Raw genomic sequence first — 111167 nt, forward strand, 5'->3', positions numbered from 1 at the left:
AGCAATGACCTGCGAATGGCTTCCATCAGTCGCTCTCGATTGTTTCTGGTCTTGCACCGGTCGAGATTTTGCGCGGCAAGCGCGAGATCAAGACCCTCATGCATCACTATCGAATAGGCAACGGTTGTTGCCCAATTTTCGTAGTCCTGCTCCATCATGTCGCCCCTGAACTAAATCATTTAGTCCGAATCACCCAGTTCTTGAAAGTTACCATAAAATTCAAAGCATAAAATAGCGTTGTTTCTTTGGTGGTTCGTTACTCTGTGAAGCTATATTGCTTTTTGGCAGTTCTATTGCGGCGCAATATAGGTGGTTATTCCAGTTAAGCATTTGAAACTGATTCAATTTCAGGGGAGCCGCATAGACATTTTCGTCCATAAAAAACGCCGCGCATCTGATGATGCGCGGCGGGCTTGCGTCGAAGGTGGCGGTGGATGGGAGGTTAGGTTTCAGCCGGCCTTTTCGAGCTTGTAGTCCGAATTGGCCGGTTCTTCCTGCTTGTGCTGGATGAGCGGGCGGTTGCCCGCCAGCTTGCGCACCAGCACATAGAAAACCGGTGTCATGAAGATGCCGAAGAACGTCACGCCGATCATGCCGGAGAACACCGCCACACCCATGGCGGCGCGCATTTCAGCGCCCGCACCGGTGGAGATGACCAGCGGCACCACGCCCATGATGAAGGCGAGCGAGGTCATCAGGATCGGGCGAAGACGAAGCCGGCTTGCCTCGATGGCCGCCTGAAGCGGCGTTCGTCCTTCAAATTCCAGCTCCCGGGCGAATTCCACGATCAGGATCGCGTTCTTCGCCGAAAGACCCACAAGGACGACAAGGCCGATCTGCGTAAAGATGTTGTTGTCCCCTCCTGTCAGCCAGACGCCTGTGAGGGCCGCAAGTACACCGAGCGGGACGATCAGGATGATCGCGATCGGCAAAGTGAGGCTTTCATATTGCGCAGCCAGCACGAGATAGACAAGCAGCAGCGCCAGCGGGAAAACCACGATGCTGGAATTGCCGGCGAGGATCTGCTGGTAGGTCAGGTCCGTCCACTCATAGTCCACGCCCGCGGGCAGGGTTTCAGCGAGGATTTTCTCCATGGCTGCCTGTGCCTGTCCGGATGAGAAGCCCGGTGCCGGACCACCGTTGATATCGGCCGCAAGGAAGCCGTTATAACGGTTGGTGCGCTCCGGTCCTGTCGTCGCATCCACCTTCAGCAGCGTCGAAAGCGGGATCATCTGGCCGGTTGCGGAGCGAACCTTCAGGCGGCCGATATCTTCCGCATGGGCGCGGAACTGCGAATCTGCCTGCACCCGAACGCTGTATGTCCGTCCGAAGGCATTGAAGTCGTTGACATAAAGCGAACCGAGATAAATCTGCAGCGTCTGGAACACGTCGCTGACGGAGACACCCAGCTGCTCGGCCTTGGCACGGTCGAGATCAGCGAAGAGCTGCGGCACGTTGATCTGGTAGCTGGAGAAGATGCCCGCCAGCTCCGGCGTCTGATAGGCCTTGCCGATCACCGCTTTGGTTGCTTCATCGAGCGTCTGGTAGCCGTAGCCGGCGCGGTCTTCGATCTGCAGCTTGAAGCCGCCCGTCTGGCCGAGACCGTTGACCGGCGGCGGCGGGAACATGGCGATGAAGGCATCCTGAATGCCCGCATATTTCTGGTTCAGCTGCATGGCGATGGCATTACCTGACAGTTCCGGCGTCTTGCGCTTCTCGAAGTCGTCGAGAACCGCAAAGACGATGCCGGAATTGGAGCCAATGGTGAAGCCGTTGATCGACAGGCCGGGGAAGGCGATGGCGTGGCTCACACCCGGGGTTTCCAGGGCGATGTCGCTCATGCGCTTGATGACGTTTTCCGTGCGGTCAAGCGTTGCGCCATCGGGAAGCTGGGCAAAACCGATCAGGTATTGCTTGTCCTGCGCCGGCACGAAGCCGCTCGGCACCGTCGTGAACATGCCGTAGGTGGCGGCCACCAGCGCCATATAGACGATCATGACAAGGCTCTTGCGCGTCACCAGCCCGCCGACGGTCTTGCCGTAGCCATTCGACGCGGCGCCGAAGGCACGGTTGAAGCCGCGGAAGAACCAGCCGAGGATTTTGTCCATGAAGCGGGTCAGCCAGTCTTTCGGCGCGCCGTGTTCCTTCAGCAGCAGGGCCGCAAGGGCGGGCGACAGCGTCAGCGAGTTGATCGCCGAAATGACGGTGGAGATGGCGATCGTCAACGCGAACTGCCGGTAGAACTGCCCGGACAGGCCGGAGATGAAGGCGAGCGGCACGAAGACGGCGACCAGAACCAGCGCAATCGCGATGATCGGGCCGGACACTTCGCGCATGGCCTTGTAGGTGGCGTCACGCGGCGAGAGCCCGTTTTCAATGTTTCGCTCGACGTTTTCGACGACCACGATCGCGTCATCCACCACGATGCCGATGGCCAGCACAAGGCCGAACAGGGTCAAGGCGTTGATGGAGAAGCCGAAGGCATACATGACGGCGAAGGTGCCGATGATCGAGACCGGAACGGCGATCAGCGGAATGATCGAAGCGCGCCAGGTCTGCAGGAACAGGATGACGACAAGCACCACGAGGCCAACGGCCTCGAGGAGTGTGTCAACGACCTTCTCGATGGAGGAGCGCACGAATTTCGTCGTATCGTAGACGATCTCGTATTTCACACCGTCAGGCATTGCCAGCTGCAGATTGTCCATCGTGGCGCGGACATTGTCGGCGATTTCGATGGCGTTGGAGCCGGGGGCCTGAAGCACGGCGACAGCCACGGCGGGTTCGCCGTCGAGCAGCGAGCGCAGCGTGTAATCGGCTGCACCGAGTTCGATGCGGGCGACGTCACGCAGGCGGGTGATTTCACCATTGGCGCCGCTCTTGACGATGATGTTGCCGAATTCCTCCGGCGTCGTCAGACGGCCCTGCGCATTGACGTTGAGCTGCAGATCGACACCATTAGGGCTTGGTGAAGCGCCGATGACGCCGGCTGCGGCCTGCACGTTCTGCTGGCGGATGGCGTCGGAGACGTCGCTGGCGGCCAGATCATGCTCTGCCACCTTCTGCGGATCGAGCCAGACGCGCATGGAATAGTCACCGGCGCCGAAGACCTGCACCTGGCCAACACCTTCGATACGGGCAAGGCGATCCTTGACGTTCAGCGTCGCATAGTTGCGCAGATAGGTGATGTCATAGGCGTCGGTCTTCGAGACGAGGTTGACGACCATGATGAAGTCGGGCGAGCTCTTGACCGTCGTGATGCCGAGTGCGCGGACTTCCGCCGGCAGGCGCGGTTCGGCCTGTGACACGCGGTTCTGCACCAGCTGCTGCGCCTTATCAGGGTCGGTGCCGAGCTTGAAGGTGACGGTCAGCGTCAGCACGCCGTCAGAGGTTGCCTGGCTGCCCATGTAGAGCATGTCCTCGACGCCGTTGATCTGTTCTTCCAGCGGTGTCGCGACGGTTTCGGCGATAACGGTCGGGTTCGCACCGGGATAGGTGGCGCGCACGACGACGGATGGCGGAACGACTTCGGGATATTCCGAAATCGGCAGGGCGCGCATGCCAAGAAGGCCTGCCACCACAATCAGGATCGACAACACGCCGGCGAATACCGGCCGGTCGACAAAAAATCTGGAAATATTCATATCCAGTCCCTCTCCGGGTCTTTGGGATGCGAAGGCCGTTCCGGCGGCAATCCTGCCGCCGGTGAAGGCCGGTTCTGTCTGAAGGGGCGTCTCGCGGGAGGCGGGACGCTTACTGATCAAAGAGACGGGTTACTGCGAGGCAACCTTGTCTTCCGCCTGCGGTGCGATGGTGGCACCGGGGCGAATGCGCTGCAGGCCATTGACGACGATCGTATCACCGGCGGCAAGGCCGCTTTCGATGATGCGCTGGCCATCAGCCGGTGCACCGGGCTTGATCTGGCGGTAGCTTACCTTGTTTTCGGCATCGACGATGAAGACGAAGCGCTTGTCCTGATCCGTGCCGATGGCGCGGTCGCTGATGACGATGCGGTTTTCCGGCTTCGGTTCGCCCATGCGCACCCGCACGAACTGACCGGGAATGAGCCTGCCATCCGGATTTTCGAAGACGGCGCGGACACCGATGGTGCCGCTTGCCGAATCCACCTGGTTGTCGATCAGGTGCAGCGTGCCCTTGATCGGCGTGCCTTCATCCGAAAGCGTGCCGATTTCCACCGGGATCTGTTCGAGAGCCGGCAGGGCGCCATCCGTCTGCGGCAGTTCGGCAAGGGCCTTGGCCACCACGCCTTCGCTGGCATTGAAGCTGGCATAGATCGGGTTGACCGATACCAGTGTCGTCAGCGCCGGCGATGTGGAGCCGGCGGCGACGAGGTTGCCGGCGGTGATTTCAATGCGGCCGACACGACCGGAAACCGGGGCGAGGATTTCGGTGTAACCAAGATCGAGCTGCGCCGTGGTCAGTGCGGCGCGGGCGGCGCGAAGCTGGGCTTCGGCATCCGCAAACGAGCTTTGACGCTGGTCGAGATCGCTCTGGGAGATGGTGCGATTGTCGGAAAGCCGGCGGCCACGGTCGAGTTCCGTTTTCGCAAGGCTGACCTTGGCTTCAGCGGAAGCGACCTGGCCCTCAGCGCCGGCAACGGCGGCCTGATAGGGGGCGGGATCGATGGTGAAGAGGGGGTCGCCTTCCTTCACGAGCGCGCCTTCGCGGAAATGCACGGCCTTGATCTGGCCAGCGACACGGGAGCGGATCTGCACCCGATCAACGGCTTCGAGACGGCCGGAAAATTCTTCCCAGCGCATGACGTCGCGGCTCTCCACCTTGGCGACGGTGACCGGGATAGCCGGCGTCTCGGCGGGCGTGGAAGCTGCCGTGGCATCGCGGCTGGTGGGCAGGTCGAAAAACAGCGCTGCGGCTGCAACGGACATAGCTAGCCCGATGCCGGCGCCCGTCAGGGCCCGGCGCTTTGTGTTCAGCGTCATGGGGTTCTCCTTGGCTCGGTTCAGGAGCCGTCAGTGTCTTAAAATATGCGGTATCAGTGTCTCAACTGGTCAACGAAGGTCTTGAACTCCGAACAGACGGATGAGACCCATCCGCCGCCCTCTCCTTGATAAAGCCCCGTCCAGCCGACGCCGGAGGGGAAAACATGCTGTCGGACGCTGACTCCGGAGGCGATGAGCCTGTCGGCATAACCGACCGTTTCGTCGCGCAGAGGGTCGTCCTCGGCGGTAAAGATCAGCGCCGGCGCCACCCGGTTCAGCCGCGTACACTGGCAGGGGGCGGCATAGGGGTGGAAGAACCCGCAGGCCTTGGCAAGATAATGGCTCCAGCCATCCGCCCAGCGCTCACGCATGCCGATCCTGTCCGCGTCGCGAAAGGATTCCGTCGTCATCATCGGGTCGATCATGGGCGACAGAAGAATTTGCCCGGCGAGCTTGCCCGGCATGCGGTCACGGGCTTTAAGCGCAAGTCCCGCCGCCACATTGCCGCCTGCCTCTTCGCCGGCCACGAACAGCAGCGATTTCGCGCTGCCATAATGTTTGCGGTCCCGGCTCAGATGGTCGAGCGCTTCGAAAGCGCAATCGATCACCATCGGAAACTCGTTGCCGGACGGCTTGCTATAATCAGCCTCGACAACGATGGCACCGCTTTCCGCCAGGGCGCGCGCTACCGGAAGTTCCGGGCAATTGCCGCCCTTTTCCAGAAACGAACCACCCCGCAGATAAAGGATCACAGGCGGATGGCTGCACAGGCCGGCGCTCTCATATCGGCGCACGGAAAGCTGGGATGCGGGGCCCCCACAGCATTCGATGTTTTCCCAGTGCGCCTTCATTTGATCCGGTCCCGTGTACCGCCATCGGCAGTTCACCATATTTGCAAAATCTGAAATTCATATTATTGTTCGAGAGAAAACGATCAAGTACGTCAAAATGAAAACACTATTCCAAAAAAACGGATAATAGCTTCGATGGATCAGCTTTCCGCCATGCGGGTCTTCACGCGCGTCGTCGAGACCGGCAATTTCAGCCGCGCCGCCACCGCGCTGAACATGCCCAAAACGACGGTTACCAATATGGTGCAGGCGCTGGAGGCGCATCTGCAGACCACGCTTCTCAACCGCACCACGCGGCGGGTGATGCTGACGACTGATGGCGCTCTCTATTATGAGCGAGCCTCACAGATTTTGTCGGAAATCGAAGAACTGGACGGTAGCATGTCCAGCGCGCAGGTGCAGCCATCCGGCCGGTTGCGTGTGGAAATGGCGGGTGTCTTTGCGGACCTCGTGGTTATCCCACATCTTTGCGAATTTTACCAGCGTTATCCGCAAATCCGTCTCGATCTCGGCGTCGGCGACCGGCTGGTCGACTATATTGCCGAAAATGTCGACTGTGCGCTCCGGGTTGGCGTGCTGCGCGATCAGTCGCTGATTGCGCGTAAAGTGGGCGAACTCAGGTTCGAGACATTCGCTTCGCCATCCTACATCGAAAATTTCGGCATGCCGCGCGAACCGGAGGATCTGGAGAAGGATCATTATTCGGTGGGTTATCTCAATGCCACCACCGGCCAGATCATGCCGGCCTCCTTCGACAATGGTGTGCGCAGCGTCGAGCTGACGCCGAATTATGTGGTGTCCGTCAATGACAGCCGCACCTATCTCAATGCCGCGCTGGCGGGCATGGGCATCGTGCAATTGCCGATCTTCATGGTGAAAGATCACCTGGCGCGCGGCGAATTGGTGCCGGTCCTTTCGGAATGGCAGCGCGAAGCCATGCCGATCTATGTCGTTTATCCGCAGACCCGGCACGTTACCAACAAGGTGCGGGTTTTTGTCGACTGGCTCGCCAAGCTGGTGCACGGCATGGTCTGAGGTGGTCAATCACCGCCCGACCCTTGCCGCGACAAAATCAATGAAGGCGCGCACGCGGGCGGCCAGGTGCTCATGGCCGGCATAAACCGCGTGGATCACTTCCATCTCTTCGGCATTATAATCTTCCAGCACCGGCACCAGCAGGCCCGCCTCGATATCCGGTTCGATATGAAACTCGCCGACCCTTCCGAGCCCTAACCCCGTCAGGCATAGCCTTCGCATCGCCATGCCGCTATTGACCGCGACATTGCCGGTGACGGGAAGACGGTAGACTTCCGCCGAGCCGGGATCACGAAACGGCCATTCATTGAGGTTGCGGCTGAAGTTGAAGCTGAAGCAATTGTGCTGCGCCAGATCCTGCGGTTTTTCCGGCATGCCGTGTTTTTCGATATAAGCGGGGGAGGCGACGATGATCCGGCGCACCTCTTTCAGCTTTCTCGCCTTCAGGGATGAATCGCCCATCGCGCCCGAGCGGATGGCGATATCAGTGCGCTCCTCGATCAGGCTGATGACGCCGTCGGTCAGTGAAATATCCAGCTCGATGTCAGGATATAGCGACAGGAACTCAGGCGCGAGTGGCAGGAGATAACGTTCGCCGAAACCCAGCGTGGCGTTGACGCGCAGCAGGCCGCGCGGCATCACCTTGCCGCCGCTCGCCACGATCTGCTCCGTCTCGGCTATGTCGGCCAGAATGCGCCGTGCCCGGGAAAGGTAAACCTCTCCCTCCGGTGTCAGCGTTACCACACGGGTGGAGCGGGCCAGAAGACGGGTGCCAAGGCGGTCTTCGATGCGGGTGACGAGCTTGCTCACCGCCGAGGGCGACAGCTTCAGCCGACGTCCTGCGGCGGAAAAACTGCCGAGTTCAGCCGCCGCCACAAAGACTTCCATTTCTCCGGCCCGATTGTCCATCGCCGTACCACCTGTGAAATAAATTCAAAGGTATTTATCCAACCTTGCCGATTATCATGCAAGTCCCCTTCGCCCATATTGCGTCCATAGATTTGATCCAACCGGACAGCACCGCTGTCCAGAACGCCCGCGATCCCGCTGGGCGAAGAGGTATTCGTCATGCCATTGGCCATATTTGCCCTGACGATCGCGGCCTATGCGATCGGCACCACGGAGTTCGTCATCGTCGGCCTTCTGCCGACGGTGGCAAATGATCTCAACATTACCCTGCCGCTTGCCGGCCTCATCGTCAGCGTTTACGCGCTGGGCGTCACCTTCGGTGCGCCGATCCTGACGGCGCTGACCGGAAAGATTGAAAGGAAGCCGTTGCTGCTTGGTCTGATGGCCCTGTTCATCATCGGCAACAGCGCCGCGGCGCTTTCTCCCAGCTACGAGATGTTGCTCGTTGCCCGCGTCATCGCCGCCTTTGCCCATGGCGTGTTCTTCTCGGTCGGCGCAACGATTGCCGCGGATCTCGTGCCGGAAAACCGTCGTGGTTCGGCGATTGCCATGATGTTCATGGGTCTGACGGTCGCCATCGTCACCGGCGTTCCGCTCGGTACCTATATCGGCCAGGTGTTCGGCTGGCGCGCGACCTTCTGGGCCGTTGCCGGGCTTGGCGTCATCGCCTTCTTCGGCATTGCCGCCCTTCTGCCGAACACGCTCAAGAAGGCGCCGCCTGCCAGCCTGCTCGATCAGGTCCGCGTTCTCGGTTCCGGCCGTCTGCTCATCGTTTTTGCCATGACCGCGCTCGGTTACGGCGGCACCTTCGTCGCCTTCACCTTCCTTGCGCCGATCCTGCAGGACGTAACCGGTTTTTCGGAAAAGAGCGTCAGCCTGATCCTCGTGCTTTACGGCATCGCCATTGCCGCCGGCAATATCGGAGGCGGAAAGATCGCCAACCATAACCCTGTCAAGGCGCTGATCGGCCTCTTCCTGGCGCAGTCCATCGTGTTGCTCGTCTTTTCCTTCACGGCTGTCTCGCCGGTGCTGACGCTCATCACACTTGCCGCGCTCGGTTTCCTGTCCTTCGCCAATGTTCCCGGCCTGCAGCTTTACGTGGTGCAACTGGCCAAGGAGCACCGCCCCGGCGCGGTCGATGTTGCCTCGGCGCTCAACATCGCCGCCTTCAATCTCGGCATCGCCATCGGCGCATGGCTCGGTGGTCTGGTGGTGGAATCGCCGATGGGTCTTGCCGCAACCCCATGGGTCGGCGCCATCCTCGTCGCCGTCGCCCTGCTGCTGACCCTCTGGAGCAGCGCTCTTGATCGCCGCGCCGCACTGACGCTGAAAACCGCTTGAGCTTTTTACACTCAATTCCTGGCCATTCCCCTCGGGTTGGCCGGGCAATATCACAGGAGAAAATATATGTTTGACGTTACCGCCAATGGCGCTTCCATTCCGGCGCTCGGCTTCGGCACCTTCCGCATTCCCGGCCCGGATGTCCTGCGCATCGTTCCACATGCGCTGAAAGCGGGTTTCCGCCATATCGATACCGCCCAGATTTACGGCAACGAGGCCGAAGTGGGTGAGGCCATCGCCGGCTCCGGAGTGGCGCGGGGCGATATCTTCCTCACCACCAAGGTCTGGGTCGAGAATTACCGGCACGATGCCTTCCTCGCCTCCGTTGATGAAAGCCTGAAAAAGCTGAAGACCGATTATGTCGATCTGCTGCTTCTGCACTGGCCGAACGAGGCGGTGACGCTCTCCGAGCAGATCGGCGCCCTGAATGAGGCCCGGCAGGCCGGCAAGGTCCGCCATATCGGCGTTTCCAACTTCAATACGGTGCTGATGGCCGAAGCTGTGAAGCTCTCCAATGCGCCGATCGTCACCAATCAGATCGAATACCATCCTTATATCGGTCAGGGCGCGCTGATGGCGGCTGCCAGAGAAGCGGGCATGTCGGTCACCGGTTATTACGGCATGGCTGACGGTAAGGTCTTTGCCGATCCGGTGCTGAAGGATATCGCCGCAAGCCGGGGTAAATCCGTGGCGCAGGTGGTGTTGCGCTGGCTGGTACAGCAGGAGGGCGTTGTTGCTCTCTCCAAAACCGTCAGTGAAGCCCGCGTTGATGAAAACCTCGCGATTTTCGATTTTGCGCTGTCGGCTGATGAAATGGCGGCGATCCACGCTCTCGCCAAACCGGATGGCCGTATCGTCTCACCGGATGGGCTGGCGCCCGTGTGGGATGAAGCTGCCTGAATCGTGACGGCCGGGAGGGGGCAACTTCTCCCGGTTTCATGCATGTGCGGGAAACCGCCACAAAGGCCGAAATTGGTCACGCATCCGGGCTTGCCAGAATGATCACCCGGCACAACAACCCACGCAAATCTTTACTTATCGATCCGGGAAAACTGGAGCGGGCGAAGGGATTTGAACCCTCGACCCCAACCTTGGCAAGGTTGTGCTCTACCCCTGAGCTACACCCGCTCAAAACCGCTCGTCCGGGGTAGTTCGCTGGACTGCGGACCGCCGAAGTTCGGCGACGGGTGCTATATCGCTCAATCGATTTTGGAATGCAATAGTTTCTTTTGCGGTTTCGGTGGAAATCCTTCCGGCTGCTGCTTTATTCGAAGGGGCGCGCCGGAGGCAGCGCCATATGCAGTCAGGGGCGGGCGAAAGCGTTGTTTCTGATGGTCTTTATTGCCACGGCAGAGGGCGCGCGGATGACCGGTAGTGCAGAAAATAACCTGTTTACATTTGGTTAAAATCTGATTCGACAAGTGATTCGTTCGGGTGTACAAAATTGATGCCCACGAAAAAAAGAAACGATACTTGGCATATCATCATCGGGAGGATGAGCCTTGTCGTACGCAGCTTTTGAAAGAGTCGGCGCACAATTGTCGCCAGAACAAATCACCGATCTGCAGAATATTTTCGATGGTGTTTGTTTCGAGTGCCTTCAAGATCGCAGCAGCCATGTTGCCAATGAATGTGCAGCAATTTTGATCCGCAGCGCTCAGCGCGGCATTCTGGATCATGAGATGTTGCGCGACATAGGGCTTGCGGTTCTGCGCCGCCATTGATGGCATCATCTTTACGAAAAAAGCGCCCGAGTCTCTCGGGCGCTTTGCTGTGATGAGCCGGCCGATAATGCCTTTGGCTCAGCTCTTTTCCTGTACGTGTGCTTCGAGGAACCACAGGGATTTGTCGAGATCGCGCGAGGCGGCGGTGAAGATGTCGGCCGTCGTCGGATCACCGGCCTCGTCGGAATCGTCGATCGCCTTGCGGATCATGTTCGCCACCTCGCCATAACGTTCGATCAGAGCGTCGAGATGGTCGTGGATCTTGTAGATATCGGTCGGATAGGCCTTGAGCTTCGTCGTTGAGGAGACGTCTTGCAGGCTGCCGAGCGCCGTGCCGCCAAGCTGCACGACGCGTTCGGCAATCGTATCGCCGTGATTGTCGAGCTGGGTGCGGAAAGTGTCGAGAAGTTCGTGGACGGCGATGAATTGCGGGCCTTTCAGGTTCCAGTGCGCCTGCTTGGTGATAAGCGCAAGGTCGATCACCGAGGCGAGCGATTCATTCAGAATGCCGATCACGGTCGATTTCGCGTTGGAAGGCAGATCGTTTTTCGTCTTGTGCGTCTTCATCGATGTCTCCTGAAGTTGCGGACGGAATGCCGCTTTGGAAAAGTCTGTCGATTAACGTCCGGGCCTGTGGCCCTGTTCCATGTTAAGCACCGCAGCGGCAAAAATCCTGCGCAATCATCATGTCATTCGTAAAACAGGCAGATGCGCCGGCCGTCTATGTCCTCGACGCGGATCGGCATGTCGTAGATGTCCTTGAGAATCTCCGGGCGGATGATTTCTTGCGCCGGTCCCTGATGGCAGATGCGGCCCTCGCGCATGGCGATGATGGTGTCGGAATACCAGGAGGCGAAGTTGATGTCGTGCAGCACCAGAACCACGGTCTTTTTCAATTCGTCGGCTGCCTTGCGCATGATCTTCATCATGCTGGAGGCGTGTTTCATGTCGAGATTGTTGAGCGGCTCGTCGAGCAGCACATAATCCGTGTCCTGACACAGAACCATGGCCACGAAGGCGCGCTGGCGCTGGCCGCCGGAAAGCTCGTCCAGAAAGCGGCCGGCCAGCGGTTCGAGATGCAGATACTCCAGCGCCCGGTCAATATGGACCTTGTCCTCGATGGTCGGGCGGCCCTTGGAATAGGGGTAACGGCCGAAACCGACAAGATCGCGCACCGTCAGGCGCGAGGAGATGTGGTTGTCTTGCCGCAGGATCGAAAGGCGTTTTGCCAGCGTGTCGGAAGCGGTCTTGCTCACATCCAGACCGTCCACCGTCACGGTTCCTGCGTCCATGGACATCAGCCGCGCGACGATGGAAAGCAGCGTCGATTTTCCCGCCCCGTTCGGGCCGATGATCGAGGTGACGCCGCCTGCCGGAATGGAGACGGAGACGCCGTCGACGACGAGCGTATCGCCATAGGATTTGCTGATCTGACTGGCGATGATCATCGCGCACCCCGCTTCAAAATAAGACCGATAAAGACGATGCCGCCCAGAAATTCGATGATGATGGAAAGTGCCGTATCGAAGGCGAAGACCCGCTCCAGCACCACCTGGCCACCAACGAGGCAGATTATGGCGATGAGGATCGCCGCCGGCAGCACATAGGCGTGTTTGCTGTTGCCGGTGAGATAATGGGCAAGGGCGGCGACCAGCAGGCCGAAGAACATGACCGGGCCGACGAGCGCGGTTGAGACGGCGACGAGCACGGAGACCAGCACGAGGATGATCGTGACCGTGCGTTTATAGTCGACGCCAAGGCTGATGGCCGTTGCCCGGCCAAGCGAGAGGACGTCGAGCGTGTGCAGGAGGCGCAGCCCGATGATGGTCACGACACCGATGATGATCGCCGAGATCGTCAGAAGCGTGGGATCGATGGAGTTGAAGCTGGCGAAGAGCACGTCCTGCAGCACCGTATATTCGTTCGGGTCGAGAACGCGCTGCATGAAGCCCGAGAGGCTGCGGAAAAAGACGCCGAAGACGATGCCGACCAGTACGAGAAGATGCAGGCTGCGTTCCGCGCCAACGAAAAGCCAGCGATAGAGCAGGGCGGAAAAGGTGACGAGCAGCGCGGTTTCAACGATGAACTTCAGCTGCGGATCGATCATGACAACGGTTGCCGAGCCGAAGACGAAGATCAGCCCGGTCTGCATCAGCACGTAAAGCGAATCGAAACCCATCACCGAAGGGGTGAGGATGCGATTGTTTGTGACGGTCTGGAACAGCACCGTGGAGACGGCGATGGCATAGGCCACCAGCAAGAGCGACAGAAGCTTGATGCCGCGAAACGGCAGTACGAAGCTCCAGCTCCCTTTTGCGCCGAGTGTCATGAAGGCGGCCATGGAGATGAGTGCGAATGCCGCGAGCACGAGCAGAACGGTTTTTGCACGCCGGTCGGGATGTCTCTCACGCATGGTGGCGTTTCCGCAGCAGGAGATAGAGGAACAGCGCGCTGCCGATGACGCCGACCACGGTGCCGATCGGTATCTCGTATGGCGCGCGCACGGTCCGACCGATGATGTCGCAGGAAAGCACGAAGACCGCGCCAAGCGTTGCCACCCAGGGCACGGAGCGGCGCATATTGTCGCCGATCATCAGGCTGACGACATTCGGTACGATCAGGCCGAGAAACGGGATCATGCCGACGGTGACGACGACGACGGCGCTGACCAGAGAAACGATTGTGAGGCCGAGCGCCATCACCCGGCGGTAGTTGAGGCCGAGATTGGTGGTGAAGTCGCGCCCCATGCCGGCCACGGTGAAGCGGTCGGCGGCGAGATAGGCGGCAATGGCGAAGAGGAAACCGACCCACAGCAATTCATACCGGCCGCGCAGCACGCCGGAAAAATCGCCGGTCATCCATGCGCCGAGCGATTGCAGCAGGTCGAAACGATAGGCGAAGAACGTGGTGACGGCGGAAATGACGCCGCCGAGCATGATGCCGATCAGCGGCACCAGCAGCACATCGCGCAGCGGTACCTGTCTCAGGATGCGCAGGAAAAGCGCCGTGCCGGCGAGCGCGAAAACGGCTGCCACCAGCATCTTGCCGAAGATCGGCGTTTCGGGTGCAAACAGGGTGACGACGAGAAGGCCGAGACCGGCGGATTCGGTCGTGCCGGCCGTCGAAGGTTCCACGAAGCGGTTGCGCACCAGCATCTGCATGATGAGACCGGCAATCGCCATCGAGCTGCCGGCCAAGATGAGCGCCAGCGTGCGCGGAATGCGGCTGACGAGCAGCACGCGCAGCGCATCCGCGCTCGTATCAGGCGAAAAGAGCGTTGTGAGCGAAACGTCGCTCACGCCGACGAACAGGCTGACGATGGCGAGCGTCAAAGCCAGAAGAAGGGCTGATATCAGTGAAAGGGACTTCACGTTGGCAGTTTCCGGAAAAGGCGAAAGCTCCCGGCGGCCTCAAGCCATCGGGAGCCCTGATGGTATTGGCAGGGGTTACTTCTTCTCGGAGACGGCCTTGTAGACCTGATCGAGCAGGGTGTTGAGCGCCGTATAACCGCTGCTGACGATATAGGCCGCCTGCGGATCGAGATAGACGATCTGCTTTTTCTTCCAGGCATTGGTCTGGTGGATCAGTTCGTTATCCAGCACCTGCGCGGCGGCCTTGCCGGGGTCGGTGGCGCGGCCGATGCCGGCGTCACGGTCGATCACGAACAGCCACTCGGGATTGACCTCGGCCAGATATTCGAAGGATACGACGTCGCCGCGGTCGAAGCGGTCATCAATGTCGGCGGCGACCGGCTTGAAGCCGATTTCTGTGTGCAGCCAGCCGGTGCGCGAGCTCGGGCCATACACGCCGACCTTGCCGGCATTGGTCAGCAGGATCATCGCCGTGCCGGAATTCGGGGCGATCTCTTTCAGCCTGGCGACTTTTTCGTCGAGGGCGGCGTCGAGCTTCTTTGCCTCTTCCTGCTTGCCGAAGATATCGCCGAGCTTGGTGATGTTGCCTTTGACGCTGTTGATGAATTCCTTGGAATCGATCGACATGTCGATGGCGGGCGTGATCTTCGAAACGTCAGGATATTTCGCCCGCGAACGGCCGCCGACAATGACGAGATCGGCTTCAGCCGCATTGATCGCCTCGTAATCGGGCTCGAACAGCGTGCCGACCTTCAGATATTTGCCGTCGGCATATTTCTGCAGATAGGCCGGCAGGTTGGAGCCGACGACGCCTGTCGGCTCGACGCCCAGCGCATCGAGATTGTCGAGCGAGGGAATATCCAGAACCAGAACCTTCTTCGGTGCCGCTTTCAGCACGGTTTCGCCCTGCGCGTGCTTGATCGTCATTTCCTGCGCGCCCGCGGTCATTGCGCCAAGGCTGAAGGCCGCTGCCGCCAGCAGCCGAACGGGGAAGGTGAAGTTGATGGCCACGAATATGTCCCTTGCAATATGGTTCCGGACCGGCGGAAAGCTTTCCGTCGGGTTAACTTGATGTTCGTTATCAGCTTTATTGACAAGGTCGGCGGAAATCAAAAATATGTTTTAGAACGGTTCTGAATTGCGGTGAGCGGGAAATGTGGGGGCAGATGAAACATCTGCTCGAACCTCTTCCCCGTCATCCTCGGACTTGATCCGAGGATCCAATGCGGCGGTGGTGATGGATCCTCGGATCAAGTCCGAGGATGACGTTGAGGGGAAGGAAAGGCCGGCGTCAATTTTGTCGGTGCCTTTTACCCATCACGACCAACGTGACAGCCGCTGTCAATCCGGCGGCCAGTCACCAACAATTTCGCGCCTCTCCAGCTTCAGCGACCGGTCCGGCTGCACCCGATAGGTTTCCACGGCAAACCGCCCATCCTCCATGACAAATTCATTGCTGAGCGTGCTGCCGATGGGGGATTTGGTGAGTTTGGTACGGGGTTGCCCGCCATAGGTGATACTGCCGGGAATGGGTTCCACATCGGGGGCGGCGGTGGAGCAGCCGGCAAGGGCCAGAACCATCATGATCGCGATCGTGCGCATGTTTTTCTCCCAGGTTTGGAGAGTGATCCTATCACGGCTGCACATGTGCCACATATCCCGTTGGCGTGAATAAAAAAGGCCCCGCATCCGAAGATACGGGGCCAGTTGCCTTGGGAGGTTCGTGGTTTCTCAGTCTTCGTTGGCGGCAAGCTGCGTCAGCACCTCGCCACGGCCGCGGATACGCATGATCAGCGGGATGATGAAGGCGGCTGCCGCAACGATGAACAGGCCAACAGCAATCGGCGAAGTGAACAGCACCGTCGGGTCGCCCTGGCCGATGGCAAGTGCACGGCGCAGCTGCTGTTCGGCAAGTGGGCCGAGGATGAGACCAACGACCGCAGGCGCAATCGGATAACCGAAGATGCGCATGATATAGCCGAGGATACCGAAGGCGAGCAGCATGCCGAGTTCGAAGACCGACGGGTTGGCGCCGATGGTGCCGAGTGTCGCAAACAGCAGAATACCCGCGTAGAGCCAGGGCTTCGGAATGGTCAGCAGCTTCACCCACAGGCCGACGAGCGGCAGGTTGAGCACCAGCAGCATCAGGTTGGCGATGAACAGGCTGGCGATCAGGCCCCAGACGAGCTGCGGATTGGTGGCGAACAGCAACGGGCCGGGCTGCAGACCATATTGCTGGAAGCCGGCGAGCATGATGGCGGCGGTTGCCGTGGTCGGCAGGCCGAGTGTGAGCAGTGGCACCAGCGTGCCGGCGGCGGACGCATTGTTGGCGGCTTCCGGACCGGCCACGCCTTCGATGGCGCCATGACCGAATTCTTCCGGATATTTGGTCAGCTTCTTTTCGGTGGCGTAGGACAGGAAGGTGCCGATTTCAGCACCGCCTGCCGGCATGGCGCCGATGGGGAAGCCGATCAGCGTGCCGCGCAACCAGGCTTTCCAGGAGCGTGCCCAGTCCTGCGCGCTCATCCAGACCGAGCCCTTGACGGCTTCGACCTTGTCGGGGCCGGTACTGCCCTGGGCGACGATGAACAGCGTTTCGCCGATGGCGAACATGGCAACCGCAAGCGTCGTCACTTCCACACCGTCGAGCAGATCGGGAATGCCGAAGCTCATGCGGGTCTGGCCGGTCAGCTGGTCGATGCCGACGATGGCAAGCGCAAAACCGATGAACAGCGAGGTGAGGCCGCGCAGTGCCGAATCTCCGAAAGCGGAGGAAACGGTGACGAAGGCGAGCACCATCAGCGCGAAATATTCACGCGGGCCGAAGACCAGCGCCAGCTTGACGATATAGGGCGCGATGAAGGCGAGCGCGATGGTGGCGATCAGGCCGGCGACGAAAGAGCCGATGGCGGCGGTGGCCAGCGCCGGGCCGCCTCTACCCTTGCGGGCCATCTTGTTGCCTTCGAGCGCTGTGACGATCGAGGCGCTTTCGCCCGGCGTGTTGAGCAGGATCGAGGTGGTCGATCCGCCATACATGCCGCCATAATAGATACCGGCGAACATGATGAGCGAACCGGCGGGGTCGAGCCTGTAGGTGACGGGCAGAAGCAGCGCCACGGTCAGCGCAGGCCCGATGCCGGGCAGAACGCCGACGGCGGTGCCGAGCGTGACGCCGATCAGCGCATAAAGCAGGTTCATGGGTTGGGCAGCAACCTCAAGACCGTGCAGCAGGAATTCAAACGTACTCATGGACAGATGTCCCCCAAAGTGGACCCGATGGGCGGGCGGAACGGCTGGCGTGCGTCATCGCGCGCCTGCGGTTTCCTGTGATCTCGAATTTGGTCGGAATGGCTGTTAGAAGAACAGCCGTTCCAGGGGGCCGGCGGGCAGCGAAAGCTGCAGCAGGCGCGCAAAAATGAACCAGATCGCAAAGCTCAGAACGATGCCGATGGGGATCGAATACCAGAGTTTGCGTTTGCCGAAGGCGCGCGCCGTGAAGGCGAAAAGCAGACCCGTGGCAATGGAGAAACCCGCCACATTCAGTAGCAGCATCTGCGCGGCGAGACCGGCAATGACCCAGACGACCGGAGCGATTTCCTGCCTGTCGCGTTCGGGAAAATCACCGCGCCAGGCCTCAACGGCTGTCCAGAGCGCCAGGCCGACAAGACAGAAGCCTATGGCATAAGGCACGGTTGCCGGGCCGACCGGCGAATAACCGGTGACGCTGGCGAGACGCGCGCTGTCCCAGAAGATCACGCAGGCAATGAGAACGAGGAAGACGGCGATCGCCAGCGCCGCCCAATCAGGGCGGCGCTTTTGATGCTCAGAAGGGTTGGAACCCTGGCTCATTTTACCAGTCCGATGTCTTTGAGGATCGTTTCGGTAGCGGCAGTGTCCTTGGCAAGCTGTGCCTTGAACTCGTCGCCGGAAAGGTAGGTGTCCATCCAGCTCTTGGTCTTCAGGGTTTCCTGCCACTTGGCGGATTTCGCCAGCTTTTCGACGTCTGCACTAACGGCCTTTTCCTGTTCCGGTGTCAGGCCGGGAGCAGCGGCGACCATGCGCCAGTTCTGGACGACGACATCAAGGCCGCTTTCCTTCAGCGTCGGTGCGTCAACGCCTTCCAGCTTCTCTTCGCTGGAAACGGCGAGCAGGCGCAGCGTGCCGGCCTTGACCTGGCTTTCGAATTCGCCGTAGCTCGAAATGCCGGCCGTGACCTGCGAGCCGAGGATCGAGGCAAGCGCTTCGCCGCCACCGGAATAAGCGATGTAGTTGATCTTGGTCGGATCAACACCGGCCGCCTTGGCGATCAGGCCAACGGCGATATGGTCGGTGCCGCCCGCAGAGCCGCCGCCCCAGGAAACGCTGCCCGGGTCCTTCTTGAGCTGGTCGACGAGGTCGCCGATGGTCTTCAGCGGCGAAGATGCCGGAACGACGATGGCTTCATATTCGCCGGTCAGGCGGGCGATCGGCGTCACTTCATTGAGGGTGACGGGCGACTTGTTGGTGAGGATCGCGCCGACCATCACGTAACCGCCGACGATGAGGGCGTTCGGGTTGCCCTTCTGCTGGCTGGCGAACTGCGCAAGACCGATGGTGCCGCCGGCGCCCGGTACGTTCTGCACCTGAACGCTCTTGGAAATGCCTTCTTCCTGCAGCACGGTCTGCAGGGAACGTGCGGTCTGGTCCCAGCCGCCGCCGGGGTTGGCCGGGGCAATGATGGTGTAATCCGCTGCAACCGCCGGAAGAGCGATCACGCCCGCCAGAAATGTGCCGATAAGAAAATGTTTCACTTAGAAAACCCTCCTCAGGATGCCCTTTTGGGCGTCGTTTTTCGTTTATGCGGAAGGGGGCTTCAGGGCGCATCTGTGCCGGCGCTGAGAACTCAGCGCAGGGCCTTGGCAATCCTCAAGATTTCCTCCCGCATCTTCTTCCGCCTCCACGGAATGAAGAAGGATTGCAGAGCATCACAAAAAGCTGTCATCTAACTGACGCTACGCAAGTCCTTGCGCATTTACTCTCTATTAATTTGTGCCGGACGTCCACAACGGTGTGTGCTGCGACTTTGCTTTGTGCTTTGGACGCTCACTCCACCCTCATTCCTGTGCTTGTCACAGGAATCCAGCCGGCGCGCGTCTGCGTGACGTAAGGACTCCTCTCAGCCCAAGGACTTGGGCTGGCTGGATCCCTGTGACAAGCACAGGGATGAGGAGAACTCCAGCACTCGGCATTCTCAACCCTTTATTGCGAGCGCAACGCCTCGTTCCAGCGCTCGATCAGCCGGCTGCGCTTGACCTGGTCCAGATAGACCATCAGGCCGGGGCTGACGGGGACCGGGCGCAATTGTGCGCCGTGGATGGCCTGCATGGTGTTGGCGGTGTTTTCGCCCGCCACTTCCGGGCTGACGGCCGGGATCTGCAATTGCCGGGCCATGATCGTCTGGCCTTCCTTGGACATGAAGAATTCGAGATAGCGGCGGCCGAGTTCGGGATTGGCGGCGGCTTCCGGCACCAGCCCGATGCGCGACATGACCACGGTATAATCCTTGGGCAAGACGATGCCGACATCGGGGTGGCGTGAGGCCCAGTCCGCCGCATAGGAGCCGAGAATATTATAGCCCAGCACGAAGCGGCCGTCGGAAACGCGCTCCAGAATGGCCGAGGAGGTGGAATAGACCTTCACGCCCGCGGCCCCCATGGCCTTGATCACGCTCCAGATATCGCCGAACTGCTCCTGGTCCCGCGACATGAACAGGAAGCCGACACCGGAGCGCTCAATATCGTAGGTGGCGATGCGGCCATGTACCTCCTTGGCGTGGTGTTCGAGGTAATTGACGAATTCGGCGCGGGTGGCGGGCGGCTTTTCGGTGGTGAAACTCGGCTTGTGATACACGAAGACCGCCGGCTCGAAGGTCAGCGCATAGGCGGTGTTGCGCCAGTTGGCCCAGGCGGGCCAGCGGGCGCTCATGGCGAGATCCGAGCGCTGGGCGTAACCGTCATTGCTCAATTTTACCTGCAGATCCATGGCGGAAGAGAAAGCGAAATCAGCGGTCTGTTTGCCGGCATCGGTTTCCTTGACGATGCGGTCATAGATTTCGCCGGTCAGCATATCCTCGTAATGGACGGCGATATCAGGATTGGCCTTCTGGAAACCCTCGATCATCGGCGTTGCCAGAGGTTCATCCAGAGAGGAATAGACCACCAGCGTTTGCGCATCCGCCTTGCCTGATGGGGCCGGAAAAACGGCAACCTGCGCAAGCGCGGGTGAGGCCATGCAGAGACAAAGGCAAAGAAGAAGACAGATACGCATGGAAAAGATCATGCCGCAGGCGCTTGCCATTCACAAGCGGTAAGGGCTTGGTTAAACTCGGGAATGCTGCAGGAGGAAGATTTGCGTATTTTGCTGGTCGAGGACAATCAGGTGCTGTCGGAAGGTCTTTCGGCGCTGCTGCGTGGCAGTGGCTATGCGGTGGACGTGGTTTCCGACGGCTCTTCCGCCGATGCGGCGATTGCGGCTGAAAGTTTCGATCTGGTCATTCTCGATCTCAACCTGCCGGAAATGGACGGTATCGAAGTGTTGCGCTCCATGCGTTCGCGCCAGGACAAGGCGGCGGTGTTGATCCTGACGGCGCGCGGTACGCCGGAGGAAAAGGTCAAGGGGCTCGATCTCGGTGCCGACGACTACATGATCAAGCCGTTCGACATTACCGAATTCGAGGCAAGGGTGCGGGTGCTGCTGCGCCGCAATGCCGGCCTGCGCTCCTCGGCGCTCAGTTTCGGCAAGGTGCTGTTTGATCTCACATCGCGCACCTTTTCGGCCGATGGGCGTCCGCTTGATATTCCGGCACGCGAGGTGGCGCTGCTGGAAGTGCTGTTCATGCGGGCAGGCAAGGTGGTCGCCAAGGAGGCGATCGTACAGTCGCTCACTGGCTTCGACGACGATATTTCCGCCAATGCCATCGAGCAATATGTCAGCCGCCTGCGCAAGCGGCTCGCTCCCCACGGGCTGACGGTGAAGACGGCGCGCGGCATCGGTTATTATCTGGAAAAGCTGCCGGAGATGGCTGAATGAGACAGGCCGCCTATTCGCTCAGGCGGCGACTTCTAGGCTGGCTTCTCATCTCCACCGCCATCATCGGCTGTGTTGCGCTGACCGATACCTGGCGCGAGGCGGTCAACACCGCCAATGTCGTCTCCGACCGGGTGCTCTCAGGTTCGGCGCTCGCCATTGCCGAGCGGGTGGTGGTGGCCGAAGACGGCTCGCTGGAAGTCGATATTCCCTATGTCGCGCTGGAAATGCTGACATCTGCGGCGCAGGATCGGGTGTTTTACCGTGTCGACGGGCCGAACGGGCAATTCCTCACCGGTTACCAGAACCTGCCGACGGTGGAGAACACGAATGGCGATACGCCCGCCTATCGCGATGCGGTGTTTCGCGACGAGCCGATCCGTATTGCCGCTATCCGCCGTTTTGCCTCCACCGGCATCAATTCCGTGCCGTTTTCCGTAACGGTCGCCGAAACCACCATTGCCCGCAGCCAGCTGGCGCAGGCCATCATTCTGCGTTCGGCGCTGCGGCTGCTTTTGATGATCGTGGGGGCGGCGATCATCGTCTGGATTGCGGTGACGATTTCGCTGAGGCCGCTTTACCGGCTCAGCGAAGCCATTGCCGAGCGCAGCCCGAACGACCTGCACCCCATCCGTCAATCCGTGCCGGTGGAGGTGGAAAATCTGGTGGAGACCGTCAATTCCTTCATGGTGCGGCTGCAATCGGCGCTCGATGCGCTCCGGCATTTCACCGGCAATGCCAGCCACCAGCTGCGCACACCGCTTGCCATCATCAGCACCCAGCTAGCGCTTTCCGCCCGTGCCGGAAGTTTAGAGGAGGCGCAGGCGGCGGCGCTGAAGGGCGGCGCGTCAGTGGCGCATGCCGAACATATCCTTGCCCAGCTTCTGCGCATGGCCAATATCGACGCCGCTGGCTCCAGCGAAAAACACGATTTTTCCGCGATAGACCTCGTGGCCGTTGCGCAGAACGTGACCGCCGATTTCGTGCCGCGCGCGGCCGACGCCGGCATTGATCTCGGTTTCGAAGGCGAGGGCGAAGCGACCATTCTTGCCGAACCACTCTTGATCGGCGAGCTGATCGGCAACCTCGTCTCCAATGCCATCAACTATGCCGGGCGTGGGGCGGAAGTCACCGTGCGTGTCGGCAGGGAGACGGGCACGGTCTGGCTGGAAGTTGAAGATAACGGCCCCGGTATTCCGCCTGAAAAACGGGCCATGGTACGCCAGCGCTTCGCCCGCGGCGAAGAAAACGCCGCCCCCGGCGCCGGCCTCGGCCTTGCCATCGTCGAGGAAATCGCCGGGCTGTTCGGCGGGCGGCTAACGCTGGAGGATGGGGCGGACGGGCGGGGCTTGAGGGCAAGAATACGCTTTAGGTGAGGCGGCGCATTCAAAGCCGCCCCACTATGATGCCCAATGGGACATCGACTGGCGTTATTCGTTCATTTTGTCGATGATTTGCATCATGATGTCTGCGCAGGCCTTCATCGGCTCATCGTCAGCACATTTCACATCGATCTTGCGCTCGCCGTCTTCCAGGCGGAAATGAGCTGCCTTGGATGGCGGCGGCATTCTCTTGCCGTGCGGACCATCCCGCCAACCGGCATGTTTCTGACCATCAGGGCCGGGCGGCGGCGGGGGCGGTGCATCTGCCCTGGGGCCGGCGTCGGCTGCTCCCGGGGTTGGCGGAGGAGGCGGCTGTTGGGCAAAACTAGACCCTGCCGCGATGAGAAACGCGGCGCCGGCAATGACCAGTTTTTTCATGTGAATGACCTCGCTGTTGGGCTACGGTCAAGAAACGGCTACATGAGTTGCTCGGTTGCCGGTTGGTGAAAATAATTCCGCATCGTTCAGTTCGGCTGTGCCGTTATCTCACCCCATCCGTTCCGAAGCATAACTTCCCGGGCTTGGCGGGAAGACCACGGTGCGGTTACCGTTGATGAAGGTGCGGTGGTGGATGTGGGCGTGGATAGCGCGGGCCAGTACCTGGCTTTCCACGTCGCGGCCAAGCGAGACATAGTCTTCGGCCGATTGCGCGTGGGTGACGCGCACCGTGTCCTGTTCGATGATCGGGCCTTCGTCGAGATCGGCGGTGACGTAGTGCGCTGTCGCACCGATCAGCTTCACGCCGCGCTCATAGGCCTGCTTGTAGGGGTTGGCACCCTTGAAGGAGGGGAGGAAGGAGTGGTGGATGTTGATGATTTTGCCCGACATCTTGCGGCACAGGTCATCGGAGAGAACCTGCATGTAACGGGCCAGCACGACGAGTTCCGTGCCGCTGGTCTCGACCAGGTCCATAAGCTGGGCTTCGGCCTTCGGCTTGTTTTCCTTCGTCACCTTGATGTGGTGGAAGGGGATGTCGTGATTAACGACGACCTTCTGGTAATCGAAATGGTTGGAAACGACGCCGACGATGTCGATCGGCAGCGCGCCGATCTTCCAGCGGTAGAGAAGGTCGTTGAGGCAATGGCCGAAACGCGACACCATCAGCAATGTCTTCATACGCTGGCCATCCGGATAGATGTCCGCCTGCATGCCGAATTTCTCCGCGACGGGCTGAAAGCCCTCGGTGATGGCCTGCAGGGACGCGCCTTCTTCCGAAATGAAGGAGACGCGCATGAAGAACTTGCCGGTTTCCAGATCGTCGAACTGCGAACTGTCGACGATGTTGCAGCCTTTTTCCGCCAGATAACCGGAAATCGCGGCGACGATGCCGCGGGTCGATTTGCAGGCCACTGTCAGAACATAGGATGTCATGCGTTTTCCCTCAAAGACGTCGCGCCGGCTTGAGCCGACGCGGTTTGGCGCGTTCCATAGCGCAGCTTTGCGGCAGAGCAAAGCGCCAAGACGAACGCAGCCAAAGTCATAAAACGGGAAAGGCACCCGCGCCGTGCCGGAAGCGACATGGAATGTTCCACGGCCAGCACGGCGGCGGCAGGCATTACAGTGGGGCCGTTACTGCCTCAGGCGCGGCGCAGGCGCATGGCCGTGCGGCCGCGGCCGTCGATCAGTTCAAGCGTGCCGCGGCGCGGCTCCAGCCTGAAGGAGCGCGCGCCTTCCAGCGCATCGATGAACTGCCGTTCCTGGCGCATGATATCGGGAGCGCAGGCCATCTGGGTGGAAATCATCCGGCCGAAATCGACGCGATTGCGGCTGATTTTCACTTCACCGCCAATGCCGTTGCAGCCGGCATTGGCTGACACGCGGCCATCGCGGGAAATTTCAAGCGTCGCCTGGCGGCGGCCACGAACCCGCTCGCCTCTGATGTCCTGCACCAGCCAGCGCCCGTCAATGCCGGCTTCCGGTTCCGGCCTGCCCGGGCCGGCACCCACACGCTCCAGCACGAGGTCGGTATTATCCCGGCCGCCGGTCAATACCGAATAGCGCTGCGTGGTGGTGAAGAGCAGTCGGTCGCGGTCACGGATTTCGGCGCTCAGCGCATAGGAGCGGCGGCCCCTGATGTCGCGGTCGTCATAACGCAGCACGAAGGGCACAGGCACCTGGCCGCGTGGGCGGATGGTGGTTTCGGCAATGGTCTGCGACGGCGCATCCGCCAGCGAGACATCGATCAGCCGTACGGTCACGGTTGCGCCCGGCGGCAGGGCGATGCGCTCACGATAGGAGACGGTGCCGCGCAGGCTTGCCGGTGCGGCAGCCGCGCCGCCTGCCGCAAAAAGCGGGGCGAGCGCAACAAGCCCGGCAAAACTGCGGCGGGAAAGAAGAGGCTGGCGATCATTCATGGGGCTTGCTCCGTGCGGTTTCCGTTCGAATTTCAACGGATGATAGAAAACGGCACTGAACGGGCGATGAACCGATGGATGTTCCCCCGAATGCTCGAGGAGAGGTTCGGGGTGGGTGATGGCGTGTGCGGTTGTGAGAGCCGAGGCATCTCCACCCTTATTCCTGTGCTTGTCACAGGAATCCAGCCCCCGCGTGTCCACGCGGCAAAGGAGTCTTTTCAGCCCAAGGACTTGGGCTGACTAGATTCCTGTGACAAGCACAGGAATGAGGGCTAGGAGAGGTCGCCGCAGCCGTGGAAAGCAATTCCTCGGGCTGCAGTCTCCGGCTCACCTCAGCCGCGGAAACCGTCCCGCAATGCTTCGAACTTCGCCAGTTGCTCGGCGCGCAATTCCTTGTTTTCGTCGCGGCGGACGAAAATCTTGAACATGGCGCCGCCTGCGGCATTCATGAACCAGACGGAACAGGAGCGGCGGCCGTGAAAACCGCGGTCGACGAAGGTTATGCCGGTGCAATTGTCCTTCTTGATGTGACCGCCGATCGGGCTGTCGCCATGGATGTTGAACCAGCCGTGGCTTTCACTGCCTTCCGGCAGGTGGCCAGGCACTTCCAGCACGATATCGCCGGTCTGCACGATCATGAGGACTTCGCCCCAGCCGCGCATCTCGTTCCAGATCGCGTCGAAACGGTCGGCGGCAGCGGAAACGGCGGCGCCTTGCGGCAGGATCGCCAGAATTTCGGCCGGCGTCACCTCGGCCTTGGCGGCGATGGCTTCGACGATGCCGTCGGGCTTTTCGGCAAGGGCTGCGGCGGCGCGGGCCTGCCGGTCATCGGTCTTTTGGGCTGCAATGCTCATCGGTTGCCTCAGGCAGCAATCGAACGGCGTTCGCCATTCTTGTCTTCATGGATGATGACGTCGAAGCCTTCGAAATGCGGGCCGGAGAGATATTCCACCTTGCCGCGGTTATCACCGGCCCTGGCGTGGGCGGCTCGGAACTGTTCGGATTTCGTCCAGGCGAGGAAATCGTCCTTGGTGGCCCACACGGTGTGCGAGGCATAAAGCGTGTGGTCGTCGGCCTTGGGGCCTTTCAGCATGTGGAATTCGATATAGCCCTGCAATTCGCTGAGGTGCGATTTGCGTTCGCGCCAGATGGATTCGAAGGTTTCCTCGTAACCCGGCACGACGCGAAAACGGTTCATTGCGATAAACATGGAATTCTCCCTTTAAGTCTCCTGTTTCAGTCAGGATATCCAGCCGCGGCGACGTTGGGAAGAGGCTCACGACAAAGCGAACAAATTTACTCCACTTATTGATTGCGCGGTTCATAAACATGTGCAAAGAACTCAAGTTAAATGGTGCGGGCAAAGCCGCGCCCGCCCGTGTTTGTGTCGTGTTTCAGGATAACGCCATGTTGAATTTTCGCCTTCGTCCGCTTGTTTTCGCCGCACTCGTGCCCGCCGCAATCGCCTTTGCCGCGCCGGCTGCCATGGCTTCGGACAAGGGTAATCCGGAGGCGAAACGCATCGTCGCGGTGGGCGGTACGGTGACGGAAATCCTCTATGCGCTGGGTGCGCAGGACCGTATCGTGGCGCGCGACAGCACCAGCAGCTATCCGGCGGATGCGCTCTCCAAGCCTGACATCGGCTATATGCGGGCGCTGTCGTCGGAAGGCATTCTGTCGCAGAAACCGGATCTCATCCTCTCCGAAGACGGCTCCGGCCCGGCGGATGTCGTTGCTATTCTCAAGGCCAGTGCGGTGCCTTTCGTCACGGTCGATACGCCGCCAAGCGGCGATGCGATACCGAAGAAGATCGAGGATGTCGGCGCGGCCGTGGGGCTTTCCGACAAGGCGAAGGCGCTGGCGGCGGAGACAAGGGCCGGACTGGATGCGCTTGCCAAGGATGTTTCGGCGGTGCCTGAAAAGAGCAGGAAGCGTGTTCTTTTCGTGCTCTCCAGCGCCGGCGGCCGCGTCATGGCGGCGGGCAAGGATACGGAAGCCGCGGCGATCATCGAAATGGCCGGCGGTGTCAATGCCGCTCAGGAAATCAGTGGTTACAAGCCGCTGACGGATGAGGCGGTCATTGCCGCCGCACCCGATGTGGTGCTGACGATGGCGCGCGGCGACCATGCCGCCAAGGCGGCCGAGATTTTTGCGCTGCCCGCCTTCCAGTCCACGCCGGCCGCCGCTTCAAAGGCGCTGATCAGCATGGACGGGCTTTATCTCATCGGTTTTGGCCCGCGTACGCCGGCCGCCGGTCGTGAACTGGCAGCGAAGCTTTACCCGGAGGCGGTAAAGCCGTGAGCCTTGCTGCCTTGAGCTCCGCTGAGGGCAGGGTTGCCGGCGACAGATCCCGGCAGGGGGTTGTCACGCTTGCCGTGCTTGTCGGCATCCTGCTGTTTGCCTGTGGCGTGTCGCTTGTCAGTGGACCGACGGGCGTCGGCATTTCTGAACTCTTCACCTATCTTACCGGCGGCGCGGCTGAACTCGACGCCCGTGACAAAATCATCCTCGAAGCGGTGCGCCTGCCACGCACGGCGCTCGGCATGTTGATCGGCGCGGGGCTCGGTGTCTCCGGCGCGATGATGCAGGGGCTGTTCCGCAATCCGCTGGCAGATCCCGGCATTGTCGGTGTCACCTCGGGCGCAGCGCTGTTTGCGGTTGCCGCTATTTCTCTCGGGGAAGGCGCGCTTGCCACGGTTGCGGTGTTTTTCGGCCCGCATTTTCTGCCGCTGATGGCGTTTTTCGGCGGGCTCCTGAACACCTGGGTACTTTATCTGATCGCTACAAAGGATGGTGCCACCTCCACCACCACGCTCATTCTGGCCGGTATTGCGGTTGCGGCAATCAGCGGCGCACTGACCGGCCTGATGATTTTCGTCGCCGATGACCGGGCGCTGCGTGACATCACCTTCTGGTCGCTCGGCTCACTTGGTGGGGCAACCCCCGCCAAGGTGCTTGCCACCTTGCCCTTCATCATCGTCGTGCTGGCCATCATTCCCTTCGTCGCACGTGGGCTGGATGCGCTGATTCTGGGCGATGCCGCCGCCTTCCACATGGGCATTCCGGTGCAGCGGCTGAAGCGGATCGTCATCCTTGCCGTTGCCGCCGCCTGCGGGGCAAGTGTGGCGGCGGCCGGTTCCATCGGTTTCGTCGGCATCGTCGTGCCGCATCTTCTGCGTCTCGCCATCGGTCCGTCACATCGCTTCCTGCTGCCGGCCTCGGCGCTGGGCGGCGCCGCGCTTCTGCTCTTGGCGGACAGCTTCGCCCGCACGGTGGCGGCTCCGGCGGAACTGCCCATCGGTGTGGTGACCGCGCTGATCGGCGCGCCGGTCTTCCTGTTTCTGCTGCTGGGCCGCGGCGGTTTTTCCATGCGGAATGCGTCATGATCCGGGCCGAAAACATCACTCTCATCCGCTCCGGTCGTCGTCTGCTGGACGACGTCAGCGCCGATCTGAAACCGGGCAAGGTGAATGTCATCATCGGCCCGAACGGTGCGGGTAAATCCACGCTGATGAAGGTTCTGTGCGGTGAGCTGCATCCGGAACATGGTTCGGTGACCTATAACGACATCGCCCTGCCGCTGTTCAAGCCGGTCCAGCTTGCCCGCCTGCGGGCCGTGCTGCCGCAGAACACCCAGCTTGCCTTTCCTTTTACCGCACTTGAAATCGTGCGCATGGGGGCGGTGGCGCAGGGGTCACGCGCGCCGGAAGAACAGGCCCGCCGGGCGCTTGCGAAGGCGGGTTTGAGGGGCTTTGAGCAGCGCTCCTACAACATGCTTTCGGGCGGCGAGCAGCAGCGGGTGCAATTTGCCCGCGCCCTGGCGCAGGTGCCTTTTCCGGTGGAAAATGGCGAGGTGCGGGCGCTGTTTCTCGACGAGCCGACGGCAAGTCTCGATATCGGCCACCAGATCGCAGTCCTGGAAACCGCGCGCGATTTCGCGGCTGGTGGCGGTCTCGTGCTTGCCATCCTGCACGATCTCAACCTTGCGGCGGAGTTTGCCGATCAACTTATCGTCATGCATGGCGGCCGGGTGACGGCGAGCGGGCCTTCGCTGGAAACGATCAGCGACGAGACGATTGCGCGGGTCTATGGCATTGGCGGCGTGGTCGGCCGGTTGCCGGCGCGGCACATTCCTTATGTGTTGCCGCAGTCGCGGCACCGCTAGGGGAAACCCGCTCAGCTTTCCGGGCGCGTGGCGATGAACAGCGCCGAACCGAGCATGACGGCGGCAACGATGGCGGCGCGCATGAGCGGCGGGTCGCTCAGGAACCAGAAGGCGGCGTAACTCACCGTCATGGCCGACAAGGCTGCGATCTTGGCCTTGCGGGCGATTGCGCCACGTTCGCGCCAACGCCGAAGCGATGGGCCGAATCTGGGATGGCTGAGAAGCCATGCCTCGAGCTTGGGTGAAGAGCGGGAGAAGCACCAGAGCGCCAGAAGCAGAAACGGCGTGGTGGGCAAAACGGGGAGAAACGCGCCGACAATGCCGGTCGCGACCATAAGCCAGCCAAGACAGAGGTACAGAAGGCGCATGGCTATGCCGGTATCATGACTTATCTACTCATGATAGAGCGGGTGCGAGAAAACCGCGAGCCTTGTTGCCGCAGGCCCTCGCCGCACCTTAAAAGCCGGCGGTTTTTACCATCACATTTGCCGTGATCGGACTGTTACCTCCTGTCGCAGGTCGCCTTTAGGGTTGAAAGCGGGGTGCACTGTCTTTATCCCCTTGGGCCGCGATGTCCGGAGCATAACCGGACCGTTAACAGGAAGAAGAAGGAAAACACCATGGCCAAGCTGATCCACTCGATGGTCCGGGTGCTGGACGAAAAGCGTTCGGTGGAATTTTACACGCAGGCTTTTGGGCTTGAGGTTGCGGAACGCGCCGAGTTCGAGAATTTTACGCTGATCTATCTCAGCAATGCCGAGGGCGATTTCGAGCTGGAGCTGACCGTCAACCGGGGTCGCGAAGTGCCCTATGCACTGGGTGATGGCTATGGTCACCTTGCCGTCAGCGTTGCCGATGTGGATGCCGAACACCAGCGCTTCACCGAGATCGGGCTTTCGCCCGGCAAGATCATCGAAGCCGATTTTAAGGGCCAGCCTTTCGCGAAATACTTTTTCATCTGCGATCCGGATGGTTACAAGATTGAAGTGCTGCAGCGCGGCAACCGGTTCAAATAAGCACCATCATGGGAGAGACGGGCATGGCAGAGGCAGGCGTCAAACTCGAAGACAGCTGGAAACACGTTCTTTCCAGTGAATTCGCCAGCCCCTACATGCTGAAGCTGAAAGATTTCCTGCTTGCCGAAAAAACAGCCGGCAAGCGCATCTTTCCCAAGGGTGCCGAATATTTCCGGGCGCTGGATCTGACGCCGCTGGATGAGGTCAAGGTCGTCATTCTGGGACAGGACCCCTATCACGGGCTTGGCCAGGCACACGGTCTGTGTTTTTCAGTGCAGCCCGGCGTGCGCATTCCGCCGTCGCTCGTCAATATCTACAAGGAATTGCAGGCCGATCTCGGCATCCGCCCGGTTGGTCACGGTTTTCTGGAAAGCTGGGCAAAACAGGGCGTGCTTTTGCTCAACAGCGTGCTGACGGTGGAAGAATCCCGCGCCGCTTCACATCAGGGACAGGGCTGGGAGAAATTCACCGACGCTGTCATCCGCGCCGTCAATGACGAATGCGATCACGTGGTCTTCCTGCTTTGGGGGTCCTACGCCCAGAAAAAGGCGGCGTTTGTGGATCAGCGCAAGCATCTCGTGCTGCGCTCGCCGCATCCTTCGCCGCTTTCGGCCCATAACGGCTTTTTCGGCAATGGCCATTTTTCCAAGGCCAACGCTTTTCTCGCCTCCCACGGGCGCCAGCCGATCGACTGGCAATTGCCGGAAACGGTGTAAGTTATCCCTGCATATACTTCCGTCATTCCGGCCTTGAGCCGGAATCCAGCCGACGCGCGTCTGCGCGGCGAGAAGAGTCCTTTCAGCCCAAAGACTTGGGTTGGCTGGATGCCGGATCAGGTCCGGCATGCCGGGATTCAAAACCAAAATGTCTTTACAGCGCGGCGGCCTCCGGTCTAAAGAATACTAGACTACAAAGTGAAGGATTATGCCCGTGTCTCTCCTGTCTGCAGAAACCTCCGTCTCGCTGCCCGATCCGCTGTCGATCGTCGATGCTTTCGAGGATCATTTTTCCGAGCACATGGAGATGGAACGCGAAGGCCCGACGGTGCGCTTCAAGACCGAATATGGCCATGGCAGCTTCAGCGCCGAAGGTGGCCGGTTCGCCGCACGGGTGAACTGCATTTCCGAACATATACTGATGTCGGTCAAGGCCATGGTGGCCGAGCATATCGTCGAGTTTTCCGGCGAGACGGGGCTGGATTTCCGCTGGAGCGGCCATGGGGCCCATCAGCGTGAATTACCCAATCTCTTCATCGGCAGGGTTGCCCGTGCCTATAACCTCACGCCGCATATGCGCCGGCTGGTCGTCTCCGTCGAAAGCGGCATCGAAAGACTGGTCACCGGCGGCATGCATGTGCGGCTGCTGCTGGTGCCGGACCAGGCCCGTGCGCCGGTCTGGCCCTATCTGGCTCCCACCGGCGCCATCGTCTGGCCGGCCGGCGACGACCTGTTGATGCGGCGCGTTTATACCATCCGTTCCGGCGATGTCGGTCGCGGCGAAGTGGATATCGATTTCGTCATGCATGAGGGTGATGACATGCCGGGCGCGACCTTCGGCGCGACGGCAAAGCCGGGTGATGTTCTCGGCATCATCGGTCCGAGCGGCACCTGCCCGGAGGCGGAGCGTTACGTCTTTGCCGGTGACGAGACCGCGCTGCCGGTGATGCTGCGCATGGCGGCCGAAATGCCTGCTGGCAAGAAGCTCAGCGTCTACGCTGAAATTGACGACGAGGCCGAGCGGCAGGAGATCGTTTGCGCGGCCGATGTCGACTGGACATGGCTTTATCGTCGCGGCAAGCCTGCCGGCACCTCCGGCCTCATCGAAAAGGCGCTGCGCGAGCATGCCTGGAGTGCCGACCATGACGGCCTGCATGTCTTTGTTGCCTGCGAAAAATCCGAGGCACGGGTGGCGAAATCCTTCCTGACCGATGAAATCGCCTTCCCCAAGGCGTCGCTGCGCGCTGTCGGTTACTGGACCATGGGCGCTGCCGACGACCATTGAGGTCTGCGGCATGGCAGCTTTGGCTGAACAGTAGATTTTATCGTTCACCAATCGGGAACAATCCGTTCCCGTCGTCCACTCTATGCCTGACGCGCCTATTACCCCATCTTTACGCCATGAACAGAGCGGGCCCGATTGCGAGGCCCGCCAGGCGAAAAGGGGTTTATCATGCTCAACCAGATCAAGGGCCTGCACCACGTCACGTCCATGGCGGCCAGTGCGCGCCAGAACAACGGCTTTTTCACCGATACGCTCGGCCTGCGCCGGGTGAAGAAGACCGTCAATTTCGACGCACCTGACGTCTATCACCTCTATTATGGCGATAAGCTCGGCACGCCCGGCTCCGTCATGACCTATTTCCCGTTCCCGCATATCGCCCAGGGCCGTCCCGGCACCGGTGAAGTGGGCACGACGCTGTTTTCCGTTCCCGAGGGATCGCTCGGCTACTGGCAGGAGCGCCTTTCAAAGGCCGGTGTTGACGGCCTGAAGGCCGATGAGGCCTTCGGCAACAAACGCCTGCATTTTGCCGGACCTGATGGAGACGGTTTCGCGCTGGTCGAGGTCAGAGACGATGCCCGCGCACAATGGACCGGCAACGGCGTTGGCGAAGATCAGGCGATCCATGGTTTCCAGGGCGCATCCCTGCGTCTTCGCGACGAGGGCGCAACCGCCGAGCTTTTGAAGTTCATGGGATATCAGGAAGTGGATCGTCAGGACGGCGTTTTGCGTCTGGGCATGCCTGGCGGCAACGGTGCCGACGTCATCGACATCGAAACCATGCCGAATATCTCCGGCGCCCGGCTGGGCGCAGGCTCCGTGCACCACATCGCCTTTGCGGTCGAAAACCGCGAAAAGCAGCTGGAGGTACGCAAGGCGCTGATGGATACCGGTTATCAGGTGACGCCTGTCATCGACCGAGATTATTTCTGGGCGATCTATTTCCGCACTCCGGGCGGTGTGTTGTTCGAAGTGGCGACCAACGAACCCGGTTTCGACCGTGACGAGGACGCCGCTCATCTTGGCGAGGCGCTGAAGCTGCCGACCCAGCATGCGCATCTGCGCTCCGTGCTGGAAAAGCACCTGGAGCCGCTGGGTGATGAGAAGGCGGTTTAATCCGCTCTAACTTAACCCTCCATTGCGTTTGGCAGGACGTTGCCGCGTCTTTCTTCTCCCCGTTCGGGGAGAAGGTGGCCCGAAGGGTCGGATGAGGGGGAACCCCCCGCGGTTTATCTCCCGCCGCGCTCCCTCAACCCGCTACCGCGACCTTCTCCCTGGCGGGGAGGAGAAACCGGCGGCAAGCCTCTTGCTCCACATGCGATCGCGCTGCCCGGAAACTGAAAAAGCCACGGGTATCGCTGAACCTTCTCCTTCCAGAAAGGATTATCCGATGAACAAGGACACCTATTTCCACAAATCCCGCGCCGGTGCCGCCGGTGCGCCGCTTTTCCTGGTGCTGCATGGCACGGGTGGCGATGAGAACCAGTTCTTCGACTTTGGCTCCCGTCTTTTGCCGCAGGCCACCGTCCTCTCACCCGTCGGCGATGTTTCCGAACATGGCGCGGCGCGTTTCTTCCGGCGCACGGGCGAGGGCGTTTACGACATGGCCGATCTTGCCCGGGCAACCGAGAAGCTGGCGGATTTCGTCAAGGCAAACCGCGAACATTACCAGTCCGGACCAATCATCGGTCTCGGCTTTTCAAACGGCGCGAATATTCTCGCCAATGTGCTGATCGAACAGCCCGAGCTTTTCGATGCCGCAGTGCTGATGCATCCGCTGATCCCGTTCGAGCCGAAGATTTCCCCGGCAAAACCCACACGCCGGGTGTTGATCACGGCGGGAGAGCGGGATCCGATCTGCCCGGTGCCGTTGACGCAGGCGCTGGAAAAGAACCTTCAGGCGCAGGGTGGAACCGTGGAGACGGTATGGCATCCGGGCGGGCATGAAATTCGCTCCAGCGAGATCGATGCCGTGCGGGAATTTCTCTCGGTTTACGGGGAATAACGCTGTCTTCCGTCATGCCGGCCTTGAGCCGGCATCGAGCCACGGCGCGTCTGCGCCGTGGGAAGAGTCTTTCGTGATCAAGGACTTGATCGCACTGGATCCCGGATTTAGTTCGGGGTGACGGGTGCGGATGAGGTGCATTCGCCCAAACTCAACGTCACCTTCGGGTCAAGCCCGAGGATGACGGAGGAGGGATTTACTGTTCCGTCAAGTAGTCCTCTAGACCAGCCTCTTCCCACCCGCCTCAGCGATATCCGCATTGCTGCAGCTGCGCCTCATAACGCAGCGCCATGTTGGCGGAGCGGCGCGCGGCCTTCTGGACGGCGGAATTGTTGCGCCAGCTGCCCTTGGCATAACCGGCATGGCCGGAATAATAGGCGAGATAGAGATTATAGGGGTCGTTCAGCGAAATGCCGTTTTCGCGGCGGCTCTTGGCGTGATACCAGCCGACGAAGTGGATGGCATCGGTGAAATCGGTGCGGCTGGCGCCCCGGCGGCCGGTTTCGCGCTGGTAGACACTCCATGTGCCATCCAGTGCCTGGGCATAACCATAAGCGCTGGACTGGCGCGTCCAGGGAATGAAGCCCAGGAGCTTGGTGCGCGGTGGGCGTGCATAGGGACGGAAGGCGGATTCGGTATAGATCGTCGCCATCATCACAGGCACGGGCACGCCGAACTCCCGTTCGGCCGCTTTCGCATCACGTCGCCAGTTATTGAAGATGCCGTTCCGCTGTTCGAAAATCGCACAGGCATTGGTGACCTGCGACGGTGCGGTGGCACAGCCGGCCAGAACGAGCATCAGAAAAACTACGGCAAATACGCCACGCATAACGGAACCCTTTCGTTCCGCTATTCTTAAATTGCTAACCATTAACGTCGGGTTTTAAGACAAGGTTAATTCAAATGCTGCCGATCAGGGACCTGTTAACCCGCTGAAAATTCCTGTGTCCCGGATGGGGCGAAACGTGCGTTGCGCTTCTGCCGCGCGCCTTTTTTGGGATGCATTTATCCCCGCGCGTCCCCGTCTCGGCCGATCAGGCTATAATCGCCTCATCCCGATCATCGAGCGTGCGCGCGGCGCAAGATGGGCGGGGCAGGCGGCCAAAACCGGGGAGTTTCCCGATGTCACGGTTAAGGCGGCCGGCATATGTTCGTCCTCCAAACAGGAACCGGTTTGGCGGGCGGGTCATATGGTGAAACCGGGCCGCATCGCCTGCAAAGCCTTCCATACCATCTATATCCCCGCAGCGATGCGGCCCATTTATCGCCCCTCAACGCTGCTTCCGAATTCGGGGCGGTGATATCGGCGCATGTTTGAATAAAAAGCGGTCGCTGTACAAAAATGAAAACCGATAAAATTGTAGCAATCGGCTTAAAGCGGTCGAAAACAGTCGTGTGCCATTGTGGGATCACAGACGGAGAGCGCCTTTGAAAAGAGACGTTCCCACAAGACAGAAATCGAGACCGGCACAAGCCGGCGGATCGCCAAACGGGGTATGAAATGTTGAAGAAGATTATTGCTGCTGCCATCTGCGGAATTGTCGTTGCTTCCATGTCCACCCACGCCGATGCGGCGGGTGCTGCCGGGTTTGCCCGTGGTTTTGCCGCTGTCGAAAAGAGCGCAGTGACCGAGATCGGTATCTCGGCGCCGGGCGGTTTTGATGGCTGTGTTCTTTCCGCCGGCCAATGTGTTTCGACGATTGCCGCGCCGCTCAACGGCGAGCGTCGTGAGGAACTGTTGCGCATCAACCGTGATGTGAACGCCACCATGGGCGCGCTCGATGATTATTTTTCCGGCTTCGCAACCGATGTCCCGGCGACCCCTTCGTTAAGCCTTGACGATTGCGGTGATTGCGCCGCCATCAAGCGCACGGCGCTGGCCGGTGCCGGCTGGTCTTCGAGCGCCCTGCGCCTTGCCTTTTCGCTGAACAATGATGGATCGCTCGAAAAAGTGCTGATCGTCACCACCGACAAGGGCGATATCGTCCTCGGCAATGCCGTCTTTTCTCCGGCCGAGCGCGAAACCGCGCTTTAAGCCCATCTTTCATGCCTGCCAGACTGCGCCGGTTTTCCTGACCCCATTGGTTCAGGAAGCCGGCGATTTTTTTCGTTCGGCCACGGCAATGCCGGCCAGCGCCATGACGAGTGCCATGATCTGGTAGGTGTGCAGGGTTTCGCTGAGGACGACAACGGACAGCAAGGTGCCGAAGACCGGCACGAGGTTGATGAAGAGGCCGGCGCGGTTGGCGCCGATCTGCTCCACGCCCTTGATGTACAGGATCTGCGCGATGAGCGACGCAAAGATGGCGGCATAGACCACCAGAACCCAGCCCTTTTGATCCGGCCAGATGACGCTGTCGCGCGACATTTCCCAGAAGACCAGCGGCACCGAGGTGATGAGGGCGAAGAAGGCGGGGATGGCCATCAGCGTGCGCCAGTCGACGGCCGGTTTCCAGCGCAGGATGACGGTGTAGATGGCATAGACCAGCACGGCGAGCAGCATGACGGCGTCGCCGACATTCATTTCCAGCTGCAGCAGCGAGACCGGGTCGCCGTGCGAGGCGAGCAGCGCCACCCCTGATATGGTAAGACAGAAGCCGACGATCTGGCCGAACAGCACGCGGGTGCGGAACAGGATGAAGTTCAGGACGAAGATGACCATGGGAATGCCGGCCTGGATGACGGCGGCATTGATGGCAGAGGTGTGCTGCAGGGCCGTGTAGAGAAACACGTTGAAGGCGGTATAACCGACGCTGCCGAGCACGAAGAAATAGGGCAGGCGCTTTTTCACCACCGGCCAGTCCTTGATCAGCTGCGGCACGGAAATGGCAAAGATGATGGCGACGGCGAAGACCCAGCGCAGGGAGGTGAAGGCCATGGGGCTGATGTGGCCGACGGCCAGCTTGCCGGCAACGGTGTTGCCGCCCCAGCAGAGCGTGGCGATGATGAGGGCGATATAGGCTTTGGAGGGCACGCTGATGTTTCGCTTCTTCACGGGGCGGGAAAACGGCAAAGGGGTGAATGGCGGTCTTGCGCCCGCGCCTGGCCCCCACGGGGCGAGATAATGCGGGAAATCCACGCCTTGTCACGGAAAAAGCAAAATTCTCCATAAGAAACAGGGTCGCTTTCCGTAAAACAACACAGTATACATTCGCGGGTTTGGGTTTCCCATCGGGTTATCGGGCGCGCAAGCGCCATGAGCAGGAAAGCAAGAAATGACGAATGTTGTGGTGGTCGGCTCGCAATGGGGCGACGAAGGCAAAGGCAAGATTGTCGACTGGCTGTCCGAGCGGGCAGATGTCGTCGTGCGGTATCAGGGCGGCCATAATGCCGGCCATACGCTTGTCATCGATGGCATCAGCTACAAGCTTTCGCTTCTGCCGTCCGGCGTCGTGCGTCCCGGCAAGCTTGCGGTCATCGGCAATGGCGTCGTGGTCGACCCGCATGCGCTGATCGCCGAAATCGGCCGTCTGGAAGCGCAGGGCGTCAAGGTTACGCCGGAAAACCTGCGTATCGCCGACAATGCCACGCTTATTCTTTCGCTGCACCGCGAGCTGGACGGCATGCGCGAAGACGCCGCCTCCAACAGCGGCACCAAGATCGGCACCACCCGTCGCGGCATCGGCCCGGCTTACGAAGACAAGGTTGGCCGCCGCGCCATCCGCGTCATGGATCTGGCCGACATGGAGGCGCTTTCCGCCAAGGTTGACCGTATCCTCACGCATCATAATGCCCTTCGCCGTGGTTTCGGCGCGGCCGAAGTCTCGCATGAGACGATCATGGAAGAGCTGGGCTCGATTGCCGAGCGCATCCTGCCGTTCAGCGAAACCGTCTGGCTGCTGCTTGACAAGAAGCGCCGTGCCGGTGCGCGCATCCTGTTTGAAGGCGCTCAGGGCTCGCTGCTCGATATCGACCACGGCACCTACCCTTACGTGACCTCTTCCAACACGGTTGCCGGCCAGGCCGCCGCCGGTTCTGGCATGGGTCCGGGTTCGCTGGGTTACATTCTCGGCATCACCAAGGCTTACACCACCCGCGTTGGCGAAGGTCCGTTCCCGACCGAGCTGAATGACGAGATCGGCCAGTTCCTGGGCGAAAAGGGTCATGAATTCGGCACCGTCACCGGCCGCAAGCGCCGCTGCGGCTGGTTTGACGCCGCACTGGTGCGCCAGTCGGTCGCCACCAACGGTATTACCGGCATCGCACTCACCAAGCTTGACGTGCTTGATGGTCTCGACGAGCTGAAAATCTGCGTCGGCTACAAGCTTGACGGGCAGGAAATCGACCATCTTCCGGCCAGCCAGGGCGCGCAGGCGCGCGTCGAGCCGATCTACATCACGCTGGAAGGCTGGAAGGAATCTACCGTCGGTGCCCGAAAATGGGCGGATTTGCCTGCTCAGGCAATCAAATATGTCCGTCAGGTCGAGGAATTGATCGGGGCGCCTGTCGCACTTCTGTCGACAAGTCCGGAGCGTGACGACACCATACTTGTGACTGATCCGTTTGAGGATTAATGTCCTCGGCGATCTAGATTCATAAACCATATCGGGCCGGTACGTCGCCGGTCACGACGAGAAAGTGCTTATGGCGGATTTTGTAGCAGTCATTCGCAAGGCCGTGGATGGCTTGGCGAACAATACTCCCGAAAACCGGGCGAAGGTTTACGACAAGGCGCGCAGTGCGGTTGTGCGCCAGCTCGAGAATATGAAGCCACGTCCGCCGGAAGAATTGTTGCGCCGGCAGATCGCCAAGCTGGACGCCGCCATTGCCGAGGTGGACAGTGAATATGCGGAGGCGCTTCCGGCGCTGGAGGAGGATGACGCATTCTCTTCCACCGCCGAAGAGGCCGCAGCACCTTACCATCAGCACGATATCGACGAGGATCGCGCGGCCCATGCCGCCGAGCCTGTCGAGGCGGAAGAACCCGCCTCGACCGAAGTAGTACAGCCTGAGCCGGCTTATGAAGAACCCGCCGTCGAGGAAGAGCCGCGCCACGAGACGCCGGTTTCCGCCGCCGCCGAGCAGGATGAGCAGGTTTATGAGGAACAGCGCGAAGAAGAGCGCGAGCCGGAAGAGCTCTATGAAGCGCCCGCTCCGGTAACGCCCGCCGTTGCCGATGAAACGCACGGAACCTATTTCACCCGTGCGGAGGAAGAGCCGGCCTATCGCTCGGCTGACGAGCACGACCGTGAATTCGAGACCGCGCCGCGTGAAGAAGACACGTCCGTTCCCGCCCATTGGGCAAAGCCTGTAGATGAGGACGACTGGCGCAAGCTTGAAGAAGCGCAGGCCGACGATGTGCGCCCCGCTGATGACTATGCCGACGTGCGTGCCGAGACGGACGAGCGCCCGCTGGTCGCTGGTTATGCCGCGCAGCACTATCAGGACCCGGCGGTGAATTTCGAGGCGGAAAAGCGCGATGCGGATGACCGCTTCGGCCATGCGGCGGTGGATCACGACCCGGTTTTCGGCCGGCAGGATGAATTTTCCGAACCGCGCCCGACGGACGATGCGACCCCGAAAAAGTCTGCGGTTGTTGAAGATTTCTCGTCCTACTTCCAGGACACCGAGATTGCCATTCCGGCCAAGGACGCGCCGGCTCTGCCGCGCGCCGACAATGATCCCTTCGGTGATCAGACACCGGCCAAGGACAACAAGGAACGCACCCCCTGGGACGATCTGGACGAGCTGATCGGTTACGACGGCGCGTCGTCTTCCAGCCGGGCAACTGCAGACGATACGCCCGCCGTGGGCGCAGGTGCCGCGACGCCCGCTTACATGGTCAAGAAGAAGCCGCGCCGCAACTATGCGTCGCTGGTGCTTGCCCTTGTTGGTGCCGGGCTTCTGGCAGGTGGCGGTTATGCGCTGTGGATGAACCGCGATGCCCTGAACGACATGGTCGGCGGGCTGGTGCAATCGGCACAGAATGGTGGCCAGACCCAGACGCCTCCGGCGACTACTCCGACAGGTGAGGCGCAGACATCGACGCCGCCTGCAACCCAGCAGCCGCCCGCCGCCGGGCAGCAGCCGGCAAACCACCAGACGCCGACGCATGGCGATGATGGTTCCGTGACCGGCACGAAGTTCACCCAGCGGCTTCTGGCTGACGGGACCGAACGTGACGAGGGACCGGCGCCGGGCGCGAACGGCCAGCCGGTTACGGCAGAAGGCCAGTCGGTTTACGAACAGAACGTCGCGCCGCCGCCTGCGGGTGAGGCTCCGGCCAACACTGCCGGCGCGCCTGCGGGAACCCCCGCTGGCACGCCGCCGGCACAGCAGCCTGCTGCTGCCGCCACCGGCGATCGCATGTTCCTTTACGAGGAAGTGTTGGGCCAGACGGTTCCGACAGCCATTCAGGGCAGCGTTTCCTGGTCGCTGCAGCAGGAAAATGATGCGGAAGGCAAGCCGTCTCCGACCGTTCAGGGCCAGATTACGGTTCCCGGCCGTGGCTTGAGTGCGCTTATTACCTTCAAGCGCAACACCGATCCGTCGCTGCCGGCCAGCCACCTGATCGAGATCGTCTTCTCGGTTTCGCCAGGCTTTGAAGGCGGGGCGATTGACAGCGTCCAGCGTATCGCGATGAAGAGCACCGAGCAGGATCGCGGCAATGCCCTGATCGCGGTTCCGGCCAAGATCACCGACGATTTCCACATGATCGCGCTCAACGACTTCCCGGATGCGATGAAGACCAATCTGGAGCTGCTGAAAAGCCGCAACTGGATCGATATTCCAGTCTCCTATCGCAACGGTCGCCGCGCGCTGCTGACCCTGCAAAAGGGCAATGACGGCATCGCCGCCTTTGACAAGGCGCTCAGCGAATGGGCGGCGGCGGCACCTGCGGCCGGCGGTCAGTGATGATCCGGGGGGCTTGCCGAGAGCTGGCCCCCTCATCGCCTCGCTCGCGCTCCGGCACTTCTCCCCGACGGGGAGAAGAAACTGCCGCGCCCGATTGCGCCCTTCAGACATAATCCCTGAGATTTGATACGGAGTGAGATGCTGCCGCAAATTCTTCTCCCCGTCGGGGAGAAGTGCCGGAGCGCGAGCGAGGCGATGAGGGGGCAACGCCCACCGGTTCTCCGCAACCATGCGTCTGGCAAACAAAAAGCCCGCAGATCTTGCAATTTGCGGGCTTCATATTGATTAGCGTTTCAAGGACCGTTTACGCATCCACCACGCGCAATGCGCGCGCGGCTTCCAGCGCTTCCTTCTGCACCGCTTCCTGCACCTTCTCGAAAGCGCGCACCTCGATCTGGCGGACGCGTTCGCGGCTGATGTCGAACTCGGAGGAGAGTTCCTCCAGCGTTACCGGGTCTTCGGCAAGCCGGCGGGCCTCGAAGATGCGGCGCTCACGATCGTTCAGCACGCCCATGGCCTTGGCCAGCATGCGGCGGCGGGTTTCCAGTTCGTCCTGCTCGATCAGCACGGCTTCCTGGCTTTCATGGTCATCCACCAGCCAGTCCTGCCATTGGCCGGACTCGCCTTCGGAGGCCTTGATCGGCGCATTCAGCGATGCGTCGCCATGCAGGCGGCGGTTCATCGAGATGACTTCTTCTTCCGACACCTGCAGCTTGGTGGCGATTTCCTTAACGTGTTCCGGCTTCAGATCGCCATCGTCAATCGCCTGAATACGGCCCTTCAGCCGGCGCAGGTTAAAGAACAGGCGCTTCTGGTTGGCGGTCGTGCCCATCTTCACCAGCGACCACGAACGCAGGATATATTCCTGGATCGAGGCCTTGATCCACCACATGGCATAGGTGGCCAGACGGAAACCGCGTTCCGGATCGAATTTCTTCACCGCCTGCATCAGGCCGACATTGCCTTCGGACACGACTTCGCCGATCGGCAGGCCGTAACCGCGATAACCCATTGCAATCTTGGCAACGAGACGCAGATGGCTGGTGACGAGCTTATGGGCGGCGTCGCGGTCGCCATGCTCGGCATAACGCTTGCCAAGCATGTACTCTTCCTGCGGCTCCAGCATCGGAAATTTACGGATGTCGTCGAGATATCTATTGAGACCGGCTTCACCGGCCGTAATCGTAGGCAAACTATTGCGGGCCATAAAGCACCCCCTTATCTATGGTCTGGAACGGCACCCTCTCTGGCGTGGCAAAATCACCCGCCCGAGGCATGCCGTAAGCTGCGGGTCGTTACCGACCCCGCACGAACCCATGTGACAGATATGTATGCGCCCGCCGTGTTTCAAGCGAACGCTGTGTTCACACATGCGTTATGTTCCGGCGGGACTGTCTCTGACCCGTTTAACTTTCGAACGATAGATTCGTTCCGAAAAACCGCCAAGGCCGGAGCGTACCATCAGCTCATATATTACCCGCCGCCGCATGGGATTGTGCAGGCGCATGACTTTGGAGCCGAGGAACTGCGTCTCCACATGGCCAAGCGCCTGCAGATCGGGGTCGGCGGCAATTGCGCCCGCATAAATCGCGTGAAATTCCCGGCGGCAGACATAGGTTTTATATTTTGTCATGCCGAAGCAGACGAGGCTATGGCCTTGGGTGCGCAGAAAATCGGCGACACCGACCGTTACCTCCGGCCAGGCCGGGTTGAAGGTATCGTCGAAAACGATGATGCCGTGCGGGGCGATCACCTCCATCGCCAGTTTCGCGTCCGCCAGCACGTGATGCAGGTGGTGGCCGCCATCGATGCTGAAGAAGCGCGCCGGGCCGATGCGTGAGGTGATCTCGATGGGTGCCAGCCGGGTGCTGTCGCCCCTGATGATCAAGTCCTCGTCCATGGCAAAACCCAGACGGCGGCCATTTTCCATCAGCCGCTCATATTGATCGAGGCTGCCATCTTAGGGCGGATCAAGATCGAACAGATCGACGCCCAGCACCTTTTCCTGTGTCTGGGCGAATTTGCGCAGCAGGAAATAGGAACGGCCGTAATAGACACCGATTTCCGCCATGCCGCCCTTGAGATCATCCCGCGTTTGCGCCTGCAGCAAAGCCTTGAAGACAAGCGCATCGGGTGGGTCGATATAACCTTCTATGCTGCGTAGATCCTGAAATATGAACCGGCGGTCTTCGATATTCATGCGCGATAGATCCCGTCATCATGCCGGTTCCGTTGAGGCTTTAGCATCGAACGGACGGCGTTGCCTGCGGCGTCGGTTATTCGGCAAGCCCGGCGTGCGGCCACGATGTTTACGGGGACGATTGCAGGCTTTGCGGGGGCCGAGGAGGTGCGACGATTGAAGCGAAATTGGGGCGGTCTACAAAAAGGACCGACTGCGGAATATCGCTATCCGCTAATCTTTTTTTATTATCCGGGACTTCCGGCGAGATACATGGCGCGGTTTTTTTGACCGCGCCATACCAGTTTTCAGCTGCGCAGGGCTTCAAGCAGCTCTTGCATATCGTCAGGCATGTCGGTTTCGAACTCCATCACCTCGCCGGTGCGCGGGTGTTCGAAGGCCAGCAGATAGGCATGCAGCGCCTGTCGCGGAAAGCGGTTGACGGTAGATCTCGCCGGTTCTTCCAAAAGGTTCGCCTTGGTGCGGAAGGACGCGCCATATTCGGGGTCGCCGATCAGCGGATGGCCGATATGGGCCATGTGCACGCGGATCTGGTGGGTACGCCCGGTTTCCAGGCGGCACTCCACCATGGAGGCGAGGCAGGAGGCGTCAGGCCGTTCATGGAAGCGTTCCATTACCTCGTAATGGGTGATCGCTTCGCGGGCGTCATCGGTATCTTCACGTTTGACGGTACGTTTGGTGCGGTCGGCGCCGCGGCCAAGGGCAGCATCGATGGTGCCGCGCAGGGTGCGCGGGCGGCCCCAGACGACGGCCTTATAGGCCCGCTCCAGCGGCCCGGTGCGGCCGTGATCGGCAAATTGCGCGGCAAGATGACGGTGGGCATTATCGTTTTTCGCCACGACCATGACGCCGGAGGTTTCCTTGTCCAGCCGGTGCACGATGCCGGGGCGCTTGACGCCGCCAATGCCGGAAAGGCTGTCGCCACAATGGTGAATGAGGGCGTTGACCAGCGTCCCCGTCCAGTTGCCGGCACCCGGATGCACAACGAGACCGGCGGGCTTGATGAGCACTATAAGGTCTTCGTCCTCATATTCCACGTCGAGCGGAATATCCTCGCCCTGCGGCACGGGGTCTTCCGGCTCCGGCATGACGATTTCGATGCGATCGCCCGGATGCACCTTCTTTTTCGGCTCGGTCACGGGCTTTCCGTTGAGAAGAACCGCGCCCTGTTCGATCAGCGCCTTCAGGCGGCTGCGTGACAGATCGCCGCCAACTTCGCCCACCAGCCACACATCGAGGCGACCTTCGGCGTCTTCCCCGGCAATCAGGACTTTCCTTGCGTCTCCGCCTTGTTTAAAGGGGTCGTTCATTGTTATTTTTCCGATCCATCAGCATTTCAGGGAACCCGATGACGCAGATCGAGCCAGACGAACAGGAAGACAAGCCGCTTGATCCGGCCGTGGAAAAAGTTCGCCGCAAGATGATCCGTTTGCAGATCGTGTCGGGCTCCGTGATGTTTATCAGCCTTATGGCCGTCTTCGGTGCGGTTGTCTACAAGGCGATGGGGCCGTCGAAAACCGTTCAGACGCAGAGCGCTGCGCCAAATCTTGCCGTTCCCACCGGTAACGGCCCGCTGGCCGTCACCGCCAGCCTGCCGCAGGGCTTTGTGATCGACAATGTCAGCTATTCCGGCGGCGACATGCTGTTTTACGGTCGGCTTGCCAATGGCACCCGCAAGGCGCTGGTCTTCAACGTCGCGGCCGGCCGTTTTCTGGCCGATGTGACTGTTGATGCCCAGTGAGGGCAACGAGGGTGTGCTGCTGGATGGGCGGGCGCTGATCCCGGTCGAAGACCCGGCCGATCCACGCATCGCCGCCTTTCGCGATATTCGCGAGCGCGACCTGACCGGACGTCAGGGGCGCTTCATCGCCGAAGGCACGGTAGTGCTGCGCATGCTGGCCGCCGCCCACAAAGCGGGCGGCGCCTTTGCGGCGGAGAGCATTCTCATCCTCAAAAACCGGCTTGCCGGCGTTGCCGATATTCTTGCCGATTTCCCTGATGATGTTCCCGTCTATGTGGCCGAAGCGCCGGTGCTTGACGGTATCGTCGGTTTCCACCTGCATCGCGGCATTCTGGCGCTCGGCCGCCGGGTGGAGCGTGATGGGCTGGAGGACATGACGGCAGCACTTCCGGCCGCCTCGCTGGTGCTGGTGGGCTGCGGCATTTCCAATCACGATAATCTCGGCGCGATGTTCCGCAACGCGGCGGCGTTTTATGCCGATGCGGTGCTGCTGGACGAGACGTGCTGCGATCCGCTCTATCGCAAGGCGCTCAGGGTCTCCGTGGGTTCGGTACTGTCGGTGCCCTATCATCGCAGCGGCGGCGCGGTGGCGATGCTGGAGCGGCTGTCCGAGGCCGGTTTTGCGATCTGGAGCCTTTCGCCAAACGGCGAGACCGAAATCCGCAACATTCCCCGCTCCGAGCGCATGGCGCTGGTGATCGGCACGGAGGGCGAGGGGTTGCCGCAATCGGTGCTGTCGCGGTTTCATACGGCGCGGATTGCGCAATCGCCGCAGCTGGATAGCTTGAATGCTGGCACGGCTTCGGGGCTGGCGCTTTATCAGATGGCGGGGGTTATGGGGCGGGTGTGATCGGGCGGCATCAATATGTGCCGGGAGGCTTACAGTTAACTCTGTGTATGCCGCTTCACCCCCCTCTGCCCTGCCGGGCATCTCCCCCACAAGGAGGGAGATCGATACGCGGCGAGGTTTCGACCATCTCAACGTTTGTGAATTCGGCGATCTCGACATTTAAGAATGAAGTGGCTGTAGTCCGTCTTGCCGATCTCCCTCCTTGTGGGGGAGATGCCCGGCAGGGCAGAGGGGGGTGAAGCGGCAAACTCTGCCCTCACCCTTCCCGCTTCCCCATCAACGCCCCCGCCCGCGTCGCAAGGCTCTCCCGCGCAGACGCAGCGGAAGCCTTGGCCAGCAGCCCCGGAATAGGTGATTTCTCACCCTCCTGCGCCGCCGTCAGTGCAATCATCCTTGCGGCGATCCTCGCGATTTCGCGGCGGATCGGTTCGTCATTGCCGGTGCCGCGCACATTCAGCAGGCGTTCGGTGAGCGCCGTGCCCTGATTGCGGATATCTTCGATTTCCTGCTCCAGACCTTCCGGCAAGGGTGTCGTCGGCTCAGCCGCGGGGGGGATTGTGGCCTCCTCTGTGGCCACCGCCTGTGCCACCTCCTCCGCGGCGACGGGTGCGGTTTCGGGCGCAGCGGCTGGGGCAGGGGTTGCCGGTTGCAGCTGGCTCGCCGGTGTCTCGGCCGGCACGGCGGGGTTCGGCAGGCGAATGATCATGTCGTTGCTGCGGCCGCCGGTTGCCGCAAGCTGTTCCTTGAGGCGGGCGACTTCCTGATTGCGCAGCGTCAGCATCGTATCGAGATCGGCATTTTTCGCCATCACGGCAGCGATCTGGTCTTCCAGTCGGGTGACCTTGCGGCTTTCGCGCGCAACCGCCGTCATGGCTTCCTTGTTGCGGGCCGCCACATCCTGCAATTCGCGGGTGGCGGTCTCGCCTTCCTTGCGGAAGCGCGTGGCGCTCTGTTTTGCCTGCTCGGCCTCCAGATCGCGGGTGGCGGCGGTGATTTTCGAATCGTCCAGTTCGCGTGTCAGATTGGTGAGACGGGCGGTGAGATCAGACATCTGGGCGGCGCGCTCGTTGGCGGCCTGTTCCTGTTGCGTGAGGCTCGCGGCAATCGCACCGGCACGTTCCTCGCTGGTATCGAGGGCGGCGCGCAATTCGCCGATCTCCAGCGTCAACTCCTCGATTTTTAGCGAAAAGCTGCGGTTCTGTTCGCCCAGCCTATAGGCATCGCTGGAAGCGGCCTCGTTGGCGAGGCGCAGCGAGGTGTTTTTTTCCCGCTCGGTATCCAGTTCCTGGCGGACCTTGGCATTTTCGGCGGCGTAAAGCGCACGCGCCATATCCTTCTGGGCACGGACTTCCTGCGGGCTGATGGGCATCGTCGCGCGCAGGCGGTTTTCCGTATAGGCGACGATGCGGCGGTGGATCGCGGGTGCAATCAACAGGGCCAGCAGGGTTGCGGTGAGAAAACCCAATCCGAAAAGAATGGCATATTCGATCACGCGGGACAGTCTCCGAAACTCAGATACGCGCGCATTCGGAAAGAGGAGCGCGAAAGCACGTTACGCTATTATTGCAACCGTGGGGAGGGGTCTCCCGGCAATTGCACAGGCGGTGTCGGCGCCGCTTGTTTCTTCTTCCCGAGGAGGAGAAGTCCGCGGCAGCGGGATGAGGGGGTAATGGTCAAGATATAAGGAGAGCTAGCCCCCTCATTCGACCCTTCGGGCCACCTTCTCCCCGGCGGGGAGAAAAAACCCGCCGCAATCTCCCGTCCTATGCCACCGTTGGCTCCGCTGCACCTCGACTTCAGCGAATCAGAAGGGGTTCCAGGTCGGCTGCTGGGTGAGCTTCAGGTAACCGACATTGATGCCGAGGCGCGCACCGATGCCGGTGCGGATGGGGGCAAGCGTCACATCGCTGCTCTTCAGATAGGTCATGCCGACGCCGGCAACGATGAAGGCGGAACCGCTGACGCCGCCATAACGGCGGTAAAGCGCATCGACGGAGGGAAGATTATAGACCAGCATCATTGCGCGGGTGCCCTGACCGCCATAATCCAGCCCGAGCGACGGGCCCTGCCAGAAAACCGGGTGCTGGCCGGCATTCTTGGTATAAAGCGTGCCTTCGCCATAGGTGAGGCCGGCAACGAAGGCGCCGGAGCCTTCCTGGCCCAGAATGTAACCGTTCGGAAGTCCGTATTGCTGGAAGGCGCGCTCCACCACCTTGGCAAGGCCGCCGGTGGTTTCACCGAAGAATCCGTGGCCTGCATCCACGACTTCCTGGATGGAATATTGATCGCTGGTCTGGGCAAAGGCCGGTGCGACCCACATCAAGAGGCTCGCAAGGAGCGCGAAAATCTTTCCCAGTCCGAGGCGTGCAATGGTGCGGGTTTTCGTAAGGCGCATCGTCATGTCCGTCCGTCTGTTTCGTTAACGCATCAGCCCGAAAAACCGAATCGATTTTCGCAAGGGCCGATGCGTAGAGTCAAAGTTCTACAGCATCTGTCGTGCGTCCTAACGGATACACGGGGCTCCAATGTGGCCTGTTAAGGCATTTGGCATTTTGAAACCATCCTATTAACAATCGGTTTACCAAATATGGTGTCATTATGGCTTAACAATTTCCACACCGTCCGCGCCTCCCTTGCGCAGGAGAGAATTTTATGACGAGCAAACTCAATATCACGCTGTCCGGTCCCGATCTGGCGGCTCTTCTGTGCAGTCGCGTGTGCCATGATGTGATTTCTCCTGTCGGCGCCATCAATAACGGCCTCGAATTGCTGGACGAGGGCGGCACGGATGACGATGCGCTCGATCTCATCCGCACGTCAGCCCTTAACGCATCCGTGCGGCTGAAGTTCGCCCGGCTCGCTTTCGGCGCCTCCGGTTCCGCCGGTGCTTCCATCGATACCGGCGAGGCCGAAAAGGCCGCGCAGGATTTCGCCGCGGCTGAAAAGAAGGCTGAAGTCAGCTGGAACGGTCCGCGCGCCATCGTTCCGAAAAATCGTGTCAAACTTCTGCTCAACCTCTTCCTTGTCGCTTATGGCGCAATCCCGCGCGGCGGCAATGTGGATGTGCTGCTGGAAAGCCCCGACGGCGACGCCAAGTTCGAAATCACCGTCAAGGGTCGGATGATGCGCGTTCCCGCCAAGTTCGTGGAGATTTACGAAGGACGGCTGGAAGAGGCGGTTGACGCCCATTCCGTGCAGCCCTATTACACGCTGCTTCTGGCGGAAGAGGCCAATATGGCGGTGGAATACAAGGTGCATGAAGATCGCATCGTCTTTACCGCAAAGACGATCGCCGAGTGACCGCTTTGCGGACGTGATTTTGCGAAAGGGCCGGGACTGCGTCTGCCGACGCGCCGGCCTTTTTTCGTTTTGGGGAGCACGTTCATGGTTCGTCTGACAACAGCCCGTCTCATCCTTCGGCCACAGGCCATCGGGGATGAAGCGCTTTACCGCGCTTTCTGGCAGGCGGATGTTCCACCGATCGAGGGGCTCACCTCGATTGCGCCGCTGGATGCGGAACTCGCCTTTGCGCGCCTTTTGCGCTTCATCGGCCATTGGTCCGTTTATGGGTTTGGTCCCTTTGTGGTGGAAGAGCGCGCCACGGGACGCATCGTCGGCGAAGTGGGCTTTGCCCATATGCGCCGCGGACATGGCGCTGATTTCGACACGGTTCCCGAGGCAATGTGGAAGATCGATGCCGCACTGAACGGCAAGGGTGTCGCGACCGAGGCCGTGGAAGCCGTGACCGGCTGGTTCGACGGCAGCGGAATTTCGCAACGGACCGTCTGCATGATCGATCCGCTGAACAGCCCTTCATTGGCAATCGCTGCCCGATTCGGCTTTCGGCCATTCCGCGAAACGACGTTCCGCAAATCCCCGATCCGGCTTTTCGAACGTGTGACTGAGGTTTAGACGATTGCGTGAAGGCGCTGCCTTGATCGTGTTTCAGTCCGTCCTGAAACCCGTTTGAGGTCTCGGGCAGCGGCGGTTTGAGCCAAGGGGTTGGTGCATATCAACTCCTGGAGCATCTCATGCGCAATTTCCTTCTGGCGACAATTGTCATCTTCTCCCTTGCTCCCGCCGCGATGGCGGAAAGCACTATCGGTTTCAGGCAGATCAAATTGTCTGACGATGCCGGTGCAAGAGCGCTCAATGTCTCATTATGGTATCCGGCCATTCCATCGGAAAAAACGGAGGTGATGGGTGAAAACGCCGCTTTTTACGGCCTTCAGGTTCAACCGGGCGCTTCCTTTCCGTCCGGTTCCCGCCCTCTCGTTCTGCTCTCGCACGGGTTTGGCGGAAGCTGGCGCAATCTGAACTGGCTTGCCGGAGAACTTGCGCAGGACGGTTATGTCGTGGCCGCGCCGGATCATCAGGGCGAATCATTTACTGAAGAAAATGCAGCCGAGGTCATCCCTCTATGGGAGCGACCGCGCGATATCGGCAGAACGCTGACGGCAGTTCTTGATGATGATCGGCTGGCCGGCGAGATCGACAGGACGCGAATCGCCGTCATCGGCCATTCGCTTGGCGGCTGGACCGCGATGGAGCTGGTGGGAGGCCGCTATAGCGCCGACCTTGCCTTGAAAGATTGCAATGCGGGGAAAGCGCCACCGCAATGCAAGGCGCCGCGGCTGCTGGCCAAGGTCGGCATCGTCGGCGGTGGCAAGGCCGATCCGCGCCTTTCGATGGATTTGCGGGATATCCGCATCCGCGCGGCCATTGCGCTCGATCTCGGCCCGGCCGCCGGGTTTCTGCCGGAAACGCTTGAGGGAGTGGATGTGCCGGTTCTGGTTCTGGCTGCCGGTGTGGAAACGCCACAGATCGCCGCGATCAGGGCCGATTCCGATTATATCGCCCGGCATCTGCCAGAAACCACGACGGTCTATCGGGAGATACCGGACGCCAGTCACTTCAGCTTCATGCAGCTGTGCAAGCCCAATGGCGAAAAAATCGTCGAAGAGATGTCACCGGGCGAAGGTTTCGTCTGCCGGGATGGCGGGGGCAGGGGCCGGGTTGAAATCCACGCACAAATCGCGGAAACAATCGGCGGCTTTCTCAAAGAGAAACTGCATTAGGAGGGCTGTCCGCCCGATGGTTGGGGGACGCCTCGCGGAAACCTTTCGGCTCTGCGCAGCGTTCCGATCCTTCAAGCGGCGTTGAGCGGGTAATATCGAAAAACGAGATCTTCCGGGTCGCTGCGCGGCGCGGATGGGTCGGGAGAACCACCGATTCGTTTGGCGAGGGCTGCGGATTTGCTGTTTTGCGGCGATACGTAGCTCACCAGTGTCGGCAACCTCAGGGTTTCGAAGGCCCAGCCGCGCAGCTTTATGGCGGCTTCGGCGGCATAGCCTTTGCCCTCGTGCCCATCATAAAGCAGCCAGCCCAGTTCCTTTTCGGGAAATAGCGGGCCGTGATTGATGCCGACCTGGCCGATGCATTCCCCCGTTTCATCAAGCTCGATCATCAGCGCGCCGTGGCCGAAGAAGTGCCAATTGGCCAGATCGTGACAAAAAACGCCCCAAGTTTTCCAGAGGTCGTAGGGACCGCCGACGCCGAGGGAGCGTGGTGACGCCATGAAGGCCAGATAAGCGGGGAAATCCGCCATGGTCTGCGGGCGCAATGTCAGGCGTTGGGTTTTAAGGGTCGGGATAGGGTGGTTCATGGCATTGGTCCTTTTTGGGAGTGCCAATATGCGCTTTCTGTTGCGTCTGAATGAAGCGGGCATGTTTCGGCTGTGACGCACAACAAAAAACCCGCTGTCGCCAGCGGGTCTTTTAAAACTGTCCTGTTCTTATAGGAGATCAGGCGGTTTCGAGGAATTCCGTGGCGCCGTCAGGCTCGCGCAGAACATAGCCGCGGCCCCAGACGGTTTCGATGTAGTTTGCGCCGCCTGCGGCATTTGCCAGCTTCTTGCGCAGCTTGCAGATGAAGACGTCGATGATCTTCAGTTCCGGCTCGTCCATGCCGCCATAAAGGTGGTTCAGGAACATTTCCTTGGTCAGCGTCGTGCCCTTGCGCAGCGAAAGCAGCTCGAGCATCTGATATTCCTTGCCGGTCAGGTGAACGCGCTGGCCACCCACTTCAACCGTCTTGGCATCGAGATTGACGATCAGCTCGCCGGTGGAAATGACCGACTGCGCATGGCCCTTGGAACGGCGGACGATGGCGTGAATGCGGGCAACAAGCTCGTCCTTGTGGAACGGCTTTGTCATGTAATCGTCGGCGCCGAAGCCGAGGCCGCGCACCTTGTCCTCGATGCCGGCCATGCCGGAGAGGATGAGGATCGGCGTCTTGACCTTGGAAAGGCGCAAGGTTCTCAACACTTCATAACCCGACATGTCAGGCAGGTTGAGGTCGAGAAGAATAATGTCGTAATCGTAGAGCTTACCAAGGTCCACGCCTTCCTCGCCGAGGTCGGTCGTGTAGACGTTAAAGCTTTCCGACTTGAGCATCAGTTCAATGCTCTGCGCTGTCGCGCTGTCGTCTTCAATCAGTAGAACCCGCATAATTATCCCCTTTGCCGCCCGCGAACCGGTAAAACATTGCCTCGCGCGATGCGGATCCAGACGTTGCCTGATTTGCAGGCTGCCACCAAATGGTTAACAAATTCTAATTGCCTTTGGCAAGGTGTATCGAATTTATTAAGCAAAGAAGGCATTTCTCTGTTTTTGCACGTGAATCCACCATCGCCAAAATTGAAGCTTAACGTGAGGATTTCCCGCTAAGTGATTCAATCGACTCTCACATCGTCTGGCCCATTTTTTGGACCTGGCATTTACCGACCCTTAAATGATCGTGTTTATCATTAACGATGCCCGTAAACGAAAGGTTAACGACGGTGGTTTTTTATTAACGTCGGGTAACTTTTAAGAATCATTCCGGCACAGGAGTTAACCTTTGCGGAGTGACGGGCGGGTTAAACGGGCCGATCAGAGTGGCATAGTGCCTTTTTGATCCGGGTCTCGCTATCCATGGAGTATTGCGTATGAAGTCGCGTGACAGCCTGGTTCGCCTGAAGGAATTTCAGGTCAATGAAAAACGCCGGCAGCTTAACCAGCTGCAGCAGATGATGTCCGAATTCGAGCGGATGGCAAAGGAACTGGTGCATCAGATCTCGCTGGAAGAGAGCAAGTCGGGCATTACCGATCCGACACATTTTGCCTATCCGACCTTTGCCAAGGCCGCGCGCCAGCGGGCGGATAATCTTCAGGTCTCGATCCGGGAACTGAAGGCCCAGCAGGAAGCCGCCGAAGCTTCGCTGGAAGAAGTGCAGGCCGAATATGAAAAGGCCGCTGCCCTCGAAAACCGCGACGGAGCAATCCGCGCCCGCGCCTGACATCAGGCGTATAATCGGACGAATGATCGTCCTCATTGACGGCTGCCGGTGGATCAGGAGGCGGCTTTCAATGACGGGACGACCTGCATTTTTTTAAAAGGCCGCTCTTTTAGGGCGGCCTTTTGTTTTGGCGGGATACCCCGTGTCTTTCCGCGGGACGGCGTCGCCGGATTTTTATTGTCCGGGTATGGGGAAAGGCGTAATTTAAAGGGGTTCCGACCGTGAGCCGGAGGCTTTGCGTGCGCGCCTCAAGCGGGTGCGGACGGCTATGGCAGGGAGGGAAAAATGGCCCGCCAATATATTGATTGCCGCGAATTCCCCAGTGACAGCAAATGCACGATCGCCATCTCCGCCGATTCTCCGGAGGAGTTGATGGAGGCAGCGGTGCACCATGCCGTGGCGGTGCATGGGGCCAAGGATACGCCTGAATTCCGCGAGGAGGTCCGCCACAGCATGCATGCGGGAACGCCGCCGCTGAAGGTGGCCTGACGGGAAGCCCGACGCGTATTTATGAATGACGCAATATTTGGAATGGCTGTGAAGGATCGGGTGTAGGCCGCGTGTTTCTTCTCCCCGCCGGGGAGAAGTCCGCGGCAGCGGGATGAGGGGGCAAGCTCTCAGTTTATCGCTAGCGTTGCCCCCTCATCCGACCCTTCGGGCCACCTTCTCCCCGGTGGGGAGAAGAAATGCACGGCGACGCTTGTGATTATTCTGCAGGCTTACCCCTGGATAACATCCGCCCATTCTTTATGGCGCAGCGCCTGGGCCTTGAAAAACGGGCAGAGCGGAATGATTTTCCAGCCGCCCTTGCGGGCCTCATCAATTGCGTGGGCTGCGAGCGCCTGGCCGACGCCTTGGCCGCGCAGCGCATCGGGCACGCCGGTATGATCGATGATGATAAGGGTGGGGGAGGTGCGCGAATAGGTCATCTCGGCCTTGTGGCCATCGACGGTTGCCGAATATTCGCCGTGCGATCCGGTTTCGGTTGTCTTGATATCCATGATGTGCGCCTCCTTGCTGTTCGTATTGGCCACTGTAACGGCTTGCGCCTGAATTGAAACAGCGGGAAAGCGAACGCAGCGGACACAAACCGGCGACAATCATTTTACCGTAAGACTGGCATGCTGTGCGGGGAAATCCGAAATCAAACCAAATGCTCCGTCGAAAGTCCGACGGAGCATTTTGATAATTCGGTCTGGGCGCGTTACCGCGCCAGCGCAATATCAGTGGCGATATTGCTGAATGCGCGTGGTGCGCAGGCCGGCAAGGCCATGATCGGAGATCGAGGACTGCCAGGACAGGAATTCTTCAACGGTGAGCGTATAACGCTCGCAGGCTTCCTCGAGGCTCAACAGTCCTCCGCGTACCGCTGCAACCACCTCCGCCTTTCTGCGAATGACCCAGCGTCGGGTATTGGCAGGCGGAAGATCCGCGATCGTCAGAGGGCTGCCATCGGGGCCGATGACATATTTAACTCGTGGGCGTATCATTTCGGTCATTGGACACTCTATACAAACTCAAGACCATATGACGGGAACTTTAGCCCCGTACCTTTAAAAATTGCCTAAGCAGGTCGTGACAATTTATTAAGAATTTGAACGGTTTCGCCTGATTTGTTCGAGTCGCCTTATTTTGCCGGGAAAAAATTTTTCCAAAAATCGCAATTTTTCTCACTCGCCGGTTGTTTCCATCAAAGCGCCGCAAGCGAAAGGCACGTTTTCCCGCTGCCCTGGGCAAATTCCGCCGCTCCCTCATGCTGCAGCCGCAATCGGTCGCCGGCATTGAGCGGAACGATGGATGTGGCCGACTGCTGGGTGCCGGTGGCGGAGGCGTTGCCGGCGATGCTGAAGCTGGTCGCCGCACCGTTCACGAACAGCGTTACCCGGTGGCCGGAGGAAGACGCGACGGCAAGCGCCAATACCGCGAGATAGATGCCTTTTGCCGGAACGACGAGTTCACGCCCGCCGCCATTGACGGCATCGCCAAGCGCAAAGCCGCCCTCGGCGATGAACAGCAGGGAGAAGCCCGCCGCAGAGCCGTTGGCGGGCTTGGTTGTGCCCGCCGGCAGGCCGGCGACGACGAGCGGACGATTGGGCATCGAGACCCGGCCGTCGCCGCTGCACAGGAGTGCCGTGTGCCAGGAGGTTCCGTCCGCGCTGGTCTTGATTGAAAACCCGTCATGACCGGCAAGCCCCATTTCCGCCCGGCCGCTCCAGCCGGACTGGAACAGCAGCGAGGCGGTATCGGCCTTGCCCGCCTTGTTGACCGTCAGCCGATGGCTGCCGTCTTCCGGCGTATGGGTGAAGAGGCTGGCGGGGGAGGCGAGCGCCAGACGGTTGGCCGTGTCGGCCTCCGTGCCGATGCCCAGCCTTTCCATCCGGCCGGCGGCGGGTAGCGGCATGTCGCGCCAGACGCCGTCGCGCAGGATGCGGTGTTTGTCCTCACTGGCAAACCAGGCCGTCCAGCCGGGCTGCGGTGTGATCGACAGCCACGCGCCATCCTGCCGGAAGGCGAGCCTTCCGCCTTTGCCGACCCAGTCGCCCGTGGCATCCGCGGAGAGGAGGAAGCAGTCTCCTTCCGCCGCATTTTCGGGCGGTGTGGGGACCGTGGCCTTGATGGTGAGCTGCACGACCGCATCCAGCCTTTGCAGGGCTTCGTTGTGGGTGACGTGCTTCTGTGCCTGTGAGGGCAGGATATAGGGAAGGTGAAGTCTCGCCGTCTGGTCCGTCATGGTGTCTCTTTCGCGCTCGGGTATCGTTTGCGAGAGAGTTTGATGCGGTTGGGCGGGGTGGGGATGCGTGGGGATGGGATTATTTTTTGTTGGTGTTGGTGGGGATGTTTTTCGGGCTCGGAGTATGCGGCTTCACCCCCCTCTGCCCTGCCGGGCATCTCCCCCTCAAGGGGGGAGATCGACTCGAGGCGAGGCTTCGGCCATCTCGACATTTGAGAATAAAGCGGCAGTAGCGCTTCTTGCCGATCTCCCTCCTTGTGGGGGAGATGCCCGGCAGGGCAGAGGGGGGTGAAGCCGCATACACCGAAGCCGCAAAGCCCGTTGGACCAACGAAGGCAGCCGCGCCCCTTTACCCCGCGATCTCCACCGCCATCGCGCCTTCAGCAATAAAATCCGGATTGGCCAGCGCATCCTCGCCATCGCCCCTCACCACATAGGCGAGCAGCCGGCCTTCGCAATCGAGCGTTCGTCCGCCGGCAGCGCGCAGCACGGCGTCGCCGGCGGCTGTGTCCCACATCATGGTGCGGCTGAAGCGGGGGTAGATATCGGCGGCACCTTCGGCCAGCAGGCAGAATTTCAGCGAGGAGCCGACGGAAATGCAGTCTTTCAGCCCGTGTTCGGCCACGAAGGCTTCCGTCTTCGCCGTGCAATGCGAGCGGCTGATCAGCGCCACGGGTGCTGCGCCGCGCTGGCGTGCACGGATGGGGTGGCGCGACAGGATCCCTCCCTCGCCGGAAATGGCGAGCTTTTCCGCCTTGTTGCCTTCACCCGTCCATGCCTGCCCGCGGCAGGGGGCATAAACCACGCCGGCAACCGGAGCGCCGTTGCGGATAAGCGCGATGTTGACGGTGAAGTCGTCCTTGCCGGAGATAAATTCCTTGGTTCCGTCAAGCGGATCGACCAGGAAGAACTCCGTACCGGTCTCCGGCAGGATGCCGTTTGAGACAGCCTCTTCGGCGATCACGGGAATGTCGGGAAAATGCGCGGCCAGTGCCGCAAGAATGATCGTTTCGGCGCGTTGATCGGCCTCGGTCACCGGCGAGCAGTCATCCTTGTAAGACACGTGCGGGCCGGCGCGATGGACCGCCATGATTGCCTGCCCGGCGTCCAGCGCCGCTTTCGTCAATATGTCGATCATCTCTTTGCCGTTGCCATCCCGTGCCGGGATCTTTCGATCCTCAATGTCGCTACTCCTTTGCCCGTCGCCCGTCAAATAATGGCAGTAGACAAGACTAAAATAAGCATTCCGGCATCATTTTTTCAGCACTTCCTGCCAAAATCATGGCTCTTTTGACCGGGAAAAGGGCAGTCCATGTGGAAATTCCAAATTTTGTGCAGGATCGCCCGTTTTTGACTTCACATTTTTAACGAACACGATATGCATTTTGGGAGTGGGGATACTCGCAGGGGTTCCCCCAATAATTAACATAACGAGGCGTGGCCCATTTGAGGCCATACCCGGGGGAAAGACATGGAGTATTTTATCCAGCAGCTCATCAACGGGCTGACTCTTGGATCGATCTATGGCCTCATCGCTATCGGTTATACGATGGTTTATGGCATTATCGGCATGATCAACTTCGCCCATGGCGACATTTTCATGCTTGGCGGCTTTGCCGCGCTGATCGTTTTTTTGATTGCAACATCGTTTTTCGCCGGCATTCCGGTGGCGCTTCTTCTACTTCTGATGATGATCGTCGCTATGCTGATGACCGGCCTGTGGAACTGGGTGATAGAGCGCGTCGCCTACCGGCCTCTGCGCGGCTCATTCCGTCTCGCACCGCTGATCACCGCCATCGGCATGTCGATCGCGCTGTCCAACTTCATCCAGGTCACCCAGGGGCCGCGCAACAAGCCGATCCCGTCAATGGTGACGGAAAGCTATCATTTCGGCGCCATTACCGTGTCGCTGAAGCAGCTGATCATCATGGTGGTCACCTCGGTTCTGCTTTTCGCCTTCTGGTATATCGTCAACAAGACTCCGCTCGGCCGGGCGCAGCGCGCCACCGAACAGGATCGCAAGATGGCGGCTCTCCTCGGTGTTGATGTCGACAAGACGATTTCCATCACCTTCATCATGGGTGCGGCGCTGGCTGCGGTCGCGGGCACCATGTATCTGATGTATTACGGTGTTGCCTCCTTCAGTGACGGCTTCATTCCCGGCGTCAAGGCGTTCACCGCGGCCGTCCTCGGCGGCATCGGCTCGCTTCCGGGCGCTGTTCTCGGCGGCCTCCTGATCGGCCTCATCGAATCGCTGTGGTCGGCCTATTTCTCCATTGCCTACAAGGATGTCGCGGCTTTCGGCATTCTGGCTTTCGTGCTGATCTTCAAGCCGACCGGCATTCTCGGTCGTCCGGAAGTCGAGAAGGTGTGAACCCATGACCAACATCGCTTCCGAAAATGCCGCTTCCAGCCCGAGCATCATGGCGACGGCTGTGAAGGAGGGCCTGATTGCGGGTGTCATCTCGTTCGGCATGTTCATTCTTTATGTCGGCATCGTCACCTATCAGGACATCAACAACCAGCTGATCTGGGGCACCCGCTGGGGGCTTCTGGCGATCTTCGTCGCTGTGGCCGCCGTTGGCCGTTTCCTTGTGGTCGGCTTCATCAAGCCATCGCTGGACCGGCGCAGGCTTGCCAAGGCAAAAACCGGCATTCTGGAAATCTCCGAGAACAAGGGCTTTTTCCACAAGCACTTCCTCAAGCTGGCGCTGGTTCTGCTGCTGCTTTACCCTGTTATAACAGTGCAATTGTTCGGTTTTCAGGGTTCGTTGAAATTCGTCGACAATTTCGGCATCCAGATCCTCATCTATGTGATGCTGGCCTGGGGCCTCAACATCGTCGTTGGGCTCGCCGGCCTGCTCGATCTCGGTTACGTGGCCTTCTACGCGGTCGGCGCTTATTCCTATGCGCTGCTGTCCAGCCAGTTCGGCCTGTCCTTCTGGGTGCTTCTGCCGCTTGCCGGCATTCTTGCCGGCTTCTGGGGCATCATCCTCGGTTTCCCGGTTCTGAGACTTCGCGGTGACTATCTGGCGATCGTCACGCTCGCCTTTGGTGAAATCATCCGTCTCGTGCTCCTGAACTGGACGGATGTGACCAGGGGCACCTTCGGCATTTCCGGCATCGCCAAGGCTTCCGTCTTCGGTATCTGGTCCTTCGATGTCGGTGCGCCGAACAACTTCGCCAAGGCGTTTGGCCTGTCGATGTCCTCGGCCTATTACAAGATCTTCCTGTTCTACGTGATCCTGCTTCTGTGCATGCTGACGGCCTACGTCACGATCAAGCTGCGCCGTATGCCGATCGGCCGTGCCTGGGAAGCGTTGCGTGAGGACGAAATCGCCTGCCGTTCGCTCGGCATCGATACCGTCATCACCAAGCTCACCGCCTTTGCGACGGGCGCGATGTTCGGTGGTTTCGCCGGTTCGTTCTTCGCCGCGCGTCAGGGTTTCGTGTCGCCGGAAAGCTTCGTCTTCCTCGAATCCGCCGTCATCCTCGCCATCGTCGTGCTTGGCGGCATGGGCTCGCTGACCGGTATTGCCATTGCCGCCCTCGTCATGGTCGGCGGCACGGAGCTTCTGCGCGAAATGGAATTCCTGAAGCACATCTTCGGGCCTGATTTCACGCCGGAACTCTATCGTATGCTGCTGTTCGGCCTCGCCATGGTCATCGTCATGCTGTTCAAGCCGCGCGGCTTCGTCGGCTCGCGTGAACCCACGGCCTTCCTCAAGGAGCGCAAGGCCGTGTCCGGCAGCTTTACCAAGGAAGGTCACGGTTGATGGCTTCCGGAACGATGAACATGACATCCAATGCGACTGGCAATACGACTGGCGACACGATCCTCAAGGTCGAACATCTGTCGATGAAGTTCGGCGGCCTGATGGCCATCAACGACTTCTCCTTCGAAGCAAAGCGCGGTGAGATCACCGCGCTGATCGGCCCCAACGGCGCTGGAAAGACCACGGTTTTCAACTGCATCACCGGCTTCTACAAGCCGACGATGGGCATGATCACCATGCGCCAGCAAAGTGGCGAGGCGCATCTGCTGGAGCGCCTGCCGGATTTCGAAATCACCAAGAAGGCCAAGGTGGCGCGCACCTTCCAGAATATCCGGCTGTTTTCGGGCCTGACGGTTCTGGAAAACCTGCTGGTAGCGCAGCACAATGCGCTGATGAAGGCCTCGGGTTACACCATTCTCGGTCTTCTTGGCCTGCCAGCCTATAAAAAGGCGGTCGCGAGCTCGATCGAAAAAGCCAAGTACTGGCTGGACAAGGCCGATCTGACCGACCGCGCCGACGACCCCGCCGGTGATCTGCCCTATGGCGCGCAGCGTCGTCTGGAAATCGCCCGTGCCATGTGCACGGGGCCGGAACTTCTGTGCCTCGATGAGCCGGCCGCCGGTCTCAACCCGAAGGAATCGCTGGCGCTCAACACGCTGCTGCGCGGCATCCGCGATGAAGGCACGTCGCTGCTCCTCATCGAGCATGACATGTCCGTGGTGATGCAGATTTCCGACCATGTGGTGGTTCTGGAATATGGCCAGAAGATTTCCGACGGCACGCCGGACCATGTGAAGAACGACCCGAAGGTCATCGCCGCCTATCTGGGTGTCGAGGATGATGAAGTGGAAGACGTGATTGCGGAAGAACTCGACGGAGGAGCGGCCTGATGTCCGGTGAACCGCTTCTGAAAGTCCAGGGTGTCGAAACCTATTATGGCAATATCCGCGCGCTCGCCGGTGTCGATGTCGAAGTCAACAAGGGTGAAATCGTCAGCCTGATCGGCGCCAATGGCGCCGGCAAGTCGACGTTGATGATGACAATCTGCGGCAGCCCGCAGGCCCGTGCCGGTCAGGTGATCTTCGACGGCGAGGACATTACCCAGCTGCCGACGCACCTGATCGCCCGCAAGCGCATTGCCCAGTCGCCCGAAGGCCGGCGGATTTTCCCGCGCATGACGGTGCTGGAAAACCTGCAGATGGGCGCCAATCTCGACAACCTGAAATATTTCAAGGAAGACGTCGAGAAGATCTTCGTGATGTTCCCGCGCCTGAAGGAACGCCAGAGCCAGCGCGGCGGCACGCTTTCCGGCGGCGAGCAGCAGATGCTCTCCATCGGCCGCGCGCTGATGGCACGGCCGAAGCTCTTGCTGCTCGACGAACCGTCGCTGGGTCTCGCGCCGCTGATCGTCAAGGGCATCTTCGAGGCGATCAAGAAACTCAACCAGGAGGAAGGGCTGACCGTCTTCCTGGTGGAGCAGAATGCCTTTGCCGCGCTGAAGCTTTCTGACCGCGCTTACGTGATGGTCAACGGCAAGGTGACGATGAGCGGTTCGGGCAAGGAACTGCTGGCTGATCCGCAGGTGCGCGCCGCTTATCTGGAAGGCGGACGGCACTGAAAGATTTTACTTGCGCCGCAAATTTTGCGGCGCAAAACTGCACACGGTGTTCAGCCGAATTCTTCGGGATCAGGGCGGGACGCAAACAATAAAATGCCCACCGGCAAACGGCGGGACGACAGACAAGGCAGGGCCTGGGCATTTTCGCCCGGCGCTGATGGGGAAAGAGATGCAGGGCCTTTTTTTCGAGACGGATAGCGGCGTGCGTTATGTTCTGCGCGCACTGGTTGTTCTTCTGGGTTTCTGGACGGCATGGCGCACGGGCAAATCCGTGGCCGATGGCTGGGGCGATTATACGCGTGTGGTAATCTATACGCTGGCATTGGGGCTGGTGATGCGCTTCCTGCATCACGCGCTCTTCAACGGGCCGTTCATCAACGGCTTTTATTACGTGTTTGACGTCGTTCTTCTTCTGGTCTTTTCCAGCATCGGTTTCCGCATGCGCCGGACAAGCCAGATGGTCAATAACTACTATTGGCTTTACGATCGCACGTCGGCATTTTCCTACAAGAAGAAAGATTGACAGGCGGATTTTTCCGGCTGCACAATGCTCGTCAGAGTGGAACGGTTTCTGTTCGGTTAAGGTGGGTACCGAACAGGTCCTTGCAATCAACCCATCCAAGGAACTGGGAGTAAAGTAATGAAGAAGTCTCTTCTTTCCGCTGTCGCGCTGACCGCCATGGTCGCCTTCGGCGGTTCGGCCTGGGCCGATGTCGTGATCGCTGTCGGCGCACCGCTGACCGGCCCGAACGCTGCTTTTGGCGCTCAGATCCAGAAGGGTGCCGAACAGGCTGCGAAAGACATCAATGCCGCCGGCGGCATCAATGGCGAGCAGATCAAGATCGTGCTGGGTGACGACGTATCCGACCCGAAGCAGGGTATTTCGGTTGCCAATAAATTCGTTGCCGACGGCGTGAAATTCGTCATCGGTCACTTCAACTCCGGCGTTTCCATTCCGGCTTCCGAAGTTTATGCCGAAAACGGCATTCTCGAAGTGACGCCGGCCGCAACCAACCCGGTCTTTACCGAGCGTGGCCTGTGGAACACCTTCCGCACCTGCGGTCGTGACGACCAGCAGGGTGGCATTGCCGGCAAGTATCTGGCCGACCACTTCAAGGACGCCAAGATCGCCGTCATTCACGACAAGACCCCCTATGGTCAGGGCCTTGCCGATGAAACCAAGAAGGCAGCCAATGCCGCCGGCCTGACGGAAGTCATGTATGAAGGCGTCAATGTCGGCGACAAGGATTTCTCGGCGCTGATTTCGAAAATGAAGGAAGCTGGCGTTTCGGTCATCTATTGGGGTGGCCTGCACACCGAAGCCGGTCTGATCATCCGTCAGGCGGCCGATCAGGGCCTGAAGGCAAAGCTGATCTCGGGTGACGGCATCGTCTCGAACGAACTGGCTTCCATCGCCGGTGACGCCGTCGAAGGCACGCTCAACACCTTCGGCCCCGATCCGACGCTGCGCCCGGAAAACAAGGAACTGGTCGAGAAGTTCAAGGCCGCCGGCTTCAACCCGGAAGCCTACACGCTCTACTCCTATGCAGCCCTGCAGTCGATCGCAGGCGCGGCAAAGGCCGCCGGTTCCGTTGAGCCGGAAAAGGTTGCCGAAGCCCTGAAGTCGGGCACCTTCCCGACTGCACTCGGTGACATCTCCTTCGACGAGAAGGGCGACCCGAAGCTTCCGGGCTACGTCATGTACGAGTGGAAGAAGGGCGCGGACGGCAAGTTCACCTACGTCCAGCAGGGCAGCTAAGCCTTTCTGCGATACACGATCGAAGCCCGGCAGCGATGCCGGGCTTTTTTGTTTGCGACGATGTCTTATCGCCATGGCCCGCCACACTGGAGACAACAAGGCGCGAAACAAACATCTCGCGAAACTGCGATGAGGGGCAGCAACGACGATGAAGCGGGTCTTGTTTCTGTTCCTTGGTCTGGCTGCGCTGGCGGCGGTGCTCTTCGGCCTGCACCTCTTCAGCAAAGCGCGGACGATGCAATCATTCGGAACAATCATCGCGCGGGTCGAAACAGCAAAGCCCTTGGTGGCGCTGACATTCGATGACGGACCTTCGGCGGGCTTCACGCAGGGTGTTCTGGCGGTCCTCAGGCAACGCGGAGTGAAGGCGACGTTTTTCCTGACGGGCAGGGAGACCGAAGAAAACCTGCCGCAGGCGCGTATGATCGTCGACGAAGGACATCAGGTCGGCAACCACAGCTTTACGCATTCCAACATGACGCTGATGGGGACGGCGCGCATAAGTGAGGAAATCGAGCGCACCGATACGGCGATTCGGGCGGCGGGTTATGAAGGCGAGATCATGTTCCGCCCGCCCTATGGCAAGAAGCTGCTGACTTTGCCCTGGTATCTTTCCCGGCATGAGCGGACAACCATCATGTGGGATGTCGAGCCGGAATCGTTTCCTGATGTCGCCGGAGACACGGCTGCCTTTGCAAAACATGTGATCGAGCAAACACAAAATGGCTCGATCATCATCATGCATGTCATGTACCGAAGCCGCGAAATATCCCGGCAGGCCCTGCCCCTGATCATCGACGGTCTGCGTCAACGCGGGTTTGAGTTCGTCACCGTTTCGCAATTGCTGGACAGTCGCTGAGGCCAGTGTTGCTGCGTGCAGGTGCCGTTCAGCCGATCCGCGTCAGGATAAAATCTGCACGTTCTGCGATGCCCGATTTCGGGAGCACGACGGTGTCGTAGCCAAGCGCGTCATAGTCGCGGAGCAGACGCTCGTATTCCTCCACCGCCGCATCGAAATCGTGCCGGCGCTCATCATCGCCACGGTAGATTTCCGGCCAGGGCGGGGTGAGGAAAACCAGCCTGTTGTAGCGATGCGCATGGCGCAATGTATCGATAAAAGCATCGCCGCTGACATGGCGCAGCGCGGAGGCCGCGTCAATCAGGCCACGGTCGAAGAAGACGAGGCCATCCGGCGGCGCCGTTTGCCGGTCTTCGAGTGCCATGGCGATGGCACGGCGGGCGAAGGCTTCGATGTCGACCCACGGCAGGGCGGTGCCGTTGTTACGGGTTTCTTCGATGACGATGCGGCGGCCGGGTTCCTCGACGGTGGCAAAACCGCGCCGGGATAGTTCGGCAAGCAGGGTGGATTTGCCGCCACCGGAGCAGCCGGAAAGGATGATGAAACGGTTCATGGGTGTTTGTTCCTGTGTTGGGTTCAGCGGATCGGACGGCGATTTTGGATGGTGGTTTGCCGCTTGTTTCTTCTCCCCGAGGGGGAGAAGGTGGCCCGAAGGGTCGGAAGAGGGGGCAACGTTGCCGGACTTCAGAGGGCTTGCCCCCTCATCCCGCTGCCGCGGACTTCTCCCCGGCGGGGAGAAGAAACAAGCGGCCGCCGCTCGTCCGGAATTGGCTGCTCTGGGGGATGTCAGCAGCAGCCTAACGCATCACGCGAGGAAATTCACCCCTGATGCAGAACATGCGCCGCTTTGACGGCCGCCGACGCGCGGTTTTCGACGCCGAGCTTCACATAGATCTGTTCCAGATGTTTGTTCACCGTTCTCGCGGAAAGGCCGAGAATATCGCCGATATCGCGGTTGGATTTGCCCTTGGCGATCCACAGCAGCACTTCCGATTCCCGCGCGGTGAGGGAGAAATGCTCGCGCAACAGGTGGTCGTCGGATTTCTCGCTGGCGGCGGTGAGGCGAAAGAGGAATTCATCCGGCCCCATGGCGCCGAGGAATGACAGTTGCAGGGCAGGCCGCCCGGCGTCGGTGATCGTCAGCGGCACGTCGCGACCGGTTTCCGCTGCCGCTCGTTCTCCGAGCCAGCGGCCGATATGGGTGACGACGGTTTCCATGCCGTCATCGCGGCCGGTGGCGGCGTTGACGAGCCGGGTCGCCTGCGGTGTGGACCAGTGGATGGCGCCGCTGGCGCGCACGGCAAGCAGGTGGCGGCCGGCGGCATCGAGCGCCACGCGGGCGCTCTGGGCCGAGCGGGCATTGGAAAGGTGCACGCGGATGCGGGCACGCAACTCGTCTATATTGATCGGCTTGGTCAGATAATCGACACCGCCGGATTCAAGCGCCCGCACCACATGTTCGGTCTCCGTCAGCCCGGTCATGAAGATGACAGGCACCTGCGCCACCGCCGCATTGGCCTTCAGGCGTCGGCAGGTCTCGAAACCGTCCATGGTGGGCATGACGGCGTCGAGCAGGATGATATCGGGCGTGATGCGTTCGGCAATGTTGAGCGCGGCCTGTCCCGAGGTGGCGATCAGCGCCGAAAAGCCGGACTGTTCCAGCGCATCGGTGAGGAAGCCGAGCGCTTCCGGGCTGTCATCCACCAGCAGGACGATGTCTCTTGGAGCCGCTGTTGCCTGAGCGCTCATGGGTTGCCATCTCCCGTGTCTTTATCCGCAAACCGTTTGAGAAAATGCGCGTAACCGGCCAGATCGAAGGCCTGCACATAGGTGCCAAGCTCCTGCGTGAAGGGCAGGTTTTCCGTGTTGCGGGCGAGATCGGCGAGTTTCGCCTCAATGCCGCGTATGTAGCCGATTTCGCCGAGCTGCTGCAAATCCCTGATATGGATAGCGCCCGGATGGATGATCCGTGCAACCGGCTGCGGAGCGGGTTCCGGGGGCATGTCCGTATCGTAAATCCATTTCAGGCCGAGATGCACGGCAAGCCTGTCGCAAAGGTGGCGGATATCGACCGGCTTGGCGATGGCGTCGTTGTGGTTGTCTTCGCCCGCGCCTGCCACGGTGCCATCGCCGATATTGGCCGAGAGCATGATAAGCGGGGCGGTCTGGCCGGCCTCACGCAGTTTCGTCACAAGCTGCCAGCCGCTCATGCCGGGCATGGAAATATCGATGAGGAAAAGATCAGGCTTTACGCCTTCGATGAGCGTCAGGCATTCCGGCCCGCTTTGTGCCGTCAGCACCACAAAATCGAGCGGTGAGAGCACCTGTCGCATCAGTTCGCGATGATCCTCATTGTCGTCGACCACAACGATGGTGCGGCGCGGGCCGGAATAGGAGCGGATGGTCTTTTCCGGCGCAGGCGCCGTGCTTGGTCGGTGCACGGCTGACAGCATCAATCGGACGCGGAAGGTGGAGCCCTCATCCTTTTCACTGGAAACGGAAATCTCGCCGCCGAGTGTGTTGGTCAGGAGCCGTGTGATGGTGAGGCCAAGGCCGAGCCCCGGCATTGGGCGCACGCTCTCGGCCTCGCCGCGCTGGAAGGGTTCGTAGATGCGGGCGAGATCCTTTTGTGCGATGCCACGGCCGGTGTCGGACACCGTGAAGCTTGCCACCTGGCTGCGATAGGCGACATCGAAGGTGACTGCGCCATCATCGGTGAATTTGATGGCGTTGGAGAGCAGGTTGACGAGGATCTGGCGCAGCCGCTTTTCATCGGTGCGGACATATTGCGGCAGGGCCCGCGACCGGTCATGGCGGAATTCCAGCCCCTTGGCCTGCGCCTGAGGGCGGAACATGTCGACGATCTGGTCGAGGAAATCCTGGATATTGATCTCGTTGGAATAGACCTGCAGGCGGCCGGCCTCGATCTTGGAAATATCGAGAAGCCCGTCGATCAGGCCCGACAGGTGATCGGCCGAGCGGCGAATGACCTTGATCGCCGATTGTCGGGGAGGGGGAATGGTATCGTCGCGCTCGAGAATTTGGGCATAGCCCAAGACGGCGTTGAGCGGCGTGCGCAATTCGTGGCTGAGGCCCACCACATAACGGCTCTTGGCGCGGTTGGCGGCCTCGGCTGTCTCCTTGGCGTCCTGAAGGGCGGCATCGGTTTTCTTGTGGGCGGCGATTTCCTTGAGCAGCAATGTGTTCTGGCGGGAAGATTCCTCTTCCGCCACGACGCGGCTGTCATGGGCAAGCACGAGGAACCAGCAGACGATGCCGGCAATGACGGCGAAGACGAAAAACACGATGAGGATGGTGCGGTTCACCACATCGGCCGTTGCCGGCGAGGCGGTGCCGACCTGATGGGCGATCATCGCCAATATGCCGCCGATGGCGGTGACGGCAATCGCCGCCGCCATGCCGTAGCGCCCCAGCCGCGTGGCGAGCTTTGCCACCAGTTGTGCGGGCAGGAAGGATTTCGCGACGGTGGCGACCTGATAATTCAGTTTGGCCTTCGGCTTGCACATGTCATGGCAGCGGCTGTCCAGTGAGCAGCAGAGCGAACAGATCGGCGCGGCATAGGCCGGACACCACGCCATGTCTTCCGGTTCGAACGGGTGTTCACAGATCGAGCAGGTGATGCTGCTTTCTTCACGCCATTTCTGGCGCGGTTTGCGGGCGAGATAAAATTTGCCCTTCGTGCCCCAGGCGATGAGTGGCGAGGCGATGAAGGCGACGATCAGCGTCAGATAGGGCGCGAGCGATGCGGCAAGCGGGCCGAAGGCGCCGAAATGCGCCATCAGCGCAATGGTGGCCGAAAGCGCCATGGAGCCGACGCCGACAGGATTGATATCGTAGAGATGGGCGCGCTTGAACTCGATGCCCGGCGGGGCAAGGCCAAGCGGCTTGTTGATGAAGAGATCGGCGGAAATGGTGCACAGCCATGCCATGGCGATGATGGAGAATATGCCGAGCGTTTCTTCCAGCAGCCGGTAGATGCCGAGTTCCATCAACAGCAGCGCGATCGCCACATTGAACACCAGCCAGACGACGCGGCCGGGATGGCTGTGGGTGAGGCGGGAGAAGAAATTCGACCAGGCGAGCGAGCCGGCATAGGCGTTCATGACGTTGATCTTCAGCTGCGAGACGACCACGAAGGCGACCATCAGCAGCATTGCTGCCGTCTGATTGGGGATCATGTAGCCGAAAGCGGTCAGATACATCTGCGCTGGATCGGCGGCGCGATCCACCGAGACGCCGGAGCTGAAGGTCAGTACCACCAGGAAGGAGCCGGCGAGCAGCTTCGGCACGCCGACGACGACCCAGCCGGCACCGGCGAGGAAGACGGCGATGCGGTGGCGCAGGCGACTCTGGCCTTCGGCCGGCAGGAAGCGCAGGAAATCTACCTGTTCGCCGATCTGCGACATCAGCGCAAGAATGACGGCAGAGGCTGCGCCGAACTCCACCAGATTGAAATCTGCCACCGTTCCCGGCGGGCCGGAGGCGTGGTGGATGCCGGCAAAGGCGCGCCATAGGTCGTATTTTTCCCAGTCCATCAGGGCGATGAAGATGAAGGGCAGGACGTTGAGAATGATCCAGAAGGGCTGGGTAATGATCTGGAAACGGCTGATGAGGCGCACACCGTGGGTGACAAGCGGAATGACCATGACGGCGGAAATGATGTAGCCGATCCAGAGCGGAATGCCGAGCGCCAGTTCCAGCGCCCCGGACATGATCGACGCCTCGATGGCGAACAGCATGAAGGTGAAGGCCGCATAGATGAGCGAGGTGATGGTGGAGCCGATGTATCCGAAACTTGCGCCGCGCGTCAAAAGATCGATATCGACGCCGTGGCGGATGGCATAACGGCTGATCGGCAGGCCGACGGCAAGCATGACGATGGCGGCGACGAGGATGGCGTAAAAGGCATTAGTAGTGCCGTAGGACAGTGTGATGGCCCCGCCGATGGCTTCCAGTGCGAGGAACGAAATCGCGCCGATGGCGGTGTGGGAAATGCGGTTGGAGGAAAATTGCCGGGCGCTTTTGGCGGTGAAGCGCAGCGCATAATCTTCCAGCGTCTGGTTGGCGACCCAGCGATTATATTCGCGCCTGACGGGGATGATGCGTTGCCGTGCGGCCATGCCTATCGAGCGCCTTTCCGCAACGGGCCTCTCACAGCCGCACCGACATGCCGCCATCCACCGTCAGCACGTGGCCGTTGACGAAGGAGGCCGCATCGCTGGCCAGAAACAGGGCCGCACCGGCGATTTCATCCGGCCGGCCCCAACGCTCCAGCGGCACGCGCAGCTTGGCGAAAGCCACCATCTCAGGGTTTTCGGCAAGGGCGGCATTGGTTTGCGTGGCGAACATGCCGGGTGCGATGGCGTTGCTGGTGATGCCGCGTGCGCCATATTCCACGGCAATCGCCCGCATCAGCCCGGTCAGCCCCTGTTTGGCGACGGGATAGATCGCATCCCCCGGCCGAACGATATGGCCGAGAATGGAGGTGATGGTGATGATGCGGCCGTAACCATTGATGTTCATGGCCTCTGCCGCATCGCGTGACAGCGAGATGGAGGAGGTGAGATCGGTGCGGATCAACTCCAGCACATCCTCGTCGGTAAATTCGGCAAGTGGGCGGCGGTCACGCGCGCCGACATTGTTGACGAGGATATCGAGGTGGCCGAACTCGTCCATGATGCGGCGGACAAGCGCGCTGCCGGCGGTCGTATCGGCGATATCGAAGGCGGCGTAATCGGCCTTGCCGCCGGCCTTGCGCAGCGTGTCGACCGCCTGTTCCAGCGTTTCGGCATTGCGGCCGGTCAGCCACACATGGGCGCCCGCTTCGGCAAAGGCGCTGGCGATTTCGAAACCGAGGCCGCGGCCGCTGCCGGTGATGATGGCCGTGCGGTTTTCGAGAGAGAATTTCTGGAGAATGCCCATCGCTCACCTTCTTGCTTGACGTGCCGAAACTTCTTGGAGTTCGCGAAGGAAGAATATGCCGCGTGGGGCAGAGAGCGAAAGGTCGCCCGTCCGGCCCGGCCGTTCGGTGGACAGAAAAATGGCGCCGCCCGGTTCGGGGCGACGCCATTTTTTGCTTATCAGGCAGCGGCCGACTTTGCGAGCGGCACTTCTGCGATCGTCTTCAGAACGACGGAAGCGATCTGGTAGGGGCAACCCTGAGAGTTCGGGCGACGGTCTTCGAGGTAACCACGGTAACCGTTGTTGACGAAGGAATGCGGAACGCGGATCGACGCGCCACGGTCTGCCACGCCGTAGGAGAACTTGTTCCACGGAGCGGTTTCGTGCTTGCCGGTCAGGCGCAGATGGTTGTCCGGACCGTAAACGTCGATGTGCTCCTGCCAGTTCTTGGCGAAAGCGGCCATGAGGGCTTCGAAATAGTCCTTGCCGCCAACTTCACGCATGAACTTGGTGGAGAAGTTGCAGTGCATGCCCGAGCCGTTCCAGTCGGTATCGCCGAGCGGCTTGCAATGGAATTCGACGTCGATGCCGTACTGTTCGCACAGACGCAGCAGCAGGTAACGGGCGATCCAGATCTGGTCGGCGGCGCGCTTGGAGCCCTTGCCGAAAATCTGGAATTCCCACTGGCCCTTGGCCACTTCGGCGTTGATGCCTTCGTGGTTGATGCCGGCTTCGAGGCAGAGATCGAGGTGCTCTTCAACGATTTCACGAGCAACCGAACCGACGTTCTTGAAACCGACGCCGGTGTAATACGGGCCCTGCGGAGCCGGGTAACCCTGTTCCGGGAAGCCGAGCGGGCGGCCGTCCTGGTAGAAGAAATATTCCTGTTCGAAACCGAACCATGCATCCTCGTCCTCGACGATGGTGGCGCGGCTGTTCGAGGCATGCGGGGTGACGCCATCGGGCATCATGACTTCGCACATGACGAGTGCACCGTTGGTGCGGGCCGGGTCGGGATAGATCGCAACGGGCTTCAGCACGCAATCCGACGAATGGCCTTCAGCTTGCTGGGTGGACGAGCCATCAAAACCCCAGAGCGGCAGCTGCTCGAGTGTCGGGAATTCGTCGAATTCCTTGACCTGTGTCTTGCCGCGCAGGTTGGCGACCGGCTTGTATCCATCCAGCCAGATGTACTCGAGTTTGAACTTAGTCATTACGAACCTCTCATAGGTAAAAATGCGAAGCCTTGAGGCTTCCGTGGCTTTCGCCGCCGGAAGCGCATTCGCGTTCAAGGGCTGACCCCTTAGATGCATGCCGCGTGCCAGATTGGCGATGTTTCGCAAATTCTTCGAAAAATCTTTCAGAGGCTCTGGAACGCAAAGGCTGCGATATTGCGCGAAGCCGGTCCTGTTGCACTGCGGAAGGCAAATTTAACCCTCATGTTTCATCATTGAATCCTGATAGATAGCCGGCGTCCCGGCATGAAATGCCCTGTTGCGGTGCAATGATTTCAATTGCGCGCGACGGATCGGCATTTGCCCCAAAAACCGGCGCTCTCGGAATGGTTTTTCTTGCTGATTGGCCGATTAGTGCCTATATTTTTCGCAACGTGATTTTTTTTTAATCAAACGGAGCGAATCCGGCCTTTGCGGGTTTGCTTCATAACCAAAGTGCTTCGATGCAAACAGAGTGAGATGGTCGAAATGGCAACTGGCTTTCATCGCGAGACGGCAACGATCTATCAATTCCCGGTTGGCGGGCGCGCGGGGCTTTCCAAGTTCCACAATAGCGCGCTGAGCGAGCTTGAGCGTCAGGCACGCGAGCCGCATGTGGATTTCGGCTCCTGGTATCATGATGACGCGATCCGCGACGAAGAGCGGGACGGCAAGCCGCATTCCTGATGTGTCGCACCTCTGATGTGAAACGGTGCCGCGCATTTCTTCTCCCCGAGGGGGAGAAGGTGGCCCGAAGGGTCGGATGAGGGGGCTAGCTCTCCGTATATCTCGACCGTTACCCCCTCATCCCGCTGCCGCGGACTTCTCCCCGGCGGGGAGAAGAAACAAGTTGAGATGTCTCGCTCCACTCGTAAGTTAAGCTTGTCTACCCCCCACTGCACCTTTCGCCACCCCGCCTACGTCAATTGACGTATACGGTTTCGCATCCGCGAGATCGATAGTCCCTCCCAGCAGCGGCCGCTGATGCCGCTGAGCCTCCGCAGGAGGCCAACAAGGAGAGGGGTTCTTCCGATGACATTCCGCAAGACGCTTAGTGCCGCGCTGCTTGGCGCGATCCTGTCCACCACCGCCTTCCATGGCGCCTTTGCCGCCGACGACACCATCAAGGTCGGCGTGCTGCATTCGCTGTCCGGCACCATGGCGATTTCAGAGACAACGCTGAAAGACGCCATGCTGATGCTCATCGACGAGCAGAACAAGAAGGGCGGCGTGCTCGGCAAGAAGCTTGAAGCCGTGGTGGTCGATCCGGCTTCCGACTGGCCGCTATTTGCCGAAAAGGCCCGCCAGCTGATTTCGCAGGACAAGGTCGCCGCCGTCTTTGGCTGCTGGACGTCTTCGTCGCGCAAATCCGTGCTGCCGGTGTTCGAAGAGCTGAATTCGCTGCTGTTCTACCCCGTGCAATATGAGGGTGAAGAATCCTCCCGCAATATCTTCTACACGGGTGCTGCCCCCAACCAGCAGGCCATTCCGGCTGTTGATTATCTCGCCAGCACCGAAGGTGTCGAGCGCTGGGTTCTGGCCGGCACGGACTATGTCTATCCGCAGACCACCAACAAGATCCTGAAGGCCTACCTGATGTCGAAGGGCGTCAAGGAAGAGGACATCATGATCAACTACACGCCGTTCGGTCATTCCGACTGGCAGACGATCGTGTCCGACATCAAGAAATTCGGCTCGGCTGGCAAGAAGACCGCCGTGGTTTCCACCATCAATGGTGACGCCAATGTGCCGTTCTACAAGGAACTGGCAAACCAGGGCGTCAAGGCCGAGGATATTCCGGTCGTCGCCTTCTCGGTGGGTGAAGAAGAGCTGGCCGGTCTCGATACCGCGCCGCTGGTCGGCCACCTTGCCGCCTGGAACTACTTCCAGTCCGTCGATACCGAGGTCAATGCCGAATTCATCAAGACCTGGCATGCCTTTACCAAGAACGACAAGCGCGTGACCAACGACCCGATGGAAGCCGCCTATATCGGCTTCAACGCCTGGGTAAAGGCCGTCGAATCCGCCGGCACGACGGAGACGGACAAGGTTCTCGACTCGATCATCGGCGTTTCCGTGCCGAACCTTTCGGGCGGTTACTCCACTGTCATGCCGAACCACCACATCACCAAGCCGGTGCTGATCGGCGAAATTCAGGCCGATGGCCAGTTCGAGATCGTGCAGCAGACACCGCAGGTGGTGGGGGATGAATGGTCGGATTATCTGCCGGACTCGAAGGATCTGATTTCGGATTGGCGGAAGCCGATGTCTTGCGGGAACTTTAATGTGGCCAGTGGGAAGTGCGGCGGTAAGGGTAGCTGATTAGCCCCGGGGGATGATGCCGCTCCCTCTTCGTTGGGGGCGGTGCTTCAATAGTTGAAAACTGAACAAGCGTGCCCCCCTCTGCCCTGCCGGGCATCTCCCCCACAGGTGGGGAGATCGACTCGTGGCGAGGCCCCGCATTTCTCTTCGGTCGAGATAGAGCGATGCGAGCGCACCTTGCCGATCTCCCTCCTTGTGGGGGAGATGCCCGGCAGGGCAGAGGGGGGTGAGCGGCACCCACAGACGTCGCTTTTACTGGAAACGCCCTAAGGACCCCGACATGACGATCCGATCTTTTCTCGGAGCCATCTTCCTCTGGCTCACCCTGGGGATCGCAGCCCAATCCTTCGCGCAAAGCGATCCGAAGGCGCTGATCGACCAGCTCGGCACGGCTGATTTCAAACAGGCCGAAACGCTGATTGGCCAGATTGCCGCCACGGGCGACGCGCGTGTCGTGCCGGCGCTCGAGGCTTTCGCGGCGGGCGATCTTTACGTGCGCAAGGCCGACAATCTGGTGTTCATGACGAAACCTGAAGGCTCCAGCTTCACGCTCATCGACCCACTGACCGGTGAAAGCGCCGGTGAAGCACCGAAGGCGGCCGTTACCAAGATCAGGGTCAATAACAATCTGCGCCGGGTCATCCGCGCTGCGATGGGCGGCCTGACGCTGCTCAGCCCGGAACGCTCCGTGCGGCTTTCCGCGGCAGACGCGGTTCTGAAAGCGCCGAGTGCTGAAAATCTCGAATTGCTAGAAGCGGCCATATCAAAGGAAACGGACAAAGAGGTGCGAACCCGGATGGAGGAAGCGCGGGCTGTCTCGCTGCTCTCCTCGGACCGTCCGCTCGACCAGAAGAAAGATGCGATTGCCACCATCAAGAGCCTTGGGGGGCGCGATGCGATCGGCATTCTGATGGCGGCGTCCTCTTCCGTGGATCAGAGCCTGAAACCCGACATAGACGAGGCGATTTCCAGCATTGAAAGCGCGCTTGCCTTCTGGGATTACGCCCAGAATGTCTGGTACGGCCTGTCGCTCGGTTCCGTGCTGCTGCTCGCCGCCATTGGCCTTGCCATCACCTTCGGCGTGATGGGCATCATCAACATGGCGCATGGCGAGATGGTGATGATCGGTGCTTACTCCACCTTCATGGTGCAGGAGGTGATCCGCAGCCATTTCCCCGGCCTGTTTGACTGGTCGCTGGCGATTGCCCTGCCGGCCGCCTTTCTGGTGACGGGTTTTGTCGGCCTGGTGATGGAGCGCGGCGTCATCCGCTTCCTCTATGGGCGGCCGCTGGAAACGCTGCTTGCCACCTGGGGCATCTCGCTCATCCTGCAACAGGGCGTGCGCTCCATCTTCGGCCCCACCAACCGGGAAGTCGGCAGTCCGAGCTGGATGTCCGGCTCCTTCAGCGTCGGTTATCTCAACTTCACCTGGAACCGGGTATGGATCGTCTGCTTCTCGCTCTCGGTGTTCTTCGCGCTGCTGGTGCTGCTGAAACGCTCCGCCTTTGGCCTGCAGATGCGCGCCGTGACGCAGAACCGCCGCATGGCCTCTTCCATGGGCATCCGCACCCCTTGGGTGGATGCCTTCACCTTCGCGCTTGGTTCGGGCGTTGCCGGTCTTGCCGGCGTAGCGCTGTCGCAGATCGACAATGTCTCACCCAATCTCGGCCAGAGCTACATCATCGACAGTTTCATGGTGGTGGTGTTCGGCGGTGTCGGCAACCTCTGGGGAACGCTGGTCGGCGCGCTGTCGCTCGGCGTGCTCAACAAGTTTCTCGAGCCGACGGTGGGCGCCGTGCTCGGCAAGATCCTCGTGCTTGTCCTCATCATCCTGTTCATCCAGAAGCGGCCGCGCGGTCTCTTCGCACTCAAGGGAAGGGCGATCGAAGCATGATTACCGGCTTCCTCCTGCGCGCGCTCGATCGCCGCATCTCCATCGCCATCGGCATCATCCTTGCCATCGCCGTGCTGGTGCCGGCCTCCAACCTGCTATTGCCAGCCGACAGCGCGTTCCGCATCCCGACCTACATCATGTCGATGCTCGGCAAATATCTGGCCTATGCGCTCTTGGCGCTGGCGCTTGATCTGGTCTGGGGTTATTGCGGCATTCTCTCGCTCGGCCATGCCGCCTTCTTCGCGCTCGGCGGTTATGCCATGGGCATGTATCTGATGCGGCAGATCGGCACGCGCGGGGTTTATGGTCATCCGGTGCTGCCTGATTTTATGGTGTTCCTCAACTGGAAGGAACTGCCGTGGTTCTGGCAGGGCTTCGACATGTTCTGGTTTGCGGCGCTGATGGTGCTTGTCGTGCCGGGGCTGCTCGCCTTCGTGTTCGGCTGGTTCGCCTTCCGCTCGCGCGTCAACGGCGTTTATCTCTCCATCATCACCCAGGCCATGACCTATGCGCTGCTGCTCGCCTTCTTCCGCAATGATATGGGTTTCGGCGGCAATAATGGCCTCACCGATTTCAAGGATATTCTCGGCTTTTCCGTGCAGGCGGATGGCACACGCGCCGTGCTGTTTGCCGTAACCGCCGTGATGCTGGCGATCTCGCTGCTGATCGCGTCAGGCATCGTCAATTCCAAATTCGGCAAGGTGCTGGTGGGCGTGCGGGATGCCGAAAGCCGGGTGCGCTTCCTCGGTTTCCGGGTGGAAAACATCAAGCTTTTCACCTTTGTCGTGTCTGCCATGATGGCGGGTATTGCCGGTGCGCTGTTCGTGCCGCAGGTGGGCATCATCAATCCCGGCGAATTTTCGCCCGCCAACTCCATTGAAGTGGTGGTGTGGACGGCGGTGGGCGGTCGCGGCACGCTGATCGGGCCGATCCTCGGCGCTGTTCTCGTTAATGGCGGCAAGAGCTATTTCACCGGTGCCTTTCCTGAATTCTGGCTGTTCGCGCTGGGTGGTCTCTTCATCGCGGTGACGCTGTTCTTTCCCAAGGGCATTGTCGGCACCCTGCAGCATTATCTCGCAGGGCGTCGCGAAAAGCGCGTTGCCCGGGCGCTGAGCGTTGGTGAGCAGCCGGGCAATGACAGCGCGGTTGCGCAACAGGCAGCGGAGTAAGCCCATGAACACGGTTTCCGAAAACAGAACCAAAAGCCTGCTTTATCTCGATGGTGTCTCCGTTTCCTTCGATGGCTTCAGGGCGCTGAATTCCCTGTCCTTCGTGGTGGAACCGGGCGAACTGCGCGCCATCATCGGCCCGAATGGCGCAGGCAAGACGACGATGATGGATATCATCACCGGCAAGACGCGGCCGGATACCGGCACGGTGCTGTTCGAAGACAGCATCGACCTCACCAAAAAGGACGAGGCGGATATTGCCCAGCTCGGCATCGGCCGAAAATTCCAGAAGCCGACGGTATTCGAAAGCCACACCGTCTGGGATAATCTGGAACTGGCGCTGAACCGCAAGCGCGGCGTGTTCGCCACGCTGTTCTACCGGCTGACGCAAGAGGACAAGGCCCGCATCGAGGAAATCCTCGCCACCGTGCGGCTTGGCCACCGCCGGGGCGACCTCGCCGCCAATCTCTCGCACGGGCAGAAACAGTGGCTGGAGATCGGCATGCTGCTCGCACAGGAGCCGAAGCTGCTGCTGGTGGACGAGCCGGTGGCGGGCATGACGGATGCGGAAACGGCCGAAACTGCGGTGCTGTTGAAAGAAATCGCCAAGACCCGTTCGGTTGTGGTGGTGGAACACGACATGGGTTTCATCCGCGAGCTGGGCGTGAAGGTGACGTGTCTTGCCGAAGGCTCGGTGCTGGCGGAAGGGTCGATCGATTTTGTGTCCAGCGATCCGAAGGTGATCGAGAATTATCTGGGGCGGTGATGGAGGCGGGTGTCACAAGGACATTTGGGCGTTTGCCGCTGTGGATCCTCGGGTCAAGCCCGAGGATGACGGCAGGGGGTATGTTGTCAGCAGTGCCCCATTCTCCGCCGTCATCCTCGGGCTTGACCCGAGGATCCACCCCCAAGCCCTCAGCCAAACTCCTCATAAAGATCACGCCATTCCGGATTAAAATCTTCAATCAGCTTGATTTTCCAGTCGCGATACCAGCGCTTCAACGATTTCTCCCGCTGGATGGCGGTGCCGATGCTCATATGCTCCTCATACCAGACGAGGCGCGTACATCCATAACGACTGGTAAAACCTTCCGTCAGGCCCTCGCGGTGTTCGTAGATTCGCTGCTCGAGGTTGGACGTGACGCCGATGTAGAGCGTTCCGTGTCTGCCGCTCGTGACGATGTAAACGAAGCCGGTCATGGTGGGCTCCCGGAGGTGGATCCTCGGGTCAAGCCCGAGGATGACGGGTGGGGTGTGGTTACGTCTGGAGCTTATACCTGCAATGTTGCACGAACATTCTTTCACCCTGACGTCCCACAGTCAGGGCGAAATCTCGATGTGGTGGCGTCGTTTTCCGTCCCGCGCCTAGCTATATCATCCTCGGGCTTGACCCGAGGATCCACAATCCGCTCCCCGATGAAGCTACAGGTGGCACCATGCTGACAGTCGAAAACATCAACCTCCACTACGGCGCCGCCCAAGCGCTCCGCGGCGTTTCGCTTAATGCAGAGATGGGCAAGATCACCTGCGTTCTCGGCCGCAACGGTGTGGGCAAAAGCTCGCTTTTGCGCGCCGTCACCGGCCAGCAGGCCACCAGTGCCGGGACGATCAGTTTCGGCGGCGCGGCGCTGGATGGGCTGGCGCCTTACCAGCGGGCGAAGCGTGGTGTCGGTTATGTGCCGCAGGGGCGTGAAATCTTTCCGCTACTCAGCGTTCAGGAAAATCTGGAAAGCGGTTATGCGCCGCTGCCGCGCAGGGAACGGTTCATCCCGGATGATATTTTCAGCCTGTTTCCGGTGCTGCAATCCATGCTGTCACGGCGCGGCGGCGATCTCTCCGGCGGCCAGCAGCAGCAGCTCGCCATCGGCCGGGCGCTGGTAACGCGGCCGAAAATCCTCGTGCTCGATGAGCCGACCGAGGGCATCCAGCCGTCGATCATCAAGGATATCGGCCGGGCGATCAAATATCTGCGCGATTCCACCGGCATGGCGATCCTGCTGGTCGAGCAATATCTGGACTTCTGCCGTGAGCTTGCGGATTACGTCTACATCATGGATCGCGGCGAAATCGTGCATGAGGGGCTGGCCGAAACGCTGGATACCCCGGAAGCGCGGCGTCATCTGACAGTATAAATCGAGACTAAAAATACCGCACGCCGATCACGGCGTGCAAACGGCCGATTAATATTTTGAAAGCCTATGCGCCTGAGCATAGCTTTTATGCGCAATTTTAGCATTTCGTTGAATAAAAGCCTGTGATATTGGCAGCGCAAATGCTGCATGCGAGACACAGGAAAAGTCTATTCGCACGCCGCGACAGTTGATCCCTTACATTCCATGCACCTCCGACGTATCGTCGGAGACATAGTGCCAATAAAGGCGTGTCAATGATTCCAGACTTTGCAATTGGCCGGGCTGCCCGGTTTTTCCGCTCCGCCCGCACCGTCATTCTGGGCATTGCGATATGCGCAAGCGCTGGTGCCGCAGCGTCGGCATCGACCTGCGGTCAGCTCCCCGGACCCGGCATGGAGCCAGGTCGGCATGATTTTTCCATTCTCTCTAACGGGCAGAAACGCGACGGCGTCTATTTTGTTCCCTCTGCCTATGACGGAAAAAAGCCGGTGCCGGTGGTATTCGATTTCCATGGCTCCAACAGCAATCCGCACGGTCAGTTGAACCGCAGCGGCTGGGACAAGCTGGCCGAGCGTGATGGTCTGATGGTTGTGGCGCTGGCCGGCAGTCTGAACGGCGAATTGCCCGGCACCCATGCCTGGAACGTGCCGGGCGTTACCACGCGTCCCGGCGGGCTGGATGAGGTGGGTTTCATTCGCAATGCGATTGACATGGTCAAGGGCAAATTCTGCGTGGATGAAGAGCGCTTTTATGGTTCCGGTTATTCCGGCGGCGGGCGCATGCTGTCGCAATTCATCTGCAATGGCAGCGCGGATTTCACCGCCGCCGGCTTTGTCGCCTCGCTGCGCGCGGGTTATCCGCTGGAGACCGAAGGCAAATGGGGCCCGGATGCGGCAAGCTGCCAGCCGGCACGGCCGATGTCGATCATCGCCTTTGCCGGGCTGAAGGACCCTGCCAATCCCTATCAGGGCGGCGGCAAATCCTACTGGCAATATGGCGGCGAGACGGCGCTGAAGCGCTGGGCCGAAATGGATGGCTGCAAGGGCGCTGCCAAAAGCAAGGTGGGCGAGAGCTTCACCGTTAATTCTTACGATGTCTGCAAGGCTGGTGCGCGCATCCAGTCCTATGTCATCGAAAACTGGGACCATGCCTGGCCGCGCGCCACCATGAAGGCCGAAGTGCTGGCCGCGAGCGCCGTCGTTACCCGCAAGCCGGGCGGCGAGCAGACGCCGAAGGCGGAACCCGCCGTGGAGCGCAAGATGCCCACAGGCGAAGTGACGCGCACGGTTGATGCGGCTGAAAGAATGTGGGACTTCTTCCGCAACACGGAAGGGCAGCTGGTGGTGGACGCCGTCGTCAAGAAGGATTGTGGCGCAAAGGCCGCGTCCGCTTCCGCAAGTACATCGGAGACCGCGTGCAGCAGCAACAGCAAGCCATCGGCCCTTCCGGTTGTGAAGACGCTCAACAGCCTGTCCGGCAGCAGCGCGCCCGTGGCAGAGGACGCATTGTAACCAAGGCGGTTGAAGGGCGCAGCCGGCTGGACGAACTGTTTCAGGAAGGCTGCGCCAAAATCCGACTGCCGGATACGTTTTCAAACGAAGCCGAGGCCATTCTCATCAATTCCTCCGGCGGGCTGACCGGCGGAGACGAAATAGAATGGCAGGCCACCGCCGGTGCCGGCACCTCGCTGGTGGTGACAACGCAGGCCTGCGAGAAGGTCTACAAGGCATCATCAGGCACAGCCACCGTCACCGCCCGCGTTTCGGCCGGGCCGGGTGCAAAACTGCACTGGCTGCCGCAGGAAACCATCCTCTTCGACCGGGCTTCCCTGACCCGAAGGCTGGAAGCCGATCTCGACCAGTCTTCCGAATTCATCGCCGTCGAAGCCGTGTTACTTGGCCGCCAGGCCATGGGCGAGATGATGACGCATGGCCTTTTTCGTGACCGCTGGCGCATTCGCCATGGCGGCAAGCTGGTGCATGCCGAAGAGCTTCTGCTTGAGGGCGAGGTGGCGGAGCTGACCGCGAAGACGGCGGTTCTGGCCGGTCAGGTGGCCTTCGCCACTCTTCTCTATATCGGGCCTCTCGCCGAGGCGCTTCTGCCTAAAATCCGGGCGATTGCCGGTGAAAGCGGCGGTGCCAGCGAATGGCAGGGCAAGCTTGTCGTACGTGTCTCCGCGGCGGATGGTTTCTCCCTCAGAAAATTGCTTTTTCCAATCATTTCGCTCTTGCGAAACGGCGCGCCAGTGCCGAAAGTCTGGAATCTGTAACCTCCGGATCGCCCGCGACAGGCGACCTTCCGGGGTCTGTCAAACAAGTCGGACCTGTTCCCCGAAACCCTCAGTGGTTTGTGGTGCAGGTGCGAAAGCTGCGGGACGACGATGAACCTTAGCCCAAGAGAAAAAGACAAGCTTTTGATTTCCATGGCCGCCATGGTGGCGCGCCGCCGGCTGGAGCGTGGCGTGAAGCTCAACTATCCCGAAGCGATTGCGCTGATTAGCGATTTCGTCGTTGAGGGCGCCCGTGACGGCCGTGCCGTTGCAGACCTGATGGAAGCCGGCGCGCATGTGATTTCCCGCGATCAGGTGATGGATGGCATTGCCGAGATGATCCATGATGTGCAGGTGGAAGCGACGTTTCCTGATGGCACCAAGCTGGTGACCGTTCACGAACCGATCCGATAGAGGAGGGTGGCATGGCGCTGGAACTGAGGCCCAATTGCGAATGCTGCGACCGAGATCTCGCGCCCGACAGCCGGGATGCGATGATCTGCTCGTTCGAATGCACCTTCTGCGTTGATTGTGTGACGGATGTGCTTCAAGGCGCCTGCCCGAATTGCGGCGGTGAGCTGGTTCGCAGGCCGGTCCGCCCGGCGGCAAAACTCGTCAACAATCCGGCGTCCACGAAGCGCGTGCTGAAGGCCGAAGGCTGCGCGGCCGCGACCGCCGCCTGAAACAGATAAGGGAGAGCACCATGAAGCCAGGCGAGATCATTGCCGCAGAGGGCACCATCGAGCTCAATGCCGGCCAGCCGACGGTGACGATCGAGGTGGCCAATTCGGGCGACCGGCCGGTGCAGGTGGGCAGCCATTACCATTTTTTCGAGACCAATGCCGGGCTCATCTTCGAGCGTGACAAGGCGCGTGGCATGCGTCTCGATATTCCCGCGGGCACGGCGGTTCGTTTCGAACCGGGCCAGAAGCGGGAAGTGACGCTGGTGCCGCTTTCCGGCAAGCGTGAGGTTTATGGTTTTCGTCAACAGGTCATGGGGAGGTTATGAAATGGCCAGTGCGCATTATCATGGAAGCTGCCAGTGCGGCGACGTTAGCTTCGAGGTCGATGCCGATCTCGATCACACCATTGTCTGCAATTGCTCGCGCTGCAAGCGTCTGGGCTCGACGCTGGCCTTTGCGCCGCGTGAGAAATTCACCCTGCTTTCCGGCGAGGACAAGCTGAGCGAATATCTCTTCAACAAACACCATATTCATCATCTTTTCTGCTCCACCTGCGGCATTGAAAGCTTTGCTTATGCCGATGGGCCGGATGGAACGCCAATGGTGGCGGTGAACGCCAATTGTCTCGATGGCGTCGATCCCCGGGCATTGAAGCCGCAGGCTTTTGACGGCGCGGCGGCCTGAAGATGAGGATGAACCGAAAAAGCCTTTTCGTCGCAGCCGTGCTGCTTACGGCAACAGCCGGCTTGTCGATGCCGGCGGTTGCGCAGACCGAGCCGGATTGCAAGGCGCCGGAAACGCAGGCGGACATGACCATCTGCGCCGGCAAGGATTATGAAAAGGCCGACAAGCAGCTCAACGCCGAATATCAGAAGCTGCGCAAGCTGCTTATCGAGCGCGACAAGACGGCGGATGCAGACGGCAAGGGTGCGACCGACGCTCTGGTGACTGCACAGCGCGCCTGGGTGGCGTTTCGTGATGCCAATTGCGCGCTTGCCGGCTTTCAGGCGCGTGGCGGCTCGATGGAACCGATGCTGATTTCGTCCTGCCTGGCCGAGATGAGCGGCAAGCGCGCGGAAGAGCTACGCCAGCTTGCCGAGGGTTTCTGAACGGCATGGGGCGGCGCATCACGATTGTCGGAAACGGGGAACTGCCGCCGGGTGCGGCTGATGTCATCGACCGTTCCGATATCGTCATCCGCTTTAATGACTGCCGGTCGCTGGGGCCTGGCGGCACACGCACCGATGTGGTGGCCGTCTGCAACACGGGGCGGCCGGGCCATGAGATGACGGAAGGCACCGACTGGCGTGAGAGCGACGGGGTGCGGCAGGCCGCCGCCATCTGGTCGGTGCGTGATCCCGCCAAGTTTGCCGAAATGGAGCCGGATATTCGGGTGCGCTGGCCGGAACTGACCGATTTCTGCGCCGACTATACTCCCGGTTTTGCGGCCATCGCCCGTGAGACCGGCAAGCGCCATATCGTCATTCCCCGCGGCGTGCATGAGAGGCTGGATGCGGCGCTCGAAGCCTATTCGCCCGCACCTTATGTCTGCCCCAGCACCGGCCTTTTCACCATCGCCCATGTTCTTGAGAGTGTGAGCGGTGATGGTGACGAGGTGGCGATTGCCGGTTTCGGCCATCAGGGCTGGAGCGGTCACCCATTTGCCGCCGAACAACAGCTGGTCGAGGCCCTGGCGGGCAAGGGCCGGCTCAAACGAATTTCTCCCACATCGATTTTCTCCGCATCCCAAGGAGCCTGAGCCCATGCCTTACAAGATTTCCCGCGCCGCCTATGCCGGCATGTTCGGCCCGACGGTTGGTGACAAGGTGCGTCTTGCCGATACCGAACTCTTCATCGAGATCGAAAAGGACCACACCACCTATGGCGAGGAAGTGAAATTCGGCGGCGGCAAGGTTATTCGCGACGGCATGGGCCAGAGCCAGGCGACACGGGCCGAAGGGGCTGTCGATACCGTCATTACCAATGTCGTGATCGTCGACCATACAGGCATCTACAAGGCGGATGTGGGCCTGAAGAACGGCCGTATCCACGCCATCGGCAAAGCCGGCAACCCGGACACGCAGCCGGGCGTTACGATCATCGTCGGTCCCTCGACGGAGGCGATTGCCGGCGAGGGCAGGATCCTGACGGCCGGCGGCATGGACGCGCATATCCATTACATCTGCCCGCAGCAGATCGAGGAAGCGCTGATGAGCGGTGTGACCTGCATGCTGGGCGGCGGCTCCGGCCCGGCGCATGGCACGCTTGCCACCACCTGCACCGGTGCATGGCATATCGAGCGGATGATCGAGAGCTTCGATGCTTTTCCGATGAATCTGGCACTGGCCGGCAAGGGCAATGCCTCGCTGCCCGCGCCACTGGAGGAGATGATCCTTGCCGGCGCATCGTCGCTGAAGCTGCATGAGGACTGGGGCACGACGCCCGCCGCCATCGACAATTGCCTGACGGTCGCCGACGAATATGACGTGCAGGTGATGATCCACACCGATACGCTGAACGAGAGCGGCTTCGTGGAAGACACGGTCGCCGCCATCAGGGGCCGCACCATTCACGCCTTCCACACCGAAGGAGCGGGCGGCGGGCACGCGCCTGATATCATCAAGGTCTGTGGCAATCCCAACGTCATCCCGTCTTCCACCAACCCGACGCGGCCCTATACCGTCAATACGCTGGCCGAACATCTGGATATGCTGATGGTGTGCCACCACCTGTCGCCGTCCATTCCGGAAGACATTGCCTTTGCCGAAAGCCGCATCCGCAAGGAAACCATCGCGGCGGAGGATATTCTCCACGATATCGGCGCGTTTTCGATCATATCGTCGGACAGTCAGGCCATGGGCCGTGTCGGCGAGGTGGCGATCCGCACCTGGCAGACGGCCGACAAGATGAAACGCCAGCGCGGCCGCCTGAAGGAAGAGGTGGGCGAAAACGACAATTTCCGGGTACGCCGTTACATCGCCAAATATACGATCAACCCGGCGATTGCGCAGGGCGTCAGCCATGAGATCGGCTCGGTCGAAGTCGGCAAGCGTGCCGATCTTGTCTTGTGGAACCCGGCCTTTTTCGGCGTGAAGCCGGAGATGGTGCTGCTCGGCGGTTCGATTGCCGCTGCCCCGATGGGCGATCCGAATGCCTCCATCCCCACACCGCAACCGATGCATTACCGGCCGATGTTTGCCGCCTATGGCAAGTTGCGCACCAATTCCTCGGTCACTTTCGTATCGCAGGCGTCGCTGGATGCCGGTCTTGCCCAGCGCCTTGGCGTCGCCAAGAAGCTTTTGGCGGTGAAGAACGTGCGCGGCGGCATTTCCAAGGCGTCGATGATCCACAATTCACTCACGCCGCATATCGAGGTTGATCCCGAGACTTATGAAGTGCGGGCGGACGGCGAATTGCTGACCTGCGAACCCGCCACCGTGCTGCCGATGGCGCAGCGTTATTTCCTGTTTTAACGGGGCGTTGTGTTGAGAACTGTCCTCAGATGGATCGGCGGCGGCGTGCTGCTGATCGTGCTGCTTCTGGTGCTCGGCACTTTGGTGCCGCGTCCCTTTTTCGCCGATGATGCAAGCGGCTTGAGGGATCGTGAAATCCTGCTCTTGTCCAACCCGATCCATACGGACATTGCGCTGCCGGTGGATGATGATCTGCGGCGGGTGTTCTCCGAATTGCAGGAGGATGGGATAGCGGTCAATCATCCCGCCGCTGCCTATCTGGTGTTTGGCTGGGGTGGACGGTCGTTTTATATAGAGACGCCCACCTGGGCCGATCTGAAACCGATGCCGGTGCTGCGCTCGTTTACGCTGGACCGGTCGGTGGTGCATGTGGACGTGACGGGAGACTTTCCCGCCGACATGGCCGGAGTGAAACGGCTTCGCATTTCTGAAGAGGGTTATCAGCGTCTTCTCGCGGGTATCAGGGCAAGTTTTGTCAGAAATGACGGCAAGGTCCAGCTTGTCCCCGGCGCCGCCTATGGTCTGACGGACGCGTTTTTCGAGGCGAATGGCTGGTTTAATGCGCTGGCCGGCTGCAACACGTGGTCGGCCGCCATGTTGCGCGAGGCCGGTATTCGAACCGGCTGGTGGACGCCCTTGCCGCCGCTGCTGCGCTGGTCGGTCGATCTCCACAATTGATCCCTCGCCGATGCGGCATTTCGTACATTCGATGACTTAAATCCGATTTTTATGCTGCACCGCAGCGCATCTTGCGCTATGGAAACGGCAAAAGAATTCCGCGCGGATTGATCCCAAGCGATCCGCGTAAAACACCTGATCAGGAGAAAAGACATGCTCGGCAAAAAAGTGCCCGCCGTAACCTTCCGCACGCGCGTTCGCGACGAGGCCGTTGGCGGCCCCAACCCGTTCCGCTGGCAGGACATGACCTCCGACGATTATTTCAAGGGCAAGAAGGTCGTTCTGTTTTCGCTGCCAGGCGCCTTTACGCCGACCTGCTCGACCTTCCAGCTTCCCGATTTCGAAAAGCTGGCGGGTGAATTCCGCGCGCTCGGCGTCGATGAGATCTATTGCCTGTCGGTCAACGATGCCTTCGTCATGAATGCCTGGGCCAAGGGCCAGAACCTCGAAAACGTCAAGGTCATTCCGGATGGTTCGGGCGAGTTCACCCGCAAGATGGGCATGCTGGTCGCCAAGGACAATCTCGGTTTCGGCATGCGTTCCTGGCGTTACGCCGCCGTCATCAATGACGGTCTGGTGGAGCAGTGGTTCGAGGAAGAGGGTTATCAGGATAATTGCGAATCCGACCCTTACGGCGTTTCCTCGCCGCAGAATATTCTGGAAAACCTGAAAAGCCGCGCTGCGGCCTGATTTTGGTTTTTGCGAAGGCTCGGCACCGATGCCGTGTCTTCGGGTGCCGACAGGAGGCGAAAACCTCTCCTCCGTCATCCTCGCCCTTGAGGCGAGGATCCATAAGCGTCTGACGGGTGGATCCTCGGGTCAAGCCCGAGGATGACGTCGAAAGTGGAGAAAGGTTTGCACCTGGCCCGGCTGTGATGCCGGGCTTTGTCATTCTTGTGGCCATGTGCCCTGAAAACACGCCTTGAAATCCCCCCGCCTATCCGGCAAAAATCGAAACCCCAAGACAGTTTTCGAACGGATCATCCCATGCTGCGTGTCACCTCTTACCACCCCGCCGGAACCCCTGGCGACGAGCCTTCCGGTTATGTCACGCTGGCGCATGACCAGCGGCATCTGCGCCGCAAGCTGCTGCATCTGCAAAATGACGAGATGGTGATGCTTGATCTGAAGGAAGCCGTGCTGTTTGCCCATGGCGATCTTCTGGTGGTGGAAAACGGCGATCTGATCGAGGTTCGGGCCGCGGCTGAAAAGCTGTTTGAAATCACGCCGAAGGATCGACTTCACCTGATCGAGCTTGCCTGGCATCTGGGTAACCGGCATCTTTCGGCGCAGATCGAGGAGGAGCGCATTCTCATCCTGCGTGACCACGTCATCCGCGCCATGCTTGAAGGTCTCGGCGCCGCGGTGCGCGAGGTGGAAGAACCTTTCCAGCCGGCCCGCGGTGCCTATCACGCCCATGGCGGCCATTCCCATGGTCACGGGCACGGCCATGATCACCACCATCACGATCACGGCTGATCCGTGAACGACGACCGAGGCGTTGCCGCGCTGCTGCGGCTGATGGCCTGGCTGTCGCCGGCCTTTCCGGTTGGCGGTTTTTCCTATTCCGGCGGACTGGAAAAGGTGGTTGAGGACCGGCGTGTGCGCGATGCCGCTGAACTGGGCGGCTGGGTGGAAACGCTTTTGCGCCACGGCAGCCTGTGGAACGATGCGGTGTTTCTGGCGGAAGGCTGGCACAGGGGCAGTGATGCCGCCGCCCTGAATGAAACAGCCAATCTGGCGCGGGCGCTGGCCGGCTCGGCGGAGCGATATCGTGAAACGGTGCTTCTGGGGGATGCGTTCGTTGCTGCCGCAGGCGCATGGCCGCATGTGGTTCTGGAACTGTTGCCGGAGGAATGTCCATATCCTGTCGCCGTCGGGGCCGTGGCCGCCGCGCATGGGGTGCCGCTCAAGGAAACGCTTGCCGCTTTCGCACATGCCGGCGTCTCGCAAATGGTTTCGGCCGGCATCCGCCTCGGCGTCGCAGGCCAGAAGGATGGCGTCGCCATTCTGGCCGCAAGCGAGGCGGTGATTGCGGAGATGGCGGCACGGGCCGTGCAATCCACGCTCGATGATCTCGGCAGCGCCACGATCCTTGCCGATACGGCGGCGATGCGCCACGAGGTGCAGGGCACGCGGCTTTTCCGTTCCTGAAAGTTACGGGTTTGATGGAGCGGGCACATGCCACTTGTTTCTTCTCCCCGAGGGGGAGAAGGTCGCGGCAGCGGGATGAGGGGGCAAGCTCTCCGAAATCCTGCAACGTTGCCCCCTCATCCGACCCTTCGGGCCACCTTCTCCCCGGCGGGGAGAAGAAACAGGCGGCACGATCCTTGCATATCTTGAAGCGAAAAGCGGAGGAGATATGGTGAGACAGAACCAAAGCATAGTGAAGGAAACACAGTCGTGAAATCGGGCATGAAATCGGGCAATGGCCCGCTGCGCGTCGGCATTGGCGGGCCGGTTGGTTCGGGCAAGACGGCGCTGACGGAAAAGCTCTGCAAGGCGATGAGCGCTGATTATTCCGTTGCCGTCGTTACCAATGATATCTACACCAAGGAAGATGCCGAGGCGCTGGTGCGCATGCAGGCGCTGCCATCGGAACGGATTGTCGGCGTGGAGACGGGTGGTTGCCCGCATACCGCGATCCGCGAGGATGCGACGATCAATCTGCAGGCGATTGCCGGGCTGAATGCGCGCTTTCCCGATCTGGATGTCGTCTTCATCGAATCCGGTGGCGACAATCTCGCAGCGACCTTTTCGCCCGATCTTGCCGATATCACCATCTATGTGATTTCCGTCTGCCAGGGCGAGGAAATCCCGCGCAAGGGTGGGCCGGGCATCACCCGCTCCGACCTGCTGGTCATCAACAAGAAGGACCTCGCGCCTTATGTCGGGGCCGATCTGACGGTCATGGACAATGATGCAACCCGCATGCGCAATGCCATGCCCTTCGTCTTCACCGACATGAAGCGGGGCGATGGGGTGGAGCGTATCGTCGGTTTCCTGAAAGAGCAGGGTGGTCTCTGAGCCATGAATACGCCTCTTCATTTTGGCCCCTATGCCGTGTCTCGTTTTGTCGATGGCGTTTACAAGGCGCCGGTCGGCCATCTCATCCATCGGCAGGGCGAGACGGCGCTGGCCGTGGTTCTCGCCGGGCTTGAAGGCGAGACGGTGGATGTGGACGTCAATTGTTTCGCGCTCTCCGGGCCTGATGGCATCTGGCTGGTCGATGCCGGTTGCGGCACGGCCTGGGGTGCCGCCTATGGCCATGCCCGTGCGGCTATGATTGCCGCCGGTATTCAGCCGGCCGATGTAAGGCGTGTCATCCTCACCCACATTCACGGCGACCATGCGTTGGGTCTCATTGATGGTGACAAGCCCTATTTTCCCAATGCGGAAATATGGGTGCCGGAGGCCGATCTTGGCTTTTTCACCAGTGCGGATGTCCGCAAGAGCCTGCCGCCTGCCCGGCAGGGCGGTTTCGATCTCGCCGCCCGGCTGCTCGACATTTGCGGCTCCATGCTGCGGCCGATCCCCATGGGCATGATTGCCGACGACATCGAGGCGATCGCCATGCCCGGCCACACGCCGGGGCATGCCGGCTATCTCATCGGCAGCGGCGATAACCGGCTGTTATTGTGGGGTGATGTGCTGCATGTCAGCGGATTGCAGGCAGACGATCCTGAAATCGCTTTCGTTTACGATATCGATTCCGAACTTGCCTATGCCACCCGTCTTGCGGCGTTGGCAGAGGCGGCCGATCACGGCTGGCTGGTATCCGGCGGCCATCTTGGCGGCTTTTTTCATATTGAACGGCAGGGCGATGGCTTCCGCTTCGTGCCGCAGCCGGGTTGATCTGACCTTTCCGGAACGGCGAAAGGCGGGTTACCGGCTGGCATCCCGCCTTTCTTCCTCTCCCGCTATCTTCAGATCTGCTTCAATGCGGCAACGTCATTGACCTGCACGATGCGGCCACGCACGGTGACGCCTGATTTTTTCAGCGCCGAGAAGGCGCGCGACAGGGCTTCCGGCGCAAGACCGAGCTTGCCGGCAAGCAGGCTTTTCTGGAACGGCAGCCGCAGCGAAAAGGATGTTGCGTCGCGCGGGCCCTGATTGATGAGATAATGGGCGACGCGCTGTGGCGCGGTCTGCAGCCGGTCGTTGGCGATGCAATCCATGGTGCCGAGCAGGCTGTTGGAAAGGCAGCGCATGACGGCCTTGGCGATTGCCGGCTCCTGATCGATCAACGTGCGGATTCTCGCGAGCTCGAAACGCGCCACCGTGCAGCTTTCCGCCGCCTGCGCGCTGTAGCGATAGGTGTCGCTGCCGAAAATCAGGCATTCGTTGAACGTATCGCCCGGACCGCTGACGCGCACATCCGCTTCGCGCCCATGCCTGTCCAGCCGGTAAAGGCGGACATAACCCGACAGAACGCAATAAAAATGCTGCGCCGCTTCGCCTTCCTTGAAGAGCACATGGCGGGCGTTGACATTGATGATGGTCGCTGCCTCCATCAGTTTCAACGCCACTGCGTCATCCGCTATCCCGATCAAGGGCGCGCGCAGCAGAATGTTCCTGTCCCTGTTGCTCAGCTTCACGGTCTTGTTCACGTCCATCCGGCTCCCGCTCAAACCTTTTGCCGGGCTGTCCGCAGCGATACGAAACCGGGGATGTTCCGTCTCTCTCACGCCTATCTGCAAAGAACTCATCGCATTATCCTTCGACCGGCAATTCCCGATGCGAGGGAGATTAGCAGTTCACCTGAAAAGCGAATTGATTTCGATCAAACGGGGTTTGACGCTGTCATATTTGGGGAAGCTGGAATGTGACGAGGCCATGCATGCTTCAAAGCGCAGGGGAAATATGAAGCGGGTGGGTGCCGCATGTTTCTTCTCCCCGGCGGGGAGAAGAAACGTGTGGCGACGTATTGCGCAAAATAAAAACGCCGGGCACAAGGCCCGGCGTTTCAATCTTCATTCTGCGAGCTTCACTCCGCAGCAAGCGGCGGCAGCCGCAAGATATTGCTGCCCTTGTCGCTGGATTTGTCTCCCGAGCCCTTTTCCATGCCGGCGACCCGGGCCTCCAGCGAGGAGAGCGCCAGGCTGTTTTCGCGGGCGATCTCCGAGAGTTTCTCGTTGGAGAGAGCCTCTTCCTCCTCTTCCTTCTTGCCGACGAAACGGCCGAAGAGGTGGGCGAGCAGGCGCGACAGGTCGTCCATGATCAGGAAGAAGGCCGGAACCACGATCAGCGACAGCACGGTCGAGACGATGATGCCACCGATGACCGCGATTGCCATCGGCGCGCGGAACGAGCCGCCTTCGCCGACGCCGAGTGCCGAAGGCAACATGCCTGCCGACATGGCGATGGAGGTCATGATGATCGGGCGGGCGCGCTTGCGGCCGGCCTCGATCATGGCGTGGACCCGTTCCATGCCATGACGGCGCATTTCGATGGCGAAGTCTACCAGAAGGATGGCGTTCTTCGTCACGATGCCCATCAGCATCAGGATACCGATGAGAACCGGCATGGACAGCGCGTTCTGGGTGATGATGAGCGCGACGGCCACGCCGCCGATGGCGAGCGGCAGCGAGAACAGGATGGTGAAGGGCTGGATGACATCCTTGAACAGCAGGATGAGCACCACCAGCACCAGGAGCAGGCCAAGCACCATGGCGTTGACGAAGCCCTGCTGCATTTCGCCCTGCACCTTGGCGTCGCCGCTTTCCGCCAGGCGCACGCTTGCCGGCAGCTTGGTTTCCTCGACGATCCGCTTGAATTCGGCCGTCGAGGTATCGAGCGCCGTGCCGAATGGCACGTCGGAGCCGATTGAGACGACGCGGTTGCGGTCATTGCGCTTGATCGAGCTCGGACCTTCCGAATAGTCGATATCGGCGACGCTGTAGAGCGGCACCAGCGACCCGGATGCGGTCTTGATCTTCAGGGCGCGGATGGTGGCAAGATCGCGGCGGGTATCGATGGATGCCTGCACGCGGATCGGAATCTGCCGGTCATCCAGCGAGATCTTCGTCAGCTGGGCGTCGATATCGCCGATGGTGGCGACGCGAACCGTCTGCGAAATCTGCTGCGGCGTGATGCCGAGGCGGGCGATTTCATCCTTGCGCGGGCGGATCTGCAGTTCCGGACGCGGCAAGGCGCCTTCCGAGCTGACATTGGCAAGGATGGGCGAGGCGCGCAGGCGGCTTTCGAGAATGCCGACGGCGTCGTTCAGGTCCTTCTCGTTCGACGACAGGAAGTTGAAGCTCAGTTCGCGTTCCGCACGGTCGTTCAGCTTGATGATGCGGACATCCGGGATGGTGCGGACCTTGGCGAAGATATCCCGTTCCACATCCCATTGCGGACGTGTGCGGCCCTTTTCTTCCACCTTCGGAAGATATTGGCCGATGAGCGGAATGGAGCCCAGACCCTTGTTGACCAGCACCTTCAGCAGCGAGTGGTCGATATGCTGGAGGATGACGTTGACGGTGGCGCGGCGAAGTTCCAGATCGCCCTTGGGCGAAGCGCCGCCGAGAATGAAGACGCTTTCCACGCCGTTGATGTCACGGATGGCATGGAAGATCTCGGTCGTCGTCCGGTCGGTTTCATCCAGTGTGGCATTGGGCGGCAGTTCCACCGAAAGCGTCACACGCGAGGCGTCGTCCGGCGGCAGGAAGCTGCCCGGAACACCGGCGAGAAGAATGACGGAGGCAACGAGGAAGCCGATGGCGCCGATGAGCGTGAGGTACCGCGCCCACCACTTGCGGGTGGTGGCGGAAACCATGCGCGTATAGGCCTTCATCAGCCGGCCGTCATTGTCGTGATGGTCATCCATCGCGTCTTCGGCGCGCATCAGATAGGCCGCCATCAGCGGTGTGATGAGGCGGGCCACCGCCAGTGAGAAGAACACCGAGAAGGCAACCGTCAAGCCGAACTGGATGAAGTACTGACCGGGAATGCCGGGCATGAACGAGACAGGCACGAAGACGGCAATGATGGTGAAGCTGGTGGCGATGACGGCGAGACCGATTTCGTCGGCGGCTTCAAGTGCTGCCCGATAGGGCGTCTTGCCCATCTTGATATGGCGGGCGATGTTCTCGATTTCCACGATGGCGTCGTCCACGAGAATACCCGTGGCGAGCGTCAGCGCGAGGAAGCTGACGAGGTTGAGCGAGAAGCCCATGATGTCCATGATCCAGAAGGTCGGGATCGCGGAAAGCGGCAGCGCCACGGCGGCAATCAGGGTTGCGCGCCAGTTCCGGAGGAAGAGCAGGACGACGATGATGGCGAGGATGGCGCCCTCGATCAGCGTATCAAGCGCCGCCTTGTAGTTGCCATAGGTGAAATAGACGGCGTCGTCGACCATCTGGATCGAGACTTCCGGATGATCCTTGCGGACCTTTTCGAGGCTTTCCGCCACGGTTTCGGCAACCGAGACTTCGCTTGCGCCCTTGGAGCGGAACACCGCGAAGGTGACGGCGGGATTGCCGTTAAACCGCGAGAAGGATTTCTGCTCCTGATAGGTGTCGGCCACCGTACCCAGCTCGGAAAGCTTGACGAAGCGGCCGTTGGAGAGCGCGATGGTGGTGTTGGCAAGCTGCGTCACGTCGCGCGTGTCGCCGAGCGTGCGGATCGTCTGCTCATTGCCGCCGATCTGGCCGCGGCCGGAACCGAGATCGATGTTGGTGCCGCGCAGCTGGCTGTTCACCTCGCTCGCGGTAATGCCATAGGCATCGAGTTTTTCGGGGCTGAGCGAAACACGCACTTCGCGGTCCGCACCACCGTAACGGTCGACCTTGCCGATGCCGGACTGGCCCTGCAGCGAGCGCTTGATCGTGTCGTCGACGAACCAGGACAGTTCTTCGAGCGTCATGTTCGGCGAAGAGACGGCAAAGGTCTGGATCGCCTGGCCTTCGACGTCGATCTTGCTGACCACAGGCACTTCGATATCGGCCGGCAGATCGCTGCGGATCTTGTCGATGGCGTCCTTCGTGTCCTGAACGGCCTCTTCCGTCGGCTTTTCGATGCGGAAGACGACCGTTGTCGTCGACTGGCCGTCGACCACGGTGGACTGGATTTCATCGACGCCACTGATGGCGGCGACAGCGTCTTCGATTTCCTTCGTCACCTGCATTTCCAGCTCGGAGGGCGAAGCGCCGCTCTGGGTCACGGTGACGGCAACGACAGGAACGTCGATATTCGGAAAACGGGTGATCGGCAGGGTCTTGAAGGCCTGCATGCCGAGGATCATCAAAAGCGCGAAGCCGAGAAGCGGCGCAATCGGGTTACGGATTGACCATGCGGAGAAGTTCATTTCATTCCCTCAGTCAGTTGGACGCAGCCGTCTGGGCTTCGACCGGTCGGATCCGGTCACCATCACGCACGAATGCTCCAGCTTTCTCGACAACCTTGTCTCCAGCGGTAAGGCCGCTGACAATTTCGATGAAACCGCTGTCTTCTATGCCGGTCTCGATCTTCACCTGCTTGACGACATCGCCTTCCACCCTGCGGGTGGTGGAGCCTTCGCGTCCGGAGGTAACGGCCGATAGCGGCAGGGCAAGCGCGTTCGTCTCTTCGACGATGATCTCGGCGCTGGCATACATGCCTGAGCGTGCCGGGCTGTTTTCCGGCAGCACCACGTGTACGGAACCGAGGCGCGTCGTCGGATCGACGGTCGGCGACACGAGGCGCACCTTGCCCTCTATTTTCTGGGCTCCGCCGGCAACCGTCAAATAGGTTTTCTGACCGGCCTTGACCTTCTGGATATCGGTTTCCGAGAGATCAGCGACGAGTTCGATCGCGCCATCCTTGATGACGGTGAAAAGCGGATTTCCGGCGCCGCTGGCAATGGCCCCGACCTTCGCGTTCTTGGCGGAGACGATGCCGGCGACAGGAGTTTTCACGCCGGTGCGGGTCAGTTTCAGATCGATATCGTCGATCTGCGCGGCGACGACCTTGATGTCAGCCTCGCCGGCGGACACCGCCTGTCTTGCTGCCTCCAGCCGGGCCTGCGCCACTTGCGCGGCGGCTTCGGTCTTTTCCGTCTCCGAAACCGAACCGGAGCCGCTCTGGCCGAGCTTGGCGGCGCGGTCACGCTGGCGTAGGGCATCGTTGAGATTGGCCTGTGCTTCCAGCACCTGCGCTTTCGACTGGGTGACGGAGGCTTCGGCCTTGGCCTTGTTGGCCTCAAGCTGGCTCTTTTGCAGCACAAGGCTGTCAGAGGACAGCACGGCCAGAACCGCATTGGCCTCCACCCGGTCGCCGATATCGGCATTCAGCGTGTCGATCGACAGGCCGTCAACCAGCGGCTGGACGTAGATTTCGTCCACGGGGCGGATTGTGCCTGTCGCGATGATGCGGTCCACGAGATCGCGTTTCGCGGCGTGCGCCACGATGATGGAGGGCAGGTTCTGCTGCTTGGCCGGTGCCTGCGCTTCGCCTTCGGCGGCAGCCGAAAAGGGCAGTGCCGTTGCGGAAAGAAGGAGGAAAACAAAGCGGTTGAAGGTAAATTTATGCTGCATGTGTCTTGGCTCGCGCAATATCCGATCGCATGTCCTGCAGCCGTGAGGCGTGTTTCAATAGGTCATGCGATAGCGAATGTGAAACAAGGGATCACAATACTTCCTTTTCGATCCTCCCGATTCAAACGCCCCTCAACGCGAATCTCAAGCACCTTGCCCTTGTGCTTTTTCTACAAGATCAAATCTGGCAGTCTTGTGGGCGGGACTCTAATTGTTGTTGTCGTGCAAATCAATCCGCATAGCCACGATGGTTGGTATACATTTTTGTATAGCGGTAGATGTTGTAATTCGTCAGATGGGTTACCACTGCGTGAGGCGGTCTGGAATTCTGAGAACGCCCGATACACCGTCATCCTCGGGCTTGACCCGAGGATCCAGGCACATCATCACAATCAAAACGTCGGTAGATCCTCGGGTCAAGCCCGAGGATGACGGAGGCGAAGAGGATGACGGAGGAGAGGTTGTCATTCAACAAAATCGCGCGGTCATCGCCGCGCGATCTTATCTTCCCGCCTCAGACTATTTCAGCGCCGCATCGGTGATTTCGGTGGTATAGGCGCCGGAGGGTTCCCTGGTAATGACCGGATCGGACCCGCCGCCGAGCAGCGTCTTGACGGTGCGTTCGTAATCCGCCTTGTCGAGCGCGCCTTTCGAGCCGGCAGTCAGCTTGGCGACTTCACCCATCATGCGCTTCTGGTGCTTTTCGGTCTGGGCGCCGGAGGCGTCGTTTTCGAGGACGATATCTGCGGCATCGTCAGGGTTTTCTTCCGCCCATTTCCAGCCCTTCATGGAGGCACGGACGAATTTGACCATGTCTTCCTTGAACTTGGCGTCTTTCAGCTTGTCTTCGAGAACGTAAAGCCCGTCTTCCAGCGTCGCCACGCCTTCGTCTTCATATTTGAAGGTGACGAGGTCTTCCGGCTTGATGCCGGCATCGAGGACCTGTCCGTACTCATTATAAGTCATGGTGGAAATGCAGGCGGCCTGTTTCTGCAGCAGCGGATCGACGTTGAAACCCTGTTTCAGAACCGTGACGCCATCCGCACCGCCGGTGGTCGGGATTTTCAGGTGCGCCATCCACGACAGGAACGGATATTCATTGCCGAAGAACCAGACGCCGAGCGTCTTGCCCTTGAAGTCGTCGGGCTTGGTGACGCCGGTTTCTTTCAGGCAGGTGAGCATCATGCCCGACGATTTGAATGGCTGGGCGATGTTGACCAGCGGCACGCCCTTTTCACGGGTGGCGAGTGCGGATGGCAGCCAGTCGACGATCACGTCAGCGCCGCCACCGGCCAGAACCTGTGCGGGCGCAATGTCCGGGCCGCCCGGCTTGATATCGACATCAAGGCCTTCGGCTTCATAAAAACCCTTGTCCTTGGCAACGTAATAACCGGCGAATTGTGCCTGGGTCACCCATTTCAACTGCAGGGTAATCTTGTCGGCGGCCTGCGCACTGAATGCCGTCACCACTGACGCGCCGGCAAGAAGCATGGATGCAAGTTTCATTTTCATCGCTGTTCCCTTTTTCGTTATTTACGTTCGTCCCCCACGGACGGACGGATGCCAGAAGGTGACGGCCCGCTCCGCGAGCGCCACCAGACCGTAAAAGCCGGAGCCTGCGAGCGCGGCGACCGCGATTTCGGCCCAGACCATATCGACATTGCTGCGGCCCATTTCCGCCGAGATGCGGAAACCCATGCCGACGATGGGCGTGCCAAAGAACTCCGCGACGATGGCGCCGATTAGCGCCAGCGTGGAGTTGATTTTCAGGGCGTTGAAGATGAAGGGCCAGGCGGCGGGCAGGCGCAGCTTCACCAGTGTCTGCCACCAGCCGGCGGCATAGGTGCGCATAAGGTCGCGTTCCATGTGGCTGGAAGCGGCAAGCCCCTGCACCGTGTTCACCAGCATCGGAAAGAAGGTCATGATGACGACAACGGCGACCTTCGACTGCCAGTCGAAACCGAACCACATGACCATGATGGGAGCGATGCCGACGACAGGCAGAGCGGAGACGAAATTGCCGATGGGCAGCAGCCCGCGTTGAAGGAAGGGCGAGCGATCAATGAGGATGGCGACGAGGAAACCGAGGCCGCAGCCGAGCACGTAACCTGTCAGCACCGATTTGAGGAAAGTCTGGCGGAAATCCGCCCAGAGGATCGGCAGGGAGCCGGCAAGGCGGGCAAGAATGGCGCTGGGGGCCGGCAGCAGGATGGGCGGTACGGAAAAACCACGCACCAGACCTTCCCACAAGACGAGGATGGCCAATCCGAAGAGGAGCGGCACGGCGATGCCGCTGATGCGCTTTGCCGAGGGGGAAACGAAGCGGCGGCGCACCAGCCATTCGTTGAAGGCCCAGGCGGCAAGCCAGAACAGGATCGCGCCGATAAACCAGTCGGGATGGGTCATGGCCTTGCTCCCATTCGTTTCAGGACCGCGGCGTGGGCGATGCCGATAATGGACACCAGAAGCGCTGCGACACCGGCGGCCATGAACAGCGCCGCCCATATCTGCACCGTCTGGCCATAATAGGAGCCGGAAAGCAGCCGCGCGCCGAGACCGGCGACGGCTCCCGTGGGCAATTCACCGACGATGGCGCCGACCAGCGCAATGGCAATGGCGATCTTCAGCGAGGTGAAGAGATAAGGCAGTGCAGCGGGCCAGCGCAGCTTCCAGAAGATTTGCGCAGGCGAGGCATTATAGGTGTGCATCAGGTCCAGCTGGATGGTTTCGGGACTTCTCAGCCCCTTCACCATGCCGACGACGATGGGGAAGAAGGACAGGTAGGTGGAGATCAGCGCCTTCGGCAGCAACCCGGAAATGCCGATGGAATTCAGCACGACGATGATCATCGGCGCAACGGCGAGGATGGGGATCGTCTGGCTGGCGATGATCCACGGCATGACGGAGCGGTCCATGGCGCGATTGTGGATGATGGCGACGGCCAGCAGGATGCCGAGCGCAGCGCCGATGGCGAAACCGAGCAGTGTGGCCGAGAGCGTGACGCCGGCGTGATAGACGAGGCTGCGCTTGGAGGTAATGGCCTTGTTGACGGTGGTGTCCCAGAGTTCGGCGGCAATCTGGTGCGGGGCGGGGAGGACCGGGCGCTCCTGCGCGAAGGTTTGCGGCAGGAGTTGCGAGAAGCTCGGCGTCTGGCCGGCGCGGGTGGCCTGATCGCGGGCGAAGGGCATGTTGAGGTAGATGACGGCGAGGTGCCAGACGATGAGGATGGCGAGGAGGACGGTGAGGATGGGCAGGATGCGGTGGCGGAGGAGGGTCATTGGTTGACCCCCGGTTGATGAGGGTTACGTTTGCTCCGAGGGCGCGGTTTACCCCCCTCTGCCCTGCCGGGCATCTCCCCCTCAAGGGGGGAGATCGACTCGTGGCATGGTCGCGGCCATCTCAACGCCCGTGGAAAGAACATTTGTAGCGCTCCTTGCCGATCTCCCTCCTTGTGGGGGAGATGTCCGGCAGGACAGAGGGGGGTAGCACTTGCCGCAACGGCGTCTTTTCCAGCATCACCCCTCATAGCTATGCCCCGCCTTCAACCCCTCACGCACGCGATGCGCAATCGCCAGAAACTCCGGTGTCTCGCGAATTTCCAGCGGCCTTTCCCGAGGCAAGGTGGATGTGATCACATCCGTCACTCTCCCCGGCCGCGGCGACATGACGACGATTTTCGTCGAGAGATAAACCGCTTCCGGAATGGAATGGGTGACGAAGCAGATGGTCTTGCCGGTCGTATCCCAGAGTTTCAGCAGCTGTTCGTTCAGATGATCGCGGACAATTTCGTCCAGCGCGCCGAAGGGCTCGTCCATCAGCAGCAGGTCGGCATCGAAGGCGAGTGCGCGGGCGATGGAGGCGCGCTGCTGCATGCCGCCCGAGAGTTGCCAGGGGTATTTCTTGCCGAAGCCGTTGAGGTTGACGAGGTCCATCGTGCGGTCGATGCGTTCGCGCTGCTGGGCTTTGGTGTAACCCATGATTTCGAGCGGCAAAGCGATGTTCTTTTCGATGCTGCGCCAGGGATAAAGTGCTGCGGCCTGAAAGACATAACCGTAGGATCGGTCTCGCCGGGCGTTTTCCGGCGTCGTGCCGTTGACGGTGATATCGCCCGACGTGTGTTTTTCGAGATCGGCAATGACCCTCAGAAAGGTGGTCTTGCCGCAGCCGGAAGGGCCGATGAAGGAGACGAATTCACCCTTGCCGACTTCGAGATCGACATTGGACAGGGCATGTACCGGCCCATCCCCCGTTTCGAAGGTGAGGCCGAGATTTCTGGCGGAAACGACGGAATAGGGGGAGGCCGGATTCATCGTGGCTTGGTTTCGCTTTCCGTCAGGGCCGCGCGCGCCAATGGCAGCATGCGGGTTTCGGTGAGTCTGGCGATCGGCAGATCGGGCGTGGCGTCGAGATCGAGCCAGCGCACTTCCTCGATTTCCGCCTGCGGCAGAACCTCGGTATTAAGTCTGGCTGTAAAAGCATGGGCAACGACATCGGCCCCTGGCTCATTGGCGGCTTCCTCGCGAAAGACACCCTCATAATGAGCGGCATGGTCTGGCAAGGTCAGGCCGATTTCCTCGGCAAGTTCGCGGCGCAGGGCCTGTTCCGGCGTTTCCCCGGGGTCGATCTTTCCGCCCGGTTGCATGAATTGCGTGGTGCCGCGCTTGCGCACCACCAGCATTTGCCGCCGCTCGTTTAAAAGAACGGCAGCGGCGATGATGATTTCACGTTTTGCTACAGTGCTCATTGGTTACACACCCGATGCCGGAATGCCGCTGCGTTCCACCCGGCGCGGCGAAACGAGTTCCTTCCAGGTGGAAAGCGCCCGGCTGACGGCGGGGTAGGGATCGCGGGCGATAAACTGGCCGTGGCCCGGCTGGGTTTCGATGCTGCCCTCCTCGATGCTGACGAGACCGCGCGACAGGGTGAAGCGCGGCAGCCCCCTGATCTTTTGTCCCTCAAAGACATTGTAGTCGATGGCCGATTGCTGGCTCGCCGCGCTGATGGTCTTTTTCAGTGCCGGATCCCAGACGACGATATCGGCATCGCTGCCAACGAGGATTGCGCCCTTTTTCGGATAGATGTTGAGGATCTTGGCGATGTTGGTGGAGGTGACGGCGACGAATTCGTTCATCGTCAGACGTCCAGTCACCACACCATGGGTCCAGAGCAGCGGCATGCGATCTTCGAGCCCGCCGGTGCCGTTTGGTATCTTGCGGAAATCACCCAGCCCGAAGCGTTTCTGTTCGGTGGTGAAGGCGCAATGGTCGGTCGCCACACATTGCAGCGACCCGGAGGCGAGACCCGCCCAGAGACTGTCCTGATGCTGGTGGTTGCGGAAGGGCGGCGACATGACCCGGCGGGCGGCGTGATCCCAGTCGGGATTGGCATATTCGCTTTCATCGAGGGTCAGGTGCTGGATCAGTGGCTCGCCATAAACCCGCATGCCGTTTTGGCGGGCGCGGCGGATCGCTTCATGCGCCTGCTCGCAGGAGGTGTGGACGACGTAAAGCGGCGCGCCGGCCATATCGGCGATGATGATGGCGCGGTTGGTGGCCTCGCCTTCCACCGAGGGCGGGCGGGAATAGGCATGCGCTTCCGGCCCGGTATTGCCTTCCGCCATCAGCTTCTCCTGCATCTGCGCGACGATATCGCCGTTTTCCGCATGCACGAAGGGAAGGGCGCCCAGTTCGGCGCAGCGCGAGAAAGAGGCGAACATCTCGTCGTCATTCACCATCAGTGCGCCCTTATAGGCCATGAAGTGCTTGAAGGAGTTGATGCCCTTTTCCAGAACCACTGTCTTCATGTCGTTGAAGACCTGCTCGCCCCACCAGGTAACGGCCATGTGGAAGGAATAGTCGCAATTGGCCCGCGTCGCCTTGTTGTCCCAGCGCTGCAGGGCGTCGAGAAGCGGTTGGCCGGGCTCCGGCAGGCAAAAATCCACCACCATGGTTGTTCCGCCGGCCAGTGCCGCCCGCGTGCCGCTCTCGAAATCATCGGCGGAATAGGTGCCCATGAACGGCATTTCCAGATGCACATGCGGATCGATGCCGCCGGGCATGACGTAACATCCGGTAGCATCGAGGATGGTGCCGCCGGTGAGATCAAGCCCGATCTCGGTGATTTTGCCACCTTCGATTTTTACATCGGCCTTGTAGGTGAGGTCGGCGGTAACGATGGTGCCGTTCTTGATGATGGTGGCGGTCATTGAACTGTGTTCCCGGTGGCGAGGGCTGGCGAATAGCGGTCGGGATGATCAGGCGGGAAAGTCTTAGTGTTCAGCACGGCGAGGATGGTGTTGAGCGTAAAGGAAAGCTCTTCGAAGATTTCGTGGTTCCAGAACCGTAGAACCGCATAGCCGTGATTGTTGAGCCAGAGCGTTCTTTGCCGGTCATGCATGGAAGAGGCGTGCTGTGATCCGTCAAGCTCGACAACCAGCATTTGTTCGCGGCAGACGAAATCGGCGATGTAAGGGCCAAGAGGGACTTGTCGGCCGAATTTGAAACCGTTCAACCGCCGGTCCTTCAGTTCGTACCAGAGGCGGTATTCGGCGTCGGTCTCGTCGCGGCGGAGTTTTCGGGCTTGTGCAGTTTTGCCGGAGTGGCGTTTTGCTGCTTTTTTACCGGTGTGGTCTGCCATGACCCTTGCCCCCTCATCCGGCCCTTCGGGCCACCTTCTCCCCGGCGGGGAGAAGAATAGGGAGGAACCGTCGCATATTTCTGTGACATCGATGGTCGGGGTGAGGGGCTTGACACGGGTTTCTTCTCCCCGCCGGGGAGAAGGTGGCCCGAAGGGCCGGATGAGGGGGCTTGGCCTCGTGGGTACGATCATTCCACGATCTCCGCCGTCTCCAGCACCGCATGCAGCAGCACGTCGCAACCGGCTTTTGCCCATTCGGGCGAAATCTCTTCTGCTTCATTGTGGGAAAGCCCGTCCACACAGGGGCAGAAGATCATGGTGGAGGGGGCGACCCTTGCGGTCCAGCAGGCATCGTGGCCGGCGCCGGAGATGATGTCCATGTGGCTGTAGCCGAGTTTTTCGGCGGCAGCGCGTACCCGGCCCACCAGCACGGGGTCGAAGGTAACCGGATCGAAATGGCCGATGGCTTCGATCGCGCAGCCGACGCCGAGTTCTTCGGCGATCACTGGCACTTCGCGCTCGAAGATGGCGCGCATGCTGTCCAGTTTCGCCTGCGAAGGCGTTCTGAGGTCGATGGTGAAAACCACCTTGCCGGGCAGCACATTGCGGGAATTGGGGGTGAAAATCATCTGGCCGACGCCGGCGACAGCGCCCGGCTGGTGAGCCATTGCCACTTCCTGCACCTTTTCGAGAATGCGGGCGGCGGCAAGGCCGGCATTGACGCGCATGGCCATCGGGGTGGAGCCGGTATGGGCTTCCTTGCCGTTGAGTGTCACTTCCAGCCACCACAGGCCCTGGCAATGGGTGACGACGCCGATCTGTTTGTCCTGCGCCTCCAGAATGGGTCCCTGCTCGATGTGATATTCGAAATAGGCGTGCATTTTACGCGCGCCGACATCTTCATCGCCCAGCCAGCCGATGCGTTCCAGCTCGTCGCCATAGGTCTTGCCGTCTGTATCGGTGCGGCTATAGGCGTAATCGAGATCATGGATACCGGCAAAAACGCCTGACGCCAGCATGGCGGGCGCAAAACGCGCGCCTTCCTCGTTCGACCAGTTGGTGACAACGATGGGGTGCCGTGTTTTGATGTTGAGGTCGTTGAGGCTGCGCACCACTTCCAGCCCGGCCAGCACACCGAGCACGCCGTCATATTTGCCGCCCGTCGGCTGGGTGTCGAGATGGCTGCCGATATAGACAGGAAGCGCGTCCGGATCCTCACCGGCGCGGGTGGCGAACATGGTGCCCATGCGGTCGACGCCAAGCGTCAGGCCCGCCGCCTCGCACCAGCGCTTGAACAGATGGCGGCCTTCTCCGTCCTCATCCGTCAGTGTGCGGCGATTATTGCCGCCGGCGATACCGGGGCCGATCTTCGCCATGTCCATCAGACTATCCCACAGACGGTCGCCATTGACCGTCAAGTTCTTACCCGCCGCCATGAAATGTCGTCCTCACCTGTTTTGTTTTTATCGAAGCAAAGCTTGTGCCGTTCCCGTTTTTGCCGGCTAAGATAACAGCCATTGCCTTGTGCTGGCGATGATGGATAAATTGACCGGCTGGTAAACAATGCAAATTTGCGATGACGTCAGCAAGGGACTTTTGTGACGAATCGCACTAATTTTGCCTAAACTGTACGCGTCGATTATTTTTTAATCATACTGTAGCGGCAATTGCATCGAAAAGAAACAGAGAGCAGAGAATGGCCATACCGCGCGCAGCGAAAACACAGAAGCGGACCCGCATTCAGGAGGAAAAGCAGGAAGCTATCCTCGAGGCAGCGCTCAGTGTCTTTTCCATCAACGGCTTTCGTGGTTCCACCATAGACCAGATTGCCGAGGCGGCCGGCATGTCCAAGCCGAATGTGCTTTATTATTTCCGCACCAAGGAGGCGATGCATCGTGCCCTCATCGAGCGGGTGCTGGATACATGGCTTGATCCGCTCAGGGCTTTTGATGCCGAGGGTAATCCTGAAAGCGAAATCCGCTCCTATATTCGCCGCAAGCTGGAAATGTCGCGGGATTTTCCGCGCGAAAGCCGGCTGTTCGCCAATGAAATCCTGCAGGGCGCGCCGCATATCGAAGATGAGCTGAAAGGGCCTCTCAAACAACTGGTGGATGAAAAGGCCGAGGTGATCCGTGCCTGGGTGAAGGCCGGGCGGATTGCCAAATGTGACCCCTACCACCTCATCTTTTCAATCTGGTCGACCACCCAGCATTATGCGGATTTTGATGTGCAGGTGCGGGCGGTGCTGGGTGACAGGCACGGCGGCGATGGCCGTTTTGAAGATGCGGCCCGGCATCTGGAGCAGCTTTTCATCGGTGGATTGCGGCTAAACGGCTAAGCGGGACGGGTTCTCGCGAATATGTGATCGATGTTTTGTGTCAAAACATGAGGAAAATGATCACCTTTATACTTTACTCTAAAACTCATCTTTATTATGGTGCCGCTATCCCGAATGTCCGGGGCATGAAAAATCAACCGGCAGGTGAGGGAATGGCACGCAAGGAAAAGAAGAAGGCCGAACGCGGCGGCAAGCAGGGCAAAGGCGCGCCTCAAAACGAAAAGGACGTGGCCGAACAGCAGCTTTCCGGACCGAAGAGCTTTCTTTATGTTGGCGGCCGTGACTGTCAGGTTGCCCATCTTCGCCAGATCGCCAGCAATTTCGGCGCCGAACTGATCCATCACGATGGCGGCCTGCGTGAAGCGGTGTCGCGCATCGATACCGTGCTTCCTTCCGTCGACTGCGTTTTCTGCCCGATCGACTGTATCAGCCACGATGCGTGTCTGCGGGTGAAGTCGGGTTGCAAGAAATTCGGCAAGACGTTCATTCCGCTGCGCAATGGCAGCAAATCCAGTCTGGAGCGGGCGCTGCAGACCATGAATGAACGGACCTCCAGCGATGAGCGACGAGCGCAATAATTTCCATGATGATGAGCCCGCGGCAGCAGAAGCCTGCCGCGTGGAACTGCACAAGATGGCCGAACAGGGCGCAGATCCGGCCCTGACGGATATGTATGAAATCGTCGGCGAACGGGAGCGGCGCAACCGCGCGGCGGCCGCCGACAGCAATGTGGTGACCTTTCCCCATCTGCGCACCCGCCAACCCGGCGAAACGCCTTCCTTCGCCCTCGGCGAAGCGGCTGAAGGCGGCCGCAACATCCTGTCGTTTCGCTGGAGGCGTCGTTAAGGCCGATCAGCCTTTCGGCTTCAAAAATGCCCCGGCGCAGAGCACGAGCCATCCGGCGATCATGCCAAGGCCACCCGTGGGTGCGGCGAAGGGAAACAGGCTGTGGCCGGAAAAATGCCTGACGACGAGATCACCGACAAAGATCGCGGTGCCCAACCCCAGGATCAGGCCGGCCGGAATGGCGGTCCTGATACGGTCCGCACCGATATGGAGCGCCACCAGCACCGGGGCATGCGCCAGCGCCATGGCCGAGGCATTGCCCAGCATATAGGTCTCGCCCGTATGCGTGGCGGCGGCAGCAAGCATGACGCCGGCGGCACCCAGAAGGCCGCCGAGCAAAAGAATGAAGGCGCGCAATCTGTCGTGGGTCATGGGTTTTCCGCTTCCTGATTCTGCATATGAAAAGCCAGCCGCTCCACCGGCGCCCAGATGATCTCGCGCAGCTTGGGGTTCTCGATGGTCTCGTCCATGGAGCGGCGGAAGCAGAGCAGCCATTCATCGCGCTCGGCAGGGCCGATGGGCGCGACGAAATGGCGGCGGCGCAACATCGGGTGGCCGTGTTTCTCGACATAGACGGGCGGTCCGCCAAGATATCCCGTCAGATAATCGTAAAACTTCGCCTCACTGCCGGAAAGATCGGCAGGGTGGATGGCACGGCAATGCGCCGCCTCCGGCAGGGTGTCCATCAATTCATAAAAGCGCCGGGTCAGGGCCTTGACGGTCGCATCGCCGCCGATCGCTTCATAAAGGGTAGTGGTCTCGCCGCTCATCATCCGCCTCGTCTGGCCCTGCGGTCCTTATCGCTTTCTCAAGCGGGAAGAGCAACAAGGAAAGGTGGGATGCGACATTTGCGACATTGTGCTGATCGACCCCTCAGTTTTCGGGCCCGACGTATCGTTGAATAGCCTGAACGGCGATTTTGAGTGGCGCGATATGTTCTGTCACCACGGCCCAAACCACATCGTCCGCGATCTTGTGGTATTCATGGCGGAGAATATTGCCGATCCCGCGAATCTGTTTTCATGGGATGTCCGGCGCGAGGTCCAGCAATTCCTCCGGTATGTGCCGTGATGCCTCGGAAACGATCTCCAAGGCGCGCTGTACAGCAAGCTTGAGGAGCCAATTTTGCTGAAAATCAGCAAGTGACAGGCCTGCAGTGTGGGTCTCAATGCCGTTTATGGCCTCCAGAATTTCAGAGAGAACTGGCCCGACCCTGCGTCTGATCATCAAAATATCCGTACTGCGGATCGCTCGATGTCATTCCGGAGCAGCGGGTGGAGGCTGTTGCGTGTCGTCACGTCCACTTCCACCGCCAGCTCTTCTTCCAGAAACTGCTTGATACCGACGAGATCGAGCAATGAGAAACGGCGGCTCGGATCATAATCGATAAAGATGTCCAGATCGCTTGAACCAAGGGCTTCATCGCGGGCCGTCGATCCAAAAATATAGAGCGACGTTGCGCCCATGCTTTTGACCGCATGGGCGTGCCGCTTGAGTTTTCTGATCGCGTCCGTTCTCTTCATGCGTTCAGCTTATATCATCCCGCATGCGCCATCCACTCATCCAAAATTGCGGATGAGATCGAGCCCCTTGTTCAGAAGTGTTTCGGCTTCGCCCTGATTGGCGGCTTCGACGTAGCAGCGCATTTCGGGCGCGTTGCCGGAAGGGCGGAAGTGGATGGTGCTGCCGTCGGTGAGCGCCACGCGCAGGCCGTCGATGTCGCTCAGCGTCTTCACCTTGCCGACCGGGGCGAGGAAAGCCTCGAGATTGTCGCGCGAAGCGCGCAGATGCGTCATCAGGGCGGCGCTTTTTTCCTGGGCGAAATTCTCCAGACGGTCGGCGGCGGCGACCGGCAGATTGTAGGCGGCGGCGATCTCCGACAGCGGCTTTTTCTGTTCGGCCGACAGAAGCAGCACGGCGAGAACCGGCAGAAAGCTGTCACGCGTCGGCAGCGGCGAGACTGCCCTGCCGTTGAGGGTGAAGGCTGAAGCCGTGAGCAGGCCGCCATTGGCCTCGAAGCCCATGACGCCGTTTCTGCCGGCGGCAAGCGCCTCTGCCATACCTGCGATGACGAAAGGCGAGCCGACCCTGGTGCGAACGACCTCGAAGGAACCGCTCGCTTCAATGCCGGAATTGGAGGTGACGGGGGTGACGACCACACCGGCATCGAGGAAATTGGCGGTGATGAGCCCGATCAGGTCGCCGCGCAGCGGCACGCCGTTTTCATCGGCAAGCAGCGGGCGATCGCCGTCACCGTCAGCGGAAACGATGGCGTCGAGACCATGTTCCGGCGCCCACTTCTTGAGAAGCGTAAGTGTTTCCGGCGAGACCGCCTCGGTATCAACAGGAATGAAGCTCTCCGAGCGGCCGAGCGCCACGACGTCGGCGCCATAATGGGCGAGAACGTCGACGAAGAGATCGCGCGCCACGGTGCTGTGCTGGTAAACGCCGATCTTGAGGCCCGACAACGCCTTTTCCGGCAGCAGCGCGATGTTGCGTTCGTAAAACAGTTCGGCTGCGATTGCGGAATGGTCTTCCGTCGTCGCGGCCTCGTCGCTCATACCTTCGGCTTCGATTTCGGCTGCAAGGGCGGCGATTGCCGTTTCATCCTGCTTGTCGATTTCGCCGTCCGGGCGATAGAATTTGATGCCGTTGCGGTCGGCCGGAATATGCGAACCGGTAATCATCAACGCGCCTGCCTTCAGCGACAGACCGTAAAGCGCCAGGGCGGGTGTCGGCACGGTGCCGCAATCGAGCGGTGTGAGACCGGCCTTTTTCAGCGCGGCGATGCAGGTTGCCGAAACATCGGGGCTCGAATCCCGGAAGTCGCGGGCCACGAGAATGGGATCGCCCGCCTTTGCCTGGCCCGATGTGAGAAGGTGCCTTGCAAATGCCGTGGCATAGACGGCCGAGGCTTTTCCTTTCAGATCGACAGAGAGGCCGCGAAGGCCGCTCGTTCCAAATTTCAGGCTCATGCCAAACTCCGTTTCGATAAAATCTTTGAGGTTCAAATGGATAATATAAAAATATAACGGCTGAAAGAACCGTATTGATCCATTCACGTCAATCATCTCTTTCATGGCGGCCCTGAATGGGCGATGATTGCGGGGATGAAGCGGGTAACCTAAAATTCACCCGTCATATTTAAACTTGTCCGTCTATAGCGGCTGTGGCGACGGTGGAAACCATCTGTTGCCGGCCTTTTTGTGGTTCATTCGAGTTGGATTGGCTGATGTACAGGCTTCAAAAGGCGGGACATAAGCAGGCACGTCCGCTTGATGAAAAAACGGCGCCCGCCGCCAGGCCCCACGGTTCCCTGCTGGACGATCTGGTGGATGAGGACGAGGTTTTCGAACGCACGGTGCTGAAAGAGCATCTGGAGCCGAAACCGGTCGCCGCCGCCGAGCCGCCCCCGGCCGAAAAGCCCGTCAAACCATCCTCGCCGACCGGTAGTCTGGCGGCCGCGCTGCCGGGCCTGAAATACATCGACAGGATCGGTGTGGACGATATCCTCATCTGGCTGCGTAACGGCATTGTCTGGATCGTGCTGGCGATCATTCTCTGCGTCGGCGCCGCACTGACCTACGCTTCCATGACGCCGCCGCGTTACACCGCCTATACGGATATCGTCGTTAATCCCTCCAATCTCAACGTCGTCAATGACGGCGTGTTTTCGCCGAGCCAGCAGCGCGACACCCAGATACTCGAAGTGGAAAGCAAGCTGCGCACCATCACCTCGCGCAACGTGCTGGCGCGGGTGGTGGATGAGCTGAAGCTCGATCAGGATGCCGAATTCATCAATCCGCCGCCGCTTGCCCGGCTGAAGGCGATGTTTTCGTCGAAGCCGGAAGATGGCGACAACCGGGTCGGGGCGCTCCGTTCCCTCGGCGACCGGGTGGCGGCGGAACGCGATCCGCGCTCCTTCGTGGTGACGCTTTCGGTCTGGACCAACGACGCGGAAAAATCCGTGACGGTTTCCAAGGCCATCGTCAAAGCCTTTGAAAGCGAGCTGTTCCAGACGACCTCCGACAGCAGCCAGCGTGTTGTCGACGATCTCAAGAAACGGCTCGAGGAGATGCGCGAAAACGTGACGGCTGCCGAAAAGCGGGTGGCGGATTTCCGTCGTGAGAACGGATTGCAGGAAAACAACGGCCAGCTGGTCAGCAATCTCGCCTCTGGCGAACTGAATGCGCAGGTTCTGGCGGCACAGCAGCGCGTCATTCAGGAAGAATCACGCCTGAAGCAGATGGAAGCGGCGATTGCCCAGAACCGCACGCAGAGCGACGCCATCTTCGACAGCCAGACGATGAACACCATCCGCGCGCAATATAGCACCCTGCAGCAGCAGATCGGCGCGATGACGCTGACCTATGGCGCGCGGCATCCGCGCCTGGCAACCGCGGGGGCGGAGCGCGCCATGCTGGAACGCGGCATGGCGGATGAAGCGCGGCGCATCCTGCAGGCGGCCAAGACCAATGTCGCCGAGGCCCGCTCTTCGCTTGATGCCCTCAGATTGAAAGCGGTGGCGGAACGGGCCAACGTCTTCACCGATAACGAGGCGCAGGTGCGGCTCAGGGATCTGGAGCGCGACGCCAATTCGGCCGCCGCGATCTACGAGACCTATCTTACCCGCTCGCGCCAGCTTGCCGAACAGCAGTCGATCGATTCCACCAATGTGCGGGTGATTTCGCAGCCCGTCGCGCCGAATTCCAGAAGCTGGCCGCCGGGCAAGCTGACCTTCCTGATTGCCGGTGGCGCAGGCGGTCTATTCCTTGGTCTCGGCATTGCCGGGGCGCTCGGGCTCTGGGGTTATCTGCGCCGCAACGATCACGATGAAAGTGCTGCGCGTTACGCCTGATGGGGCCGACCCGTTGCGGTTATTCTTCCGACGTCAGACCGTCATAAACTTCGAGCAGGGCAGCGGCGATGGCGGCACCCAGTGCATTGCCCGCATCGCGAATGCCGGCCTCGTCGCCGTCGCGGACGGAAATGGCGAGATCGGACGCTTCGTTGGCGACGATTTCCTTTGCCCGTTCTATTGCCCAGAGGCCGAAATCGCCGCGGTTGTCGATCGAGATGGTTTCCATGGCCTTGACCTTTTCTGTGGTGTGGGTTCGCGGTTCCTTAACCCATCGGCCGGCAAACCGGAATAGGCGGAAAGAGTGGTCTCAACCTGTGGGCGTGTAAATTGTCGGCTTCAAGCGAAGGGTTTATAAAAATATTAATGATAGTTCTTCGTAGTGTTTGAAGCCTTATACTCTAAGCATATGTGTGACTATAACAATGAAACGACGCCTATCTTGGACACCGGACAGATTATGACAGGGAGCGAAATGCCGGATGCGAAAGGGCCGAACAAGACCTGGCCCGTCATTCCGCTTGCGGCTTTACCCATCACTGACGCGACGATTGAAGAAACGGCGGAGGATTTCATCCTGCGGGCGGGGCGTGTGCGCGCTACCGGCGCAAGGCCGTTCTATTCGACCTCGGCGAACGGTCAGGTCATTGCGCTTTGCCATCACGACAGGGAATTTGACGCCATGCTACGGCAGGCGGACCAGATTCATGCCGACGGCATGTCACTGGTAATCTTTTCCCGCAAGTTCTGTCCGAATGCACTGCGCGAACGCGTTGCGACGACGGATCTCGTTCATGCGGTTGCCCGCCGGGCCGAAGAGACGGGTGCGCGGTTTTATTTCCTCGGTGGCTCCGAAGAGGTCAACCGCGCCGCAGTCGAGGAAATGCAGAGGCTTTATCCGCGTCTGGTCTTTTCCGGGCGGCGCAACGGTTATTTCAACCGGGACGAAGAAGAGGCGATCCTTGCCGATGTCGTGGCAGCGCAGACCGATATTCTCTGGGTCGGCTTCGGTATTCCGCTGGAGCAACGTTTCGTTTCGCGCAATCTGGACAGGCTTTCCGGCGTTGCCGTGGTCAAGACCTGCGGTGGCCTGTTCGATTTTCTCGCCGGCAAGAACAGCCGCGCGCCGCAATGGATGCAGGATATGGGGCTGGAATGGCTCTACAGGGCGATGCTTGAGCCGAGACGCCTTGGCAAACGTTACCTGTTGACCAATCCGATCGCTATATATTCGCTTCTGAAGCACAGCTACCGGGCTTCGGGACGCTGACGAAGCGGAGAGGAAACGGCGGCTTTGCCATCGTCCGTTTTGC

111 protein-coding genes, 1 tRNA gene and 3 pseudogenes (1 of these 115 cut by a window edge) are annotated in these 111167 nt (G+C 60.3%); 57 read left to right on the plus strand and 58 right to left on the minus strand.

What is annotated here, in order from left to right:
- From M0412_RS00495 to M0412_RS00510, 4 genes are all read right to left on the minus strand, one after another.
- Nucleotides 1–158, minus strand: the 5' portion of a protein-coding gene (locus tag M0412_RS00495) for a hypothetical protein (protein WP_269703434.1). Its footprint begins 46 nt before the window's first position; only the first 158 of its 204 coding nucleotides appear in the window; it begins with the start codon at nt 156–158; the stop codon falls past the left edge of the window.
- 291 nt (nt 159–449) lie between these two features.
- On the minus strand, nt 450–3644 hold the full coding sequence (locus M0412_RS00500) for an efflux RND transporter permease subunit (RefSeq protein ID WP_127757677.1): 3195 nt from the start codon (nt 3642–3644) through the stop codon (nt 450–452).
- A gap of 129 nt (nt 3645–3773) precedes the next feature.
- On the minus strand, nt 3774–4961 hold the full coding sequence (locus M0412_RS00505; RefSeq protein ID WP_269703437.1) for an efflux RND transporter periplasmic adaptor subunit: 1188 nt from the start codon (nt 4959–4961) through the stop codon (nt 3774–3776).
- Nucleotides 4962–5014: 53 nt separating this feature from the next.
- Nucleotides 5015–5812: an alpha/beta hydrolase fold domain-containing protein gene (locus M0412_RS00510; RefSeq protein WP_269703439.1), complete on the minus strand. Its 798-nt coding sequence runs from the start codon at nt 5810–5812 to the stop codon at nt 5015–5017.
- Nucleotides 5813–5947: 135 nt separating this feature from the next.
- Between M0412_RS00510 and M0412_RS00515 the strand changes: the two genes are divergently transcribed.
- The gene (locus M0412_RS00515) at nt 5948–6847 is read left to right on the plus strand and encodes a LysR family transcriptional regulator (RefSeq protein ID WP_046801534.1); all 900 of its coding nucleotides are present in this window, start codon (nt 5948–5950) and stop codon (nt 6845–6847) included.
- 9 nt (nt 6848–6856) lie between these two features.
- On the opposite strand, the gene M0412_RS00520 is transcribed toward M0412_RS00515, so the two are convergent.
- Nucleotides 6857–7756 (minus strand): LysR family transcriptional regulator, encoded by a 900-nt coding sequence (locus M0412_RS00520; protein WP_142840571.1) that lies wholly within the window; start codon nt 7754–7756, stop codon nt 6857–6859.
- A gap of 159 nt (nt 7757–7915) precedes the next feature.
- Here M0412_RS00520 and M0412_RS00525 point away from each other — a divergent pair, with 159 nt between their 5' ends.
- Both M0412_RS00525 and M0412_RS00530 read left to right on the plus strand, forming a co-directional pair.
- On the plus strand, nt 7916–9097 hold the full coding sequence (locus tag M0412_RS00525; protein WP_046801533.1) for an MFS transporter: 1182 nt from the start codon (nt 7916–7918) through the stop codon (nt 9095–9097).
- Between the two features lie 66 nt (nt 9098–9163).
- The gene (locus M0412_RS00530; protein ID WP_269703442.1) at nt 9164–9997 is read left to right on the plus strand and encodes an aldo/keto reductase; all 834 of its coding nucleotides are present in this window, start codon (nt 9164–9166) and stop codon (nt 9995–9997) included.
- 153 nt (nt 9998–10150) lie between these two features.
- Here the strand turns inward: M0412_RS00530 and M0412_RS00535 are convergent.
- Nucleotides 10151–10225, minus strand: a tRNA-Gly gene (locus tag M0412_RS00535).
- A gap of 374 nt (nt 10226–10599) precedes the next feature.
- On the opposite strand from M0412_RS00535, the gene M0412_RS00540 reads away from it, so the two are divergent.
- Nucleotides 10600–10821, plus strand: coding sequence for a hypothetical protein (locus M0412_RS00540; protein WP_161991265.1), 222 nt, complete (start codon nt 10600–10602; stop codon nt 10819–10821).
- Between the two features lie 78 nt (nt 10822–10899).
- Here the strand turns inward: M0412_RS00540 and dps are convergent, their stop codons facing one another.
- The 10 genes from dps to M0412_RS00590 all read right to left on the minus strand — a co-directional run bounded on the left by dps (nt 10900) and on the right by M0412_RS00590 (nt 20498).
- Nucleotides 10900–11388 (minus strand): DNA starvation/stationary phase protection protein Dps, encoded by a 489-nt coding sequence (gene dps, locus M0412_RS00545; RefSeq protein WP_142840568.1) that lies wholly within the window; start codon nt 11386–11388, stop codon nt 10900–10902.
- A gap of 122 nt (nt 11389–11510) precedes the next feature.
- Nucleotides 11511–12269: an ABC transporter ATP-binding protein gene (locus M0412_RS00550; protein WP_269703446.1), complete on the minus strand. Its 759-nt coding sequence runs from the start codon at nt 12267–12269 to the stop codon at nt 11511–11513.
- The gene (locus M0412_RS00555) at nt 12266–13234 is read right to left on the minus strand and encodes an iron chelate uptake ABC transporter family permease subunit (protein ID WP_142840566.1); all 969 of its coding nucleotides are present in this window, start codon (nt 13232–13234) and stop codon (nt 12266–12268) included. Before M0412_RS00555 ends, M0412_RS00550 begins: the two co-directional genes overlap by 4 nt.
- Nucleotides 13227–14192 (minus strand): ABC transporter permease, encoded by a 966-nt coding sequence (locus M0412_RS00560; RefSeq protein ID WP_142840565.1) that lies wholly within the window; start codon nt 14190–14192, stop codon nt 13227–13229. The genes M0412_RS00555 and M0412_RS00560 overlap by 8 nt, the downstream gene beginning before the upstream one ends.
- 75 nt (nt 14193–14267) lie before the next feature.
- The gene (locus M0412_RS00565) at nt 14268–15203 is read right to left on the minus strand and encodes a siderophore ABC transporter substrate-binding protein (protein ID WP_269703449.1); all 936 of its coding nucleotides are present in this window, start codon (nt 15201–15203) and stop codon (nt 14268–14270) included.
- Nucleotides 15204–15533: 330 nt separating this feature from the next.
- Nucleotides 15534–15794 carry a hypothetical protein gene (locus M0412_RS00570; RefSeq protein ID WP_142840563.1) on the minus strand — a complete coding sequence of 87 codons (261 nt, stop codon included), beginning with the start codon at nt 15792–15794 and terminating at the stop codon, nt 15534–15536.
- Between the two features lie 129 nt (nt 15795–15923).
- Complete coding sequence (locus tag M0412_RS00575; RefSeq protein WP_020809148.1) at nt 15924–17441, minus strand: tripartite tricarboxylate transporter permease; 1518 nt, start codon at nt 17439–17441, stop codon at nt 15924–15926.
- 105 nt (nt 17442–17546) lie between these two features.
- A complete protein-coding gene (locus M0412_RS00580; RefSeq protein WP_142840562.1) occupies nt 17547–18041 on the minus strand; it encodes a tripartite tricarboxylate transporter TctB family protein in 495 nt (164 codons plus the stop codon).
- The gene (locus M0412_RS00585; protein WP_046801524.1) at nt 18038–18982 is read right to left on the minus strand and encodes a tripartite tricarboxylate transporter substrate binding protein; all 945 of its coding nucleotides are present in this window, start codon (nt 18980–18982) and stop codon (nt 18038–18040) included. Before M0412_RS00585 ends, M0412_RS00580 begins: the two co-directional genes overlap by 4 nt.
- A gap of 448 nt (nt 18983–19430) precedes the next feature.
- A complete protein-coding gene (locus M0412_RS00590; RefSeq protein ID WP_246753459.1) occupies nt 19431–20498 on the minus strand; it encodes an ABC transporter substrate-binding protein in 1068 nt (355 codons plus the stop codon).
- An 81-nt stretch (nt 20499–20579) separates the two neighbouring features.
- Between M0412_RS00590 and M0412_RS00595 the strand changes: the two genes are divergently transcribed.
- A complete protein-coding gene (locus tag M0412_RS00595) occupies nt 20580–21260 on the plus strand; it encodes a response regulator transcription factor (protein ID WP_269703456.1) in 681 nt (226 codons plus the stop codon).
- Entirely contained in the window at nt 21257–22633 is a 1377-nt protein-coding gene (locus M0412_RS00600) for a sensor histidine kinase (RefSeq protein ID WP_269703459.1), read from the plus strand. Before M0412_RS00595 ends, M0412_RS00600 begins: the two co-directional genes overlap by 4 nt.
- A 54-nt stretch (nt 22634–22687) precedes the next feature.
- Here M0412_RS00600 and M0412_RS00605 read toward each other — a convergent pair whose 3' ends face one another.
- The 5 genes from M0412_RS00605 to M0412_RS00625 form a co-directional block, all read right to left on the minus strand.
- Nucleotides 22688–23017: a hypothetical protein gene (locus tag M0412_RS00605; RefSeq protein WP_269703461.1), complete on the minus strand. Its 330-nt coding sequence runs from the start codon at nt 23015–23017 to the stop codon at nt 22688–22690.
- A 108-nt stretch (nt 23018–23125) separates the two neighbouring features.
- Nucleotides 23126–24010, minus strand: a complete 885-nt coding sequence (purU, locus tag M0412_RS00610) for a formyltetrahydrofolate deformylase (protein ID WP_174034207.1) — start codon at nt 24008–24010, stop codon at nt 23126–23128.
- A 206-nt stretch (nt 24011–24216) separates the two neighbouring features.
- Nucleotides 24217–24993 carry a YbaY family lipoprotein gene (locus M0412_RS00615; protein ID WP_142840556.1) on the minus strand — a complete coding sequence of 259 codons (777 nt, stop codon included), beginning with the start codon at nt 24991–24993 and terminating at the stop codon, nt 24217–24219.
- A gap of 332 nt (nt 24994–25325) precedes the next feature.
- Nucleotides 25326–25847: a heme utilization cystosolic carrier protein HutX gene (gene hutX / locus M0412_RS00620; protein WP_269703466.1), complete on the minus strand. Its 522-nt coding sequence runs from the start codon at nt 25845–25847 to the stop codon at nt 25326–25328.
- An 8-nt stretch (nt 25848–25855) separates the two neighbouring features.
- Nucleotides 25856–26203, minus strand: a complete 348-nt coding sequence (locus tag M0412_RS00625; RefSeq protein WP_269703467.1) for an antibiotic biosynthesis monooxygenase — start codon at nt 26201–26203, stop codon at nt 25856–25858.
- Nucleotides 26204–26400: 197 nt separating this feature from the next.
- On the opposite strand from M0412_RS00625, the gene M0412_RS00630 reads away from it, so the two are divergent.
- From M0412_RS00630 to M0412_RS00640, 3 genes are read left to right on the plus strand one after another with little or no spacing between them, the layout of a single operon-like run.
- A complete protein-coding gene (locus tag M0412_RS00630; RefSeq protein WP_269703469.1) occupies nt 26401–27294 on the plus strand; it encodes a hemin ABC transporter substrate-binding protein in 894 nt (297 codons plus the stop codon).
- Nucleotides 27291–28379: an iron ABC transporter permease gene (locus M0412_RS00635; protein ID WP_142840552.1), complete on the plus strand. Its 1089-nt coding sequence runs from the start codon at nt 27291–27293 to the stop codon at nt 28377–28379. The genes M0412_RS00630 and M0412_RS00635 overlap by 4 nt, the downstream gene beginning before the upstream one ends.
- Nucleotides 28376–29158, plus strand: coding sequence for a heme ABC transporter ATP-binding protein (locus M0412_RS00640; protein WP_269703471.1), 783 nt, complete (start codon nt 28376–28378; stop codon nt 29156–29158). Before M0412_RS00635 ends, M0412_RS00640 begins: the two co-directional genes overlap by 4 nt.
- An 11-nt stretch (nt 29159–29169) precedes the next feature.
- On the opposite strand, the gene M0412_RS00645 is transcribed toward M0412_RS00640, so the two are convergent.
- Nucleotides 29170–29526, minus strand: coding sequence for a YbaN family protein (locus M0412_RS00645; protein ID WP_142840550.1), 357 nt, complete (start codon nt 29524–29526; stop codon nt 29170–29172).
- A gap of 252 nt (nt 29527–29778) precedes the next feature.
- Here M0412_RS00645 and M0412_RS00650 point away from each other — a divergent pair, with 252 nt between their 5' ends.
- The 5 genes from M0412_RS00650 to M0412_RS00670 all read left to right on the plus strand — a co-directional run bounded on the left by M0412_RS00650 (nt 29779) and on the right by M0412_RS00670 (nt 34177).
- Nucleotides 29779–30174: a VOC family protein gene (locus M0412_RS00650; RefSeq protein WP_142840549.1), complete on the plus strand. Its 396-nt coding sequence runs from the start codon at nt 29779–29781 to the stop codon at nt 30172–30174.
- A gap of 23 nt (nt 30175–30197) precedes the next feature.
- Nucleotides 30198–30890, plus strand: coding sequence for a uracil-DNA glycosylase (gene ung / locus M0412_RS00655; RefSeq protein WP_142840548.1), 693 nt, complete (start codon nt 30198–30200; stop codon nt 30888–30890).
- A gap of 208 nt (nt 30891–31098) precedes the next feature.
- Entirely contained in the window at nt 31099–32175 is a 1077-nt protein-coding gene (locus M0412_RS00660) for a siderophore-interacting protein (protein WP_269703474.1), read from the plus strand.
- A 168-nt stretch (nt 32176–32343) separates the two neighbouring features.
- Entirely contained in the window at nt 32344–33288 is a 945-nt protein-coding gene (locus M0412_RS00665; protein ID WP_269703475.1) for a VOC family protein, read from the plus strand.
- Nucleotides 33289–33562: 274 nt separating this feature from the next.
- A complete protein-coding gene (locus tag M0412_RS00670) occupies nt 33563–34177 on the plus strand; it encodes an alpha/beta hydrolase (RefSeq protein ID WP_269703477.1) in 615 nt (204 codons plus the stop codon).
- A gap of 244 nt (nt 34178–34421) precedes the next feature.
- Here M0412_RS00670 and M0412_RS00675 read toward each other — a convergent pair whose 3' ends face one another.
- Nucleotides 34422–35006 (minus strand): membrane protein, encoded by a 585-nt coding sequence (locus M0412_RS00675; RefSeq protein WP_046801507.1) that lies wholly within the window; start codon nt 35004–35006, stop codon nt 34422–34424.
- Between the two features lie 672 nt (nt 35007–35678).
- Here M0412_RS00675 and M0412_RS00680 point away from each other — a divergent pair.
- Complete coding sequence (locus M0412_RS00680) at nt 35679–36212, plus strand: transglutaminase-like cysteine peptidase (RefSeq protein ID WP_269703479.1); 534 nt, start codon at nt 35679–35681, stop codon at nt 36210–36212.
- A 51-nt stretch (nt 36213–36263) separates the two neighbouring features.
- Here M0412_RS00680 and M0412_RS00685 read toward each other — a convergent pair whose 3' ends face one another.
- Entirely contained in the window at nt 36264–37151 is an 888-nt protein-coding gene (locus tag M0412_RS00685; protein WP_193559510.1) for a DMT family transporter, read from the minus strand.
- Nucleotides 37152–37392: 241 nt separating this feature from the next.
- Between M0412_RS00685 and M0412_RS00690 the strand changes: the two genes are divergently transcribed.
- Together M0412_RS00690 and M0412_RS00695 are read left to right on the plus strand one after the other, a co-directional pair.
- Nucleotides 37393–38691: an adenylosuccinate synthase gene (locus tag M0412_RS00690; RefSeq protein ID WP_065114076.1), complete on the plus strand. Its 1299-nt coding sequence runs from the start codon at nt 37393–37395 to the stop codon at nt 38689–38691.
- A 70-nt stretch (nt 38692–38761) separates the two neighbouring features.
- Nucleotides 38762–41032 carry a hypothetical protein gene (locus M0412_RS00695; RefSeq protein ID WP_269703484.1) on the plus strand — a complete coding sequence of 757 codons (2271 nt, stop codon included), beginning with the start codon at nt 38762–38764 and terminating at the stop codon, nt 41030–41032.
- Between the two features lie 304 nt (nt 41033–41336).
- Here M0412_RS00695 and rpoH read toward each other — a convergent pair whose 3' ends face one another.
- The 3 genes and pseudogenes from rpoH to M0412_RS00710 form a co-directional block, all read right to left on the minus strand.
- Nucleotides 41337–42239 (minus strand): RNA polymerase sigma factor RpoH, encoded by a 903-nt coding sequence (gene rpoH / locus M0412_RS00700; RefSeq protein WP_142840541.1) that lies wholly within the window; start codon nt 42237–42239, stop codon nt 41337–41339.
- Between the two features lie 168 nt (nt 42240–42407).
- Nucleotides 42408–43232, minus strand: a pseudogene (locus M0412_RS00705) (class I SAM-dependent methyltransferase).
- A 287-nt stretch (nt 43233–43519) separates the two neighbouring features.
- The gene (locus tag M0412_RS00710; protein WP_269703487.1) at nt 43520–44542 is read right to left on the minus strand and encodes an RluA family pseudouridine synthase; all 1023 of its coding nucleotides are present in this window, start codon (nt 44540–44542) and stop codon (nt 43520–43522) included.
- Nucleotides 44543–44580: 38 nt separating this feature from the next.
- On the opposite strand from M0412_RS00710, the gene M0412_RS00715 reads away from it, so the two are divergent.
- Nucleotides 44581–44973 carry a hypothetical protein gene (locus M0412_RS00715; RefSeq protein WP_046801500.1) on the plus strand — a complete coding sequence of 131 codons (393 nt, stop codon included), beginning with the start codon at nt 44581–44583 and terminating at the stop codon, nt 44971–44973.
- Complete coding sequence (locus M0412_RS00720) at nt 44963–45823, plus strand: RNA methyltransferase (protein WP_269703489.1); 861 nt, start codon at nt 44963–44965, stop codon at nt 45821–45823. The genes M0412_RS00715 and M0412_RS00720 overlap by 11 nt, the downstream gene beginning before the upstream one ends.
- Nucleotides 45824–46079: 256 nt before the next feature.
- On the opposite strand, the gene M0412_RS00725 is transcribed toward M0412_RS00720, so the two are convergent.
- Nucleotides 46080–47315, minus strand: a complete 1236-nt coding sequence (locus tag M0412_RS00725) for a hypothetical protein (protein WP_269703491.1) — start codon at nt 47313–47315, stop codon at nt 46080–46082.
- Between the two features lie 312 nt (nt 47316–47627).
- A complete protein-coding gene (locus tag M0412_RS00730) occupies nt 47628–48224 on the minus strand; it encodes a DUF1134 domain-containing protein (RefSeq protein ID WP_052818233.1) in 597 nt (198 codons plus the stop codon).
- A 251-nt stretch (nt 48225–48475) separates the two neighbouring features.
- On the opposite strand from M0412_RS00730, the gene chpT reads away from it, so the two are divergent.
- The 3 genes from chpT to M0412_RS00745 all read left to right on the plus strand — a co-directional run bounded on the left by chpT (nt 48476) and on the right by M0412_RS00745 (nt 50901).
- Nucleotides 48476–49123, plus strand: coding sequence for a histidine phosphotransferase ChpT (chpT, locus tag M0412_RS00735; RefSeq protein WP_142840536.1), 648 nt, complete (start codon nt 48476–48478; stop codon nt 49121–49123).
- 84 nt (nt 49124–49207) lie between these two features.
- Nucleotides 49208–49735: a GNAT family N-acetyltransferase gene (locus M0412_RS00740; protein ID WP_269703497.1), complete on the plus strand. Its 528-nt coding sequence runs from the start codon at nt 49208–49210 to the stop codon at nt 49733–49735.
- Between the two features lie 119 nt (nt 49736–49854).
- Nucleotides 49855–50901: an alpha/beta fold hydrolase gene (locus tag M0412_RS00745; protein WP_269703499.1), complete on the plus strand. Its 1047-nt coding sequence runs from the start codon at nt 49855–49857 to the stop codon at nt 50899–50901.
- Nucleotides 50902–50972: 71 nt separating this feature from the next.
- Here M0412_RS00745 and M0412_RS00750 read toward each other — a convergent pair whose 3' ends face one another.
- Together M0412_RS00750 and ctrA are read right to left on the minus strand one after the other, a co-directional pair.
- On the minus strand, nt 50973–51488 hold the full coding sequence (locus M0412_RS00750) for a GNAT family N-acetyltransferase (protein WP_269703501.1): 516 nt from the start codon (nt 51486–51488) through the stop codon (nt 50973–50975).
- A 139-nt stretch (nt 51489–51627) separates the two neighbouring features.
- On the minus strand, nt 51628–52332 hold the full coding sequence (ctrA, locus tag M0412_RS00755) for a response regulator transcription factor CtrA (protein WP_003491823.1): 705 nt from the start codon (nt 52330–52332) through the stop codon (nt 51628–51630).
- 479 nt (nt 52333–52811) lie between these two features.
- Between ctrA and M0412_RS00760 the strand changes: the two genes are divergently transcribed.
- Together M0412_RS00760 and M0412_RS00765 are read left to right on the plus strand one after the other, a co-directional pair.
- On the plus strand, nt 52812–53162 hold the full coding sequence (locus M0412_RS00760) for a flagellar export protein FliJ (RefSeq protein ID WP_003491821.1): 351 nt from the start codon (nt 52812–52814) through the stop codon (nt 53160–53162).
- 285 nt (nt 53163–53447) lie between these two features.
- Nucleotides 53448–53651 (plus strand): DUF1059 domain-containing protein, encoded by a 204-nt coding sequence (locus M0412_RS00765; protein ID WP_142840532.1) that lies wholly within the window; start codon nt 53448–53450, stop codon nt 53649–53651.
- Between the two features lie 230 nt (nt 53652–53881).
- Here the strand turns inward: M0412_RS00765 and M0412_RS00770 are convergent, their stop codons facing one another.
- From M0412_RS00770 to cysQ, 4 genes are all read right to left on the minus strand, one after another.
- Nucleotides 53882–54163 (minus strand): GNAT family N-acetyltransferase, encoded by a 282-nt coding sequence (locus M0412_RS00770; protein WP_142840531.1) that lies wholly within the window; start codon nt 54161–54163, stop codon nt 53882–53884.
- A 222-nt stretch (nt 54164–54385) separates the two neighbouring features.
- Nucleotides 54386–54661 (minus strand): DUF1153 domain-containing protein, encoded by a 276-nt coding sequence (locus M0412_RS00775; protein ID WP_004430042.1) that lies wholly within the window; start codon nt 54659–54661, stop codon nt 54386–54388.
- A gap of 191 nt (nt 54662–54852) precedes the next feature.
- Nucleotides 54853–55893 carry a DUF2793 domain-containing protein gene (locus M0412_RS00780; protein WP_283159136.1) on the minus strand — a complete coding sequence of 347 codons (1041 nt, stop codon included), beginning with the start codon at nt 55891–55893 and terminating at the stop codon, nt 54853–54855.
- Nucleotides 55894–56242: 349 nt separating this feature from the next.
- On the minus strand, nt 56243–57031 hold the full coding sequence (cysQ, locus tag M0412_RS00785; protein WP_269701799.1) for a 3'(2'),5'-bisphosphate nucleotidase CysQ: 789 nt from the start codon (nt 57029–57031) through the stop codon (nt 56243–56245).
- Between the two features lie 333 nt (nt 57032–57364).
- Between cysQ and M0412_RS00790 the strand changes: the two genes are divergently transcribed.
- The 7 genes from M0412_RS00790 (at nt 57365) to M0412_RS00820 (ending at nt 63905) form a co-directional block, all read left to right on the plus strand.
- Nucleotides 57365–58267 carry a branched-chain amino acid ABC transporter permease gene (locus M0412_RS00790; RefSeq protein WP_269701801.1) on the plus strand — a complete coding sequence of 301 codons (903 nt, stop codon included), beginning with the start codon at nt 57365–57367 and terminating at the stop codon, nt 58265–58267.
- A 4-nt stretch (nt 58268–58271) separates the two neighbouring features.
- Entirely contained in the window at nt 58272–59669 is a 1398-nt protein-coding gene (gene livM / locus M0412_RS00795) for a high-affinity branched-chain amino acid ABC transporter permease LivM (protein ID WP_269701803.1), read from the plus strand.
- Nucleotides 59669–60559, plus strand: coding sequence for an ABC transporter ATP-binding protein (locus M0412_RS00800; protein ID WP_142840526.1), 891 nt, complete (start codon nt 59669–59671; stop codon nt 60557–60559). The genes livM and M0412_RS00800 overlap by 1 nt, the downstream gene beginning before the upstream one ends.
- Nucleotides 60559–61287 carry an ABC transporter ATP-binding protein gene (locus M0412_RS00805; protein ID WP_046797799.1) on the plus strand — a complete coding sequence of 243 codons (729 nt, stop codon included), beginning with the start codon at nt 60559–60561 and terminating at the stop codon, nt 61285–61287. The genes M0412_RS00800 and M0412_RS00805 overlap by 1 nt, the downstream gene beginning before the upstream one ends.
- Before the next feature lie 169 nt (nt 61288–61456).
- Nucleotides 61457–61810 carry a DUF6867 family protein gene (locus M0412_RS00810; RefSeq protein ID WP_142840524.1) on the plus strand — a complete coding sequence of 118 codons (354 nt, stop codon included), beginning with the start codon at nt 61457–61459 and terminating at the stop codon, nt 61808–61810.
- Nucleotides 61811–61927: 117 nt separating this feature from the next.
- Nucleotides 61928–63046: a branched-chain amino acid ABC transporter substrate-binding protein gene (locus tag M0412_RS00815; RefSeq protein WP_142840523.1), complete on the plus strand. Its 1119-nt coding sequence runs from the start codon at nt 61928–61930 to the stop codon at nt 63044–63046.
- Between the two features lie 148 nt (nt 63047–63194).
- Nucleotides 63195–63905, plus strand: a complete 711-nt coding sequence (locus tag M0412_RS00820) for a polysaccharide deacetylase family protein (RefSeq protein WP_269701821.1) — start codon at nt 63195–63197, stop codon at nt 63903–63905.
- Nucleotides 63906–63933: 28 nt separating this feature from the next.
- Here M0412_RS00820 and M0412_RS00825 read toward each other — a convergent pair whose 3' ends face one another.
- The 5 genes from M0412_RS00825 to M0412_RS00845 all read right to left on the minus strand — a co-directional run bounded on the left by M0412_RS00825 (nt 63934) and on the right by M0412_RS00845 (nt 71041).
- Nucleotides 63934–64458 carry an AAA family ATPase gene (locus tag M0412_RS00825; protein ID WP_269701823.1) on the minus strand — a complete coding sequence of 175 codons (525 nt, stop codon included), beginning with the start codon at nt 64456–64458 and terminating at the stop codon, nt 63934–63936.
- 266 nt (nt 64459–64724) lie between these two features.
- On the minus strand, nt 64725–65654 hold the full coding sequence (locus M0412_RS00830; protein ID WP_269701825.1) for a response regulator: 930 nt from the start codon (nt 65652–65654) through the stop codon (nt 64725–64727).
- On the minus strand, nt 65651–69046 hold the full coding sequence (locus M0412_RS00835; RefSeq protein ID WP_269701827.1) for an ATP-binding protein: 3396 nt from the start codon (nt 69044–69046) through the stop codon (nt 65651–65653). Before M0412_RS00835 ends, M0412_RS00830 begins: the two co-directional genes overlap by 4 nt.
- A gap of 31 nt (nt 69047–69077) precedes the next feature.
- On the minus strand, nt 69078–69848 hold the full coding sequence (locus M0412_RS00840) for an SDR family oxidoreductase (protein ID WP_269701829.1): 771 nt from the start codon (nt 69846–69848) through the stop codon (nt 69078–69080).
- Nucleotides 69849–70006: 158 nt separating this feature from the next.
- Nucleotides 70007–71041 (minus strand): glutamine synthetase beta-grasp domain-containing protein, encoded by a 1035-nt coding sequence (locus M0412_RS00845; RefSeq protein ID WP_142840517.1) that lies wholly within the window; start codon nt 71039–71041, stop codon nt 70007–70009.
- Nucleotides 71042–71521: 480 nt separating this feature from the next.
- Between M0412_RS00845 and M0412_RS00850 the strand changes: the two genes are divergently transcribed.
- The 5 genes from M0412_RS00850 (at nt 71522) to urtD (ending at nt 77192) form a co-directional block, all read left to right on the plus strand.
- The gene (locus M0412_RS00850) at nt 71522–71728 is read left to right on the plus strand and encodes a DUF2735 domain-containing protein (RefSeq protein WP_161991263.1); all 207 of its coding nucleotides are present in this window, start codon (nt 71522–71524) and stop codon (nt 71726–71728) included.
- A 345-nt stretch (nt 71729–72073) separates the two neighbouring features.
- Complete coding sequence (gene urtA, locus M0412_RS00855) at nt 72074–73363, plus strand: urea ABC transporter substrate-binding protein (RefSeq protein ID WP_269701832.1); 1290 nt, start codon at nt 72074–72076, stop codon at nt 73361–73363.
- Nucleotides 73364–73643: 280 nt separating this feature from the next.
- The gene (gene urtB / locus M0412_RS00860) at nt 73644–75257 is read left to right on the plus strand and encodes an urea ABC transporter permease subunit UrtB (protein WP_269701834.1); all 1614 of its coding nucleotides are present in this window, start codon (nt 73644–73646) and stop codon (nt 75255–75257) included.
- The gene (gene urtC, locus M0412_RS00865; protein WP_269701836.1) at nt 75254–76426 is read left to right on the plus strand and encodes an urea ABC transporter permease subunit UrtC; all 1173 of its coding nucleotides are present in this window, start codon (nt 75254–75256) and stop codon (nt 76424–76426) included. The genes urtB and urtC overlap by 4 nt, the downstream gene beginning before the upstream one ends.
- Before the next feature lie 4 nt (nt 76427–76430).
- The gene (gene urtD / locus M0412_RS00870; RefSeq protein ID WP_006314997.1) at nt 76431–77192 is read left to right on the plus strand and encodes an urea ABC transporter ATP-binding protein UrtD; all 762 of its coding nucleotides are present in this window, start codon (nt 76431–76433) and stop codon (nt 77190–77192) included.
- Nucleotides 77193–77341: 149 nt separating this feature from the next.
- Here urtD and M0412_RS00875 read toward each other — a convergent pair whose 3' ends face one another.
- Nucleotides 77342–77626 carry a GIY-YIG nuclease family protein gene (locus M0412_RS00875; RefSeq protein ID WP_110756268.1) on the minus strand — a complete coding sequence of 95 codons (285 nt, stop codon included), beginning with the start codon at nt 77624–77626 and terminating at the stop codon, nt 77342–77344.
- Between the two features lie 236 nt (nt 77627–77862).
- Between M0412_RS00875 and urtE the strand changes: the two genes are divergently transcribed.
- The 16 genes from urtE to M0412_RS00955 all read left to right on the plus strand — a co-directional run bounded on the left by urtE (nt 77863) and on the right by M0412_RS00955 (nt 89516).
- Nucleotides 77863–78558: an urea ABC transporter ATP-binding subunit UrtE gene (gene urtE / locus M0412_RS00880; RefSeq protein ID WP_142840511.1), complete on the plus strand. Its 696-nt coding sequence runs from the start codon at nt 77863–77865 to the stop codon at nt 78556–78558.
- A 254-nt stretch (nt 78559–78812) separates the two neighbouring features.
- A complete protein-coding gene (locus tag M0412_RS00885; protein WP_269701843.1) occupies nt 78813–80069 on the plus strand; it encodes a PHB depolymerase family esterase in 1257 nt (418 codons plus the stop codon).
- Nucleotides 79973–80827 (plus strand): urease accessory protein UreD, encoded by an 855-nt coding sequence (locus M0412_RS00890; protein ID WP_269701845.1) that lies wholly within the window; start codon nt 79973–79975, stop codon nt 80825–80827. Before M0412_RS00885 ends, M0412_RS00890 begins: the two co-directional genes overlap by 97 nt.
- A gap of 111 nt (nt 80828–80938) precedes the next feature.
- Nucleotides 80939–81241 carry an urease subunit gamma gene (locus M0412_RS00895; protein ID WP_269701847.1) on the plus strand — a complete coding sequence of 101 codons (303 nt, stop codon included), beginning with the start codon at nt 80939–80941 and terminating at the stop codon, nt 81239–81241.
- Between the two features lie 11 nt (nt 81242–81252).
- A complete protein-coding gene (locus M0412_RS00900; protein WP_121690644.1) occupies nt 81253–81510 on the plus strand; it encodes a DUF1272 domain-containing protein in 258 nt (85 codons plus the stop codon).
- A 20-nt stretch (nt 81511–81530) separates the two neighbouring features.
- On the plus strand, nt 81531–81836 hold the full coding sequence (locus tag M0412_RS00905) for an urease subunit beta (RefSeq protein WP_046797816.1): 306 nt from the start codon (nt 81531–81533) through the stop codon (nt 81834–81836).
- 1 nt (nt 81837) lies between these two features.
- Complete coding sequence (locus M0412_RS00910) at nt 81838–82194, plus strand: GFA family protein (protein ID WP_174030238.1); 357 nt, start codon at nt 81838–81840, stop codon at nt 82192–82194.
- An 8-nt stretch (nt 82195–82202) separates the two neighbouring features.
- A complete protein-coding gene (locus M0412_RS00915; protein ID WP_371338011.1) occupies nt 82203–82619 on the plus strand; it encodes a lysozyme inhibitor LprI family protein in 417 nt (138 codons plus the stop codon).
- 5 nt (nt 82620–82624) lie between these two features.
- The gene (locus M0412_RS00920; protein ID WP_269701853.1) at nt 82625–83269 is read left to right on the plus strand and encodes a Urease operon accessory protein; all 645 of its coding nucleotides are present in this window, start codon (nt 82625–82627) and stop codon (nt 83267–83269) included.
- Between the two features lie 4 nt (nt 83270–83273).
- Complete coding sequence (gene ureC / locus M0412_RS00925; protein WP_269701855.1) at nt 83274–84983, plus strand: urease subunit alpha; 1710 nt, start codon at nt 83274–83276, stop codon at nt 84981–84983.
- Between the two features lie 9 nt (nt 84984–84992).
- Nucleotides 84993–85661 (plus strand): TIGR02117 family protein, encoded by a 669-nt coding sequence (locus tag M0412_RS00930; protein ID WP_269701857.1) that lies wholly within the window; start codon nt 84993–84995, stop codon nt 85659–85661.
- 153 nt (nt 85662–85814) lie between these two features.
- The gene (locus M0412_RS00935) at nt 85815–86351 is read left to right on the plus strand and encodes a peroxiredoxin (protein ID WP_153516515.1); all 537 of its coding nucleotides are present in this window, start codon (nt 85815–85817) and stop codon (nt 86349–86351) included.
- Between the two features lie 297 nt (nt 86352–86648).
- Nucleotides 86649–87140, plus strand: a complete 492-nt coding sequence (ureE, locus tag M0412_RS00940) for an urease accessory protein UreE (protein WP_269701861.1) — start codon at nt 86649–86651, stop codon at nt 87138–87140.
- Nucleotides 87141–87143: 3 nt separating this feature from the next.
- Complete coding sequence (locus M0412_RS00945; protein WP_269701863.1) at nt 87144–87815, plus strand: urease accessory protein UreF; 672 nt, start codon at nt 87144–87146, stop codon at nt 87813–87815.
- 261 nt (nt 87816–88076) lie between these two features.
- Nucleotides 88077–88688, plus strand: a complete 612-nt coding sequence (gene ureG / locus M0412_RS00950) for an urease accessory protein UreG (protein WP_065114033.1) — start codon at nt 88077–88079, stop codon at nt 88686–88688.
- A gap of 3 nt (nt 88689–88691) precedes the next feature.
- A complete protein-coding gene (locus M0412_RS00955) occupies nt 88692–89516 on the plus strand; it encodes an MBL fold metallo-hydrolase (protein ID WP_269701865.1) in 825 nt (274 codons plus the stop codon).
- A 71-nt stretch (nt 89517–89587) separates the two neighbouring features.
- Here M0412_RS00955 and M0412_RS00960 read toward each other — a convergent pair whose 3' ends face one another.
- The 11 genes from M0412_RS00960 to M0412_RS01010 form a co-directional block, all read right to left on the minus strand.
- A complete protein-coding gene (locus tag M0412_RS00960) occupies nt 89588–90277 on the minus strand; it encodes a Crp/Fnr family transcriptional regulator (RefSeq protein WP_142840501.1) in 690 nt (229 codons plus the stop codon).
- A gap of 371 nt (nt 90278–90648) precedes the next feature.
- Nucleotides 90649–93969 carry an efflux RND transporter permease subunit gene (locus M0412_RS00965; RefSeq protein WP_142840500.1) on the minus strand — a complete coding sequence of 1107 codons (3321 nt, stop codon included), beginning with the start codon at nt 93967–93969 and terminating at the stop codon, nt 90649–90651.
- A 13-nt stretch (nt 93970–93982) separates the two neighbouring features.
- Nucleotides 93983–95176 (minus strand): efflux RND transporter periplasmic adaptor subunit, encoded by a 1194-nt coding sequence (locus M0412_RS00970; protein ID WP_269701867.1) that lies wholly within the window; start codon nt 95174–95176, stop codon nt 93983–93985.
- A 519-nt stretch (nt 95177–95695) separates the two neighbouring features.
- On the minus strand, nt 95696–96688 hold the full coding sequence (locus M0412_RS00975; protein WP_269701869.1) for an ABC transporter substrate-binding protein: 993 nt from the start codon (nt 96686–96688) through the stop codon (nt 95696–95698).
- A 21-nt stretch (nt 96689–96709) separates the two neighbouring features.
- Entirely contained in the window at nt 96710–97582 is an 873-nt protein-coding gene (locus tag M0412_RS00980) for an ABC transporter permease (RefSeq protein ID WP_269701871.1), read from the minus strand.
- Nucleotides 97579–98454, minus strand: a complete 876-nt coding sequence (locus M0412_RS00985) for an ABC transporter permease (RefSeq protein ID WP_269701873.1) — start codon at nt 98452–98454, stop codon at nt 97579–97581. The genes M0412_RS00980 and M0412_RS00985 overlap by 4 nt, the downstream gene beginning before the upstream one ends.
- Before the next feature lie 237 nt (nt 98455–98691).
- Nucleotides 98692–99486, minus strand: coding sequence for an ABC transporter ATP-binding protein (locus M0412_RS00990; protein WP_269701875.1), 795 nt, complete (start codon nt 99484–99486; stop codon nt 98692–98694).
- A complete protein-coding gene (locus M0412_RS00995; RefSeq protein ID WP_269701877.1) occupies nt 99483–99920 on the minus strand; it encodes an NUDIX domain-containing protein in 438 nt (145 codons plus the stop codon). The genes M0412_RS00990 and M0412_RS00995 overlap by 4 nt, the downstream gene beginning before the upstream one ends.
- A gap of 3 nt (nt 99921–99923) precedes the next feature.
- Entirely contained in the window at nt 99924–101381 is a 1458-nt protein-coding gene (hydA, locus tag M0412_RS01000; RefSeq protein ID WP_269701879.1) for a dihydropyrimidinase, read from the minus strand.
- Nucleotides 101378–101812, minus strand: coding sequence for an endonuclease domain-containing protein (locus M0412_RS01005; RefSeq protein WP_269701881.1), 435 nt, complete (start codon nt 101810–101812; stop codon nt 101378–101380). Before M0412_RS01005 ends, hydA begins: the two co-directional genes overlap by 4 nt.
- A 188-nt stretch (nt 101813–102000) precedes the next feature.
- A complete protein-coding gene (locus tag M0412_RS01010; RefSeq protein ID WP_269701883.1) occupies nt 102001–103248 on the minus strand; it encodes a Zn-dependent hydrolase in 1248 nt (415 codons plus the stop codon).
- Between the two features lie 260 nt (nt 103249–103508).
- On the opposite strand from M0412_RS01010, the gene rutR reads away from it, so the two are divergent.
- The 3 genes and pseudogenes from rutR (at nt 103509) to M0412_RS01025 (ending at nt 104996) form a co-directional block, all read left to right on the plus strand.
- Entirely contained in the window at nt 103509–104150 is a 642-nt protein-coding gene (gene rutR, locus M0412_RS01015; protein ID WP_142840491.1) for an HTH-type transcriptional regulator RutR, read from the plus strand.
- A 254-nt stretch (nt 104151–104404) separates the two neighbouring features.
- Nucleotides 104405–104728, plus strand: a pseudogene (locus M0412_RS01020) (DUF2325 domain-containing protein); the annotation flags it as partial.
- Nucleotides 104709–104996 carry a hypothetical protein gene (locus tag M0412_RS01025; protein WP_269701886.1) on the plus strand — a complete coding sequence of 96 codons (288 nt, stop codon included), beginning with the start codon at nt 104709–104711 and terminating at the stop codon, nt 104994–104996. The pseudogene M0412_RS01020 and the gene M0412_RS01025, both read left to right, overlap by 20 nt.
- Before the next feature lie 6 nt (nt 104997–105002).
- Here M0412_RS01025 and M0412_RS01030 read toward each other — a convergent pair whose 3' ends face one another.
- From M0412_RS01030 to uppO, 5 genes and pseudogenes are all read right to left on the minus strand, one after another.
- Nucleotides 105003–105368 carry a DUF423 domain-containing protein gene (locus tag M0412_RS01030; RefSeq protein ID WP_269701888.1) on the minus strand — a complete coding sequence of 122 codons (366 nt, stop codon included), beginning with the start codon at nt 105366–105368 and terminating at the stop codon, nt 105003–105005.
- Nucleotides 105365–105766: a group II truncated hemoglobin gene (locus M0412_RS01035; RefSeq protein ID WP_269701889.1), complete on the minus strand. Its 402-nt coding sequence runs from the start codon at nt 105764–105766 to the stop codon at nt 105365–105367. The genes M0412_RS01030 and M0412_RS01035 overlap by 4 nt, the downstream gene beginning before the upstream one ends.
- A 103-nt stretch (nt 105767–105869) precedes the next feature.
- Nucleotides 105870–106223, minus strand: a pseudogene (locus M0412_RS01040) (DUF86 domain-containing protein).
- Complete coding sequence (locus tag M0412_RS01045) at nt 106223–106519, minus strand: nucleotidyltransferase family protein (RefSeq protein ID WP_142840487.1); 297 nt, start codon at nt 106517–106519, stop codon at nt 106223–106225. Before M0412_RS01045 ends, M0412_RS01040 begins: the two are co-directional and overlap by 1 nt.
- A 36-nt stretch (nt 106520–106555) precedes the next feature.
- Nucleotides 106556–107971 (minus strand): polysaccharide biosynthesis phosphomannomutase UppO, encoded by a 1416-nt coding sequence (uppO, locus tag M0412_RS01050; protein WP_269701892.1) that lies wholly within the window; start codon nt 107969–107971, stop codon nt 106556–106558.
- A gap of 257 nt (nt 107972–108228) precedes the next feature.
- Here uppO and uppM point away from each other — a divergent pair, with 257 nt between their 5' ends.
- Complete coding sequence (gene uppM / locus M0412_RS01055) at nt 108229–109854, plus strand: polysaccharide biosynthesis protein UppM (RefSeq protein WP_269701894.1); 1626 nt, start codon at nt 108229–108231, stop codon at nt 109852–109854.
- 19 nt (nt 109855–109873) lie between these two features.
- On the opposite strand, the gene M0412_RS01060 is transcribed toward uppM, so the two are convergent.
- Nucleotides 109874–110083 (minus strand): hypothetical protein, encoded by a 210-nt coding sequence (locus M0412_RS01060; RefSeq protein ID WP_161991256.1) that lies wholly within the window; start codon nt 110081–110083, stop codon nt 109874–109876.
- Nucleotides 110084–110329: 246 nt separating this feature from the next.
- Between M0412_RS01060 and uppL the strand changes: the two genes are divergently transcribed.
- Nucleotides 110330–111124 carry a polysaccharide biosynthesis UDP-hexose transferase UppL gene (gene uppL / locus M0412_RS01065; RefSeq protein ID WP_269702234.1) on the plus strand — a complete coding sequence of 265 codons (795 nt, stop codon included), beginning with the start codon at nt 110330–110332 and terminating at the stop codon, nt 111122–111124.
- Nucleotides 111125–111167: the final 43 nt, after the last annotated feature.

Origin of the sequence: Agrobacterium sp. O3.4 (assembly GCF_041414895.1) — a bacterium.
Lineage (GTDB): Bacteria > Pseudomonadota > Alphaproteobacteria > Rhizobiales > Rhizobiaceae > Agrobacterium > Agrobacterium cucumeris.

Excerpts from the sequence above, each read along its gene's own strand:
- M0412_RS00660 (WP_269703474.1), top strand. The coding sequence starts at position 31,099 with ATGCCCGTGTCTCTCCTGTCTGCAGAAACCTCCGTCTCGCTGCCCGAT.
- M0412_RS00920 (WP_269701853.1), top strand. The coding sequence starts at position 82,625 with ATGGGGCGGCGCATCACGATTGTCGGAAACGGGGAACTGCCGCCGGGT.
- M0412_RS00640 (WP_269703471.1), top strand. The coding sequence starts at position 28,376 with ATGATCCGGGCCGAAAACATCACTCTCATCCGCTCCGGTCGTCGTCTG.
- livM (WP_269701803.1), top strand. The coding sequence starts at position 58,272 with ATGACCAACATCGCTTCCGAAAATGCCGCTTCCAGCCCGAGCATCATG.
- uppO (WP_269701892.1), bottom strand. The coding sequence starts at position 107,971 with ATGAGCCTGAAATTTGGAACGAGCGGCCTTCGCGGCCTCTCTGTCGAT.
- urtA (WP_269701832.1), top strand. The coding sequence starts at position 72,074 with ATGACATTCCGCAAGACGCTTAGTGCCGCGCTGCTTGGCGCGATCCTG.
- M0412_RS00845 (WP_142840517.1), bottom strand. The coding sequence starts at position 71,041 with ATGACTAAGTTCAAACTCGAGTACATCTGGCTGGATGGATACAAGCCG.
- urtC (WP_269701836.1), top strand. The coding sequence starts at position 75,254 with ATGATTACCGGCTTCCTCCTGCGCGCGCTCGATCGCCGCATCTCCATC.
- M0412_RS00765 (WP_142840532.1), top strand. The coding sequence starts at position 53,448 with ATGGCCCGCCAATATATTGATTGCCGCGAATTCCCCAGTGACAGCAAA.
- M0412_RS00800 (WP_142840526.1), top strand. The coding sequence starts at position 59,669 with ATGGCTTCCGGAACGATGAACATGACATCCAATGCGACTGGCAATACG.
- dps (WP_142840568.1), bottom strand. The coding sequence starts at position 11,388 with ATGAAGACGCACAAGACGAAAAACGATCTGCCTTCCAACGCGAAATCG.
- M0412_RS00645 (WP_142840550.1), bottom strand. The coding sequence starts at position 29,526 with ATGCGCCTTCTGTACCTCTGTCTTGGCTGGCTTATGGTCGCGACCGGC.
- M0412_RS00670 (WP_269703477.1), top strand. The coding sequence starts at position 33,563 with ATGAACAAGGACACCTATTTCCACAAATCCCGCGCCGGTGCCGCCGGT.
- M0412_RS00515 (WP_046801534.1), top strand. The coding sequence starts at position 5,948 with ATGGATCAGCTTTCCGCCATGCGGGTCTTCACGCGCGTCGTCGAGACC.
- M0412_RS00960 (WP_142840501.1), bottom strand. The coding sequence starts at position 90,277 with ATGGACGTGAACAAGACCGTGAAGCTGAGCAACAGGGACAGGAACATT.
- M0412_RS00875 (WP_110756268.1), bottom strand. The coding sequence starts at position 77,626 with ATGACCGGCTTCGTTTACATCGTCACGAGCGGCAGACACGGAACGCTC.
- M0412_RS00780 (WP_283159136.1), bottom strand. The coding sequence starts at position 55,893 with ATGACGGACCAGACGGCGAGACTTCACCTTCCCTATATCCTGCCCTCA.
- ureC (WP_269701855.1), top strand. The coding sequence starts at position 83,274 with ATGCCTTACAAGATTTCCCGCGCCGCCTATGCCGGCATGTTCGGCCCG.
- M0412_RS00840 (WP_269701829.1), bottom strand. The coding sequence starts at position 69,848 with ATGGGCATTCTCCAGAAATTCTCTCTCGAAAACCGCACGGCCATCATC.
- M0412_RS01025 (WP_269701886.1), top strand. The coding sequence starts at position 104,709 with ATGAGCGACGAGCGCAATAATTTCCATGATGATGAGCCCGCGGCAGCA.
- M0412_RS00590 (WP_246753459.1), bottom strand. The coding sequence starts at position 20,498 with ATGCGTATCTGTCTTCTTCTTTGCCTTTGTCTCTGCATGGCCTCACCC.
- ureE (WP_269701861.1), top strand. The coding sequence starts at position 86,649 with ATGCTGCGTGTCACCTCTTACCACCCCGCCGGAACCCCTGGCGACGAG.
- M0412_RS00650 (WP_142840549.1), top strand. The coding sequence starts at position 29,779 with ATGGCCAAGCTGATCCACTCGATGGTCCGGGTGCTGGACGAAAAGCGT.
- M0412_RS00805 (WP_046797799.1), top strand. The coding sequence starts at position 60,559 with ATGTCCGGTGAACCGCTTCTGAAAGTCCAGGGTGTCGAAACCTATTAT.
- M0412_RS00690 (WP_065114076.1), top strand. The coding sequence starts at position 37,393 with ATGACGAATGTTGTGGTGGTCGGCTCGCAATGGGGCGACGAAGGCAAA.
- M0412_RS00530 (WP_269703442.1), top strand. The coding sequence starts at position 9,164 with ATGTTTGACGTTACCGCCAATGGCGCTTCCATTCCGGCGCTCGGCTTC.
- M0412_RS00905 (WP_046797816.1), top strand. The coding sequence starts at position 81,531 with ATGAAGCCAGGCGAGATCATTGCCGCAGAGGGCACCATCGAGCTCAAT.
- M0412_RS00510 (WP_269703439.1), bottom strand. The coding sequence starts at position 5,812 with ATGAAGGCGCACTGGGAAAACATCGAATGCTGTGGGGGCCCCGCATCC.
- M0412_RS00630 (WP_269703469.1), top strand. The coding sequence starts at position 26,401 with ATGTTGAATTTTCGCCTTCGTCCGCTTGTTTTCGCCGCACTCGTGCCC.
- M0412_RS00525 (WP_046801533.1), top strand. The coding sequence starts at position 7,916 with ATGCCATTGGCCATATTTGCCCTGACGATCGCGGCCTATGCGATCGGC.
- M0412_RS00520 (WP_142840571.1), bottom strand. The coding sequence starts at position 7,756 with ATGGACAATCGGGCCGGAGAAATGGAAGTCTTTGTGGCGGCGGCTGAA.
- M0412_RS00895 (WP_269701847.1), top strand. The coding sequence starts at position 80,939 with ATGAACCTTAGCCCAAGAGAAAAAGACAAGCTTTTGATTTCCATGGCC.
- M0412_RS00820 (WP_269701821.1), top strand. The coding sequence starts at position 63,195 with ATGAAGCGGGTCTTGTTTCTGTTCCTTGGTCTGGCTGCGCTGGCGGCG.
- M0412_RS00555 (WP_142840566.1), bottom strand. The coding sequence starts at position 13,234 with ATGCGTGAGAGACATCCCGACCGGCGTGCAAAAACCGTTCTGCTCGTG.
- M0412_RS00850 (WP_161991263.1), top strand. The coding sequence starts at position 71,522 with ATGGTCGAAATGGCAACTGGCTTTCATCGCGAGACGGCAACGATCTAT.
- M0412_RS00720 (WP_269703489.1), top strand. The coding sequence starts at position 44,963 with ATGCCCAGTGAGGGCAACGAGGGTGTGCTGCTGGATGGGCGGGCGCTG.
- M0412_RS00500 (WP_127757677.1), bottom strand. The coding sequence starts at position 3,644 with ATGAATATTTCCAGATTTTTTGTCGACCGGCCGGTATTCGCCGGCGTG.
- M0412_RS00815 (WP_142840523.1), top strand. The coding sequence starts at position 61,928 with ATGAAGAAGTCTCTTCTTTCCGCTGTCGCGCTGACCGCCATGGTCGCC.
- M0412_RS00600 (WP_269703459.1), top strand. The coding sequence starts at position 21,257 with ATGAGACAGGCCGCCTATTCGCTCAGGCGGCGACTTCTAGGCTGGCTT.
- M0412_RS00990 (WP_269701875.1), bottom strand. The coding sequence starts at position 99,486 with ATGAATCCGGCCTCCCCCTATTCCGTCGTTTCCGCCAGAAATCTCGGC.
- M0412_RS00580 (WP_142840562.1), bottom strand. The coding sequence starts at position 18,041 with ATGAGCCAGGGTTCCAACCCTTCTGAGCATCAAAAGCGCCGCCCTGAT.
- M0412_RS01060 (WP_161991256.1), bottom strand. The coding sequence starts at position 110,083 with ATGGAAACCATCTCGATCGACAACCGCGGCGATTTCGGCCTCTGGGCA.
- M0412_RS00980 (WP_269701871.1), bottom strand. The coding sequence starts at position 97,582 with ATGACCCATCCCGACTGGTTTATCGGCGCGATCCTGTTCTGGCTTGCC.
- rpoH (WP_142840541.1), bottom strand. The coding sequence starts at position 42,239 with ATGGCCCGCAATAGTTTGCCTACGATTACGGCCGGTGAAGCCGGTCTC.
- uppM (WP_269701894.1), top strand. The coding sequence starts at position 108,229 with ATGTACAGGCTTCAAAAGGCGGGACATAAGCAGGCACGTCCGCTTGAT.
- M0412_RS00710 (WP_269703487.1), bottom strand. The coding sequence starts at position 44,542 with ATGAACGACCCCTTTAAACAAGGCGGAGACGCAAGGAAAGTCCTGATT.
- urtD (WP_006314997.1), top strand. The coding sequence starts at position 76,431 with ATGAACACGGTTTCCGAAAACAGAACCAAAAGCCTGCTTTATCTCGAT.
- M0412_RS00830 (WP_269701825.1), bottom strand. The coding sequence starts at position 65,654 with ATGAGCGCTCAGGCAACAGCGGCTCCAAGAGACATCGTCCTGCTGGTG.
- M0412_RS00935 (WP_153516515.1), top strand. The coding sequence starts at position 85,815 with ATGCTCGGCAAAAAAGTGCCCGCCGTAACCTTCCGCACGCGCGTTCGC.
- urtE (WP_142840511.1), top strand. The coding sequence starts at position 77,863 with ATGCTGACAGTCGAAAACATCAACCTCCACTACGGCGCCGCCCAAGCG.
- M0412_RS00915 (WP_371338011.1), top strand. The coding sequence starts at position 82,203 with ATGAACCGAAAAAGCCTTTTCGTCGCAGCCGTGCTGCTTACGGCAACA.
- M0412_RS00730 (WP_052818233.1), bottom strand. The coding sequence starts at position 48,224 with ATGACGATGCGCCTTACGAAAACCCGCACCATTGCACGCCTCGGACTG.
- M0412_RS00835 (WP_269701827.1), bottom strand. The coding sequence starts at position 69,046 with ATGGCCGCACGGCAACGCATCATCCCCGTCAGGCGCGAATATAATCGC.
- M0412_RS00910 (WP_174030238.1), top strand. The coding sequence starts at position 81,838 with ATGGCCAGTGCGCATTATCATGGAAGCTGCCAGTGCGGCGACGTTAGC.
- M0412_RS00665 (WP_269703475.1), top strand. The coding sequence starts at position 32,344 with ATGCTCAACCAGATCAAGGGCCTGCACCACGTCACGTCCATGGCGGCC.
- M0412_RS00985 (WP_269701873.1), bottom strand. The coding sequence starts at position 98,454 with ATGACCCTCCTCCGCCACCGCATCCTGCCCATCCTCACCGTCCTCCTC.
- ureG (WP_065114033.1), top strand. The coding sequence starts at position 88,077 with ATGAAATCGGGCAATGGCCCGCTGCGCGTCGGCATTGGCGGGCCGGTT.
- M0412_RS00750 (WP_269703501.1), bottom strand. The coding sequence starts at position 51,488 with ATGAACCACCCTATCCCGACCCTTAAAACCCAACGCCTGACATTGCGC.
- urtB (WP_269701834.1), top strand. The coding sequence starts at position 73,644 with ATGACGATCCGATCTTTTCTCGGAGCCATCTTCCTCTGGCTCACCCTG.
- M0412_RS00550 (WP_269703446.1), bottom strand. The coding sequence starts at position 12,269 with ATGATCATCGCCAGTCAGATCAGCAAATCCTATGGCGATACGCTCGTC.
- M0412_RS00975 (WP_269701869.1), bottom strand. The coding sequence starts at position 96,688 with ATGAAAATGAAACTTGCATCCATGCTTCTTGCCGGCGCGTCAGTGGTG.
- M0412_RS00995 (WP_269701877.1), bottom strand. The coding sequence starts at position 99,920 with ATGAGCACTGTAGCAAAACGTGAAATCATCATCGCCGCTGCCGTTCTT.
- M0412_RS00680 (WP_269703479.1), top strand. The coding sequence starts at position 35,679 with ATGTTGAAGAAGATTATTGCTGCTGCCATCTGCGGAATTGTCGTTGCT.
- hydA (WP_269701879.1), bottom strand. The coding sequence starts at position 101,381 with ATGACCGCCACCATCATCAAGAACGGCACCATCGTTACCGCCGACCTC.
- M0412_RS00790 (WP_269701801.1), top strand. The coding sequence starts at position 57,365 with ATGGAGTATTTTATCCAGCAGCTCATCAACGGGCTGACTCTTGGATCG.
- M0412_RS01010 (WP_269701883.1), bottom strand. The coding sequence starts at position 103,248 with ATGGCGGCGGGTAAGAACTTGACGGTCAATGGCGACCGTCTGTGGGAT.
- M0412_RS00715 (WP_046801500.1), top strand. The coding sequence starts at position 44,581 with ATGACGCAGATCGAGCCAGACGAACAGGAAGACAAGCCGCTTGATCCG.
- purU (WP_174034207.1), bottom strand. The coding sequence starts at position 24,010 with ATGACATCCTATGTTCTGACAGTGGCCTGCAAATCGACCCGCGGCATC.
- M0412_RS00810 (WP_142840524.1), top strand. The coding sequence starts at position 61,457 with ATGCAGGGCCTTTTTTTCGAGACGGATAGCGGCGTGCGTTATGTTCTG.
- M0412_RS00825 (WP_269701823.1), bottom strand. The coding sequence starts at position 64,458 with ATGAACCGTTTCATCATCCTTTCCGGCTGCTCCGGTGGCGGCAAATCC.
- M0412_RS01030 (WP_269701888.1), bottom strand. The coding sequence starts at position 105,368 with ATGACCCACGACAGATTGCGCGCCTTCATTCTTTTGCTCGGCGGCCTT.
- M0412_RS00885 (WP_269701843.1), top strand. The coding sequence starts at position 78,813 with ATGATTCCAGACTTTGCAATTGGCCGGGCTGCCCGGTTTTTCCGCTCC.
- M0412_RS01045 (WP_142840487.1), bottom strand. The coding sequence starts at position 106,519 with ATGAAGAGAACGGACGCGATCAGAAAACTCAAGCGGCACGCCCATGCG.
- M0412_RS01005 (WP_269701881.1), bottom strand. The coding sequence starts at position 101,812 with ATGGCAGACCACACCGGTAAAAAAGCAGCAAAACGCCACTCCGGCAAA.
- cysQ (WP_269701799.1), bottom strand. The coding sequence starts at position 57,031 with ATGATCGACATATTGACGAAAGCGGCGCTGGACGCCGGGCAGGCAATC.
- chpT (WP_142840536.1), top strand. The coding sequence starts at position 48,476 with ATGACGAGCAAACTCAATATCACGCTGTCCGGTCCCGATCTGGCGGCT.
- M0412_RS00575 (WP_020809148.1), bottom strand. The coding sequence starts at position 17,441 with ATGAGTACGTTTGAATTCCTGCTGCACGGTCTTGAGGTTGCTGCCCAA.
- hutX (WP_269703466.1), bottom strand. The coding sequence starts at position 25,847 with ATGAGCATTGCAGCCCAAAAGACCGATGACCGGCAGGCCCGCGCCGCC.
- M0412_RS00760 (WP_003491821.1), top strand. The coding sequence starts at position 52,812 with ATGAAGTCGCGTGACAGCCTGGTTCGCCTGAAGGAATTTCAGGTCAAT.
- M0412_RS01035 (WP_269701889.1), bottom strand. The coding sequence starts at position 105,766 with ATGAGCGGCGAGACCACTACCCTTTATGAAGCGATCGGCGGCGATGCG.
- ung (WP_142840548.1), top strand. The coding sequence starts at position 30,198 with ATGGCAGAGGCAGGCGTCAAACTCGAAGACAGCTGGAAACACGTTCTT.
- M0412_RS00970 (WP_269701867.1), bottom strand. The coding sequence starts at position 95,176 with ATGCAGCATAAATTTACCTTCAACCGCTTTGTTTTCCTCCTTCTTTCC.
- uppL (WP_269702234.1), top strand. The coding sequence starts at position 110,330 with ATGCCGGATGCGAAAGGGCCGAACAAGACCTGGCCCGTCATTCCGCTT.
- M0412_RS00505 (WP_269703437.1), bottom strand. The coding sequence starts at position 4,961 with ATGACGCTGAACACAAAGCGCCGGGCCCTGACGGGCGCCGGCATCGGG.
- ctrA (WP_003491823.1), bottom strand. The coding sequence starts at position 52,332 with ATGCGGGTTCTACTGATTGAAGACGACAGCGCGACAGCGCAGAGCATT.
- M0412_RS00900 (WP_121690644.1), top strand. The coding sequence starts at position 81,253 with ATGGCGCTGGAACTGAGGCCCAATTGCGAATGCTGCGACCGAGATCTC.
- M0412_RS00615 (WP_142840556.1), bottom strand. The coding sequence starts at position 24,993 with ATGAATGATCGCCAGCCTCTTCTTTCCCGCCGCAGTTTTGCCGGGCTT.
- M0412_RS00955 (WP_269701865.1), top strand. The coding sequence starts at position 88,692 with ATGAATACGCCTCTTCATTTTGGCCCCTATGCCGTGTCTCGTTTTGTC.
- rutR (WP_142840491.1), top strand. The coding sequence starts at position 103,509 with ATGGCCATACCGCGCGCAGCGAAAACACAGAAGCGGACCCGCATTCAG.
- M0412_RS00675 (WP_046801507.1), bottom strand. The coding sequence starts at position 35,006 with ATGCGTGGCGTATTTGCCGTAGTTTTTCTGATGCTCGTTCTGGCCGGC.
- M0412_RS00740 (WP_269703497.1), top strand. The coding sequence starts at position 49,208 with ATGGTTCGTCTGACAACAGCCCGTCTCATCCTTCGGCCACAGGCCATC.
- M0412_RS00745 (WP_269703499.1), top strand. The coding sequence starts at position 49,855 with ATGCGCAATTTCCTTCTGGCGACAATTGTCATCTTCTCCCTTGCTCCC.
- M0412_RS00625 (WP_269703467.1), bottom strand. The coding sequence starts at position 26,203 with ATGTTTATCGCAATGAACCGTTTTCGCGTCGTGCCGGGTTACGAGGAA.
- M0412_RS00605 (WP_269703461.1), bottom strand. The coding sequence starts at position 23,017 with ATGAAAAAACTGGTCATTGCCGGCGCCGCGTTTCTCATCGCGGCAGGG.
- M0412_RS00770 (WP_142840531.1), bottom strand. The coding sequence starts at position 54,163 with ATGGATATCAAGACAACCGAAACCGGATCGCACGGCGAATATTCGGCA.
- M0412_RS00695 (WP_269703484.1), top strand. The coding sequence starts at position 38,762 with ATGGCGGATTTTGTAGCAGTCATTCGCAAGGCCGTGGATGGCTTGGCG.
- M0412_RS00965 (WP_142840500.1), bottom strand. The coding sequence starts at position 93,969 with ATGAACTTCTCCGCATGGTCAATCCGTAACCCGATTGCGCCGCTTCTC.
- M0412_RS00570 (WP_142840563.1), bottom strand. The coding sequence starts at position 15,794 with ATGCGCACGATCGCGATCATGATGGTTCTGGCCCTTGCCGGCTGCTCC.
- M0412_RS00775 (WP_004430042.1), bottom strand. The coding sequence starts at position 54,661 with ATGACCGAAATGATACGCCCACGAGTTAAATATGTCATCGGCCCCGAT.